Origin of the sequence: Prosthecobacter algae, from assembly GCF_039542385.1 — a bacterium.
GTDB classification, from domain to species: domain Bacteria; phylum Verrucomicrobiota; class Verrucomicrobiia; order Verrucomicrobiales; family Verrucomicrobiaceae; genus Prosthecobacter; species Prosthecobacter algae.
Genome location: NZ_BAABIA010000008.1, coordinates 1 through 114,347, shown reverse-complemented (window position 1 = coordinate 114,347; position 114,347 = coordinate 1). Strand labels below are relative to the sequence as shown.

The window sequence follows — 114,347 nt, the reverse complement described above, 5'->3', positions numbered from 1 at the left end:
CCGAAATGGCTTTGACCAGACCTGCATTGAACAGGCGCTGAACTCGCGTTCGGCCCCTGGGGTGACGGACTTGGTTTTAAACCCGGATGCGCATGCCGGTTACGGAGCGCCAGTGGGCTGCGTGATGGCTTCGCCCACGCACATTTATCCAGGCCCGGTGGGTGTGGATATCAAGTGCTCCATGTCGCTTCTGCAGATGAACATTCCAGCGAGTGAGATCGTGGATCGCACGGTTCGCCGTCGTCTCATCGAGGCCATCGTGGCCCGCACCCCCACGGGGCCGGGGCGTGGTCAGCGTGAGGCGAAGAAGTCCCGCCTTGTCTCGGCGGCGCTCGGAGTGCAGGCCTGCACCGAGGGTGCGAGCCAGGCCGTGTGTGAGGCGCTGGGAATCCCTCCAGAGTGGGCGCTGCGCTGCGAAGACAGTGCGCACTATGGGCATGACGGAAACGTCTCCACCCTGCATGAGCGCCTGGACAAGATGCGTGCCTTCAATGCCTTCCCGAACTTTGAAAACAAGATGATGCAGCTCGGCTCTTACGGAGGTGGAAACCACTTCGGTGAGTGTGAGGTGGTGCAACTGGATGAAGACCCGGCGATGCGTGCGACGGCGGAGGTCTTTGGCCTTCAGGATGATCGTGTCGCCTTTCTCAGCCACTGCGGATCGCGCGGGTTTGGGAACATTTTGGCGCAGCGTCAGTTCAAGTCGCTGGAAGGTTTCTTCCGTACCTGGGGCCTGGATTTACCGGCGGGTGACAAGCAGCTTGTCTATGCACCGCTGGGGACGCCGGAGGCCAATGCGTATCTGGATGACATGGCGCTGGGGGCGAACTTCGCCACGGTGAACCACATGCTCATCAATGCGCTGGTGCTGGAGGCTTTCCAAGAAGTGCTGCCAGGAACCAAGGGACAACTGGTGTATTTCATCAGCCACAATATCGCACGTCAGGAAGTGGTGGATAACCAACTCTCCTGGGTGCATCGAAAGGGGGCGACCCGTGCGTTTCCTGGTGGCCACTATGCGCTGAAGGACACGCCGTTTGCTGCGACCGGTCACCCGATCTTGCTGCCAGGAAATCCACGCGATGGCTCGGTGGTGATGGTGGCAAAACCTGAGGCGGTGAAGAGCTGCTACAGCGTGAACCACGGGGCAGGCCGCTGCATGGGGCGCAAACACGCCTCCCGTGTACTGGACCAGAAAGCCGTGGATGCGGATTTCGAGTCTAACGACATCCTCTTCAATTCGCGCCAGTATCCGATCGATGAAGCGCCGAACGCTTATAAGGACTTTAAAGAGGTCCTTCGCAGCGTGGAGTCCGCCGGTCTTGCGCAGCAGGTGTGCAAGCTGAAGGCTCGCTTCGTGATCAAGGATGCCGCAGAGGCGGATGATTGAGTGAGTATGAACCCTCTATTTTTCATTGGATCAGAGCGGTCTTTAACAACTCCAGTGCGGGACGTGTTATGAGAAAATCAAAAGGCATGATCCCATTCGTCGTTAAAGCGGCGTTTTTTGGCTCAGCGTCGGAAATCAGCAGCCCATCTTCTTTTCGAAACCAAGCATCACCGAATCGAGTCTTATGTAACTTAAAACTACGCTCCAGCATGAACTGGCGGATTTCCGTCAGCGTCGGCGGTTTGCCGTGGTAAGCAGGCTGAGAGGTGATGATGCGTTGCGAACGGCCTTCGCCGCAAATGCCTTCGATTTGCCATCCGACAGCGAATTCCTCGTTTAGGAGGCGGATGCGCTCCAAATACTCACCCAATGTTGCAAAGCGGTCTGGACCGAATTTACGCCCGAACTCGCCTGCGTGTGTTGCCTTGATCACGCGAAGTTTGTCGTCCGAAAGCCAAACTTCATGCTCAGAGCCTCGGGTTTGGCCAAATCCCTTCGGAAGATGGGCAGGCTTCAGTTCCATCGTGAAAACCAGCGTTTCCAAAAAGGCATGGAAGAAGCTGTATCGCGTCCCACCGCCTCAAAAATCCGCAGTTGTGCTGCCCATTCCACATCGGTGAAAGGGCGCTGGTTTTTTAAATACTCAGCGACTCGCTGGCGATCTGCGGCACGCCTTTCATTAATGCTGGCAGGTATGGCTAACATCCCCTGAAACTACCTGAGTCCATTTTCTTTCGCAATGACCAAAACCAATTCCTCCCTCCTCCAAATCTCCGGTGAATCTGGCGGCGGGCAGTTGCTGCGTTCGGCGCTGTCGCTGTCCATGGTGACTGGGCAGCCGTTTCGGATGACGAACATCCGTGGCCAGCGGCCAACGCCGGGGCTGATGCGCCAGCACCTGACGTGTGTGAAGGCGGCGGCGGAGGTCTGCAACGCGGCGGTGGATGGCGCGGAGTTGGGCTCGGTGGAGCTGGTCTTTGCTCCGGGGGAAATCCGTGCTGGGAACTATGCCTTTAACATCGGCCGCGGGGGGAGTACGACGCTGGTCCTGCAAACGCTGCTGCCCGCCCTGCTGCATGCGGAAGGGGCGAGCACGCTGAGGATTGAGGGTGGGACACACAATCCTATGGCACCGCCGTTTGAGTTCATTGATGAGTGTTTCCTGCCAGTGCTACAAAGGATGGGGGTGAAGGCTGAGGTCGTCCTGGAGCGCCATGGTTTCATGCAAGCAGGTGGTGGGGTGCTGACGGCTAAGATTGCCCCGGTGAAAAAGTGGAAGAGACTGAAGCTGCTGGAGCGTGGGGAATTGCAGGAGTACTTTGGCCGGGTGCTGCATGCGCATCTGCATGGCGACATCGCCCAGCGGGAAATTTCGACAGCGGCAAAGGTGCTGGATTGGCCGGAGGAAAGGCTGGAACTGCGGTATGCCAATGACAGCGCGGGCCCTGGCAATGCGCTGCTGCTGGGCGCACGGTTTGCGAATGTGTGCGAGATCAGCACGGGCATCGCGCAGATGGGTAAGTCGGCGGAAGCTGTGGCTACAGGAGCGGCGAAGGGGCTGAAAAATTACCTAGCCTCTGAGGCAGCGGTGGGCGTGCATCTGGCTGATCAGTTGCTGCTGCCGCTGGCGCTGGCGGGCGGTGGAGAGTTCACCACCCTGACGCTGAGCAATCATGTGCAGACGAACATGACCCTCATCGAAAGGTTCCTCTCCGTGCAGTTTGCGGTGAATGAGAGGGCTGCGGGGGTGAAACACATCGAAGTACGGGCTGGGAAGTAGGTGGGGATACGTGTGCCTGCCCTTGACCCTGTGGCTGGTGCTTGTACGTTCCAGGCTTACCCCCGTAATGCCTGACGCCCCCACCCTGTCCCAACTCGAGCTGCGTGTGCTCGATCTCGTCCGTGACGAAGTCCTCCAAACACCGCCTGGTTTCGGCGTCAGTTCTGACCTCTTTGAGGCCGGTTTGGACTCGATGGCCATCATGCAGTTGCTGCTGCTTCTAGAGGAGCACTACGGCGTGGCCATTCCAGTGGGCAGCGTCTCACGGGCCAATTTTAAAACGGCGCAAACCATCGCCGCGCTGTTGGTGGAGCAAGGTTATGCCATCACCCAAGGCGGTGCGGAGGAGCCTGCACCCGCGCCCCCGCCCGAGCCTGTGGTCATCGTGCCCAAGGCCCCACCAGTGCCGGAAGAAAAATTTGATCGGTTGCCGCTGCGTGACTGTGATTTCTTCACGCATGCGTTTGATGAAATGCTGCGCCAGGCCGGGCAGGGTGGGCACATCGCCCGCTCCTTCATCGAGCTGGATCGTGCGCCCGATGTGGTGGCACTGAAGGAGCTGCTGGTGCGGTTGCAGAATTACTTTGCCTTTCCCATCCTGACGGCGCAGCTCAAGAAGCCGAGCTTCTTCTCGCTGCCTCTCTGGGTGCCTGCGACGAATCCGCGGCCCCTGGAATTGCAATTATGGTCCGACGAAAAATCGACAGGGACGCTGCTGTCGCATGGCGCGCAGAAGTTTGCCGATCTGCAAACGAAGCTGGATGACATCATCAATACCTCCCTGCCGCAGTATGAAGATGGGTGGATCAATGTGCGCTTTGACTTGGTGGAAAAAGCCGATGGCTCCTGCGTCTTTGTTTTCTCCTGGAGCCATCTCATCATGGACGGCATCGGTGCGGAGTTTTTCCTGCTGGAAATCAATCGTTTGTTAGGCGGGAAAAGTGAGCCGGTGCCTGGGTTTGACCTCACTGATCTGAAGGACCAGCGGGGCTGGGGGGAACGCTGGAAGACGGCGAAGGTGATGCCAGCTTTTTTTGATACGGTGATGAGTAAGTCTTTTGAGGCACTCGGCTCGGCCAAGCTCTCAGCAGGGCGGGCGCACTTCCAGGTCATCACCTTGACGGAGGAGCAGAGTGCAGAGGCAGCGCGCCGCAGTGCGGAGGTTTCGGGGCCGCTGATCAACATGCCGTTTCATTTGGCCTGTGCGATGCGGGCGCACCAGCGGGTGTTTGCCCATCGCGGGCAGAAGCCGGAGTCGCTGATGTGCTGTGTGCCTATCCAGGTGCGGCGGAAGGGTACCCGGGGCCCGCTTTTCCAAAATCACCTGACGATGTTTTTCTGCAATCTGGTGGCGGAGGATCTGACCACGCTGGATGCGGCGGCGCAGTCTCTGCACAAGCAGCACACGCGGTTCATCAAGGAAAAGATCGGCGATGCCTTTCGCGATCTGATGTGGATGATGAGGCCCATGCCGCCCAGCCTGCACATGCACTTCATCAACTGGCACATGAAGGGTAAATTCAGCTCCTTCTACCATTCGAATACGGGTGTCTTTGCGCCTGAGTTGACTCACTTTGGCGGGGCGCAGGTGACGAATGCCTATCACGTGCCCAGCTTTTCGGATCCTCCAGGAACGGGGGTCTTCACGAATGAGAAAAACGGTCGCCTGGTGCTGACGCTGTGCTGGCGTGCTGGTACCATGACGGAGGAGGAGCGGGCCATCTTCATTGGTCAACTGATGAGTGACCTGGGTGTGACCGCCTAAAACCCGTGACCCTAACGTTGCACAAAAAAGCCATCACGTCCTGTGCATGGCACCCGATGTGCTCTCTATTGACTGCCCATGCTGAATGTTGACATTTCCTCTCTTGGTCCCTGCCAGTTTCACTCGCCGCTGCATCAGATCGGCAGTGTTCAGGTGCCCTATAAGACCGAGGCTGACCGCATCCTCTACACCAATACGGTGCAGGGTCTGCAGCAACCGAACAGCGCGCTGAGCTTTGAGGAAGCAGGGCCGCGTGAGCAGATTTTCTTTGATCCTCCGCGCACGACCGTGGGCATTGTCACGTGTGGCGGCCTGTGCCCAGGGCTCAATGACATCATCCGTGGCATTGTGAACCAGTGCTACCGGCAGTATGGCATCAACCGGGTCTATGGTTTCCGTTATGGTTACGAAGGACTGGTGCAGCGCTATGGCCACACGCCCATCATGCTGAGACCCGAATCGGTGGCCCAGATCCATAACTTTGGCGGCACGATTCTGGGCAGTTCGCGCGGCCAGCAGCCGATCGGCGACATGGTGGACACGCTGGAGGATATGTCCGTGGACATCCTCTTTGTCATCGGTGGAGATGGCACCTTGCGGGGGGCTTCAGAGATTGCCAAGGAGATCGCCCGGCGCGGTCTGCGAAAGGCCATCGTGGGCATCCCCAAGACCATTGATAACGACATCATGTACCTGGACAAGAGCTTTGGTTTCGAGACTGCTTTTGCCGAGGCGGTGAATGCCGTCAAATGTGCCTACACCGAGGCCTGTGGCGCAGTCAATGGCATTGGCTTGCTGAAGCTGATGGGGCGCGACAGTGGTTTCATTGCTTGTTATGCGGCCCTGGCGGGCAGCAATGTGGACTTTGTACTGATTCCCGAAGTGAGCTTTACCATGGAGGGGACCTCTGGACTGCTTGAGGCCTTGCGCTATCGCGTGGCGAAACGGGGCAGCGCGGTCATCGTGGTGGCGGAAGGGGCGGGGCAGGAACTCTTCCAGGGAGATGGGGCCACCGATGCGAGCGGCAACAAACGCTATGGAGACATTGGTTTGTATCTCAAGGATCAGATCAATGCGTTCTTCAAGGACCGGCGCACGGAAGTGAATCTGAAGTACATCGACCCCAGTTACATCGTCCGCAGCGTGCCGGCGAATCCGCAGGACAATGTCTATTGCTCACGCTTGGCGCAATCGGCTGTTCATGCGGCAATGGCGGGCAAAACCTCAATGCTGGTTGGGCGCTGGCACAATGCCTTTGTGCATCTGCCGCTAGACATGGTGACTCATGGCCGCCGCAAGGTAGATCCTCACAGTGAGCTGTGGCACGCCGTGTTAGAAAGCACTGGCCAGCCTGCGATGATGAGCTGACTGCTCGCGAAAAATCATTGGCATCTGAGAAACATGCCGGACACTTTCTGATGAAGTCATCCAACATCGGACTTTGGATCGCAGGGGCTGCCATCGCTTGGTGTGCCTGGATCGTCCTGGACATGGCAGAGCCACTGAGTTCCCAGGGAACAGCATACTCCACCCTTCCTGAGGTGAAAAACGCCACGATGCCTGTGCTGGTGGAGTTTTATGCGGACTGGTGTGGCCCCTGTCGCAGCGTGGGCCCGGTGGTGGAGGATTTGTCCCGCGAAGTGGCGGGCCGTGCGAAGGTGGTACGGCTCGATGTGGACGCGGAAAGTGACCTGGCCGCCAGTCACGGCATCCGCAGCATTCCCACTTTCATTGCTTTCAAGGATGGCCGTGAAGTGGCGCGTGAGTCGGGGGCGATTTCCAAAGCCAAGATGCTGCAAATGCTGGGGCTCTAAATCAAAAATCACTGCCGCCCGATAGGCCTTTGATGACGGTGATGAGCGGAGCAAAAGTGCCTGCCCAGCAGAGGGCGGTGTGAATCACCAGCAAACCAGCGCAGATGAAGGACAGCCAAACGGAGGCGCGAATACTTTTCAGTGACCAGGGGACGATGAGGCTCAAACCCACCAATAGAAGCACCGAGCCTGGGGCAGCTAGCCCATCGCCAGCGCGACTCCATTTGATCAAGTTTTTGGTTAGGTCTGGGAGTTTATTTTTGTCTCCCAGCATGTTTTCAAAGATGATTTCAAACTGGTAGATGGAAGTGCAGGCTCGGAAGCTGATGTAGCCGAGGAAGAGGACCAGGAGAGTCCACATGAGTTTGACCACATGGCGCAACTCATTCACTTCGTGCCGCAGGGCGGCCACTTCGGCTTCAGCATGGAGGGGTTCACTCATACCTCATCACTGGCGGAGATCTGAATCTCAGGCGAGCAATTCCGGTACGATTTTGCAGTCTTCGACACCCGTGAGACGGAAGTCGAGGCCTGCATACTTGAAGGTGAACTTGGAGTGATCAAACCCAAGCGTGCGTAGCAGGGTGGCGTGCAGTTCATGCACGTGAACAGGTTTTTCCACCGCAGCAAAGCCGAATTCGTCCGTTGCGCCATGGGTATAACCACCTTTGACACCACCACCAGCCAGCCAGTTGGTGAAGCCGTAATGGTTGTGGTCGCGACCGCGCTGTTTGCCAGCGTTTGAGCCTGGAGTAGGCAGCTCCACGGCAGGTGTGCGGCCAAATTCACCGCCCCAGATCATGAGTGTGTCGTCAAAGAGGCCGCGCTGCTTCATGTCGGCCATGAAGGCGGCGATGGCTCCATCCACATCTTTGGCCAGGCGGGCGTGATCGAGGATTTCGTCATGGCTATCCCAGGGCTGGCCTGCTCCTGTCCAGAGCTGGATGAAACGCACGCCACGTTCCAGGAGGCGGCGGGCGATGAGGGTTTGGCGACCAAAATCATTTTCACCATAGGCCTTGCGGATGTGCTCAGGCTCCTTGCTGATGTCGAAGGCATCGGTCGCCTCCATCTGCATGCGATAGGCGAGTTCGTAGCTCTGGATGCGGGCATCAAGCTGCTGATCTTTGTCACGCTGGATGAGGTGATTGTGATTCATCTCATAAAGCAGGTCCAACTGGCGACGCTGCTGCTTCATGTCGAGGGAAGTGTTCTTGATGAACTCGACCAGCTTATCCACATCCGTGTTCTCGGTATTGATGTAGGTGCCTTGGTAAATGCTGGGGAGGAAGGCGGACTGCCAGTTTTTGGTACGACGCGTGGGCATGCCTTTCGGGCACATGGAGATGTAGCCGGGCAGGTTTTCATTTTCAGAGCCTAGACCATACGTCACCCAAGAGCCGAAGCTGGGGCGGTGCAGGCGGCCATCGCCGGTGTTCATGAGGCCCAGGGAAGGCTCATGGTTAGGCACGTCGGCCTGCATGGAGCGGATGACGCAGAGGTCATCTGCAAACTGAGCCGTCCGGGAGAAGATATCACTGACTTCCAGGCCGCACTGGCCATACTTTTGAAACTTGAAGGGGGACTTCAGGCCCGCACCCGTCGGGCGCTCGGTCTTGAGCGACATGTTCGGCAGGGCCTTGCCATCATACTTATCCAGCATGGGCTTAGGATCGAACGTATCCACCTGCGAAGGGCCGCCATTCATGAAGAAGTGGATCACCCGCTTCGCGGTTGGCTCGAAGTGCGGCTGGCGCACACCGAAGGGGTTAGTGGCATTCAGTGCGGCCTGGGCCTTGCCAGCGCCCATGAGATCTCCCAAGGCCATGGACCCCAGGCCCATGCCAAGACGACCGAGGAGCTGCCTGCGTGTGAGGAAGTGATGTTCGAGATTGGGGGCGTGATGAGACATGGGGGGAACAATTAAATTTGAGGCTAAGAACGGTTCAGACCGTGGGAAGGGTGGCGTTTGTCGTGTTTGATAATCAGGATGCGAATTTCATCAGCGATTTCGTTCACTTCGTAGATGAAGTGGTGATTGTATCTCTTGATATTAGCACGTCGTTTGTCTGAACTGTTGGTTAACGGAGGAAAGTGATAAGGGTTAGTTCTGGCCTTGGTCAGTGTTTGCTGGAATTCTTTTTCAAACTGATCTGCGACACGTTCTGAAATGCTTTCAAGATAGGTTAAGATCTCGTCATAGTCGGTCTTTGCGGCTTCGTGATAAGCTACTTTCATGAAACCCGTCGTTGCAGTTTGGCTTGTTGGACGCCAGCCCAAAATTCTTCTTCACTCAACAGGCTGGCTTTCCCTGTTTTAAGCTCTTCAGACCGCTGCTCGGCCAGAGCCAGTTCAGCGGCTTCTGCTTCGTCTTCGTCCTCGGCGGCGGTCGTGATCTGCAGCCACTCGGAAAGCTCCAGACGCTCTTCATAGCTGAGTTCTGCGATCTGTTCACGAATGTGGGCGATGGACATGAGGACCTCCGGGTTTGGGTGTGAGTGAGAAATAGAATACGAAATCAATCCACAAATTGGAACTCATTGGACATCATGAGCACCTGAGCAAGCTGGGCCAGAGGAGTCTGGGCTTTCGCGCGGTTGATCGGCCAGCCTTCGGGACCGCAGAAGTCAGTATCGGCACGGGTGATGGGGCTCAGGTGGCCATCGGCCTCCACAAGTTCGATCTTGGGTGCCCAGGTGTAGCTGTCGCTGTCGGTGTTTTTGTTTTCGGATTCGACGACAAAGCTAAGGACCTCATCCTGGCTGACTTCCAGGTCGGCGGTGATGTCCACGCTGCTGGCGGGTTTGATCAGCTCCTCACGGATTTTCCCAGCGCGGCTCGAGATGATCCAGACACGCACACCGTTGCCTCTTTCACTGGCGCGTTTGATGACACCGCTGATGCGGATTTTCTGGCCCTCAAAGGGGGAAGTCCACTGCATGACCGATGGCCAGGAGTGGCCCGGGTGGCCATTGCCTGCGCCGATGTAGAGGTGGCCAAATTCCTTGGAAGGATGCACCTTCTCAGGCGTCCAGCGGAAGGTGCTCTGGCCGACCTTACCGTAGTGGGGCAGGGGCTCAAACCCACCCAGGCTGACCTTGCCCGTGGCGGCATCTTTTTCCACCTGGCCCCAGCCGTAACGCCAGACAAAGGCAGCAGCTCGGCGGCTGAGGCCGTCCGCGTCATTGCAAAAGCGCTGCGCCATCTCCACTTCCTCCGGGCGCGCATCCCGGCGCAGCACGCGGTGGTAGAGGGCTTGCACCGATTCTGAATCCACGGTGCTGCCTTTCACGGGTGTGGCAGCGGCTAGCTTGGTGGAGCGCTGCTGCATGAAAGGGCTGTTCATCAGGAACAGGGCCTGCTGCGGCACGGTGGTGACGTACCGGATGGGGCTGTGGTTGTCCGGATTGGCGAAGTCGAACATGGCAGGCACGGTGGCCTGCTCATACCGGTCCACCAAAAGGTAGAGGCTGCGGCGGCTGTCGGCCTCCTTGTCCTTGAGTTCCAGGGCGCGCCCCCCGATCTTAGACGGATTTAGATCCCCAGCCACCTGCAACATGGCATCGCGCATGGACTCATAGTCCAGGCGCTGGCGGTTCTGACGGCTGAGGAGTTCATTGTCCGCATCCTTGAGATTTTTTTCAGGGCTGACTTTAGCAGCCTGCTGGTAAGTGCGGCTGCTGAGGATGCGCTGGTGCAGTTTTTTGAGGCTCCAGCCTTCTTCCATGAAAGTGGCGGCGAGGTAGTCCAAAACGTCCTGCTGCACGGGTTTGTCCGTCTGCACGCCGAAGTCACTGGTCTGCCCAACCAAAGGTTTGCCAAAATGCTGGGCCCACACGCGGTTCACGATGACGCGGGCGGTGAGGGGATTGTCCTTGCTAGTGATTTTCTGCGCCAGTTCCAGGCGGCCGCTGCCTTCCTTGAAAATCTCGCCGCCAAACATGGTCAGCCAGCCGCGTGGGGCCACCGCGCCTCGGCGGCTCGGATTGCCACGGATGAAGATGCTCACGTCGGCAGGTTTGGGTTTATCCAGCATGACCATGGCACGCGGTGGGGCACCAGGGTGTTCAGTCTCCAATTTCACTCGTGCATTGGAGGTCTTGACCATCTGAGTGAGGTCTTTGCGAGTGAAGAAGACCTGGGCCTGATCCAGCGGAACAGACATGGGGCTGGGGGCTGTCTGGAGGATCTCACGCACTTGCTTCCAGTCCGCATTATCCGGCTCTTTGCCCGCGAGGCAGGTGTTGAAGATGTCTGCATACAGCGCGGCCACTTCGTTGAAGTTTTTGGGTGCTGGGCGCTTGGCCAATTCATTCCGTGGTACGGCGTTCAGGCCACGCTCGGGTTTGATCATGGCCGCGACGACGGCAGGCGCCTTGGCGGCAAACTGATCCGCAGGGAGGTCAGCGAATTCTTTCCACGCGATCATCACCGGATGTGGCTTGTCCTTCAGGGCGTGACGCTTGAGGAAGTCTCCCCATTGATCGGCCACTTTGTCGCGCAGCTTGAGCTGGCCTGCACGACCCTTCAGCGTGTTGCGATCTTTAATGGTCGCGGCTTCCTGCGCAAAGGCCAGGTACTCGGTGATGCGCTCTGGATGGCGGATCTCATCATAGACCTGTTTTTTGAAGTCCAATTCCTCTTTGGTGATGGCAGCCACCTTGGCATCATAGTCCTTGATGTCGGCCTCATTGGCGGCTTTGCCGATGATGGGCATGGCTTCATTGGCAGGCTCTTCGCTGCTGTTGAAGATGGAGTAGAGTGCGTAGTAGTCGCGGGCGGGGATGGGATCAAATTTGTGATCGTGGCAGCGTGCGCAACCGACGGTTAGGCCCAGCATGCCGCGCGTCACGGCGTCGATGCGGTCATCGGTCTGCAAGTCCTTATTGCTGATGAAGCGGTCCCCCACATTCAGGTAGGCAAGCGCCGCGAGATGGGGATCATTTTGGCCCGCAGGCACCATCTTATCCGCCGCGAGCTGATACATCAAAAACTTGTCATACGGCATGTCGTCATTCAGCGACTTTACCACCCAGTCCCGGTAGGTGTAGGCATAAGGGTAGCGGTTGTTTTTACCCGCGACTTGGTAGCCATCGGTATCGGCATAACGGGCCACATCCAGCCACACCCGTGCCCAGCGCTCGCCGTAGGCAGGGGAGGCGAGAAGCCTGCCCACCAGAGCATCCGTGGCGGCCTGGGCATTTTTGGCGGAGGCCTGTTCAAAGGCCTTCACCTCCTCATAAGTAGGCTGCAAACCGGTGAGGGTGACGTGGATGCGGCGGCACAGCGTGGCGGCGTCCGCAGCCGGGGCAAAGTCGAGTCCCGCTGCTTTGAGTTTGGTGGCCACCATCGCATCTACCGTACCCGCAGGTTTTTTCACGGGCTGGAAGGCCCAGTGCTGCATGGGATCTGCCTTCGCTGCCCCATGGGCCACTTCTTTCTCTTCCGGCCAGGGCAGGCCCATCTGCACCCATTTTTCCAGGGCAGCGATGTCGGCCGCCTTCAGCTTGTCGCCCTTTTTCGGCATGGCCTCCACGCCGGCTGCGTGGTTGATGGCCTTGATCATTTTGGAGGCAGCCGGGTTGCCCGGTTCCACCACTTTGCCGTAGTCACTGCCGCGCAGGATGGCGCTGCGCAGATCCATGCGGAGGCCGTTTTCGTGCTTGTGGCTGCCGTGGCAGTTGTAGCAATTTTCCGCCAGCACTGGTCGAACGCTTTTCTCAAAAAATTCGATCTGCTCCGGCGGGAAGGTGTCGGCAGCAGCGGCCAAAGAACCAGCGACGGCGAAACTGCCGCCGAGGAGCCGGAGGAAAAATGGAGTCTGGGAAGTCATCTGAGGGGGGGTTCGATGAAGCAGCGGGCTACTCTCAACGTCTGGAAAATACGCTGATCGAGGTGGAAAATACGCGCAGCCCGCGTGCCACCTTGCACCAGGATGGCCGGATCTTCAATCTTGCGTTGCGCTTTGCAGCCTGCGGATTGCCGCGCTACAGACTCCGCTCATGTCCTCCGTCTTACGTGTTCAAAAAGCCACTTTCGTCCGTGGCGGCCGCCGCATTCTCAAAGGCATCGACTGGGAGGTCCAGGCTGGCCAGCACTGGTGCGTCCTGGGGCCGAACGGCTGTGGCAAGACCTCCCTCATCAATCTCATCACGGGCTACGAACCCGCCACCAGCGGCGACATCCAGATCGGCGAGGACCAGTTCGGCAACAGCGACTGGCGTGAGGTGCGCAAGCGCGTCGGCCTCGTCACCAACACCCTCACCACCTTCATCGAGCCCGGCGAGCCCGTCATCAACGTCATCGCCAGCGGGCGCGAGGCGAAACTGAACCTCTGGCAGGCCCCGCCCGCCGCCTGGCAGCGCCAGGCCGCCACCCTGCTCAAGGCCACCGGCAGCCCGCACCTGCGGAAAAGCCTCTGGGGCACCCTCTCCCAGGGCGAGCGCCAAAAAGTCCTCATCTGCCGCGCCCTCATGGCCCAGTTCACCGTCCTCATCCTGGACGAGCCCTGCGCCGGCCTCGACCCCGTCGCCCGCGAGCATTTTCTCCAATGGATGGCCGAAATCGCCACCTGGCCCGAGTCCCCCTCCCTCGTCATGGTCACCCACCATGTGGAAGAAATCCTCCCCTGCCTCACCCACGTCCTGCTTTTAAAGAATGGCCAAGTCCACAGCCAAGGCGAAAAAGCCGACATCCTCACCAGCGAATCCCTCAGCGAAATCTACGGCGCCCCCGTGGAACTGGAAGAACGCGGCGACAGGTATGCGTTGGTCGTGGGGTGAGTTCTGAATCGAACAGCCAATACCGTTTGAAGACCTTTCATCTGCTGTGGTAATACTGCGACGAGCTTGCGGCTTCGCGAAATTTGGCTTATAAAACTAGCAAAATGGCCCTGACTGAACTCGTCGATAATTTGCGTGGCATGATCATTTCCTATGCGGGACGCGATGATGATGCTTTTCGTCGTAATACCGAGGCTATCATTCGCTCGTTATCAGTGCAAAATCGGGCAAGTGAAGCCAGAACTCTCCGTGAAGCACTGAGACCTGTGAGCAGCAAAGCTGGAGATATACGGTCTGGTCAGTCGACTAACGTTTCTGTTTCTGTCCTTACACGACAAAGCCCCGGCCTTATTTCTTTTTTACCTCAGATGAGGAAACGAACCCTTGTGTTTCCTGAACAGACTCAGAAATCGGTGGATGAGGTGTTGTTAGAATTCCGCGCATCAGATAAGCTTGCGGAGGCTGGCTTGTCGCCACGCAGAAAACTACTTTTTTGGGGGCCTCCAGGCTGCGGAAAGACAGCAACAGCTCAATGGCTTGCGGCCGAACTGGGTTTGCCCTGTGGTATTGTTCGGCTTGCAAGTTTAATTAGTAGTTATGTAGGCGAAACTGGCGCAAATCTTCAGCGTGTATTGCAAATGGCGGATCAGACGCCGATGGTTTTGCTACTAGACGAAGCCGATGCGATTGCCAAGTCACGAGATGCTGAAAACGATGTGGGTGAGATGAGAAGAGTTGTGAATGCGTTGCTCCAAGGCTTAGATGCATGCACATCTAGACACAGCATTGTAATTCTAGCGTCTAATCATACGCATCTATTTGACGAGGCCCTTTGGCGTCGTTTTGACGATGTTGTGGAGTTTCCATTACCTTCACTGACTGAGCGTTTGAAACTCCTTCGTCACCTGACAAGCGGGCTTAAGCTAAAAGGAAGTCTTCCAACAGTGGCGAAAAATTTGGCGGGACGTTCATACGCTGAGCTGGAACGTGCGGTTTTTGAAGTCGCGAAGAGTTCTATTTTAAATGAAAGAGATTCGATCCCCGCTTCAGAAATTGCGGCTGCTTCGGGACGCCTTCAAAACAAAGTTTCAGCCGCTATGCGGCGGAAGAAGCCCCATTCAAGATGAACCCTGAACTTCCGCCGTTACCGCTTTCCTCCCCTCAAACTCGACGCCGTAGACAACAACGGCAATCTTTTGCGAAATACATTCCTATTCCTGCGGAGCAACGTCGTGCGATAGCAAGACGATTAATTCAAGAAGTCACAGCGGTTAAGGAAGCCATTCGGACCCTCTCACTTGAGCAGCGGAGAGCTGTTATTTTGAAACTCCAGCATGACCGTTACCTTACTTCTAAAGATTTGGCTGGCACGGACCTCTGCTTCGTAGGACAACCTGGAGACAACGAAAGTCTAGTTGCCCCCAGAGATACGGAGTTAGTTAAGCTGGGCAACCGTGCTCAACAATTAGAGGATGGAGAGAATAAAGCTATACTTCAATCTCCTGGGGTCCTAACCAAAGTTCAGAAGATTGAAATTGCAGATCCCAAGGAACGGCTTTCTGATGTTTTCCATCAAAGCTACAGAGATTTAATCACCCAAGAACATGTCATCTATGAAATTGAGGTTTCCAGTCAGGCGATATTAAAAAAATCGCGCACCAGAGAAGTTCAAGATACTATTTCGGAAATTCGGCGGACGCTTGCTGGTGTTCATGGGGCGGTTTATGACTGCGACTTCCAAGAGGATGGGGCGAAACTAATGCTCTGGAGCACTGGTGAAAAGTTGCAGGAGTTAGTAGAACATGGAAAATGGTGGAGACTTATAACTCATTTCGATCTGCGACCAAAATTTCAGACGTTTAAAGAGGTCTTTGAAAAATTCAGTGTAGATAAGGTCAGTATGAGTCCGCCTCAGGAAACTGACGAGACTATCTGTGTGATTGATAGTGGCGTTGCGGCTGGAAATCCGTTCCTGCGCGCTGTTGTAAAGGCTGATGAAAGCAGATCGTGGGTCTATGGGGCGTCACCGACTGAGGATCCATATAATCATGGGTCAGGTGTCGCTTCACTGGCCTCATATTATAATTTGGCCATTGATGAAGGTGGATCTAATGTTGCGGAGGCTTGGATTGTTAGTGCCCGAATTATGACGGATCAGGGTGAATTGGACATTCCTGCCCATGACGATCTGGCACAAGATCGCAGGAATCAGGCTTGGCTGTTGTCGAATATTCTACGTGAAATCGTTGAGAAGTATCAGCCTAAAGGCGTCCGGATTTTCGTTTTGGCTTTCCAAATGATAGGTCATATCTGGAGTCGGGCCACACGCCGACAGGTGGCTAGAAGTGCATGGATTGCGCGCACGATTGATCAGCTGAGTAGAGAATATGATGTGATTTTTTGCACAATAACAGGAAACATTACGGCTTCAGAAGCGCAGGAGCTTAGTGATAATAATAATACAGGCTACCCGAAGTATCTGCTCCATCCACTTGCTAAGTTACACGACCCAGGTCCCGCCGTTTTAGCAATTGCAAGTGGTTCGATAGCAAACTCTGCCCATATTCAAGGGGCAGATTATGGCATAATCGCTCAAATCGATCAACCATCTCCATTCACGCGGTCAGGCCCTGGATTTGGTAATTCAGTTAAACCGGACCTGGTGGAGTATGGGGGCAGTTTAGTCCAACATTTAAGTAGTGGATTTTTTGCGCAGAACATGGGTACTAATGTCGTGGTTGCCAGCAACCAATTAACTCCAGCATTGTGTCGCAATCATGGTACAAGCTTTGCAGCACCTCGAACTGCTTTTCATGTCGCTAAAATTTTACGTGATTTGAAGTCGCTCGGGATTCACCCAAGCAACCCATTGCTTCGCGCTTTTGTGGCATCATCGGTTTGGGACATTAATATTCCTGATGGTATTGGAGCTAATGATGTTCTGGCTTTGGCCGGCTTTGGCCGTCCCAATAGTGATCGGGCTTTATTGTGCGAAGGGCATTCCGTTGTTCTCTACTGGCAGGGAGAAGTGGAGGCTGATTCGACTGTAATATTCAAGCTCCATATCCCTTCGGAAATCAGTATTGTCGGACCTACCAAGAAACGAATCACGGTTACTGTCGCGTCTGCACCCCCAGTTCAAAAATGGGGCGTGACAGAATATCTTGGAACAGAACTGAAGTTTTGGCTATATGAAGGCGATAATTCTCCCGATGAAATTATGGCACAACACCAGCTGGAGGAAGGTGAAGAAAATGTAAAACCTTCACAGAGCATGACTCCATTTCAGGGTATCAGCGGTATTAATAGGAGGAGTGTAGGTGCTCTTCAACGAGATGTATTCGAGTGGAATCGTCATGTTGAGAGCTTGAGCACGAATGACTATACCCTGGTAGTTTCAGTCCCGATCCGTGCACGGTGGATGAATTCAGGTTTAATCCCCTTGGCCGTGGTAGTTAGAATCGAAGAGACTTCCGGCCAGTTCGTGCAGCTCTATTCACGGATTCGAGAGCGCGTTCGCGTTTAGATAAGATGCCATTCATGCCAGGCAAACAGTACAACCTTCTCTCAAGAAGACACCAACCGCTGCATGATGATTCGACGATACCAACCCGGTGATGAGAGCGCCATCTGGGACGTTTATTTCCGGGCGACCCACGAATCCAATTCGCGCGATTATCATGCCGATCTGCTCAACCGATGGGCTCCGGCACATCAGGACATGAGGGAGTGGCGCCAGCGTTGCATTCAGAAGAATCCTTTCGTGGCGATCATCGAAGATCGAATTGTGGGAATGGCAGAACTCGAAGAGGATGGCTTCGTGGACTGTTTTTACGTGAGTCCTGATTTCCAAGGACAAGGAGTTGGCTCCAAGATGCTCGCGAGAATTGAATCCGAGGCGGTCGAGATGAACCTCTCCGAACTGACGGCTGATGTCAGCCTGACGGCGAAGGAATTCTTCGAGTCACGGGGGTTCATCGTCACAGAAGCTCGATCAAATGTGATTATAGGCCATCTCGCTCCTAATTTCGCGATGTCCAAGCGCCTCTGAATACGGTGTGAATTAGCCCATCACCCGATACCTCTAAGCCGAAAATTCCACCACCGGCTCTTTCAGCGCATTCACCAACGTTGTAATAGAACTAGGTGTTTTACCTCGTTGCCACAGCGCCATGTAATCCCAACGGGCTTTGGGATCAGAGATGGTGACAAAGCGGTGCCGTGATGGGGGGGCTTTGAAGTAGTCTGGCAGCACGGCGAGGGGGGCATTCGGTAACCACTAGTGCGATGGTCGGCGCACCCAATCGAATCGCTCTAGGCCGTCACTTATCTGGAGAAATCCCCGTCACGCTACGGAGCCTTTTCCGATGCCGTCAATTCCCGCACAAAGACATTGGCGTAGCTGGTGGCTTTGCCGAAGTCGGCGAGGCCGAGGCTGCCTTCTGCGTCCATGTCCACAGTGGCTTCGAAGGTCTGGGGGTTGGCTTCTTGGGCCTCGGTGATGAGGACTTTGGCTGTGTTGCCTTTGAGTGTGGCTTTGATGCGGTACCACTGGCCGGCTTTGACCTTGTCGGCCCCGAGGACGATGGGGGCCTGGCCTTGGCCAAACTGGACCAGAGGCTTTTCACTGCCGCGCACGCAAAGGCCAGCGACTGGCTGCGTGAGGTCGGCCCCTTTCGGGAGGTTTACATCAACGATGACTTCGCAGTCGCCGTACTCCTGCTCGGTCCGGAGGGCTGGGCCGATGGGGCCAGCGCCCAGTTTGATCTGCCAATCGGCAGTGGTCCACTTGGCAGAAGCCGCCGCAGGGACTTTCCAGCCGCGGAAATCCACACCAGTGTAGAGGGCCTTCCAACCCTGGTCCAGCGGAGCGGTCATTTCTGGGGTAGCATTGGTGGAAGGGAGTTCTTTGATGCGGACGTTGCGGAATTCCACCGGAGCCCCTTCGGATTCCAGGGCGAGGTAACCTTTGCGATAGTTGCAGTTATCCCCACCGCTGACGACTTTGCCATTCACGGCCAGGGTGAGGCGACCGTTGTTGGCCTCGATGCGGTAGTGGTTCCACTCGGGGTTTGGTTTGCTGCGCTCCTCGCTGGGAAAGCTGCGTTTGCCGTTGCTCTCGCCATGCGGGTCCATGGTGGCACCGTGGATGGGGAAGACATCGCCATGGGTGGTGAACCACTTGGGCTTTTTAGGGTCGGCTTTTTTCATGTAGCCGTGATCCAGGACCTGGACCTCGATGCCGCGAAGGAAAGGCACACCGGGTGCGCTGATGGGGGTGCCCCAGACAAAGATGCCGGAGTTCCCTGCCTCGCTGAGGTGCCGCCACTCGGCCTCAAGGATGAAGTTTTCATACTGCTTTTCCGTGCGCAGCGCGCCCGTGGGCAGGCCGGTGCAGGCGATGACGCCGTCCTTGATGCTCCAGGTCTCCGGGGCGCAGTTGGCATTCACCCAGCCTTTGAGATCATCGGCATTGAACATGGGGACAAAACCCTGCTCCTCCGGCTGCGGACTGGCAGCGAGGGCCAGAAGGGGCAATGCGGCGAGAGCGAGAATGGAATGGCGGCGCAGAAACATGAGGGGGCATTACGGAAGGTAGGGGCTGCTTCCTTCGCCAAACCTTCTGCATGAGACAAATCAGGCCAAAGCATGAGGATGCTGCTCTGTGGATGGTTTTTCTCCCTCCGTGGATATTCTGGGAAGGCTCCCTTCGTATTAGAAGCCATGGATCCGCTCCTCGACTATCACCTTACGCAGACACGCCGCCAGTTTTTCGGCCAGGTGGGGCTGCGTGCCGGTAGCATTGCGCTGGCTTCCATGCTGGGGCGGGATTTTGCCTCGGCGGCCCCTGCGGAGGGGATGATCCACCCGCCCATGCCGGGCCTGCCGCACTTTGCGCCCAAGGCGAAGCGGCTGATCTACCTGCACATGAATGGGGCACCCTCGCAGTTGGACCTGTGGGATTACAAACCGGGATTGAAGGATTATTTCGACAAAGATCTACCCGAGAGCGTGCGCAATGGCCAGCGCATCACCACCATGACCAGTGGCCAGTCCCGGCTGGCCGTGGCCCCCTCCATGTTCAAATTTCAGCAGCATGGTAAGAGCGGCACTTGGGTGAGTGAACTGCTGCCGCACACGGCAAAGATCGTGGATGAAATGGCGCTGGTGAAGACGGTGAATACGACGGCCATCAACCATGATCCGGCCTGTACTTTTGTCATGACGGGCAATGAGGTGCCGGGCAAGGCGAGCATCGGCTCCTGGCTGGCGTATGGTCTGGGCAGCGAGAGCAATGACCTGCCGGCCTTTGTCGTTTTCACACCGAGCTTCCCACCAGAAAGCGCGGCTCAGGCGCTGTTCACTCGCATGTGGAGCAGTGGCTTTTTGCCCACCAAATATACAGGGGTGGCATTGCGCGGGCAGGGGGATCCTGTGCTGTTTGTGAAGAATCCACCGGGGGTGAATCCAGGGGATCGCCGCACGATGCTGAATGCGCTGAATCAGCTCAATGAGATCAATCACGCCCGCGTGGGCGATCCCGAGATTCAGACCCGCATCGCCCAATACGAGATGGCTTTCCGCATGCAGTCCAGCGTGCCAGAGCTGACGGATCTGAGCAAGGAGAGCAAGGCGACCCTTGAGATGTATGGGGAAGATGTGAACCGCGCAGGCAGCTTCACCCACAGCGCCATCATGGCCCGGCGTCTGATTGAGCGGGGCACCCGCGTGGTGCAGATCCTGCATCGGGGCTGGGACCAGCACAATGGCCTGCCCAAACATCTGCGCAACCAGGTCAAAGATACCGATCAGGCCTGTGCCGCCTTGGTGATGGACCTGAAACAGCGTGGGCTGCTCAATGACACACTTGTGGTTTGGGGGGGCGAGTTCGGCCGCACGGTTTACTCCCAGGGTGCCCTCACCCAGGATAACTATGGTCGCGACCACCATCCTCGTAACTTCTGCATGTGGATGGCGGGCGGCGGGGTGAAGGCTGGGTCTGTGTGGGGAGAGACCGATGACTTCAGCTACAACATCGTCAAAGATCCAGTCCACATCAATGACCTGAACGCGACCATTCTGCATCTCATGGGCATTGACCACAGCCGGTTTAGCTTCAAATTCCAAGGTCTGGACCAAAGGCTGACCGGGGTGGAGGAACATCACGTGGTCAAAGGGATCCTGGCGTGAGCTTTAGACCTTAATAAAGGTATAGCTTATTGACCCTCAAGGGGGCTCTGTGATTAGGCTATGGTGCATCGCCAACCGCCTGCATTATGAGCCAACGTCCTTTCCTATCCTTTGGCACCATTGCCATCATGGTCTTGGTCGCGGTTCTTTGGGGGGCCGCCCTACAGGTGCCAGTTCCACCGCAGGAGGAGCCCTTGCGGGTCGCCGTTGGCATGTGGGCCGGCGCCGAGCCGTGGGTGCTGGCGAGGGAGGCCGGGGAACTCGATTCCCGCCAAGTCAATTTGGTGGAGATGAACTGGACCTCGGCTGCCATGCGCGCGGTGGGGAACCGGGTGGTGGATGCCGCCGTGCTTTCTTTGGATGAGGTCATCCGCCAGATTCATCAGGGTTACCCGCTGCGGATTGTGATGGTGACGGACATTTCACGGGGCGCGGATCTGCTGATGACCAAGGGAAACATCAGCAACATCGCCGCGCTGAAAGGCTGCCGTATTGGTTATGAGCCTCGGACCTCCGGTGCCTGGCTACTGAGCAAAGCCCTGCAAAATGCCAATCTCAAATTGTCCGATGTTCAGCAGGTGCCGCTGAATCCTGCGGAGGTAGAGGAAATTTTCCAGGAACTCGCGCTGGATGGGGTAGTACTGGCGGAACCCTGGCGCCAGAGGCTGAGCAGCCTGAATCTAAACAAAGTCTATGATTCCTCCCTCTCCGGGGCCTCCATTGTGCGGGTGCTAGCCGTCCACCCTGATGCCCTGGTGGAACATCGGGAGGCCTTGATCTCACTCATGCAGGCGCACTTTCGGTGGATGCCCCGGCTTTTTCAGGGTGGCGAAAAGCTGAATCCGGTGCTTCGGCGTGAAGGCGTGTCTGGCGAAGTGTTTCAGCAGATTTTGAAAAACGTCGAAAGTGTGGACCGGGCCCAGAACCGTCGTTTGTTAGGCCGTGAGGAGCCCTGGTTGGGCGAGCTTTTTGTGGAGTTGCAAAAGGGACTGGTGGAGGACTCCCAAGCGGCTCTCCGTCTGCAACCAAGCGAGGTTTTTGACCCCAGCCTGTTGGAGGAACTGCCATGAAGCACCTGCTGCGCTCCCTCCAGTTCAAAATTTCCGTGTCCCTGTTTGTGGTGGGGGGCATCCTCATTGGTATCAGTGCCCTGCGGTTGAATGAGCGCTCCAAGCAGAGCCGGCGTATTGCGATGAAAAGCCTGGCCTTTGCCGAGGGATCCCGCCTCTCAGGCATGTCTCAGCACTTGCTGCGTCGGAAGGTCTCCCGTGCGGCAGATTTGGAACTCAGCTACAGCTCCACTAACAAAGATCTGCGCTTGGGCTTGATCGTGGACGGAGAAAACATTGTGCGCCATGCCACCATGCAGCAGATGCGTGGGCTGACATTGGCTGAAACCCCGCTGGCAGGTGTGGGGCCGCTGTTGGAGTTGGTCCGCGAATCCATGGAAGGCCGGGTCTTGGAAAGCGTTCCGGACAAGCGCTTGGTGGCCATTTTCCCCTTTTGGGAAGGTTTGGCACAAGCCAAAGGAAGCGTCATCCTGGAGTATGATTTGGAAATGCCCCTCGCCTCGGCCTCGGCCTTGGCGCTGCATGCTTTGCTGGCTCAGTCCATGGCCTTGATGGGGGGGTGTCTGGCGCTCTGGCTGCTGTTAAAAAAAGTGGTGACGGAGCGGGTGGAGACTCTCGTCAGCCAGGTGCAGGGAATGTCGCTGGAGACGGAGCCCATGCCCGCCATCCAGGGGCGGGATGAACTGGCCCAGGTCTCCCAGGCTGTCAGGCTGACTCATGACCGCCTGCGCCATTCGGAACAGCGGCTGCACCAGATCGCCGCGACCATGCGCGATGTTTTCTGGCTGGCCCCGGATGACAGCCGCAGCTTTGCCTTCGTGAATGATGCCTACGCCACCGTCTTTTCACGTCGGGCCGCCCGTTTGGTGACTCGCCGTTGGGATTGGCTGCATGCCATTGTGCGGGAGGACCGCCGCCGTTGCCTGGAAATGCTGCGGTCTCTTCGTCGAGGGGGGCCCCGGCTGGAGATCGAGGTACGGGTGGCTTCGCCGGAGGGGCAGCTTCGCTGGGTGCGCTGCCGGGGCTTTGCCGTGCCCGGCTCAGATGGCCAAGAGTGTTCCGTGGCAGGCATCGCCATGGATGTGAGCGAGCGCAAGACGCTGGAGCGCCGGCTTTTGGACACCGCAGAAAATGAGCGCCGCCGCATCGGCATGGACCTGCATGACGATCTCTGCCAGCGCCTAGCCGCCGCGCTGATGAAGACGGGTGTGCTGCAGTCGGCCCTGGCGCGCTCCGGCGGCAGCAGTCAGGAGCCGCTGGCGGCGGAACTGGCCAATGACCTCTCGGAGGCGACTGGCATTGCCCGTGGCTTTGCCCGCGGACTGGCACCGGTGGGCATTGAGGCCCTCGGCATCACCGCGGCTCTTTCTGACCTTGGTGAATTTATCACCCGTGGTTTTAAAATACCCTGCCGGGTGGAATGTTCGGCTACAGACACAGCTCTCACTGGGGAATCCTCCACGCATATTTTCCGCGTGGCCCAGGAGCTGGCGACCAACGCAGCCAAGCATGGCAACCCTTCGTGGATTGAGATCAGCTTTGAAATGACGCCCCAGGAGGCACGATTGCTCGTCACCCATGATGGCCGCCCCTACCGCCCGGTTTCGGCGGCCATCGAGGGGATGGGCATGCACCTGGTGCGACAGCGCCTGGATGCCCTGGGGGCCTCCCTCAGTTTCCACCCGCCAGCCCAAGGAGACGACGCGGTCAACTCCGTCGAGTGTCTCATTCCTCTTTCAGCAAACCCAGAAACCGCCACCGTCGAAATCGCATGAATACCCCCCCCAACCTGCCCCACCGAATCGCCATCGTTGATGATCATACCCTCATGCGTGAGGGGCTGAAAATGTTTGTCGAGAACTTGGAAGACTTCGCCTGCGCGTGGACAGCCCCAGACTCCCAGGAGGCTCTGAAGATGCTTGAAAAAGACGTGCCAGACGTGCTTGTGGTGGACATCACCCTGCCGGGCCGCAACGGGCTGGAGCTCATCAAAGATGTGCGTGTGCTGAATCCAGATCTCCCGGTCCTGGTGGTCTCCATGCATGATGAGACTCTGTATGCCCAGCGTGCGCTGAAAGCGGGTGCCAAAGGCTACATGATGAAGGATGCCCCTCATGGTGCCTTTGAAAAAGCCCTCCGCCGCATTCTCTCCGGTGGCATCGCCCTCAGTGAGCGCATGTCAGAAACCATCCTTCTGGCCTTCTCTTCCGGGGCCAGCCCGGGCCCCGATGGGGCCATTCATCACCTCAGCGACCGTGAGTTCGAGGTCTTTCAGCTCATTGGTGAAGGGCGCAGCACTGGACAGATCGCGGAGATCCTGCGCATCAGCCCCAAAACCGTGGATGTGCACAAGCTGAAGATCCGCCAGAAACTGAAACTCACCGAAGGCACCTCCCTCACCTCCTTTGCCATCCGCTGGGTGGAGATGAGGAAGCTGGGCAAAAAAGCTGAGTAAACGACTTCCCCCTCCGGAGCCCATTCGTCTGGCGACATTCCGCTTGGCGAATGGGCAAGCTGCTTTAAGATGATAGCGGGTCGGCCGGAGTGGTCGCTCGTCGGAGTCGTGAGGCTCGCGGACGAGAGGAAAGTCCGGACACCACAAGGCAGCATGCCGCGCGCAAGCGTCGGAGGTTCTGGGGCAACCCAGGGCAATGGAAAGTGTCACAGAAAACAAACCGCCTTTTGGAGCTTCGGCCCCGAAGGGTAAGGGTGAAAAGGCGGGGTAAGAGCCCACCGCTCCGACAGCAATGAAGGAGGCATGACAAACCCCATGCGGTGCAAGACAGAACAGGAGAAAGGCCCGCCTGGCCGCAAGCCCTCGCAAGAGGGTGGATAACTCCGGGTAATAGTCGCACCTGCTTCGGCAGGGGAAGGTGGACCGCTTGCGGGACATCACCAGATAAATGACCACGCCGGGGGCCGCGAGGCTGAAGGTACAAAATCCGGCTTATGAAGGCCGACCCACTTTTCACCCTTTCCGGGTGGGCGCACAAGGACGGCGGCGTGAAGGACAACTGGAGGGCAGCAACCCCTGCCGTCTGGCCTAGTCTCAGAGGATGTCATCTTCTGTTGTTTGCCAGCACTGTGGCACGCCGGTGCCGGCCAGCCGTAAGGATGGGTTCTGCTGTGCGGGCTGTGTCTATGTTCACAATCTGCTGCACCAGCAGGGGCTGGATCATTTTTATGACCTGAAAGGGGGCCTGTCCCTGCCGCCGGTCTCTCCCCAGGCCCTGCGGGAGCGGGATTATGAATGGCTGGCTGATTTGGCCCGCCTGGAGGCCGCGACATTGCCCACGTCTCCCGGAGAAGTGCGGACGGCACCGGTGGAGCTGCGGCTGGCCATCCAGGGCATGTCCTGCGTGGGCTGTGTCTGGTTGATCGAGCGGATTTTTGTCCGCCATGCGGGCGGGCTGCGGGTCAATGTGGATTTATTGCAGGGGGAGATCCGGCTGATCTATGCCCCGGCCATGTTTGATGCCGTGGCCTTTGCTCGTGACTTGCAGGCTTTTGGATATCTGCTTGGGCCTCCCCATGACGGGGAGGAAACTCGCCAGGTGACAGGCCTAGAGCGGCGGGTGGGCCTCTGTGGCGCCTTTGCCATGAATGCCATGGCCTTTTCGCTGCCTGCCTACTTCGGCATGCCTGCCCAGTTTGCCTTTGCCTCGTGGTTTGACATGATCGCGGCAGTCTCCGCCACTCTGGCGATGTTCGTCGGTGGCAGCTACTTCATGGAGAAAGCCTGGCACAGCCTGCGCATCGGGGCACTGCACATTGATACCCCTATCGCCCTGGGCATCCTCGCTGCCTATCTGGGTTCTTTGGGCGGCTGGATCGCGGGCGTGCCGGGACTGAAGTATTTTGATTTTGTCGCCATCTTCATCTTTTTGATGCTGACAGGTCGCTGGGCCCAGCAGGCGGCGGTGGAACGAAATCGCCGCAAGCTGATGCGCGACACCTCCATTCCCGATCGCGTGACCCTTCTAGATGAGACACGGTCGCGGCCCCTTTCGGCGCTGCAGCCAGGGATGCGTTTTTCCATCAAGGCGGGGCAGTCTGTGCCTGTCGCCTGCAAGCTGCTGAATCCTCAGGCCACGGTGAGTCTAGAGTGGATCAATGGAGAGAGCGAATCCATGCAGCGCACGTCAGGCCAACTCCTGCCATCCGGGGCGCTGAACATAGGTACCCGGAGTCTGGAGGCGGAGGCCTTGGAAAGTTGGAAAGACAGCACCTTGCGGAAATTGCTGGAAGCAAGAAAGCCGGGAGAATTTAGAGACCTGAGGCTGGAGCGGCTTCTGCGTGTGTATCTGGCCGTGGTCGTCCTCCTGGGTATTGGCAGTGCTGGTTGGTGGCTGTGGCAGGGGGCAGGCATGGCCACGGCTTTGCAGATCATGATCTCCATCTTTGTCGTCTCCTGCCCCTGTGCGCTGGGGGTGGCGGTGCCGTTGGCGGAGGATCTGGCCGCCTCACGGGCGGAAAGGCTGGGTGTTTTTGTTCGTTCGCTGGCCTTGTGGAAAAGGCTCATGCGGGTGAGATGCGTCGTCTTTGACAAGACGGGCACGCTTACCCTGGAGAACCCCGTTTTGGAAAATCCGGAGGCGCTCGCTTCTTTAGATGCGAAATCGTTGGCCATGCTGCGCACCTTGGTGACCGGGAATTTGCATCCCGTCAGCCGCAGTCTCTTTGATGCTGTGGGGCCTGGGCAGGCCATGCCAGGCCATGAGGTTCTGGAGGAGATCGGCCAGGGGCTGAGCGTGACCGATGCCGAAGGCCATTCATGGACCCTGGGCCGTGGCCAGGGCGGGGACGCCTGTTTCCATCGGGATGGGGTGATGATGGCGGCTTTCCACTTTCGGGACGCACTGCGGGCTGAATCTGTGGAGGAGGTGCGCAGGCTCCAGCAAAGAGGATTGGGAGTACACATACTCAGCGGTGACAGGGCGGCCAAGGTGGCCCACATTGCCGCGCGGCTGAACCTGCCCCCGGAAAGCTGGCAGGCAGAGATGCGGCCTGAGGACAAAGCTGCCTGGCTGATCGCTAACCAAAAGGATGACACACTCTATGTCGGGGATGGTGCCAATGACAGCCTGGCCTTTGATGCTGCGCTGTGCGCTGGCAGCCCGGTGACGGGGCGCAGTTTTCTGGAGCAGAAGGCCGACTTTTTTTTCCTCGGGCACAGCCTGGGCTTTGTCAGTGGGCTGCTGGAAACGGCGCGAATCCATCGTCGCGCCACCCGGCGTGTCTTTGCCTTTTCGTTGACTTACAATCTTGTCACGGTGGCTGCCGGGATGATGGGGCACCTCAGCCCGCTGGCGGCCGCCATCCTCATGCCGCTGAGTTCTGTGGCCACCCTCAGCTTGGTCGCCTGGACTTTCCGCCGGCCTCGAACAGCAGCGGAAGAGAGGCTGCCGGAGCAGGCCGGGCTGGCCCCCATCCCCGCATGAAGGCACCTTTTGCACAAGGCACGCTCAGAACAAAGCAAACGCCGGAGGGCAATGCGTGGTCAGAGACTTTATGCTCAACCCAACACTGACGACCATGAAACCTTATTCCAAAATCATCGCGGCGATTGATTTCACGCCTTCCTGCCGCAATGCCCTCCGCGAGGCTGTGCGCTTGGCTTCCCTGAACCAGGCCTCCGTCACGGCGGTGCATGTGATGGACGAATTCCTGGTGCATGAACTGAAGCGGGCCCTTTCCACCGATCAGGCCACCATCCGGGCGGACTGGACGGCCCGGATGAAAAAGTTTGTCGATGAGGCCGATCTCGGCAGTGCCCAGGTGGAGATGGAAGTCCGGATCGGCCACCCTTTTGCGGAACTGTCGGAATCCTGTCGCGTCCATGCGGCCGATCTCCTGGTCATGGGGGCCAAAGGCTCGCGCAACGATCCGGGCCGTGTCGGCGTGATCGCTGCCAAATGCGTGCGCAAAGCCCCGCTGGATGTGTTGCTGGTGCGCGAGGATGCCCAGGGGCCTTTCAAGCACTACGTCACCTGCGTGGACTTTTCCCAAAATGCCACCGATGCTGTGCGCATCGCCCTGGCCTTGGCCAGTCAGGATGGGGCCACGCTGGATTGCCTGCACGTTTATCAGTCTGCCCTAGCTATGTCTATGGATTATGGTGGCATGGTGGCCCCCATGCCATTGGGCACCGACTCGCAGGCTGTGGAAAGCTGGCAGCGGGAGCTGACCGAGTATGTGGCGGAGCAGGCTCGCGATTTCCCCGAAGTCAAAACCCGCGCCCTAGTGCTGGAGCGTGTCAACATTCGCGAGGCCATTTTGGACCATGTTAAAGAAACCCATGCCGACATGGTCGTGCTGGGCACACGGGGGAAGACGGGCCTGCGTGAACTGCTCATCGGCACCACGGCTGAAAAGATCGTGGCCAATGCCCCATGCTCCATCCTGGCCGTGAAGCCTGAGGGATTTGCCAACGAATAAACTGAGCCATGAGCCTCCCTCACCCCTCCGTTTCTTCACCCAAAAATCACGGCGGCTGCGGCTGCCAGAGTTCCTGCGGCGGCAAGGGAGGCTGCCTTGACAGACACGATCATGACAAGGAACATGGAGTCGCCGACGACATGATCCCCATCACCGACCCAGCCCTCCTCCAGAGCCTTGTGGACCATGCTGGAATGCTGGTGCTGGGACTCGATACCCAGGGGCGCATCCAATGGATGAGCCGGGGGCTGGAAAAGCTCTCCGGCTATGTCGATGACGAATTGAAAGGGAAAGACTGGGTGGCGAGCCTGATCCCTCTAGAACACCGTGCCGCAGCCTACCTGTTGTGCCGTGGCAACAAGGGCGGTGACCGCAGCCGCAGCCACATCAAACCCCTGATCACCCAGGAGGGGGGGCTTCGCCACGTGGAGTGGTTTCACTCTGACATTCGTAATGATGAGGGACAGGTGACGGGCATCCTCTGCATTGGCCGGGATGTGACGGAGCTGCAGCTCACACGGGAAGCCTTGGTAGCCTCGGAGAAACGCAGCAGCGCCGTTCTGGAAACGGCGGTGAATGCTATCATCACGATGAGCGATTCGCGGCTGATCGAAACGGTGAACAGCGCCACGGAACGTCTTTTTGGTTATTCTAGAGAAGAGATGGTGGGGCAAAATATCAAGATGCTCATGCCCCAGCCCTACCGCGAAAAGCATGATGGCTACGTGCAGAACTATCTGCGGACTGGCGTGAAGAAGATTATCGGCATCGGGCGCGAGGCCGTTGGCCAGCGGAAGGACGGGACGGTTTTCCCCATGGATCTTTCCGTGGGGGAGGCGCTGCTGCCGGACGGACGACGGGTTTTCACCGGCATCATCCGTGACCTCAGTGACCGCAAGCAGTTGGAGGAAAAAATCCTGCAAATCAGTGAGGAGGAGCAGCACCGCATCGGCCAGGACATCCATGACGACCTTTGCCAGCAGCTCGCTGCCATCGGCTGCCTGGCCAAGGTGGCACATCAGCAGCTCCACAAAAGCAGCAGCCCCGCAGCAGAAAATCTTCATGAGATTGTGCGCCTCGTCACCCATGCGAATGTGCAGGCCCGTGAAATGTCGCGCGGCCTCATGCCGGTGGTGCTGGATGCCTCTGGACTGATGGCTGCCCTGGCGGATCTGGCCCAGGGGACCGAGCGCATCTTTCGCGTGGCTTGCCCGTTCCGCTGCGACCTGCCCGTGGAGATTCCCGACAACAAGATGGCCACACAGCTCTTCCGCATTGCCCAGGAGGCCGTGGCCAACGCTATCAAGCACAGTCACGCCGAACGGATCGAAATCACCCTCGCCGAAGAAGATGGCAACGTGCTGCTCAACATCCGTGATAATGGCGTGGGCATTCCGGACAACGTCAGCGGCCGCAGCACCGGCATGGGCTTGCTGACCATGACCCACCGTGCCCGCATGCTGGGCGGCTTGCTGACGGTGGATCTGGATGACGCTGGCGGCACCATCGTGCGATGCAGCGTGCCCGTCTCCGCTATTTCTAAACAATTAGTTAGCGGAGGTCGCCTGTGAAGCGCCTACTCCTCATCGATGATCACCCGATTATGCGCCATGGTCTGGCCCAGCTCATTCGTGCTGAAGACGGGCTGGATGTCTGTGGCGAGGCTGGCAATGCGCGGGATGGCTTGGCTGCGGTAGAAAAATTGAAGCCTGATCTCGTGGTCATTGACCTCACGCTGCCGGATAAAAATGGGCTGGAGCTTCTCAAGGACATCCAGGCTCTCCATCCGGGTACGCTCTGCCTCGTGCTCTCCATGCATGACGAAGCGATGTATGGCGAACGCGCCCTGCGCGCCGGCGCACGCGGATACATCATGAAGGAGGCCGCTGCAGACCACCTCATCACCGCTGCGCGGAAGGTGCTCTCCGGTGGCATCTATGTCAGTGACAGCATGACCAGCCGCATGATGGAGCAGGTGATCGGCCACCGCGCCAAGGCCGCCAGCCTGGAAAGCCTGACCGACCGTGAATTGGAAGTGCTGGAGATGATCGGCCAGGGGGTGGCCACCAAACACATTGCCGAGCGGCTCTGCATCAGCGTCCGCACGGTGGAGGCCCACCGGGCTCACATCAAGGACAAGCTGGCCATCACCGAAGGGGCCGCACTGGTGCGCTACGCCGTGCAATGGGTGGAAGGCCGGACGAAGGTCTGAGCCAGCCGGGTGGTCGCGGGGCTAATGGTTTCCACTACACCGGTATTGCGGTGCTCCCTCACAGCACAGGCCGTAGCCGTCCCCAATAGAGGAGCATAAGGCCGCAGGTTAGCATCAGGACGTCACCTTGAACCACCCGACGAACACGATGCAAACCACCACCTCTCAGGCCAATGGCCGCCAGCGCTTCATCGAAACCCTTTCGGAAAGCGATCTCTTCCAGCAATACCAGCGCGCCTTCCACACGCTTACCGGGCTACCTCTCACCCTGCGGGCCCAGGGCGACATGGAATTTGTCGAGTCCCTGGTGACCCACAAATCCGTTTCTGGCGTGGTGGAGACCCTGGTGCCTGTGCGGGTGGGGAAAAATCCTGTGGCGCTGTTGCAGACGGGCGGCGTGCGGCTGGAGCCGGCCAATGCCAGCACCTTCGCCCCTCTTGCCCATGCCCTTTTGGAGGATGACCGCAGTGCCGACGAAGTCCGCACCGCGCAGGTCCATTTTCAGCAGGTGCCCGTGATGGAGCCTGTGCGTTATGAGGCCGCCCTGTCTCTACTCCGTTCCTTTGCCCTGCAACTGGGGGAGAATGCCCACCGCCTGCTCTTTGCCCATGCCACCCACGAGCCCGAGGCAGTGCGCAATGCCAAGATCTTCATCCATGCCCATCTGGCGGAACCGATGACACTGGATGTGGTGGCCAGTGCGGTGAATGTCAGCCCCTTCCACTTCTGCAAAATCTTCAAGCGCTCCACCGGCCTGACCTTCACCGACTTTGTCAATCGTGCCCGGGTGGAGAAAGCCAAGCGCATGCTGATGAAGCCAGCCGCACGCATCACAGAGGTGGCCTATGACGTCGGCTTCCAGAGCCTCTCGCACTTCAATCGCAGCTTCCGCCGAATCGCCAGCGAATCCCCCACGGAGTTTCGCGGACGCATGAAGGATGGCCACGCTCCCTGCATGGTCACCGCCTGAGTTTAGAAAAGTTGGATGTTGATGAAGCAATAATCGTTAGGCCGCCCTAGATCTAGGGCGGCCTTTATTTCGCCGATGCGCCAGTTTAAAAAGAAACCCCGTGCCTCTCGGGGAGGACACGGGGCTTTAATGATTCGCGAGGAATCAGGCGGGAATTACAGAGAACCCTTCAGAGCGCTGGAAGCCACGAAACGGACGTTTTTGGACGCCTTGATCTTCATGGATTCGCCAGTCTTTGGGTTGCGGCCGGTGCGGGCGGCGCGCTTGGCGACCTTGAAGGTGCCGAAACCGATGAGCTGCACGTTGCCTTCTTTTTTGATGCCCTTGGCCAGTGCTTCCAGCACGGCTTCGAGAGCGTCAGCGGCGGCACGCTTGGAGGTTTCTGCGCCAAGATTCTTCTGCACGAGTTCCAGGAGTTCAGCTTTGTTCATGTTGATGCTGGTATTGGTTGTTGTTCGAGTTGAGGCTGTCCGCGCTTGGTGATAAGCGGAAGTGTCGGCGATTAAGACTCCAAGCGCGCGTTTACGTCAAACATAAAAATCGCTTCAACCCCTGTATTTATGCGGATTCATGAGCCATGACCCATTGAAAAACTTCTTGATTCCTGACACGGAACCTGCCGTCCATGACAGCGCTTTTATTGCTCCGGGGGCCGTTGTCATCGGTGCAGTGGAGCTGGGAGCCGAATCCAGCGTCTGGTACACCAGCGTTCTTCGTGGTGACATCAACCGCATCGTCGTCGGTGCCCAGAGCAATGTGCAGGATGGCAGCGTGCTGCATGTGAGTGATGATCATGCCTGCATCCTTGGGGATCGCGTGACCGTGGGCCACCGGGCCATTGTGCATGCCTGTACAGTCGGCGACGAGGTCTTGGTAGGCATGGGGGCCATCATCCTGGATGGGGCCATCATTGGTGCCCGCAGCATCATCGCTGCCGGTGCCTTGGTAACCAAGGGCAAGGTGATCCCGGAAGGCTCCCTGGTGGTGGGCTCCCCGGCCCGTGTGGTGCGCACCCTCACACCGGAGGAACAGGCGGCGAATGTCCAGCTCGCGCTCAAATACGTGGCCGTTTCCCGGCGTTTTCTGGCTGCTGGGCTGGCCGTGCAGGGCTGATCTGCCCAGGGAAAACCTGGAAATTCGCGTTTCGGCACCTTCGGGATTGAGTTGCCAGTTTATTTTGGTAATGTTGAATGTCTAATTCGCTGAGTTAATTCTCGCTCCCCGATTTCCATGGCTGCCGAACTCGCAAAATCCCGTCCTGCCCGTGCCCGTGTGCAGGAAAAAGAAAGCCCTTGGAACGACGCAGTTGGCATTGCCATGCTTGTGCTCGCTGCCATGTACTTGCTGGCTCTGGTTTCTTATGATCCCATGGATCTGCCCACTTGGTTCTGGCTCAGCGTGACGGACCAGCCCAATTTGGTGGTCAAAAACTTCGTTGGCCGTTTTGGGGCTATGGGGGCAGGGGCCTCCCTGTATCTGGCGGGCATGGCCATCTATCTGCTGCCCTTCAGCATGACCTGGTTTGGCGTGTGTAAGCTGGCTTCGAATGTCAAAGTCACTGGCCGCTCCTGGCTCGGCGTCGCGCTGATGGTCATCACCACGGCGGCCATTTTTGAGGTGCAGGATATTCTGAACCAGCGTGATAACATCACCCCTCTCGGCGGCGGCGGCGGCTTTGGTTACCTCATCGGCGGCAGCATCCTGGCCAATCTTTTGGGCAAGGTGGGTTCCACCGTCGTGCTCGCTGGCATCTATGCAGTGGGCTTTTTCCTCGCCAGCGGCATTCACCCGCTGCAGGCCATCCAGGCCATCCGCGTGGAAATCACCCGGGCTTGGGAGACTTATCAGATCCGCCGTGAAATTGCCGCCCGCGAAGCCGAGATGGGAGACGCGCCTAGCTCTGCTACACCCACGCGGCGGAAGAAGGCCCCGGCGGAGATCAAGGCCGAGACCGCCCCGGTGGGCCCCCTGGTCACCCCTGAACTAGGACTCACCTTTGAGCCGCCGAAGCCGAAGATCATCGATTCTTCCGCTTCGCGCGGCCACACAGAAACCACAGACAAACCCCGCCTTTCCGACGTCTGGGAGAAAAAACGCGCTCAGAAGCTCGAGCAGGCCCCTCACGGAACGCTGGGCAATTTGGCCGTGCGCTTCAAGGACTACAAGCTTCCTGAATTGGACCTGCTGTCTTGGCCGGACGAATCGCTGCATAAGCCGACCGATCCGCGCGAACTCATCGCCATCCAGGACACAATCATCAAAGCCCTGGCCAGCTTTAACGTGAAAGTCGAGGCCGGCGACATCACCCGCGGCCCCGCCATCACACGCTACGAAGTTCGACCTGTGGATGGTCTGCGCGTGGCCCGCATCGCAGCGCTGGATGATGACATTGCCCGTGCCACCTGTGCGGAACGCATCAACATCCTGGCTCCGATTCCAGGCAAGGACACGGTGGGCATCGAGCTGGCCAACCGCGACAAAGTCATCGTGCCGATTCGCGAACTGCTCGAAGACGAAGTGTTCTCCAATGGCAAGGCACGGCTGCCCATTGCCCTGGGCAAGGACGTGTATGGCAAGACCATCATCGGCGACCTCGCGGCCATGCCGCACTTGCTGGTGGCTGGTGCCACGGGATCAGGGAAATCGGTCTGCATCAACGGCATCATCACCAGTCTGCTGTGCCGCTTTGCCCCTGATGAACTGCGGTTCATCATGATCGACCCCAAGGTCGTGGAAATGCAGAATTACGCCAACCTGCCGCACCTCGCCGTGCCGGTGGTGACCGATCCGAAGAAGGCTCTGCTGGCCCTCCGCTGGGTGGTGCGGGAAATGGAAAGCCGCTACCAGATGTTCGCCCAGGAAGGCTGCCGCAACTTCGAAACTTTCAACAACCGCAACCGCAAACGTGCGGCGGCCAACGAGGCGAAAAAAGCAGCGGCTGCCGCCATGGCCGTGCCGGAGCCTGCCCCGGAAGCCCCACCTGCCAAGCCGGTGAAAACCTCGGCCGGGACGGATGATGTACGTGTTTCTGCAGCTTTCGCCAAAGCGGCCGCAGCGGCAGATCATTTGGTGGATGGCACCACGCCCCCCTGGGAAGACCCCGAAGTCGCTGCCGAACTGGAGGCAGATACCGCCCCAGTGGAATTGCCGGTGGATCACAATGGCGAGTGGATCGGCGATTCCCTGCCACCCCCACCACGGGCCCGCAGTCAGGAGTTCATCATCCCCGACACGCTGCCTTACATCGTGGTTATCATTGATGAGCTGGCCGATCTCATGCAGACCGCCCCGGCGGACATCGAAGTCGCGATCGCTCGTATCACCCAGATGGCCCGTGCTGCTGGCATTCATCTCATCGTGGCCACCCAGACACCGCGTGCCGATGTGCTCACGGGCGTCATCAAGGCAAACATCCCTACCCGCATCGCCTTCCAGGTCTCCAGCGCACTGGATAGCCGAGTCATTCTGGACCGCAAAGGGGCTGAAAACCTCGTGGGCAAAGGAGATATGCTTTACGTGCCGCCCGGCGGTGCCCAGCCAATCCGCAGCCAGGGCGCGCTTGTCACCGATGACGAAATCCACGCCGTGGTGGAGCGTTGTGTGGCCCAGGGAAAACCGATTTTTGATGTCAAGGTGGACGATGAAACCGGCGAAATGGGCGGTGATGACGACGATGGTGAGGGCGGCGTGAGCAGCGAAGAAGAGGAGACTCTAGAGAAATGCCTGGAAGTCATCCGCCAGGAAAAGAAAGCCTCCACCAGCCTCTTCCAGCGCCGTCTCAAGCTCGGCTACGGCCGTGCCGCCCGTATGATGGACATCCTCGAAGATCGCGGCATCATCGGTCCTGGCGAAGGGGCCAAGCCGCGTGAGATCCTGGTGGATATGGACATGATTTGAGGGTGCTGACCTGCGGCTGCGACCTGCCAAAAGCACCTGTTTTCCAATTGGGGATTTCAGGTGCCAAAAAAGCCATCCCTCAGGTTTGCGAACAAAGGTGGCGACAATGCCGAAGTTGCGCCATACTACGCACTCTGATTTCCTTGTCATGACTGAACCTGAAGCGACTCCTGAAACACCGACCCCGAAACCCGCTGGGATGGTGGACCTCTCTGACTTACGCATGATGCCCGCCTGGGTCGCTGGCATGAGTGCCCCAAGCAACCTCAGCAAATACGAGGAGCGGGAAGACCGCGGCCCTCGTCGTGAAGGTGGGCCAGACCGCCGCAGTGGGGACCGCCGTGGCGGCCCCCCGCCGCGCCGTGATGGTGGCGGCTTTGGCGGCGCTCCTGGCGGTGGCCAGGGCCGGGGCGAGTTTCGTCCCCGCCGTGACGGCCCTCCAGGCCAGGGTGGTGGCCCACGCCGCGATGACCGTGGTGGTCCTCGTCGTTTTGGCGACCGCGATCGCGGTCCAGAACGCCCGCAGCGCGAATGGGTCGAGATTCCGAAGGACATCAAAGTCATCATCGAGCCCGAAGACAAGTCGGCCGAGGCCCTAGCCAATCACATCCGCTCCAGCGGTCATGCTTTCAGCATGTTTGATGCAGCGCGTCTCGTCCTTGCCGAGGGCGAACGTTTCCACGCCCGCTTCAGTTGCGCCCCAGAGCGTGCCGGCGGCCTGTTTGTCACCTCTGCCGATGGTGCTTTGTTTTTGACCCGTGAGGAGGCCCTGAGCCACATCCTGCGTAGCAGTGCCATCGAGTCTTATTATAAGGCCGAAGAAATCGAACTCGAAGAGCCGAAAGGCGAATTCAAAAGCATGGGCGTCTGTGGGATGACCGGGGAACTCCTCGGCCCGCCAAGCCATCACAGCTACCAGGCGACTCTGCTGCGCCTGCACCGCGAACGTTTCGGCAACATGCCGCTGGAAGAGTACAAACGCCGTGTCCGCACGGAGGTGAATGCCGACCTCGTCGCCAAATGGAAGGAACAGCAACGCAAAGGCCAGCGCTGGGTCTATGTGAAGGATCAGCCCGAAGGCGCGGAGCCGGTGACTTTCAGCAGCCGTGCTGAGATGGAAGCCCACTTCCGTCGCACGCATGGTGAGGACGCCGTCATCGAAGGCCGTGAAGTGGTGATTCCTGGCAGCCAGGAAAAGTCCAAACTCACGCACATCCTTGGCATCATGCTCCGCAATGCGGTGGAAGGTGCCCGCAAGCACCTCTTCGAAATGTCCCAGAAACTTGGCGGTGGCTTCGAGCGTCGTGGGTTGAAGCTTTTCAAGCGCCGTGCGGGCAAGCTCTTTGTCTGCCGTGTGAAACCCCGTGCGATTGATCCAGGCGTGGTCTTCTCCGAGCGAGTGGCCAAAATTGTGGAAGTGCTCAAAACCACTCCAGGGATGCCTTTGGCTAAGTTGGTGGAGACCATCGTGCCTAGCACAGAGCCCGTCGTTGAAGGCGAGGCCAAACCTCAGCTTACCGACGATCAAATTTCGGTTCTCAAAGACCTGCGCTGGCTGACCAACGAAGGTTACGTCATCGAATACAGCGACGGCATAGTCTTCCTGGGTGTTCAGGGCGAGCCTAATCCGGCTAAGGAAGAGAAGAAGGGCAAAGAAGCGGCCAAAGCCGTGGAAGCTGGTGAGGAAGATTCTGCCGGGGCTGCTGAAGCCGCCACCGCCACGGATGAGACTCCTTCTGAGGTCGCCTCGGAGGACGTTCCCGTGTCTGAAGAAGTTTCTCACATCGGCTCACTCGAAGGCGTCAGCCTAGAGGCTCAGGAAGAGCTCAACGAATCTTCCCCAGGTCCATCCTCGGATGATCTGACGGCGGACGCCGTGCAGGCCGAACTGGATGTTGTCGAAGGTGCTGAAGGCCCTGAGGCCGCCGAAGCTGAAGCCGAACTGAACAAGACCGCCGCTCCGGTGATCGAACCTGAGGAAGACGTCCTTGAAGATGAACCGGTGGCCCCTGAGCTGCCGACGACCATCATTGAGCCTGAGGCTGAGAAGAAGGCCGAATAGCTTCAATGTCACTTTGGGCCAGAGCGCGGGAATCCCCCGTGTCTCTGGCCTTTTTGTTGACCTGAAGGCTTCGTGAAAAGGGCGTTCGAGTGAAGTGTCGCCTTTTCATTGGGCGGTAACTTACCCGAGAAAGAATGCCGTGCCCGTCCGGTGAGGCATGACAGCTCAGGAGGGAACTGACGCAGATCGGCTTTGCCAATGAACAGATCGCGAGTGTTTCAGGATGGCCTATGGATGCAGGCATCACACGCATTGATACCCCCGGATTGAATCTGTGTCGCTCTGCGTGACCGCAAGTGCCCAGGTTCGCTGGTATAATTTACCCGTCTAACAAAAAGCCCGTCCATGAAGACATGGACGGGCTTGAAGTAAGTTTTCAGGGTGTCATGAAACGGATGCAGGCATCTGTTTCATGTGCGCAATCAGTCTTCCCAACGGCGGCCTTTGAAGCCACCGCCAGGGCCGCCCTGTGGTTTGCCACCGAATTTGCCGCCACCACCACCACCGCCGCCGTAAGGCTTGCGGAAGCCGCCTGGCTTCGCACCGCCACCGTAGCTCGGCTTGCTGCCGAAACCACGCGGGCCGAAGGTGCTGCGCTGCCCGCCACCACCGTCCTGACGGTCGGCGAGGTTCATGCGGACGTCGCGGCCACGGTAGTTGGTGCCGGTGACCGTGGTCATGACGGTTTCAACGTGGTCTTCAGGAACTTCCACATAGGCGCACTTCTCGAAGATTTCGATCGTGCCGAGAGTGCCGCTAGGAATCTTGGCCGTGTTGTAGATCATGCCGGCGATGTCGCCTGGGCGGGCATTGTCCATGCCGCCGATGTTGACGAAAAGGCGCACCATGCCGGAGCGGGGGCCTTTTTGTACAAAGGAACGAGAACGCATCGGCGCAGGGCCGAAATCGTCGCGAGGTTCCTGGTAGGAAGGAGCGGGCGCATCCGGACGGCGAGGGCCTTCGTCACGGGCAGGTTCGTCGGCAGCGCGCGGGGCGGCTGGCACGTACTCGGCGCGGGGGGCGGCTTCGGCACGCGGGGCATCAGCCGGGCGGGGCACAGGTGGGAAATCGCCAGCGGCTGCGGTGCGGCCTGTGACGGCGGACTGCTGGCTAGGGACGAAGTCACGCTGGGGCTGCTGCGGACGCGAATTGGCACGGTCTTCGATGATCTGCTCGCCCTCGCGGGAGAATTCCTTCATCCAAAGGTCCAGAACGGCGCTGGTGACATCGGTCGGGTCAAAACCGGCGTCCAGGAGGCGCTGTACCGTGTGCTCATGCTTGGCGTAGTTGCCAGCTTCCAGGGTCGCCTTCAGTTTTTCGAAGCTCTGGTCCACACGGGTGGCTTCCAGCTCTTCCTGGGAAGGCACTTTGGTGCGGGTGACCTTGGCATTCGTGAAGCGCTGGATGCGCTGCATGAGGTAAATTTCACGGCCAGCCACGAGGCTGACGGCGGTGCCTTTGCGACCGGCACGGCCCGTACGGCCGATGCGGTGTACGTAGTCTTCCGTGTCATACGGAAGCTCGAAGTTCACGATCAGGTCAATGTCGTTCACGTCCAGACCACGTGCGGCCACGTCCGTGGCGACGAGGACCTCAATGTTTCCACTGCGGAAATTGCGCATCACGCGTTCACGCATGACCTGGTTAAGGTCACCATGCAGGCGGTCGGCGGCATAACCACGGGCGGTGAGGGCGTCCACGGTGTCATCCACAGCCTTCTTCGTGTTGGCGAAAACGATGGTGAGACGTGGGGAGTCCATGTCCAGCACGCGGCAGAGCACTTCCGTCTTGCTGCGGCCCTGCACTTCATAGTAGCGCTGCTCGATGGTCGGCACCGTCATCGCTTTTTGTTCGATGGTGATGGTGGCCGGGTTGTTCGTGTACCGGTCGATCAGGCGGCGGATGCGCGGATCAAAGGTGGCGGAGAAGAAAATCGTCTGGCGCTCTTTCGGCACGGCCTGCATCAGGCGCTCGATTTCATCGGCAAAGCCCATGTCGAGCATTTCGTCGGCTTCATCAAAGACGAGGGTCTTCAGGTTGTCCAGGCGGAGGGTGCCGCGGTCCACGAAGTCCAGAATACGGCCGGGGGTGCCGACGACGATCTGCGATCCCATCTGCAGGGCGCGGATCTGGCGGTCATAGGAAGAGCCGCCGTAAATGGGAGTAGCACGGACACCGTCTTTGAAAGAGGCGACCTTGTGGATTTCTGCACAGACCTGCATGGCCAGCTCACGTGTCGGGCACATGATGAGCACCTGAGTGTCACGGCTGCTGGCATCAATGCGGTCCACGGCAGGCAGGCCGAAGGCGAGGGTCTTGCCGGAGCCGGTCTGGCTCTGGCCGACGACGTCACGACCGGTGAGGGCCACGGGAATGGCCTGGGCCTGGATGGGGGAGGGTTGTTCGAAGCCCTGGGCCTCGATAGCTTTCATTAGCTCGGGCGAAAGGCCGAGATCTGCGAATGTCTTTTCCATGTATGTTACGTACCGGCAGGTAGGCTTCCGTGAGCGGGCAACCTGTCGCAGTAAGGGCGTCTCTGTGAGAGGAGACGGGATCACCACCAGATCCTGGCGGGCTACATGTCAAACTTCGGCCCCAAGTGGGGAAGCGGTTAAAAACCGGTTCGCAGGATTCCATGAATCGTGGAAAACGCAAGCAGTGTTTGTTAGCGGGGCAGGGCAGGGACTTTGCGGAGGAATAGAGTCTTGTTTTGGAACTCAGTCCCGATATGCATTGAAGAACATTCCGTAGCCATGTCATTTGCTCCTCGCAGGTCCTCTCCTTTTTCATCTTTAGCAGGACTCTTGATGGCTGCGGGGGTCTTGCTGGCAAGTTGCGCGATGATCCTGCCAGATCTCATCAAGGTCGCTACGTTTTGGCGACGTGGGATTGAAAAAACGGCCTTTGTGACCCGCTTGGATGAGTATGTTGAGCCCCGTAGGAAAGCACACGCCGTTTACCGCTACACGCTGGAGATTGAGGGCAAACATTACACGCGGAACTTTTCGACAGGGCTGCCGGAACACCAGTACATCTCTATTCTGGTGATGCTTGATCGCCCCTATGATTTTCTCCTCGGCAGTCGGCAAAGCAGCTTTTGGAAGGTGTGCCAGAGCAATGGCATTAGCCCCTTTGCTCCAGTCTGGCTGGTCTTCGCCCTGACCATTTTCCTGCGGGCACTTATGGACTGGCTTCGTCTTCGCAAAAAGCGCGGAGCAAACTAGGCAGGAGTGAAGAGTCTTTCAGTTCGACAATCCTGCGCAGTCTCGTTTTACTCCTCTAATCATGACCAGCCGCCGTCACTTTTTCCAAACCTCTGTCACCGCCCTTTTTGCTTCTCGCCTCGGCTTGTCCACCCAGGCGGCAGATAGTATCAAGGTCCGCCAGATCACCCGAGGGCCGAAGCATCATTGGTTCGCTTATTATGACAAGGACCAGTTCAGCCCAGACAACCGCTATGTCTTGAGCAATGAGGTGGACTTTGAGCACCGCTCCCCGACAGCGGAAGATGTGATCAAGGTGGGCATGGTGGACCTGAAGGAAGGCGACAAATGGATCGAACTTGGCGAATCCCGTGCCTGGAACTGGCAGCAGGGCTGCATGCTGCAGTGGGTGCCAGGAGAGGAAAGCACCGTCATGTGGAATGACCGGGTGGAGGGCCAGTTCGTCTGCCACCTGCTGGATGTGAAGACACAGAAAAAGCGCACGCTTCCTAACCCCGTGTACAACCTCAGCCCGGATGGCAAATGGGGCATTGCGCCGGATTTCCGCCGGCTGAATGACACTCGGCCCGGCTATGGTTACGCGGGAGTTCCAGACCCTAACAAGGATGTCCTGGTCCCGGAAGACGCCGGCATTTGGAAGATCAACATGGAAACGGGAGAGCAAAAGCTCATTATCACCTTCGCCCAGGCGGCGGCTATCCCCTACGAGGGAGGCTTCAGCCCGAATGCGAAGCATTGGTTCAATCATCTGTTATTCTCGCCGGATGGCAGCCGCTTCATTTTCCTGCACCGCTGGAAGGGGGATGGGGACAAGACTTTCAATACCCGCCTCTTCACCGCCAAGGCCGATGGTACCGACCTTTACGTGCTGGATCCTCTGGGTAAGACCTCCCACTTCGTTTGGCGGGATCCGCAGCACGTCTTTGCCTGGGCCTACCACCCCAGCCACGGGGATCGCTTTTACCTCTACAAGGACAAAACCCGGGAGGTGGAAGTGGTGGGTAAGGACAAAATGCCCCGCAACGGCCACAACACCTACGTCCCACACACGAACAATGAGTGGGTGCTGAATGACTGCTATCCGGACAAGGAGCGCATGCAGACGCCCTACCTTTATCACATCCCGACCGACAGCCGTGTGGATCTGGGCCACTTTTACAGCCCGGCCTTTTACACCGGCGAGTGGCGTTGCGATACCCACCCTCGCAGCAGTCGGGATGGGCGCTTGGTCTGCATTGACTCCCCACACAACAAGGGGCGCCAGATGTATCTGATCGAGATTCACGACATTGTGGGGACCTGAGGAAAGCGGGGCGAGACGGGGCGCGCTGCTGTTGATCGAGGAGCTGTTTTTGCTTCTCGCTTGACTCCACGGCACATGGACAGCACCTTTCGCGCCCTTTTTCCAACCCCCACCCTATGGCTCAAGAAACATCCCTCCTCCTGCTGAAGCCCGACTGCGTCGCCCAAGGTCTTAACGGCGAAGTCCTCAAGCGTCTGGAGGCCGAAGGCTTCCGAGTGCGCGGCATTAAAATGATCCAGCTCACCGATGAGTTGCTGAAGGACCACTACTCCCACATCGCCGACAAGCCCTTCTTCCCTGAAGTCGCCAACTTCATGAAGAGCAAGCCTGTGATCGCCGTGGCCTTGGGTGGAGAAAATGTCATCTCCCACGTCCGCGACCTCCTGGGCCCAACGGATTCGAAAGCCGCACCGAAAGGCACCATCCGTGGTGACTTCGGCAGCGACAAAATGACCAACGTCGTTCACGCCTCCGATTCTCCCGAAGCAGCCGCAGTCGAGCTGAAGCGGTTCTTCAAGGACGGCGAAATCTTCAATTATTAACCCCCCTCGGCGCAAAAATATGTTTCTGAGGTTGACGCAACCGCGTCCTCAGCTACTATCGCGCCCCAATTTTTTTTTCAAGGAGCACTCACATGGCTAAAGTCTGTCAAATCACCGGAGCTGGCGTCACCCGCGGCCACCACATTCATCGCAGCGGTAAAGCTAAGAAGGAAGGTGGTATCGGTAAGCACATCACCAAACGTGTGAAGCGTGTGATCTACCCGAACCTTCGCCACAAGCGCATCTTCGTCCCTGAGCTCAATACCTGGGTCAATGTGAAGCTGACAGCCCGTGCGCTGAAGACGATGGACAAGAACGGTGCTTTCAAGACTCTGAAAGAAGCTGGTCTGATCTAATTTTCATTGTTGATGGTGTTTTTGAGGGCAGGTCCGCAGGGCCTGCCCTTTTTTCGTGTACGTCATTGAGTCCGATTTTGCGCAGAAGACGTCTGTCCTTGCTGACTTGTGCAGACTCTGCAAGATCCCCCCTCGCAGCTTCCGATTTTCTTTCCTGACCTTACAACTGCAGACCCCCAACCCCCTATGAACCTCACACGCACAGCTTACGGCACCTGGAGTGGCGGCAAATTCATGCACTTCGGTGAAATGATGGATGATGAACGCTACATCACACTGATCCGCAGCGCCTTCGAACAGGGCGTCCGCACCTTTGTCACCGCCGATGTCTATGGCGCAGGCCGCGCCGACTCCATGCTGGGCCAGGCGCTTCAGGGTCTGCCGCGTGATGAATACTGCCTGGTCGGCATGGTCGGTCATGATTTCTATGAAGGGCTTCGCTCAGGGGCGAAAGGCTATCCCCGTTTCACCGAGGCCAGCCTGCACCAGCCAGATCAGTACGGCAGCTACCTCACCATGGCGACGGAGCAGTCCCTGAAGCGCTGTGGAGCCAGCAAATTCGACCTCCTCATGCTGCACAATCCCGACACCGTGGGTTATACCAGCGAAGCTGTCTGGGACGGCCTCGTCGCCCTGAAGGACAAGGGGTTGACGGATCGCCTGGGCATCGCTCCCGGCCCTGCCAATGGTTTCACGCTCGACATGATTGATTGTTTTGAGCGTTTCGGCGACCGCATGGACTGGGCGATGATTATCTTAAATCCGCTTGAGCCGTGGCCGGGCCAGCATGTCCTGCCAGCAGCGAAAAAGCATGGGGTGGATATCCTGACCCGTGTGGTGGACTACGGCGGCATCTTCCACGACGATGTGAAGCCTGGGCACAAATTCCGCGATGGCGACCACCGCACCCACCGCCCTGCTGGGTGGGTGGAGCATGCCGGTGAAAAGATGGAAAAGATCCGCCATATCGCCGATAAGCATGGTCTCACGATGATTCAGCTCGCCTGTCTTTGGGATCTGGCCCAGGAGCCTGTGAAAAGTGTGGTTCCCACCCTCATTCAGGAAGCCTATGAGGGCGCAAAGAGCATCGAGAGTAAGCTGGCCGAACTTGCAGCTCTGCCCGCTGAGGATGTGCTCAGTGCCGAAGAGGTGGAAATCATCCGCCAGATCGGGGATAACACTGGCTGTATGATGCTGAAAGGGGCCAGCCAGCGGCACGAAGGTCAGGAAGCCCGGCCGGATGAATGGCCGATGCGGCCAGAACTGCTGAGCCTCGCCGGCCGCTGGGATCTGGGCACCTCTTGGTAGCTCGTTTTTTACCCGTGTCCGTCTTCATTGCGGAGGGGCACGGGTTTTTTGTGTATCCCAAAAGGATTGCCGAAATGCCCTGAGTTCATGCTGGGCAGCGGCCAATATCCCATTCGTTCTGCTGGTGTATAGCCTTTAGGCGATTCTTGGAAACACCGAGGCTCCAAAGCATTGCCTAAAGGCACCAGCAGAGCCAACAAGGCTGAGAGTTCCGGGAATCTGTTTCGAGGATTGGCTCCATGTATCACGTGACCGCCATCAGACTCCCAGAAAGTGGGAAAGTGGTTTCAAAGCAAAAAGGCGGAACCCGTGAGGGTTCCGCCTTCAAATTTGTTCATTGGCTAGGCCACTGAGCGATTACCAGCGTTCGCCGCCTTCGCCCTTGCCACCACGGTCACGGTCCCAGCTTTTGCCGCCACGGCCACCGCCGCCGCCGCCACCACCGCCGTAGCCGCCACGGCCACCGCCGCCGCCACCACCGCCGTAGCCGCCACGGCTGCCGCCGCCGCCACCACCGCCGCCGCCGTAACCACCACGGCTGCCGCCGCCGCCACCGCCACCGAAGGCTGGGCGTTCTTCTTTCGGACGAGCCTCATTGATCGTCAGGGAGCGACCACCGAAGTCTTTGCCGTTCAGGCCAGTGATGGCTGCCGTCATCGCTTCCGGTGTGTCCATGCTGACGAAGGCGAACCCACGTGGGCGACCGCTCTCGCGATCCATCGGCAGGAAGACATCGGTAACGCCGCCGAATTGGGCGAAGAGATCGCGCAGATCAACATCGGTGGCACTGAAGGGGAGGTTCCCCACATACATTTTCGTATTCATTTCGGTAATAACTGAGTGGTCACTGAATTTTGATCAGCCAGAACCCTCACCGACGAAACATTCACCTGATGAACTTCTGGACCTAACCCTCAAACAGGTGGACGCAGCCAAGGTGTTGCAGAGGAGGACGGCGATTGCAAGTGTTATTCTTGGCCTTCTACAGAGACTGTCGCAACGTTGCTCAACCTACCTGGGATGAAGGCGCCAGCCACCCGTAGCACCTCAGGCGATGCATCTGCCACTGACTCACAGGCAGAGCTAGAGATTCAACGTTTCACGAAAAACAGTCCTGGGTGGCAGCAGGTGCCCGCCTTGATGAAAGAGATGTTCAAAGGCTTTGCCCACAGGGCATGCGGTTACCCTGGTCGAAGGCAGCGAAAAACTCCGGCTGTAATCAGGGGGTAGACGACCGGCTGGCCCCCTGAGATTTGAAAAAGGCCTCGGTGTAGGCGGGATCCAGTTGTTGGTAGAAAGACAGGGCGATTTTCAGCTTGGTCTGGATTCTGGGGTATTGCCGGGCCAGGGCCCATAGGGTGGCATCGCCAGCGAAGAGGCGGATGGTTAGGCCATTGAAATCATTTTCCAGGGTGGAGCAGCCGTATTGGGAAAGGAAGCCTTTCTCCAGCAGGGCGGCCTCAGTCTTCAGGCCTGCCTTTCCCTGCTTCACCGCGTCCACGCCGTCACCCAGGTATTGAAAGCCTGGTGGATTGGCCTTCTGCCAAGCTTCCTTATCCAGAAACTGGGGATGGTTGCGGATGAGGATGCTGGAGAACTCAGCATGAAAGGTGCCCTCCACGTGCGCCGGGGTGTAGCCTGCCTTTGGATCGCCCATTTTGAGATAAACGCAGGTGCGCGAGTTCGTGCCGCTGGTAACTACGCCCCGATAACGGAGCTCTGAAAGCACATAGACAGCCTTTAAGTTGGCCTTCAAAACCGATGCCGGATGCTTGCTAAGGGCGCTCGCCAGGATGACACGCGCCTGGCTGATCTGCGCCTCGGGCAAGGCCTCACCGTGGGCACTCACAGGTTTTCTGCGCCATGCTTCAGGAAATGCTTCCTGGCCGGAGGATGTGAGCACCGGGAGCGGCTTTTCCAGAATGACCGTCTCCTGGGCCTGAATGCTGACGGCAAGGCAGACGATGAACACGAAAGCTTTCATGAGGGATAAGGTAAACCTCCGTGGCCGTGAGTTTCTAACGCCCGTTTCAGCAGCAGCGAAATGCGATTCCGCAGGCGTGGAGTGCTTGAGCCTGCAAAAAGGATGATTGGGCCAACACGGCTGCGGTCGTTCCGTAGATCGCGGCTTCCCTGGAAGTGTCTCGAAAAGGAATGCTTTAAAGATTTCCGGTGGACAAAACCTTGATGTTTCAAGGTGGAGGCGAGGGCGGGAATTGAACCCGCGCATACCGGTTTTGCAGACCAGTGCATTACCACTTTGCTACCTCGCCATTGCTCAAAGAGCAGAGGTGGAACTAAGCCTGTCTGCGGGGCTTGTCAACCGGGCAGACAGGCAATGATGGAACTTCAGTTCACAAAGCTGATCTTGCCCACCTGGCCAGCGGCCATGGCGGCGTGCTGGGCGTCGGTGCAGGCGGAATCAATCGGGGCATCGGGCGGGGTCTCGTTCTTTTCCAGAAGGTTATTGGCGAGCATCCAGCGCTCCACTTCTTCGCCGCTGATGTCAGGCAGCATGGTGCCATTGATCTCCACGCAGGGGCTCAGGGGCTGGCCGCTTTTCTGTTCCATCTCCCAGCGGAAGGCGGGGTTTTTAATGATGTCCTTCTCTTCGAAGTCGAGGCTGTATTTGCGGAAGATGGCGCGCACGCCTTCGCTCCAGCCGCAGTAGGTCTTCAGGTAGGCGGTGATTTTCGGTTGGCTCATAGGATTCAGAGGTGTGGGGTTCAGGGAAGGGTTACGCCCGCAGGCCTAACCTTATTTGAAGAACTTTTTGGCCTTCTCAAAAAAGCTTTGCTCCATGGTGGAGGAGGGCGTTTCGCCAAAGGACTTGGCGAAGGCTTCGAGATGGGTCTTTTGCTCGGTCGAAAGCTTGGTAGGCACGGCGATCTGCACGTGGACGTAGAGGTCACCGTGGTGATCTTCGCCGAGGGTTTTGATGCCTTTGCCGCGGAGGCGGAAGGTGGTGCCGTTCTGGGTGCCGGCAGGCACTTTCAGGTTGGCCTTGCCTTCCAGGGTGGGGACGGTGGTTTCGCCACCAAGGGTAGCGGTGGCAAAGCTGAGCGGCATCTGGCAGTGGAGGTCATCGCCTTCACGCTCAAAAATGTCGTGCTGGCGCACCTGGACGACGATGTAGAGATCGCCCGCTGGGCCACCCTTGCTGCCGTAGTCGCCATTACCACCGGAGCGAAGGCGGGAGCCGTCCTCAATGCCTGCAGGGATTTTGACCCGAATTTTGGTGCGCTCTTTCGAGCGACCGCTGCCGGAGCAGGTTTTGCAAGGGTCGCTGATGACTTCGCCAGAGCCGCTGCAGTCCGGGCAGGTCTGCTGGATCTGGAAGAAACCGCGTGAGGAGATGACCTGGCCCACGCCGCCACAGGTGCGGCAGGTCTTTTTGCCACCGCCGCTGGCAGAGCCGCTGCCGGAGCAGGTCTTGCAACTGTTGAGGCGCTCGTACTCGATCTCGCGCTCGCAGCCGCTGGCGGCTTCTTCGAGGGAGATTTCGAGGCCGTATCGGAGGTCGCTGCCGCGCTGGGGGCCGTCTTTGCGCTGGCGTCCGCCACCGCCCCCACCGCCGCCGAAGAAGCTTTCGAAGATGCCGCCGGCACCGCCGCCACCACCCGCGCCGCCGAAGACTTCACGGAAGATGTCGAAGGGATCGTGGAAGCCGCCGCCACCGCCTGTGCTAGGCCCGCCCATGCCACCGGCAAAGGCACCGTGGCCATAGCGGTCGTAGGCAGCTCGTTTCTGGTCGTCGCTGAGGATGTCGTAAGCTTCGCCGACTTCCTTGAACTTGTCTTCTGCCGTCTTATCCCCTGGGTTTTTGTCCGGGTGGAATTTGACGGCCAGTTTGCGGTAAGCCTTTTTCAGTTCATCGGCAGAGACGTCTTTGGAGACGCCCAGTACCTCGTAATAATCGCGTTTATCTGCCATGATTGGGAATGCAAAAAAGGGTTACGCTGCCGGGGCGGTTTCGGCTGGGGCAGGTGCACCTGCGACGATGACGCTGGCGGCGCGGAGCATGCGGTCCTTGAGCTTGTACCCGCGGCGGGTGACGCGCAGCACGGTGCCTTCTGCGGCCTCGGTACTGATCTCTTGGGAGACGGCGTCATGCAGATTCGGGTCAAAGGGTTTGCCCAGGGCTTCGATTTCCTGCACGCCTTGCTCACGGAGGAAATCGGTGATCTGGCGGTGGACCATGTTCATGCCCATGAAGATCATGGATTTCTCAGATTCCGCACGGGCGGCTTCCAGGCCCATTTCGAAATTATCCAGGATGGGGAAAAGGGAGCGCAGAAGGTCCGCATTGGCATAGGAACGGGTTTCCTGGGCTTCGCGGGTGGTGCGCTTGCGGAAGTTATCCAGCTCCGCCGCATTGCGGTAGGCCAGGTCTTTCCATTGGGCGGCGTCCGCCAGGGCGGCTTCCAGGGGGCTCAAAGCGGCCTCGGGGGCTGCTTCAGGGGCTTCCACGGAGACGGGGGACTCAGGGATTTCAGGCTGGGTCTCGGGGGAGGGACTCGGCTCGGACATGGGTGGATTTGTTTTCTGAGGGGTTTGAATGAGTTGGGGAAAGCAGGGTTGCGACCTTTTTTGGGGACTGTCAAAGACAGGCCACCTAGGGAAGCAGGGAGGGGGATTATGCCGCCTTCTGCAAGGCAATCAAGGTGATGTCGTCATGGGAGCGTTTGCCGCCCAAAAACTTGTCCACATCCGCAATGATGCCATCAATGACGGCTTTGGCCCCCTGGGGTGCCAGGGTGGCGAGATTGGTGTGGATGCGTTCTTCACCAAATTCGAGGCCTTTGCCGTCGAGGGCTTCATTGACGCCGTCGGTGTAAAGCAGCAGGCAGTCCCCAGGGTGCATCTGGAAAGTGAGGTCTTTGGTGACGCGCTCAAAGACGTCGCCCTTGTCAATGCCCACGGCGAGGCCACCGCTATGCAGGCTTTCGACCTTGCCGGTGGCCTTGCGCCAGATGAGCGGGAGGGTGTGGCCGGCGCGGGCCAGGGTGAGGTGATCCGTCGCCGCATCAAAGACGAGGTAGATCATGCTGATGAACATGTCTTCGCGGATGTCCGGGGCCAGTTGCCGGTTCACGGCCCCCAGAACGGCGGCGGGGGAGGGGCTGCTGTCGGAATTGCTGCGCAGGATGCTGCGGCACATGGCCGTGATGATGGCTGCGGCCGTGCCTTTGCCGGAGACATCGGCAATGACCACGCCATGGCGGTTCCCGGTCAGGGGGATGTAGTCGTAATAATCGCCGCTGAGTACCTTGGCTGGGATGTTTCGCCCTGCGATGGTGTAACCCTGGAGGATCGGATCGTTCTCTGGGAGAAGGATGCGCTGAATGTCGCTGGCGGCGCGCAGCTCTGCCTCGATCTGTTTTTTCTCGGAGGCGGCCTGGTGGGCCATGGCATTGGCCAGCGCAAAGGCGGACTGTTCGACAATGGACTTGAAGACTTCGAAGTCGTTGGCGTTGTAGGTGCGCACGCCTTTCGGTGAGGTGACGGCCAGAACGCCGAGTTTTTTCGGGCCGAAACTGAGGGGGCCGATGAGGGTGGTGATGTTGTTTTGAAAGCTGCTGGCCTGATTCAGTCGGGGGTCTTTGCGCAGGTCTTCGATGATTTCGGGCCGCTGATTGACAAAAACGCTGCCGATGATGCCTTCGTCCAAGCGCAATGAATGCAGGCGCAGGAAGCTGAGCAGGGCCGAGCCATTGGCCTTGCCCATGGCGGCAATGCGCTCCGGCAGGTCGATGAGAGGAGCCGCGTGGTCGGAATGAAAGCGCGGCACCAAGGATTTTCCGGTGGGATCCAGCAGGTAGAGGGCACCGCCATTGCTCTCCAGCACCCGCATGGCCCCTTCCACGATGAGGCGATACATGGTGGACTGGCTGTCTTCCCGGGTGATGGCCTCACCCAGATCGTGAAGGAAGCCAAACATGCGGCGTTCCTCTTCGACGATGGCCTGTTCTTCCTTCAGTAGATCCAGGATGGCCTGGTCTTTTTTCTTCGAGATGATCACCAGGGCAGAGACACAGCCTGCAAGCAACAGGCTCAGCACAGTGATGATGATGATGCTCATGATTCAGGATTGTCGGGCGGCATGCCAGCCTTGGGACTCTTCGAACCAAGGCGGGGTGGGCAACCCTCAGGAGGTGGCCAGTTCTGGCTGTTCCTCAAGCTCCTTCTCTAAAAAATAAATCACATCGCGGAAGCGACCTTCGTTGATGTTGCTCATGTCGGCCAGTGTCTGGTGGGCCTGAAGCACATGCTGGGTGTGCTCGAGTTTGCAACTGGCACCTTTTTCCCCGCAGGTCGCGAGCTGGGCGCAGGCCAGTTCACGTTCTTCCGGCCAGGCATTTCCCTGGGTGTCCACAGACATGATGTGGTCCAGCCCCAGGTCGGAGAGCAACTGCAGATTGCGGGCATTTGCGTTCAGAACGCTGAGGGAGCCCCCATTTTTTTCCCTCAGGTGCAGGGCAGCCCCGGTGAGGGTGCCGAGAAAGGTGGAGTCCATCATCGGACATCGTTCCAGATCCACCACCAGATCATGTGTGCCGTTGGCCACGACGGCCTGGAGGGCTTTTTTGACCTGGACGGAATTTTGAAAAGTGCCACGTCCTTCCACCCGCAACCAAAAAACTTTGCCTATCCGGCCTACAAGAATGGTAGATGGAGCAATCACGGCAGTCAGGAAAAGTTCTCGAGAATCAATTCGCTTCAAATCCCTGGCCAGATGCAGCCTCTACCAAGCGTTGTCGGCTGGCTGTAGGCCAGGCGGACGTTTTGGAGGAGGATTTCATGGGGGGATGAAAGCGGGTCAGCAGGTTTAGTTCCACAAATAGGACTGCTGGCTGGCCAGCTCTTCCTTACCTCGCAGAAGCGTCACCTTCCAAGCTGTGACGCGTCCCGACGTATTGTATTCACTGCCACTGACCTGAAATTTCGAACGGTGGGTGCGGCCGATGTCGCTTACTTCCTCTTCCAGCACCTTGGCATCCAGTCCGGTATTGGCCTGACGATACTCAAAACGCACGGTCACGGGCTGGCTACGGTCATTCACCTTCCAAAAAATCGTGTAGTAATGGCCAAAGCGGTCCGTCACCTCGGCGCGGGTCACGGCACCGAAGAGGTGGTAATCGCGCTCAAACTGCACGGCAGGGTCAATCGTGCTCACCGGATTGCCCGGGGCCAAGTGATAATACTTCACCTTGGAAATCTGCCCCCCGGTTCCGACGCTGACAGAAGAGCAGGAGGCGGAGAAAGTCGCCAGCAGTGCCAGGGCGAAAAGACGACAAAAGAATGAGCGTGACGCGGAGGCCATGAAGTGGGGAGTAATATTGAGGGCAGCCGGGCCAATGTCAATGCCTCCCGAGGCTTTTCGCAGACGTACAAATCGTCCTTTGATCAAGGGAACCTGTCGAAAGCTCAAAAATTCGGTTGCTGCGGGTCTGAGGTGTGGCATGATCGTCACCCCCGATGCCGGACCGTTTGATCTTCTGAGGTCACATCCGCGCGGCAGAGACAAAACTTCAGCAGACAACGTTATGGCATACGCAATCTTCAAAACTGGTGGCAAACAATACAGAGCTTCCGTGGGCGACTTCGTCGACGTGGAAAAGCTGGAAGTTGCTGAAGGTGAAACCGCTTCTTTCGATCAGGTGCTGGCCGCCGGCGAAGGCGCAGACATCAAGATCGGTGCTCCTACCGTAGCTGGTGCTACCGTTGAATTTAAAGTGCTGAAGCAGTTCAAGGCTGCCAAGGTCACCGCTTTCAAATTCAAGAAGCGCAAAGGCTACCATCTCACCAAAGGCCACCGTCAGCCGCTTACCCGCGTGCAGGTCGTCTCCATCAACGCTTAATTTCAATCATCTCACCTACACGAGGATCAAGTCATGGCTCATAAGAAAGGTCAAGGAAGTGTCAAAAACGGTCGCGACAGCAACAGCAAGCGTCTCGGCGTGAAAAAATTTGGCGGTGAGAGCGTCATCTCCGGCAACATCATCATCCGTCAGCGCGGCACCAAGTGGGTCCCAGGCGCCGGTGTTGGCATCGGCCGTGACCACACCCTTTTCGCCCTCGTAGACGGGCGTGTTCGTTTCGACAAAGATGGTCGTCGGGTCAACATTGATGAGGCTGCTCTTCAGGCCTAATCAGTTCCGCATTTCTCTTGTTGATCTTGAGCGGGCTCCATCGTGAGCCCGCTTTTTTTATGCCCCGATTTCAAGGGCCTAGCATTCCGCACAATCCATCCAGGTGATTCCATGACTCGCACCGGTCTGGCCCGCGCCCTTTCGAAATTGGGCCACTGTTCCCGCAGCCAGGGTTTTGCCCTCATCAAGGCTGGGCAGGTGACCTTGAACGGTCGCATCTGCCGGGATCCTGAGCAGCCAGTGCGGCTGGGGCAGGATGTCATCCAGGTCGCGGGAGATGCCGTGGCTGCGGCTGCGCGGGTGTATGTGATGCTGAACAAGCCTCGGGGCCTCGTCACCACAGCCAGCGATGAAGAAGGGCGGGCCACCGTTTATGAATGTTTTCAAGAGGCTGGGCTGCCGCATGTTTCTCCCGTCGGGCGGCTGGATAAGGCGAGCGAAGGCCTGCTGCTGTTCACCAATGACAATGCCTGGGCCAACGGCATTACCGATCCGGAAACGCATGTGGAGAAAACTTACCATGTCCAGGTGGCCAGTCTGGTGGATGAAAATCTGCTGCAACGCCTGCGGGTCGGGGTGCGGGTGGACGGTGAAAGCCTGCGTCTGCTGCGTGTCTCCGTCCTGCGACAGGGCGAGAAGAACAGTTGGTTAGACGTGACCCTGGATGAAGGCAAAAACAGGCATATCCGGCGCGTGCTGGAGGTGCATGGGCTGGAGGTGCTGCGTCTGGTGCGTGTGTCCGTCGGCAGCCTGGTCCTGGGCGAGCTGGGTAAAGGAAGTTGGCGTCATCTGCTCCCGGTGGAAGTCAGGGCTTTGAGTCGGAAGCCGCGTTGAAACTCCGTCGGTTGTGTGCACCAGGGGGGGCTTGAGTGGTCTGATTTAGCGTGGGTGAAGTCAGAAGACTTCTTGCCTCCTTCACAAGATTCACGGTGGATCAATCCGTCATTGGGGGTTTCTGCCATTGAGAGATGCAAGAAGCTGAGCGCGAACCTCGGTGGAGCACGACAAAAATATTGTTATTTCGTGCTAACAAGGTCTATGGTGGACCAAATTAAGAGGGATGCACTTTATAAAAACTAGCTCGTTCTTAGTGGCGATACTAATTTTGAGCGGAGGCTCTTTAATAGCTCAGAATCGGCCTTATCCAACGGGTCATGTGAAAGTTAGATTGATGAACGAAGATGGCAAGCCGATGGCAAAGGCACCTCTCTACATGACCACCGGTTTTTCGCGCGTCAATTTTGTCACTGATTCCAATGGATGGGGGGAATTCACCGCACCTACAGACAATGTAGCTGCCGTTAGTGCAGAATTGAATGATTACTATAGAAGTGTAGTTTTTTGTAACTTTGACGAGATTGTAGATAGAAAGTGGGAGCCTTGGGGGCAGGAGAAAAAATTAATTCTCCGCAAAGTCAAAAATCCCGTACCCATGTTTGCTGTTCACAAGTATGAGATCGAAATGCCCTTGGCCGGGAAAATTGGTTATGATTTGGAGCTGCTTGATTGGGAGTATCCCTTTGGCAAAGGCCAGCATTCAGATCTGATTTTCACGCTCAAAAGAAAGGGAACAGAAACCAAAGGGGAGGCCTCACTTAAGCTCAGCTTTAGCCAGCCAGGCGATGGCGTCGTCCCTTTGTATGAGTATGTTCCAGGGGGCAGTCAATTTCGTTTTCCGAGAATGGCCCCCGAAAAGGGCTATCTCCCGGAAAGACAATGGAGCCACATCTGGAATTATGGGGATGGATTAGAGGAACGAAAATTGAGCGAACAGTATCATGAGCAATTGCATAAAAGGTTGGAGGAGTCTCCCCCGCCCGTGGCTTATGTCTTTCGTGTGCGGACCGTCTTGGATAAAAAGGGGAAGGTCGTCAGTGCGCTTTACGGTAAAATGGACGTGGCGCCCCCGGTTTATCAGAGCACCATGCGTGGAGATCTGGAGTGGGATCCTGAATTTTCCCGGACGACTAAGATTCTGCTGACTTTTTGGCTAAATCCGGATGGAACTCGCAATTTGGAATATGATCCGAAGAAAAATCTCTTCAAAGATGTGGATCGCATGTTTTGGCCCCGCCTGCCCTGAGGCTGCTCATTGGCCTGGATGAACCTGCGGGCCGATTGCAACCGACCGCTGAGGCCGTAACGCGCTAAATGCATCCGGCTGGACGAGCGGCAGGGGCGTAAAGACTGCATGCATCTACGAGAGTTTAGCCAGTCGCAGGTTTTGCCGATTCCTCTGGCGGAGGCGTGGGCGTTTTTTTCCAATCCGGCCAATCTCAATGAGATCACCCCTCCTGACATGCGGTTTCAGACCTTGGGTGGGGATCTCTCGGCAGTGCATCCAGGGCAACTGATCTGGTATCGTCTGCAACTGGCCCCTTTTATCTACCGCACCTGGGTGACGGAGATCAAGCTGGTGGTGCCGGGTGAGTTCTTTGTGGATGAGCAACGTTTCGGTCCTTACAAACTGTGGCACCATCGGCACAGCTTTCGTGCCGTGTCAGAGACACACACGGAGGTGAGTGACCATGTGGTGTATGCCCTGCCATTCTGGCCCTTCAGCGAGATCGCACACGCGCTTTACGTGAAGCGGATGCATGAGAAGGTGTTTCGTTATCGCCAGCAGGAGCTGGTGAGACGTTTTGGTTCCTGAAATCGAATGCACACGGTCCCTGTCATCTGCCCTTCCTGTTTTGAGGAATTTGAAGTCCCCGCCCCATTTGTGACGGAGACGCCGTGTGATGTGGACTATGACTGCGAAGTCTGCTGCCGACCCATGCGCATCGCCTTTGAGGAGGAAGACGATGAGGTGGTCGGCATGGCCTATGGGCTGAACGACTGAGGCACGGCCACGGCTACGCGTGCAGCTCGAAGATGCCCTCGATCTCGACGGCGATCTGGCCGGGCAAAGAGCCCATGCCGACGGCGCTGCGCGCGCCGATGCCGTTTTCCTCGCCCCAGACCTGGGCAAAGAGCTCGCTACAGCCATTGATGACCTTCGGGTGGTCGGAAAACTCGGGGGTGGAGTTGACCATGCCGAGCAGTTTGACCACACGTTTGATGCGGTCCAGGCTGCCGAGCTCTTTTTGCAACGTGGCCAGCATGGCGAGTCCGGTCTGGCGTGCGGCAGCGTGGGCTTCGGCGAGGTCCAGATCCTCACCCACACGGCCCCGGATCATGCCGCCATCGGCGAGATAAGGACCGTGACCGGAGAGGTAGGCCACATTGCCGACGACCACGACGGGCTTGTAAACGCCCCCTTTGGGCGGTGCAGGCGGCAGGGTGAGATTCAGGGCGGTGAGCTGGGCTTCGGCGGACATGGCGAGTTCGGTTGAGATGAAACCTGAAGGCCCGGTTCACGCATCATTGAACAAGTGCCTGTTTTTCCAAAAGTAGCTGAAGCCGGAGACGAGGGTCAAGGCTGTGGTGAAATAGATGATGAAACCGCCGATCCAGTCATGGGCGACGGAAGGGGCAAACAGGGGCTTCAGAAAGCCAAACAGAGGCTCGCGGGAGGCCGCGCTGAGCATGAAGTAGAGGACGGTGATGATCTGCCAGACCATCTTGTGCTTGCCCAGCTTTTCGGCGGCGAGGACGGCACCCTGCCCGGCGGCGATCTGACGGATGCCCGTGACAAAAAATTCGCGTGAGAGAATGGCGATGGTGATCCAGGAGGGGATCGTTTTGTCGACTGAGAGGAGGATAAAGGCGGCGGCGATGAGGATCTTGTCCGCGAGGGGATCGAAGAGTTTGCCGAAGTTGGTCACCAGATTCCGCGCACGGGCAATTTTCCCATCCAGGTAGTCGGTGAAACTGGCGATGCCGAAGATGATGACGGCGATGGAATAAGCATTGGCCCAAGGCACGTAGAAGCAGGCCACAAAGAACCCTGTGAGCACCAGGCGTGCGAGGGTGAGCTGATTGGGCAGGTTCATGATCGGGTGGAAGGGTCTCCTTGTGTTACCGGGGAATGGCCCCCCCTGTCAATCAGAGGCTGCGCTTTGTGACGGAATCGTTGAGGCGGTTACTCCTGCTTCAGCCAGGGCAGCAAAAGTTCCTTGAGCTGTTTGCGGGCGTGGTAAAGACGCATTTCCACCACTTTTTCCGTGGTGTTCATGATCTCGGCAATCTCGGCGTGGGACAGGCCTTCGTAGGTGGAAAGGATGAGGCACTCCTTTTGTTCTTGAGGCAGTTTTAAAATCGCTTCTCGGACGGCCTCGGCTCGCTCTTGCTGCTCTAGGCTGTGGCACGGGGTGGGAAGTTCACATTTGAGCGGCAGGTCTGATATCTGTGATGGTTCCAAGAGGGTCACTGGATGGCGTTTTTGCCAGCGGAGTTGGTTACGTGCGAGGTTGGTCGCGATGGCAAAGAGCCAGGTGGAAAACTTTTGGTTTGGCCGGTAGCGCTGCCGGTGCTTGTAAACACGAACGAAGGTCTCTTGGGCGAGATCACAGGCGGTGGTGTGACTGCCAGAAAGACGCTGCAAATAGGCAATGAGGCGCGCATTCCAACGGCGCATCAGGACGTTTAAGGCCGGGTCATTGCCTCCGGCCAGGGCGATCAGGAGATGTTTGTCTTCGTCGTCCTCAGGGGTTGTCATTGAAGCGGGGTGACCTGGGAGCGCAGTTTTTGCAGCTCGGGCGGATTGATGACTTCAGGAAGGATGTCTTTCAGAAAACGCTCGCCCTGGTTCGCTGGCATGAGGGCTGCCACGGTCTTTAAATGTTGGACCATGTTTTCCAGGCAGTTTTCGCAGACGGCCTTTTCACGTTTCAGTGCGGAAGATTTCGTTTCTTTGGCGCTGGGTATGCGGCTACGCTGAATCAGGGGCCGATGTGCCCGCTCCATGGTCGCGCACATTTCATCGCAACGGACGAAGTAATCCTGGTGCAGGGAGGCGATCTTTTCATAGGCCTCCTGGGGGATCTCATATTCCTCTCGCAGCCACTCCAGCCCGATCTGCCGTGGGGATGGGGGCACGGGACGTAGCCGGACGACCACCTCATGCGCGGTGTAGGCCAGGAGGATGGCAGCCAGGGCCATGAAAAAGAGCTTTTCCCGGATCTTCATGCCTCAGTGAGACGCTAGATGGAGTGAGGCAAAGGGGCTGATGGAGCGAACATAAGCCTCATGGGGGTTCAGCCGGGGAGGGCGGGTCTCCACCCAGGCGATGGTGGCACCAATGAGGATGGAGGCCGTGGTGGCAATGAGCCAGCCACGTGGCTGAACGAGAAAGCTCGTGAGTTTTTCCCAGGTGGTCGGCTCGCCTTCATTCGTGGCGATGCGTGCCCATACCTCTCTCTGAAAGGAGCTTGGGGCCTCCCCATGCACCTGCCACTGCGACAGCAGCTCGTCGAGGGGATCGTCGGGGGTGTTCATGGCAGGTGTGGGGTGGCGATCAAACAAGTCGGCTCGGTGCTTGGCGCAAGCGCTCAGCGCACATAGCTAGCTTGCAGGCCGGTTTTGCTGGCAATGGGCGATGGGGAGTGATGATAACGAACCTGGCCAGAAGGACCCGAAGGTGTCTGTGCTTTGGTGTCGGTCCAACTGATGCCCGTCTTGTTGTGAATCGGGATGGGAGAGGTGTGGTAGCGGCGGCCGCCCGAGTCCGTGTTCGGGGTGGAGCAGCTCACTCCAGTCATCATCAGGGCTGCAGCAGCAAAGGTGAGGGTCAGTTTCTTCATGGTTGTAGTTAGGTAGTTTGGGTTGGTTGAAGCCGCCGGTTGGTGCGTCTTCTTCCGGTGCTACCCCGCTGCCTTGCTGAGCCCTCAAAGTTTTTTATTTTTTTTCGAAGATCTTGTGGAGCCAGTCGCGAGCCTGCTGGCGCAGGGGAATGTCGCGCAGGGTCCAGGCGTCGCTATGATTGCGGAAGGGCAGGGGGGCAAAGGTCCAGCGGCCAGGGATACCGGTGCTGCGCAGCCAGGCTTCCGTTTCGGTGATGCTGCCTTCATGGCTGATGAACTGGGGGCGCCCGGCGAGGCGGCGTAGGCGGGAGAGGGCGCTGGCTCGGTCGGCCGCAGGATAGGTCCAGCCTTCTTTGACGCCATCGTAGTGGCTGTGGCACAAAAAACCGCACCAGAGCTTGGCGATCTCGTCATCGTGGAGGCCGAGGTAGTTGCAGGCGATGCTGCCCCGGGAGAAACCACAAAGCAGGACGCGCTGCGGGTCGCCACCGTAACGGGCGAGGGTGTCCTGGAGCGTAGCTAGGCAATAGCGTTTCGTCTCTTCGATGTCACCCCACCACTTGGGGGCATTTTGCCAGGTGTTGCCAGTTTTTTCCAGGTAGGGGAGGCAGAGCCAAAGGCAGCCGCTCCCGGCGGTGAGACCGTAACCGAGGCGGCTGCCCTCCACGCTGCCGTCGCTGGTATCACCGTACTTGTTTTGGAAGCCGCCATTGCCCGCGTACTCGACGATGACGGGCCAAGAACGGTCGGGCTGCCAATCGGTAGGCAGATAGAGGAGGTGATGCACCTGGCTGCCCTGCCACGCGGCGGTGGTCTGTCGCACGCGCTGGCCCGGGGCGGGTGGCCCTGAGGTGACGGCGGGGATGACGAGGTCTGCCGGGATGGTGCTGAGATCTGGCAGCGGTGTCTGGGCCTGCGCCAGGAGGCTGGCAGATAGAATCAGCAAAAGAAGGCGCGAAAGCATGAGGTCACATAGGACGTGATGAGGAAGGGTGGCCTTGCAAAAGGCGCGGGGAGAAGATGCCGGGCAGCCCTGGGTAAGCACTGTTTTTGGAGGTGTAAACCTGGACGTCGGCAGGGCGTGGGACGTATTCTCTTTTCCATGTCACCTCTCCTCACTGTCACCCATCGCAAGGGCATCTACCTGCCGGAGGCGGACCTGTGGCTGGACCCTCACTTTGGGGTGGAGCGGGCCTTCATCTCTCATGCTCACAGTGACCATGTGGCGCGGCATCGGACGACGTTTTGCTCGGCGCTGACACTGGAGCTGATGAAGGCACGCTATGGAGTGAAAGAAGACAGCACCTTTCATCCGTTGCCCATGCGGCAGATCTTTGAATGGGAGGGCTGGCAGATGCGGCTTTTTCCAGCGGGGCACATTGTGGGATCGGCCATGCTGCACCTGACGAGGCTGAGCGATGGAGCGACGCTGCTGTACACAGGGGACTACAAACTGCGCCAGGGGCTGAGCTCGGAACGCTGCGAGCTGCTGCCTGCGGACACGCTGATCATGGAGACGACCTTTGGCCTGCCGCAGTTTCATTTCCCGCCGACGGCGGAGACGGTGAGGGGGATGCTGAGATGGGTGCAGGAAACACTGGATGAGGGGGGCATCCCGGTCTTGTTGGGTTATTCGTTAGGCAAGGCGCAGGAGATCCTATGTGCGCTGGGGGAGGCGGGGCTGCCGGTGATGGTGCACAAGTCCATCCTGGAGATGACGGAAGTGGTGGCGCCACTGCTAGGCAGGCTGCCGAGCTATCGGTTGTTTGACCTAGCGGAGGCACGCGGCCACGTGCTGCTCTTCCCACCGAGTGGAGCCCGCAGCCTGGCGATCCGAAAGCTGAAGGTGTGCCGCACGGCCATGCTCAGCGGCTGGGCGATGCAATCGGGCGCGAAGTATCGCTACCAGGTGGATGAGGTCTTTCCCCTGAGCGATCATGCGGACTATCCGGAGCTGCTGGAGACGGTGGTCACGGTAAAGCCGCGCCGGGTTTACCTGGTGCATGGCTACACACAGGAGTTCGCGGCGGATCTGCGAGCACGAGGTTATGAAGCCTGGACGCTGGAGCGGGCAGACCAGATGGAGATGTCCCTAGGGCTGGCCCAGAAAACAGGGCCGGAGGCGGGGCTTGCCGAGGTGTCTTCAGAGATGCAGCCCCCGCTGGTTGCGGACAGCTTTGCCCGCTGGGCGCAGGTGTGCGCCCAAGCTGCGGCGGAGTCGTCTCGGCTAGGAAAAGTGGCCTTGCTGGCGGATTATCTGCGTGCGCTGGGGCCGGAGGAGGATCTGGCCCTGGCGGTGCGATACTGCGCGGGTTTGCTGTTTGATCCGGCGGCGGGCGAGGGGCCGCTAAACACCGGTTGGGCGATCATCCGGCGTGCGTTGCAGGAACTGTCGGGGCTGAGCGATACAGAGTATCGGGCCATCTCGCGCAGCCAGGCGGATGCGGGGCGCACGGCCTACCTGGTGCTGGGGCGTGTGCTGGCAGCAGGCATGGCTGAATCTTTGGCCATGGACCTGATACAAACGGATGCCCTCTTTCGCCGTCTCAGGGAGGCCCGGGGGCCGGTGCCGAAGACAAAGCTGCTGCGGGAGACGTTGGCGGGGTTGAGTCCCCACACAGGATCCTGGCTGGTGCGCCTGATGACGGGGGAACTGCGAATGGGGTCGAAAGAGGGGTTGATTGAGGAAGCTGTGGCAGAGGCTTTTCACCAGCCTGCCGAGGCGGTGCGTGAGGCGGCGATGTTGGGCGGCGACATCGGCCACGCGGCCGTGCTGGCGCGGGCAGGGCGTCTGCAGGAGGCGGCACCACGCCCACTGGTGCCCCTGAAGGTGATGCTGGCCTCACCGGAGGAAACGGCTGCCGATATCTGGCAGCGGCTGGCGGGTGAAGAGGCTGGGTCACTGTCTGGCCATGCCGTCTGGCTGGAGGACAAGTATGATGGCATCCGCGCGCAGTTGCATCGCATGGGCGATCGGGTGGAAATCTACACGCGAGATTTGAAGCCGATCAGCGCACAGTTCCCGGAGGTCACCCGCGCGGCAGGCGAAATCCGTGCGGAGGTGATTTTGGATGGGGAGATCATTGCGTATGCGGAGGACAAGAAGCTGTCGTTCTTTGATTTGCAAAAACGGTTAGGCCGTCGGGATCAGGCGGACTTGTTTTTACCCAGCGACATCAGCGTCCGCTATGTCGTGTTTGACCTTCTGTGGCAGGATGGGCGGTCGCTCCTGGAGCTGCCTTTGGCGCAACGGCGGGTGGCGCTGGAGGGCATCGCCTTGCCTGCGGGGATGGCTTTGATCGACGTGCTGCGGGTGACCTCGGCAGAGGAGATTGAGGCGGCTTTCCTGGCAGCGCGGCGGCGGAACAATGAAGGGCTGATCGCGAAGGACCCCGCGAGTGCCTACACGCCGGGGCGGCGGGGCAAGGCCTGGCTGAAGCTGAAGAAGGCCTTTGCCACCCTGGATGTGGTGGTGGTGAAGGCGGAGCAGGGGAGTGGCAAACGCAGCCATGTGCTCAGTGACTACACCTTTGCGGTGCGGGACGAGCACGGTGCGCTGCGTGTCATAGGCAAGGCTTACTCAGGTCTAACAGATGCCGAGATTGAGACGCTGACGGAGCATTTTACGGCGACGACTCTGGCGCAGAAAGGACGGGTGCGCACGGTGGTGCCGGACACCGTTTTGGAAATCGCCTTTGACTCGATCCAGGCGAGTGACCGGCATGACAGCGGACTGTCGCTGCGCTTTCCACGCATCAAGGCCATCCGCACGGACAAGGTGCCTGAAGAGATTGATACGTTGGCGTATGCTCGCAAGCTGGCAGGAGTCGGGTGATAAAAAAGATTCGGGCATGATCCGGCGCCGCAGGTAACTGCGCATGGGAGGGGGATGAAACTTTCTACTCGCCCATTCCCTTCCTCGCTTTCGCGGGACCTGCTTGCCAGCCTGCTGCTGCTCACCGTGGCCACCCTGGGTGGCTGGATGGCGGCGCAGGCGATGGAGGCCAAGCCTGGCGGCAGTGTGCAGATGCGCCTGCTCATTGTGCTGCTGGTGCACCCCTTCTCCATGGCGGCCTGGATATTCTGCGGCCTGCCCGGTCTGGCCCTCGCGGTGAAAAGCCTGCTGGGCGCTCTGGAGCAGCGCCGGACTCTGGCTGTGCTTTTGGGTATAGGACTGCTGGCATTGAGCCTGGCCTGCGCCAAAGTCGGGATTTGAATTCAGACGTCATGAACCAGATCACGCTCCTCCTCCAGTCCTGCCAGCAGGGTGATGCTGCTGCGCCTAACCAACTTTTGGCTGAAGTGTATGCCGAACTGCGGCGGGTGGCTGCGGCCAAGATGGCGCGTGAGCTTCCGGGCCAGACGCTGCAAGCCACCGCGCTGGTGCATGAGGCCTGGCTGCGCCTGGGCGATGCCAGTTTCCAAAACCGCGCGCATTTTTTCGGGGCGGCGGCCGAGGCCATGCGTCGCATCCTCATTGACCGTGCCCGCAAGCGCAAGACCGTGCGTCATGGGTCCGGGCAGGAGCACGTGGAGCTGGAGGACGGCCTGCAAATAGCCGCGCCTGCCGTCCAGGATGACGAATTGCTGGCCGTGCATGAGGCGCTGGACCGGCTGGCCGCCGAAGATTCGCGGAAGGCAGAGCTGGTAAAGCTGCATTATTTTGTCGGGCTGACCTTTGCCGAAGCTGCAGAAGTGCTGGGGGTTTCTGAGCCTACGGCCAAGCGTGATTGGGCCTACGCACGTGCCTGGCTGCACCGGGAGATCACGGCTGCACGCTGATTCCTGGTGCTTCTTGCGGGCAGGGTGCAAATTCTGCGAGGGAATTCCGGTTGCCATTTTTGGTAAAGCACATCACTATCCGCGCCTCTTTTCCGCTGGCCATCCAGGTCGGCGGAATTCCTGCGAACCAACGCCTAACCTCACGAGCCATGCCTGCGAAAAAGAAGCCAGCGCCCAAAGCTCCGGCCAAAACTGCGAAGAAAGCCCCTGCCAAACCTGCCGTTAAAACGCCGGTCAAGGTCGCCAAGCCCGCACTCCAACCCCCGGCTAAGCCCGTGAACAAGGCCGCGAAACCCGCGCCCCAGAAATCTCCCCCTGTGAAGAAAGCCCCCGCCAAAACTGCCACGAAGCCCGCTGCCAAAAAAGCTGCGGAGAAACCTGCTCCCGCCCCAAAAGCAGCCGCCACCAAAGCAGCGCCTGCGAAAAAGGAAGCCCCTGCCGCGAAAAAAGCAGCGCCTGCAAAAGCTGCTCCGGCCAAGGCTGAAGTGGTGAAGGCGGCCCCTGCGGCGAAAAAAGTCGCTGAAAAAGCCGCTCCGGCTCCGAAAGCCGCTCCTGCCGCCAAGGTGGAAAAGGCTGCCCCGGCGAAAGCCAAAGCTCCAGCCCCTGCGCCAAAAATCACCAACGTCCGCCGCATGGGCCGCGCTGAAGATGAAGGCATCACCATGGACACACCGCCGAAAAAGCCGGTGCTGCCTGCCGCTTTCCTGAAGCGCATGCGCCAGCGTCTGGTGGAACTGCGCGATGCGTATCTGAGTTCCGCTGAAGGCGTGACCGCCGAAAGCCTCCGTGGTGGTGAAGGTGGCGACTCCTCCGCCTTTGGCATGCACCAGGCCGATGCAGGCAGCGATGCCTATGACCGCGACTTCGCCCTCAGCCTTCTGGCCAAGGAGCAGGACGCCATCTACGAAATCAATGAAGCCCTCAAGCGCATTGATGCCGGCATGTACGGCATCTGCGAAATGTCCGGCGACACGATCTCTGAGGAACGCCTGGAGGCCCTCCCCTTCACCCGCTTCACCGTAGTCTGCCAGGAGCGCCTGGAGCGCGAGCAGCGCAGCGGCCGCTGGAATCGTCCAGTACGCTCCCTGTTTGGCCTCGACGAGTCCGGCGATGACGCCGATGACGACCGCGACGAAGAGGAGAGCAGCACCACTTCTAACAGCAATAGCAACGAGTCGCTTGACTTCAGCAAAGAGTAGTCTAGTCTCCTGCCCCCAATTTTATGGCACGCGAAATCATCATCCTGGAATGCACGGAAGCTAAGGCGGAGGGAAAACCCACCTCCCGCTACGTCACCACTCGCAATAAAAAGAGTCCGCGCACACCCGGCCGTCTTGAGAAAGTGAAGTTTAATCACTTCCTCAAGCGCCGCACCCTGCACCGCGAGATCCGCTAATCCGCTGCCGTTACCGTCATGCAACCCAAGACTACTGAACGCCTCATCTCCCTCCGCAAGAACAACCGCCGGATGCCCCGCCGTCGGATGGACATCCCGGTTGAGAAGCTGATCTACACCAATCCTGAGCTTCTTTCCCGTTTCCTCACGGAGACTGGCAAGCTGATTCCTCGCCGCACCACCGGTCTGCCTGCTTGGCTGCACCGCAAAGTGACCCGCGAAGTCAAGCGTGCCCGCGCAGTGAACCTTCTGCCCTGAGCAGTAGCCTAGCGGTGCTATTAATTTTTTCCCACTGCTGCTAGCTGCGGCAGTGGGAAATTTTGTTTCGTTTATTCTCTCCGATGGCCAATCTCAAAGACACCCAAAACGAGCGGGACGACCGCAAGATCGCGATTGACCGCGTCGGCGTCAAAAATCTGCGTTTCCCCCTGCGCATTCGTGATCGCGACCAGTCCCAGCAGCACACGGTCGCCACAGTGACGATGGCGGTGGATCTCCCCCACCAATACAAGGGCACTCACATGAGCCGGTTTGTGGAGATCCTCCACGCGCACGGCCGTGAACTCACCGTCGCCAGCATCGCCGCCATGCCCAAGGAGTTGTTGGCCCGTCTGAACGCCCGCAAGGCTCACGTGGAAATGCGCTTCCCCTATTTCCGTGCCAAGCGTGCGCCGATCACCAAGGCCGAAGGCCTGCTGGACTACGGTGTGATCTTTGAGGTCAATGCCGAAGGGGAAGAAATTGACTATGTCGTCACCGTCGAGGTGCCTGTGACCACGCTTTGCCCCTGCTCCAAAGCCATCAGCGAACGCGGTGCGCACAATCAGCGAGGGGTTGTGACCCTGTCGGTCCGCTTTCGTCAGCCGATCTGGATTGAGGATCTCATCGAACTCGTGGAAGCCAGCGCCAGCAGCCAGCTTTACAGTGTGCTGAAGCGCCCTGATGAGAAGTATGTGACCGAAGCGGCCTATGACAATCCGGTGTTTGTCGAGGACCTGGTGCGCAGCGTGGCCCAGAAGGCGTCAGCCCATAAAAAGATCAAGTGGTTCCGGGTCGAGGCAGAAAACTTCGAGTCGATCCACAATCACAACGCCTGGGCGGTGATCGAGAGCACGAACAAGGCTGAGAGCTAGTTCTGCTAGGATTCAGGCCTGTTTTGGAAAACCGGCTTGGAGGCTGGGTTGGATCATCTTCCGTAAAAACAGGCGCAGAATGGGCGTTTGTTCCATGTTCATGACCGCCTTTTCTTCTCCCCTGCGTTGGCTTTCCCTGCTGTGGCTAGGATCGCAGATGGCCCATGGGGAGACGGTACCCTCTTTTCGCAATGAGGTGATGCCCGCCCTTTCCAAGGCAGGCTGCAATCTGGGCACCTGCCATGGAAATGCTACGGGCAAAGGCGGCTTCAAGCTGTCGCTACGCGGGCAGGACATTGACTATGACTATGCGGCCCTGACGCGCGACGTCTCCGGTCGGCGGGTGAATGCTTTTTCCCCGGATGAAAGCCTGCTGCTGTCCAAGGGCACCAACAAGCTGGCTCATGAGGGCGGCAAACGGCTGGATGCCAAGGGCTGGGAATATCGGATACTCCGGGACTGGATTGCCGGCGGCATGCCCGGAACAGGCACTGACGATCTGCGGGTCAAAAAACTGGAGGTCAGTCCCCTAACACTCATTCTCGAGGAAAATCAGGGCCAGGTCCAACTCACAGCCAAGGCCACTTTTTCTGATGGCAGCCAGCGGGATGTCACTTCCCAGGCCGTCTATGAGCCTTTGCAAAACGGACTGGTGGAAGTCGGCCACGGCGGGCTGGTGAAGCGGCTGGAATTTGGTGAGCCCACGGTGCTTGTGCGGTTTTTGGACCAGAGTGTGCCTGTGCGTCTCACCTTTCTGCGGGCCAGCCCCGGTTTCGTCTGGGCCCAGCCGCGCCGGGAGAATTATGTAGATGGGCACATCTTCACCAAGCTGAAGACCCTGCGCATCAATCCCAGCAGCGTGTGCAGCGACGATGTCTTTGCTCGCCGCGCTTACCTGGACCTTCTGGGCATGGTGCCTACGGCCGAAGAAGCGCGCGCCTTTGCCACCGACAAACGTCCGGACAAGCGGGCGCGACTGGTGGACAAGCTTCTCGCTCGGCAGGAGTTTGCCGACTTCTGGGCCCTCAAGTGGGCCGATGTGCTGAAGGCCGAAGGCCGCACCCTGGATGACACGGGATTGAAAGCCTTTCATGGCTGGATCCGGGATAATATCGCGCAAAATCGCCCGGTGGACGTCATGGTGCGCGAGCTGGTGGCCTCCCGTGGCAGCACTTATCAGCAGGCCGCCTCGAACTTCTACCGTGCCAATCGCACCCCCTCCGAACGCGCCGTGGCAGCCGCCCAGGTCTTTCTGGGCACTCGCCTCCAGTGTGCGGAGTGCCACAACCACCCCTTCGACCGCTGGACCCAGGACGATTATTACAACTGGTCCGCCGTTTTCGGCCAGGTGGATTACAAGCTCATCGGGGATAACAAAAGGCGTGACACAAACGACAAGCATGAATTCAACGGCGAGCAGATCGTCTTTCTGAATCCGAAGCTGAGCGTGGACAACCCACGCACCGGAGAAAAGGCCAAACCTCGCTTCCTCGGGGCCGACATGCCGAAGCTGGCTGACAAGGAAGATGAACTGCAGGCCGCCTCCGTCTGGCTCACCGGGCCCAAGAATCCACTCTTTGCCAAGTCTCAGGTCAACCGCATCTGGTATCATCTCATGGGCCGTGGTCTGGTGGATCCGGTGGATGACTTTCGCCTTACCAATCCGGCCAGCCATCCACAGCTCCTCGAAGACCTGTCTCAGGATTTTGTGAAGAGCGGTTTTGACCTGCGCCACATCATCCGCACCCTTATGCTGAGCCGCACCTACCAGCTCGATAGCCAGCCTAACGAGACAAACGCGGCCGATGAGATCAATTACTCCCACAATCTGCCGCGACGCCTCAGTGCGGAACAGCTCTTTGATTCACTGCACCTCGCATTGCGTGTGCGGTCCTCCTTGGACAAAACTGGAAAACGCGCTGGGCAGATGGCCGGGCCAAAGGGGGGAAGAGGCAGCCCCGACCCAATGTCGCCCGAGGCCTTCCTGGTCCAATTTGGCCGTCCCAAGCGCGAACTGAGCTGTGAGTGTGAGCGCGCCGGGGATACCAATCTCGGCCAGATTTTTCAGTTTATCAGTGGCCCCATTGTCGGCAGGCTGATCAGCGACAAATACAACCGGCTACAATCGCTCGCCAAAAACGATGACCCTGCCCCGGTCGTACGGGATCTCTACTGGGCCCTGCTGAGTCGTGCCCCGAGTGCGGACGAGGCCAAAATCATGGAGTCTCTCATCGTCTCTGCCAAAGACAGGCGTGCAGCCCTGGAGGACATCGCCTGGTCCTTGGTCAATGCGAAGGAGTTCGTCTTGCGCAGATAAGCAGGAGTGAGGTTTACGTCAGTGTCATCCCAAATGAAAAAGTCTGGTCCTGCTTATTGTCTTTTCCGCATTGGGGCGGCCATTGTGTATCTCACGCTTTTCGGATTCGCAGTCCGGACGGGAGATGCCGTATTTATCGTTCTGACCGCAACCCTGGTGGCACTTGATCTCGCGAGCTGGTTCTTCTGGGCACGTTCCATGCGCGTAAAGTGACTGGTTGCCCTGCCAGCGGGCCGGAAACCTTTCATGGAAACAACAAAGCGCGATCCCTGGCGGAATCGCGCTTTGAACAAAACAGGCGCATGGCCGGTTTTACTTTTTGAGTCTTACAGACCGGCTTCGATCAGCTTCTCGAGCTTGACGATGTCCTTGCCGAAGTTGCGGATGCCTTCGGCGGTCTTCTCGGTGGCCATCGCGTCTTCGTTGAAGAGCCAGCGGAAGGTCTTCTCGTCGCTGCCGATGCGCTCGATCTTGAGGGATTTGGCGTTCTCGACGTTGAGCTTGGCGGTGAGGGGTTCTTCGGAAGCCTGCAACTCGCCCAGGAGGCCGGGGCTGATGGTGAGGAGGTCACAACCGGCGAGCTCGGTGATTTCACCTTTGTTGCGGAAGCTGGCACCCATGACTTCGGTCTTGTGGCCGAAATGCTTGTAGTAGTTGTAGATCTGGGTCACGGACTCCACGCCAGGATCTTCTGCTGGGGCGTAGTCTTTGCCGGTGCTTTTCTTGTGCCAGTCGAGGATGCGGCCGACGAAAGGGGAGATGAGCTTGATGCCGCCTTCAGCGCAGGCGACGGCCTGGGCGAGGCTGAACAGAAGGGTCAGGTTGCAGTTGATGCCTTCTTTCTGAAGGATCTCGGCGGCCTTGATGCCTTCCCAGGTGGAGGCGATTTTGATCAACACGCGCTCACGGGCGATACCTTCCTTCTCATACATGCTAATGAGCTGGCGGGCCTTGTCCACGTTGCCCTGGGTGTCGAAGGACAGACGGGCGTCCACTTCGGTGGAAACACGGCCTGGAACGATCTTCAGGATCTCCACACCGAAAAGGATCAGGATGCGGTCCATGATGGCTTCAACCTTGGCGCTGCCAGTGAGGGAGCTGCCTTTATATTCGGCGATGGCCTGGTCCACGAGGGACTTGTACTCGGCTTTCTGGGAAGCCTGGAGGATGAGGGACGGATTGGTGGTGGCGTCCTGGGGCTTGTAGGCCTTCATGGCCTCGAAGTCACCCGTGTCGGCGACGACGATGGTGTGCTGCTTGAGCTGGTCGAGCTGGTTCATACGTTTCTTATTTGGGGGCGCGAGGATAAGGGCAAGCCGCTCGGATGCAAGCGACGGTAAAAGGGGAAAAGTCAGCGCAAGTCGCGGTCGGTGGGTTCCTTGCTTAAGAACAGGGCAAGGACGATCCCGGCAAGAGTCCATTCGATGATGTAGTCGGCCATGCCGACGATGACCTCCCTCTGGGGAAGCTCAAACCAGACCATCTGGGGCAAAATGCAGACCGCCCCGGCGAAGAGCCCTGCGGCAGCACAAAAGGCGAGGCGACCTGGGAATGACAAGACTGTCTGATGCAGGAGCGCACCGAGGATCAGCGCGGCGAGGAAGGAGCGGCCAAAGCTCCAGCCCAGGCTGGAGGTCATGTTCCAATCGTGGCGGCCTGGGCGGAGGATGGCGTAGAGGTAAGGTCCGTCAGTCTTGGCCTTGAGATGGGTGGCATCCAGTTTCTTTTGTTCAGCCGGATCCGCATAGGAGACCGCTTTGCGGGGAAAGGGGAGCACGTAGATGCCCGTGCCATGCGTGGCATTGGCTTTCAGCACTTCCGCCACAGCCGCCTCGTCCCGAAAGTCATGCATACCTTTTTCGTGCCAGCCCAGGAGCATCCAGGACGCATAGCCCCAGGCAAAAGAGACGATGGCGGCGAGCAGGGAGGCGAGGAAAAGTTTCATGTGCGCAGGGTGCAGCCCCGGTGAGGATCTGACAACCGGGGAGTTCAAATGACAGTGAGGGAAACCTCACGATGCATGAAATCTTTAGATCACAGCTGTCAAAAGCGGCTGGCCTGCGAAATGGGCCGCCAGATTACCCACACAGAGGCGGGCCATGGCCACGCGGGTTTCATGGGTGCCGCTGCCGAGATGCGGGAGAAGGACGGCACGCTCATGCCGAAGCAGGGCTTCCGGGATGTTGGGTTCGTGTTCGAAGACATCCAGCCCGGCGCTGCGTAGAGAGCCTGAATCCAGGGCCTCAATCAGGGAGGCCTCATCCACGACGCTGCCACGTGCAATGTTGATGAGGGTACCGCTGGGGCCCAGTGCGGCGAGTACTTCGGCATTGATGAGGTGCCGGGTTTCCGTCCCACCGGGGCAGGCAACGATGAGGAAGTCGCTGGTTTTTGCCAGGGTGGAGAGGCTGTCGCAGTAACGGTAGTCCACCGCCTGTGGTTTTCGCCCGTGATAGGCGATCTCCATCCCATGGGCACTCAGACGATGGGCGATGGCTTTGCCAATCCTGCCGAGTCCAATGATGCCAGCGGTTTTGCCGCGCAAGGCATAGGCCAGGGGGAAGGGGCCTCTGGTCCAATGTCCGGCACGGGCAAAGCGCTCCGCCTCACCCAGTCGGCGGCTCGTCATCAGCACCAGGGCCACCGCCGTGTCGGCCACGTCATCGGTCAGTACATCGGGGGTGTTGGTCACCTGCAGGCCACGCTGCTGGCAGTAGGGCAGCGGAACGCCATCATAGCCCACACCAAAGACGCTGAGGATTTCCAGATTGGGCAGTTGCTCCAGAAGTTCCACCGGGGCCACACTGCCTCCAGCCATGGCGATGCCACGAATGTCTTTCCCCATGTGGGCCAGCAGGGCCGTCTTGTCCGGTGCATGGAAGTAATCATGGCAGGCAGCCACCTCCCGCAGCGGTCCCAGGAGGAAATCGGGCAGCGGGGCGAGGAGCAGGACAGGGGGGAGGGACATGGTGTTTGGTTGTTCAGTAGGACCGTTTTAAAAACGAAAGACGCTTTCTGGCCTACGCTCCCTCAGGGCGGTTGCGCATGAAATCGGCGATTTGGGCAAAGAAAGCCCCCAGCACAGGCACATGGTCCAGGGGGATTTCCACTTCGCGCATGGAGGCACCCATGAGGTCAAGCCAGCGGTCACGTTCGGCCAGGCCTATGGAGAAGGGCATGTGGCGGCCTCGCAGACGGGGGTGGCCCCGCTCTTCCAAATAAGTCTGAGGGCCACCCAAACGGTAGATGAGGAAGTCTGCCAGCCGCTTTTCAGCTGCATCCCAGTCATCTGGCGGGTACATGGGGCCGATAAGGTCGTCCACACGCACCCGGCGATAAAAAGCGGTGACGAGATTGCGCAGGCGCTCTTCGCCCAAGTCATGATAGAGGTTGCCCACGGGATCCATGGGAGGACAGATGGGCAGCCGCGCGGTCTTTTCCAGCCCAGGATGGATTTTCACACTTCTGCGGTTACAGAAGTTTCTCTTTCATCAACCAGCCATGCCTCCGTTCCTCCTGTCTGCCGATCCCATCCCCGATACGACCTGCCCCTTTGGTCCGGGACTGGGTGCCGAGGTGCGTTTTTTGGGCGTGGTGCGGGATCTGGAGTCAGACCGCCACATTGCGGGCATCGACTACACGGCTTATCTGCCCATGGCGGAACGGATGCTTGGCGAATTGATCGAGCAGGGACGGGCGGAGCATGGGCCGCATGAGGTGTTCATCCAGCATCGTCTGGGTTTTGTGGCTGCTGCTGCGCCTTCCATCCTCATTTGGGTGCGCACCAAGCACAGCGCGGAGGCTTTTGATCTATGCCGCTGGTATCTGAAGGAAATCAAAACGCGTGTGCCCATCTGGAAAAGGCCTGTGTTTGAAGAAGGCTGATTCGATGGATGGACCAAGCTGATGGTCAATGGAGCTAAAAAGGTTTCATTGAATTTTCATAGCTTTTAAAGCGACTCGAAATAAACGCGGTGGGTAGGAAAAATACCAGCTTTGAGAAGGCATGCCTCTTGTTACATTTACGGACGTATGCCACCTGCTTTTCTGAAACATCCGTTCGTGTCTCTGGTCTGCATGAGCCTGCTACTGGCGGGTTGCCAGCTTCCGGAAGACGGGGTCGGTGTGACGGTGAGGCGGGCGCAGGCAGCCAATGGTGCAGAACTTTACTCCGGTGGTAGCGCCCTCAATGTGCCCATGCGGGCCTCGGAGATCAACCAAGTGGCCCGGATGCTCGCTGGCATGGAAACTTCGGGCGGCGGATCCCGCGATGGATATTCCTGGCCTTATCATCAAAAGCAGATGGATGCCCTGTGGCGGCGGTATGATGAGGGCCGGGGGCAGAAGATCCGTGCCTGGGCCGGGCGGGAAATCTCGGACCTGCAAAGATATCGCAGCGTGTTTTACCCCTTCAGCGGGCCTGACTTTCTCTATGCCCAGGACCTTTTCCCCTCGGCGGAGACTTACATTCTATGCGGGCTGGAATCAGCGGAGCCGCTGCCTGATTTTCGCAGCCTGACGGCCGGGGAAGTGGCCATCGGCCTGAATGGACTGCGGCAGAGCCTGGATGGCATCGTCAACGCGGGTTATTTTGTCACCACAGACATGCGCAGTGACTTCCAGTCCACCCGTCTGCGGGGCACGCTGCCTATCTTGCTGGTGTTTCTCGCCCGGTCCGGTGCCCAGGTGGAAAGTGTGGATGTGGTGCAGTTGGATGCTTCCGGCACTCCTGTTTTGGCGGCTGTGACCAGTGGTTCGGCCCCCGGGCTGATGATTCGGTTTCGAAATGGCATGGGAGGGCTGAAGCGGCTGTTTTATTTCCGTCAGGACCTCTCCAATGGCAGCACACGGCCTGGAGGCCCTTTCCTGACCTTCGTAGCCAAGCAGGGGACGCCGCCGGCGATGGTGAAAAGTGCCTCCTACCTGATGCACAACAGTGATTTTTCAAACATCCGCCAATACCTGCTGCGCTCCACGCCGGGCATCGTCCAGGATCCATCCGGGGTGCCATATCGGGATCTGGTGGCTGCGGGGCTGGCGGTGGATCTTTATGGCCGTTACCAGGGCACGCTGGATATTTTCAGCCAGCAACAGCCGGATCTCATGGCGGCCTACGGCAATGGGCAGCACCGGGTGCAGGCTCTGGATTTCGGGTATGGATACCTTTATCGGGCCTCCTCCACCAGTATCATGGTGGCGCGGCGACGGTGAAAAAAGCCGCTGGGAACATTTCCAGAATTTTACCATTGGCTGATTGCCCTTGTGGTGGGGAATGTTAGCTTTCCATCTCTGCGCCGTTGTGGCGCGTATAGCATTCAGTTCTTATGCAATGGCTTTCCTCTCTTGGCACCGTCGGTGAAGTGCTCCGCATCATCATCCTCATTTTTGAGGTGTTGCTGGTCTTCAATCTCATGATTCTCGTCCACGAGTGGGGGCATTTCCTCGCTGCCCGCTGGCGTGGGCTGAAGGTGGAGGCCTTTCAAATCTGGTTTGGCAAGCCGCTGTGGAAAAAGACCATCAATGGCGTACAATACGGCCTGGGAAGCATCCCAGCAGGTGGTTTTGTGAAGCTGCCGCAGATGGCCCCGATGGGGGCTATCGAAGGGGAATCTTCCTCCGAAGAGCCTCTGCCGCCGATCACGCCGATGGATAAGATCATCGTCGCCTTTGCCGGTCCTCTGTTCAGCTTTGGCCTGGCCTGTCTTTTCGCCCTGCTGGTGAGCGTGTTGGGTAAACCCCAGTCGGAACCCTTTGTGACGACCACCATCGGCTACGTGGCCAAAGACAGCCCGGCAGCTACGGCGGGCCTGAAACCGGGCGATGTGATCCAGACCATTGATGGCCAGCCCATCCGCCGGTTTGAAGGTTTTGTGGACAGCGTGCGCTGGGGCGTCATTGCCAGCGAAGGCAGCGAGATCCAGTTCCAGGTGGATCGCCCCGGTGAAGGGGTGAAAACCGTGGCCGTGGCGGCCAAGTGGCCGGACCCTGAGAAGAAACCCAGCTCCTGGTGGATGAGCATTTTCGAGCGGCCTGTCCTGCGCGAAGTCGGCATCATGGGCAAGGAAACGCCGATGGTGGGCAAAGTGCAGGCAAACAGTCCTGCCGCTGATGCAGGCCTACAGCCGAATGATGAGCTGCTGAGTGTGGACGGGCAGCCCCTTTTCAGCCGCATCTGGTTTGCCGAATACCTGGAAACCAAGCCTGGGCAGCCCGTGCAGGTGATCGTTCGCCGCAAGGACAAGGCCACCATGACAAGCAGCGAACTGCCTGTGACACTGACACCCCGCGTGCCAGATCAGCGGCCGCCGGAATACAATCGCCCGATGGTCGGCATCGAATGGCATGCCACAGGCGAGCGCAAGCTGGCCTATCCTCCCGTGTCTGAGCAGGTGTCCGATGCTGCACGCAGCATGTTCAGCATGATCGGCAAACTGGTCTCTGGAAATTCGGACATCAGCCCCGCGCACATGAGCGGTCCTGTGGGCATTGGCCGCGTGTACTACAACCTTCTTCAGGATCCGGCTGCCCTGCTGCAGATCCTCTGGTTCAGCGTGGTTCTGAACATCAACCTCGCCATCATGAACATGCTGCCTTTCCCGGTGCTGGACGGTGGCCACATCACCATGGCCATCGCCGAAGGCCTGCGTCGCAAGCCGTTGCACTCCCGGGCCATCGAGTGGGTGCAGACCGCCTGTGCCCTGATGCTGTTCGGTTTCATCTTCTTCGTCACCTTCAAGGATCTGGGCGACATCTTCATCGGCGGGAGCAAAAAGAAGGCCCCCTCCATCGAGCTGAAATGGCTGCCAGAGGGCCAGCGTCCGGCTGCTAAGTGACCTTGTTCCCGTTTGCACAGACGCCAGCTTGGAGTTTGGTGTCCACCCACCTCCGATGACTGCCACCAGCCTGCTCCGTTACTGCCCCGACCTCTATCATTATCAGCGCCGCGAAACGCGTCTGGTCACGGTGGGAAATGTAGGCATTGGCGGCGGCAACCCGATCCGGGTGCAGTCCATGCTGACAAGCGATACGCGCGATGCGGAGGCCTGCATCCAGCAGGCCCTGGAACTGGCGGCGGTGGGCTGCGAGATCGTGCGTGTCACGGCGCAGACCCGTGTCATTGCGGAAAACCTTCAGCACATTCGAGATGGCCTGCGTGCGGCTGGGTGCGATGTGCCCTTGGTGGCCGACATTCATTTCAAGCCCGATGCCGCCATGGAGGCTGTCAAATGGGTGGAAAAAGTGCGCGTCAATCCGGGCAACTACGCTGACAAAAAGAAATTCGCCGTGAAGGAATACACGGACGAACAATATGCCGAGGAAGTGGCCTACATGGAGGCGCAGTTCGTCCCTCTGGTGGAAGAGTGCAAACGGCTGGGCCGCGCCATGCGCATTGGCACCAATCATGGCAGCCTTAGCGACCGCATCATGAACCGCCATGGTGACACCCCGCATGGCATGGTGGAGAGCGCCCTGGAATTTGCCCGCATTGCCCGCGCCCACGATTTCCACAATTTCCTGTTCTCGATGAAGGCCAGCAATCCGAAGGTCATGATCGAGGCCTACCGCCTGCTGGTGGCCCATCTCAATGACCTGGGCAGCGACTGGAACTATCCCATCCACCTCGGTGTGACGGAAGCTGGCGATGGTGAAGATGGCCGCATCAAGAGCGCCATCGGCATCGGCTCTCTCATGTCCGATGGCATTGGCGATACCATCCGCGTCTCCCTGACTGAGGATGCCATCCATGAGATTCCCGTGGCAAAGGCTCTGGTGAAATCCGTCGTCGAAGGTGTGCGCACCGGCCACTGTGGCAGCACCAGCAGCAGCCTGCCTGTCAGTTACGATTCCTTTGTTTACAGCCGCCGTGGGACGGACCGCCTCTTGGTGCAGGGCGTGGACATCGGCGGTGGTGCTACCGTCGCCGTCTTCACCACCCGCCGGAAATGGGATGCCGTTTCTCACAAGCTAGACAAGCTGGGCGACTTCAAGCCAGAAGTGGTGCTGGAAGACAGCGGTGTCATCGCCATTGATCCTCGTGAAGACTCGGCCCTCCATGACCTCAATGCCGCTGTGGGTCCGCTGCTGGTGACCGTGGCGGACGGGTTGGATCTCGCCCCGATCCATGCCTTTCGTCTGCTGGCAGCCAAGCTGGATGCGCGCCATTCCATCTTGCTGAAAGATACTTTGTTAGGCGAGGCTGCGGCTGACCCGAAAGGCGATTTCACCACTAATCTTCTCACGGCAGCAACGAACATCGGTTCTTTGCTTTGCGACGGCATCGGCGATGCCATTCTGGTGAATGGGGAGGAAGCTCCCGGCCAGTCCCTGCGCCTGAGTTACAACATCCTGCAGGCGGCAGGCGTGCGAATTTTCAAGACGGACTATGTGGCCTGCCCGAGCTGCGGCCGCACCCTGTTCAACCTGCAGAGCACCACGCAGAAAATCCGTGCCTCCACCGGGCATCTCAAAGGCGTGCGCATCGCTGTCATGGGCTGCATTGTGAACGGCCCCGGAGAGATGGCTGATGCGGACTTTGGCTACGTGGGCGGTGCCCCTGGGAAGATCAACCTCTACGTTGGCAAAACGGCGGTGAAGTTTAACATCCCCGAAGAAGAGGCCGTCGAACGATTGGTGGACCTTATCAAGGAACACGGCCGTTGGTTTGATGCTCCGCTGGCCGCGTGATGGTGCGCCGGCCTGTGCCTCTGTGAAGCTTGTTTGCACCCATCCGGCAGGCATGGGTGATGCGAATATTTAGTCCTGTCTTTCAGCGCGGAATTTGCACAATCCTGAAATACCTCATGCAGCGGCCCGCGCCTTGCTCCATGACATTGGAACCATGCCCTCTGACCCGGCCATCCCTGTGCCCAACCGTCCCGGTGTCACCCTCTCGCCGGAGGGCGCGACCTTCTGTGTCTTTTCTCGGCATGCGACGGTGGTGGATCTCTGCCTGTATGACCCTGCCAATCCTTCCGTGGAAACCGCGCGTGTCAGAATGCGGCGTGGTGAGTGTGATTTGTGGACGGCCCAAGTTCCGGGAATCAAGCCGGGGCAGCTTTACGGCTACCGGGCTCATGGTCCCTGGATGCCAGACCGGGCGCTGAGATTCAACGCCAACAAATTGCTACTGGATCCGTATGCCCTCGCCATTGTCGGCCAGCCCGATGGATGCACGAGCATGCTCGGCCATAAAGGGCCATCGGTTTTCCCCGGAGCCCATGACAATGGCCCCGAGGCCCTGAAATCGGCCGTGGTGGACACCGCCTTTGATTGGCAGGGGGATCGTTCTCCGCGCCTGCCCTGGCAGGAGACGGTGCTTTATGAATTGCACGTCAAGGGCTTTACCCAGAAGCACCCGGAGGTGCCGAAAAAGCTGCGGGGCACCTATGCGGGGCTAGGGCATCCCGCCGTGATCGCTTACCTCAAGGATTTGGGCGTCACGAGCCTGCAACTGCTACCAGTCCACCAGCATCTGGATGATCAGTTTTTGCTGGAAAAGGGCCTGACGAACTACTGGGGCTACAACACGATTGGCTTCTTTGCCCCCCACAACGAATACGCATCCAGCCCAGATCCGCAGGAGCAGGTGCGGGAGTTCAAGGAGATGGTGCGTGCTCTTCACGCGGCAGGGCTGGAAGTCATCCTGGACGTAGTTTACAACCACACGGCGGAAGGGGACGAACGCGGCCCGACGTTGATGTTCCGTGGGCTGGATGACCGAATGTTCTATCGTCACACTTTTGATGAACATGGGGCGAACTACATCAACATTACCGGCTGCGGCAATGCGGTGGATTCGGCCACCCCGCCCGCCCTTCGTCTCATCCTGGACAGTCTCCGCTACTGGGTCACAGAGATGCACGTGGACGGGTTCCGTTTTGATCTGGCCGTGACGGTGGCGCGGGATCAGCATGATAACTTTGACGCCAACGGACAGTTCCTGGCTGCGGTGGCGCAGGATCCTGTGCTCTCGCAGGTGAAGCTCATTGCGGAGCCGTGGGACATCTTCCGCATGGACAGCTATCAGGTGGGTGGTTTCCCAGAGCCATGGCGTGAGCTGAATGGCAAGTATCGCGATGCTGTCCGGAAGTTTTGGGCCGGGGATGAAGGCTCCACGGCGGAATTTGCCAAGCGCCTGTGCGGCAGCCAAGATGTCTTCGGCTGGAATCAGCGTCCGGCACTCAGCAGCATTAATTTTCTGACCAGCCACGACGGCTTTACCCTGCTGGATCTCGTGAGCTATGCGAGCAAGCACAATGAAGCGAACGGGGAGCAAAATCGCGATGGTGACAATGCCAATCACAGTGTGAGCTGCGGGGTGGAAGGGCCGACCAAAGACGCTGCTGTGCTGAAGCTTCGGGCGCGTCTCCGGCGCAGCCTGCTGGCAACGTTGATGACCTCCATCGGGGTGCCTTTCCTCAATGCCGGGGATGAGCGGGGGCGCACCCAGAAAGGGAATAACAATGCCTACTGCCAGGACAATGACCTGAGCTGGATGGACTGGGCCTTTTGTGATGAAGAGATGCTGGACTTCACCAAGCAGATGATCGCCCTGAGAAAGCGGCTGTCCAGCCTGCGACGGACTCAGTATTTTGATGGGATGGTGAATCCTGCCACTGGCTTGGCGGATGTGACCTGGCTGGAGGGAGATGCCAGCCTGCTCTGCCACGAAGAGTGGCATGATCCCAAGCGCGTCTTCTTCGGGGCCTTGCTGGATGGTGCCCCCCCGCTGCTGCTGCTGTTTAACCGCGGGGAACTGCCTCAAAATTTCCTTCTCCCAGGCAGTGGGGAGACGGTTTGGAGCGTGGTTTTTGACACCAGTCTGGTGCCCGGATTTGTCGAGCCTGATTCCAGACTGATCGAAGGTGGGGTGTCTTTCCACATCAAGGCCAGCACCCTGGTCTGCCTTCAGCTCAATGAAGGGCCTGCCCTGGAGGGTGCCCATTGTTGAGCCGGATGTAAATTCCAGCAAAGCGGACGATAGCTTGGCATGGGTGAGGCTGTTTGATAGACAGTGCTTATGTCAGACCATCCCGACTCCTCTACTGCGGCTGTTGAATTATCTGACCAGGAGGCCGTGACCCTTCTGGCAGGGGCGCGGGAACGTATCCTGGCGGAGGTGGGAAAGGTCATCGTGGGGCAGACGCAGGTGCTGGATGAAATGCTCATCGCCCTGCTTTCCGGCGGGCACTGTCTCATCACGGGCGCGCCCGGTTTGGCGAAGACCCTGCTGGTGAAGACGGTGGCGGAGGTGTTTGACCTCAGCTTTCACCGCATCCAGTTCACGCCGGATCTCATGCCCTCCGACATCACTGGCACCGAGATCCTGGAGGATACGGAGCGCGGTCGTCAGCTCGTTTTTAAAGCCGGCCCGGTGTTTGCGAACATGATCCTGGCCGATGAAATCAACCGCACTCCGCCAAAGACCCAGGCCTCCCTCCTTGAGGCCATGCAGGAGCACCAAGTCACCGTGGCGGGGAATACCCTGCCGCTGCCGCAGCCCTTCTTTGTCCTGGCCACGCAAAACCCCATCGAAATGGAGGGCACCTACCCGCTGCCCGAGGCGCAGCTAGACCGCTTCATGCTGAACATCGTCATTGATTACCTCAGTGAGGATGAGGAGGTGGCCGTGGTCACCCGCACCACCAGTGGCAAGAGCGAGCCCGTGCAGCGCATCTTCCACGGGCCGCAGCTCCAGGCCTTCCACCGGCTGGTGAAAAAAGTCCCCATCGCGGAGGACGTGGCCCGTTTTGCCGTTCGCCTTTCCGCCGCCACCCGCCCTGGCCGCACGGGCGTGCCGGACTTCATCAATGAATGGGTGAGCTGGGGGGCAGGCACACGCGCCTCGCAATGCCTGGTGTTAGGCGGCAAGACCCGCGCCCTCCTGCAGGGCCGCGCGCATGTGACGCTGGAGGACATCCGCGCGATGGCCCACCCGGTGCTGCGCCACCGCGTGCTCATCAACTACCGGGCCGAGGCCGAAGGCGTGACCGTGTGCAAGGTCATTGATAAGCTGTTAGAAACCGTGAAGTGAAGCGGCCCTGCGCAGCCTTGGCCGTGCTGAATGTTAGGCCTTGCTGAAATCCACCTAACCATCTTTGTGAAAGTTCATCCGCTAACGACCGACCTGCAATGGGACGCTGAGGCCCCGGCCACCGCCGCAAACCTGCGTGCCCTGGCCGCTGCCACACCCTTTCCTTTGCCCGAAGCCTACCTCGACTGGCTGCGCCGGGGCAATGGGGGCGATGGCCCCATCTCGCTGGATCCCGGCTGGCTGGTCTGCTGGTGTGCGGAAGATGTGCCGGTGGCGAATGCCGAATACGGCGTGCCCTTCCTGGCCCCCGGTTTCTGGGCCTTCGGCAGCAATGGGCGGGAGGAACTGCTGGCCTTTGACTTCCGCAGCAGCCCCGCCGCCATCGTCATGCTGCCCCTTGAGGGCCTGGCCGCCGAAGAAGCCATCCGCCTGGCCCCCAGCTTCGAAGACTTCCTTGAACTTGCCTTTCAACGGGAAGGCTGAAACGAAAAAGCAGAAAGCAGAAACACCACCGAGCACCCCTCCACTTTCTATTTTCCTCTTTTCTACTTTTTCCCCTTATGCCCACCAACCTCGATCCCGCTGCTCTGGCCCGCATCCGCTCCCTGGAATTGCGGGCGAAGGTCATCGTCGAGGGGCTTTGGAAAGGCATGCACCGCAGCCCCTACCACGGCTTTTCCGTGGAGTTCAGTGAGTACCGCGCATACGTGCAGGGGGATGATCCACGCTCCATTGACTGGAAAGTCCTGGCCCGCAGTGACCGCACGTTCATCAAGAAATTTGAGGATGAAACCAACCTCCGCTGCCAGCTCGTGGTGGATCACAGCCGCTCCATGCAGTTCGGCTCCGGCCCCCTGACCAAGGCCGACTACGCCGCCACCCTGGCCGCGACTTTGGCGCTCTTTCTCATGCAGCAGGGAGATGCCGTGGGCGTCACCACCTTTGGCCCCAGCTTGCAGGAGCACCTGCCCGCGCGCAATCGCCCCGGCCACCTGCGCCGCCTCATGCTGGAACTGGAAAAACCCGCCCCCGCCGGAGCCACCGCGCTGGATCTCAGCGTGAAACAACTGGCCGACCTGCTGCGCAAACGTGGCCTCATCTGCCTCGTCTCGGACCTGCTGGCTCCGGTGGATCGGCTGGAGAAACAACTCGGTTTGTTAGGTGCGATGGGGCATGACGTGGTGATCTTTCACGTCATGGATCGGGCAGAGATTGATTTCACCTTCCCGAAGGCCGCGCACTTTCGCGATGCTGAAACGGGCACCGAGCGCTTCATTGACCCTGCCACCGCGCGGGAGACCTACCTGAATCGCCTGAACGTCCACCGCGACCTCATCCGCCGCCTGTGCGAGCGCCAGGGCATCGAATACCACTGGACCCCCAGCGACCAGCCTTTGGAAAGCGTGCTCTTCGATTTCCTCTCCGCCCGCGCTCGCAAGAAAGGAGGGCCCCGGCGATGAAGCGCGTCCCGTCCGCCATGGAGCGCGCGCGTCTCGCGTGCCGGGTTCTGCGTCCTCGCGGAACCCCGTTCGTGAGACCTCGTCCGCCCCCTTGCACCTCCCCCAAGCTGACGGCGGGACGCCGTCACACCTTGAACCCCTCGACCTTTGTTCGTCTCAGACCGACCGATCCTTTAAGCCGCACCTGCGAGCTCTGGCAGCCACGACCTCATCCGCTCTTCCACCCCGCAAACCAAGCGGTTCAAGGAGTGACGGCGTCTCGCCGTCAGCACGGCACCCTTTTTCTTTCGACTCCCGTTTGCCCAAGTCTAAGTGGCCTTTAGAGGCCTTCACCCCATGATCTGGCTCTTTCCACTTTACCTGCTCGGGGCGGCCGCCGTTTTGGGGCCCATCCTCATGCACCTGCGTCGGCGCCCGCCGCAGGACCGGGTGGAATTCAGCTCGCTCATGTTTCTCGACGCGCAGACGCCCATGCCCGTCTCCAAGCACCGTCTCGAGCACTGGCTGCTGCTCCTCCTCCGCTGCCTCGTCCTCCTCCTCCTCGCCTTCATGTTCGCCCGGCCCCTCTGGCGGGGTGAAGCCGCCACTGCCCTCGGGCAAAACCAGGCCACCATCCTCCTGCTGGACCGCAGCGCCTCCATGCGCCGGGGTGATCTCTGGGCCCAGGCCGTGGCGCAGACGCTGAAGGCCCTGCCCACCGCCCCGGCAGACCGCGTGGCCGTGGCCGTTTGGGATAATCAACTCACGCCCCTTTGGACCCTCGCCGAAGACGCCCAGTCTGCAGGTAGTCGCGCCGCCCTCATCCGCCAGCGTCTGCAGGCCACCCAGCCCGGCTGGGCGGGGACAGATCTCGGCCTCGCCCTCACCCAGGCCGCCTCTTGGTTCAGCCGTGAAACGGGTCTCACAGGCCTAACCAAAAGCATCGTCCTCATCACGGACTTTCAGGAAGGCAGCCAGCTTGAGGCCCTGCGCAGCCGCGTCTGGCCGGAGAACATCCGGGTGAAAATCCAGCAAGTTTCCCTGCCACGCGCTGCGGATAACTTCTCCCTCACTCTCACCGCTGTCAATGAAGCCGCCGCCGCCCGCGCCGAGGCTGAAGCACCCTCTTCCCCAGCGCCGTCCACCAGCCCCCTGGCCACCACCGCCACCCAGCGCGTCCGCCTCGGCAGCGCGCGGGATTCGCAGGTGGCAGACTACACCCTCGCTTGGGAAACCGGCGGCGGTGCGCCCCTCAGCGGTTACTTGCCTGCCGGGGCCAGCCGTGTGTTGCCCGTGCCCCCAGCCGGGGAGGGCGCACGCGTGCTGCGCCTGAGTGGCGATGCCTGGGACTTTGACAACCGCGTCTTCATCGCCCCGCCCCAGCCCCGGCCCGTGCAGCTCCTTTTCATTGGCGAAGAAACCACACGCGACCAGGCCGCCTCACCCCTCTTTTACCTCAGCCGTGCGTTGCAAAAAACCGCCACCCTCCTGCCTGAACTTTCCGTTAGGCCAGCCACTGCCACGAGTTTGCCCGAGGGGACCGACATCGTCTTCATCGCCATCCCCACCCTCGCCCCACCGCTGCTCGCTGCGCTGCGCAGCTTTCTCCAGGCGGGAGGGTTGGTCGTGCAAGTCGTGGAGGACGGCACCTCGGCTGCCGATCTCACCACCCTGGCGGGTTTGCCCGCAGGCAGCGTGCAGGTGGCCCCGGGCCGCCCCACGGCCGACTATCTCATGCTGGCGGAGGTGGATGCCACGCAGCCCCTGCTGCGCCCCTTTTCCGATGACCGCCTGCGCGATTTCACCAAGCTGCGTTTTTGGAAACATCGGCTCCTCACCCTCACCGGGCCCGCCCAGGTCCAGGTGCCCGTCATCGCCCGTTTTGACAATGGCGCACCCGCCCTGCTCACCACCGCCGTGGGGCAGGGGAGGCTGCTCTGGCTCACCAGCGGCTGGCACCCGGCGGATAGCCAACTGGCCCTCTCCACCAAGTTCGTCCCGCTACTCTATGGTTGGCTGGAGGCGGCTGGATTCCGCCATGAGCAGGCCGCCTCTCTCCAGGTGGGCGATGCCCTGCCCAGCCTCCCCATCCTCACTCCGGAGGGGCAGACGCTCAAACCCACGCCCGAGACTCCCCTGCGCGCCGAAAGCGTGGGCCTCTACACCTTGCAGACCCAGCCCCCGCAACTCCTCGCCGTGAACCTCCCGCCTGAGGAAAGCCGCATCACCCCGCTGGACCCTGCGAAGCTGCGCGAACTGGGCCTGCCCCTCACCACCGCCGATGATGCCGCCACCGCCCCCGTGAAGCCAGAGGAAAAAGAACGCCTCGCCACCCAGGAAGAAGAAAGCCGCCAGCACGTGTGGCTCTGGCTCCTCGCCGCCATTCTCGCCGTCCTCGCCGCCGAGACCTGGCTGGCCGGAAGAAAACGCACTCCCCAGCCCATCGCCACATGAAGCTGCCCCGTCCGCCCAAAGTGAAGCGGGCACTCCTGCCTGCACCCGTTCGCCTCAAGTCTCCTCCGTTCGCCCCCTTTGCACCCTCCCCAAGCTGACGGCGGGACGCCGTCACACCTTGAACCCTCTCGCCTCCGTACGCCTCAAACCCATCTATCTTCAACGGCCACCTGCTGGTGCAGGCACCTACAGCCTCGCTCGAAGCTCGACCCTAAACACACCTCTTGTTAATCCTGTCATCCTGTCAATCCTGTTAAAAAAAACGGTGCCCCGGCTCTCTCCTGCCCCGTTCGCCCCAAACCCCACCTGCTGGCAGCTACGTCCACCCCACCCCCTTCAGGCCATGAATGACCACATCCTCAAAGCCAAGTTGGATGAATTGCAGGCACACCTGAGGGCCATCCAAAATCATCGCCACGCCGCCATCGTCACCCTCGGCAGCGCCGCTGGCATCGCCCTGCTGCACGCGGGGGATCTCACGCCCCGCAGCAGCCTCGGCTGGTTCGCCCTTTTGGTGGCCCTGCCCACCCTTTTTGTCCTCCTGTCCCTGTGGCTGCAGCCCTGGAAAAAGTGGGATCACCGCAGCATCGCCCGGCTGGTCGAGTCCCGCTTTCCGGAGCTGAATGCCGTGCTGCTCACCGCCACAGAAAACCTCACTACCCCCGACGGAGAAAGCCGCAATGTCTTCACCCAGCGCGTGCTGGAACAGGCGGTGGACCAGGGCGCACGCCAGGACTGGGTCACCGTGATCACCCAGCGCCAGCAGCGGTGGGTCCAGGGGCTGAACTACGTGGGCACCCTGGCCCTTTTCCTCACGCTCACCATCGCCACCCTCTGGCATCGGGACCGGATTGCGGAGCGCCAGTCTAACCAAGAGCTTGCCAAAAAAGAAACGCCTGCAGCAGCCGCTGCGCTCACGCTTTCTGTCACCCTCACGCCGGGCGATGTCGAGATCGAACGCGGCAGCCGGGTCATCGTCGAGGCCACCTTCGCCCAGGATGTGCCGCCCGAGGCCACCCTGGTTGTCAGCGAGCTGGACGGCGCTGTGCGCGAACGCCTGCCCATGCGCCTCACGGTGGATGGCCAGGTCTTCGGCGGCCTCATTGCCCGCGTGGATCAGGACGCGCATTATCACGTGGAGTTCGAGGGCGGTCGCAGCCAGCAGCATCGCCTAACCACCTTTGTGTATCCCGCGCTCGTGCGGGCGGATGTCAAGATCACCCCACCTGCCTACACCGGCCTGCCCGTGAAGGAGATCAAGAACACCCTGAAAGTCACCGCCATGGAGGGCAGCACCCTGGACTTCGCCTTTCAGGTCAGCGGCCCCGTGAAAGAGGCCGAACTCTTCGGCGAGGACAAAACCATCCTGCCCCTGAAACCCAGCCCCACCGATCCCACCCAACTCACCGCCACGATGAAGGCGGAAAAGACCCAGCGCTGGCGCCTGCACTTGGTGGATGCGCAGGAGCGCGCCAATAAAAACCCACCCTGGCTCAGCGTGAAGGTGCAGGCGAATCAACTCGCCAAAATCGAAGTCGTCTTCCCCAAGCGCGACATCCAGGTCTCCGCCATCCAGGAACTCCCCGTCGAGGCCAAGGTGTGGGATGACCTCGGCGTCACCCAGAGCGGCGTCAGCTTCAGCCTCGCTGGGCAGAGCAAGGAGGTCGTTTTTAAACACGGCCTCACCGCCCCAGCGAAAAAACAAGACGTGCGCGAGATGCTGGCCCTGGAGCATGAAAGTGCGCAGCCACGCCAGCTCCTGAGTTACCACTTTTGGGCCGAAGACAAAGGCCCCCAGGGCGAAGTCCGCCGCGCCATGAGCGACATGTTTTTCGCCGATGTCCGCCATTTTGAAGACATTTTCCGCGAGGCCGAAGCCCCACCGCCCGAGCCCGGTGAACCCAAAAAAGAGACCGACCTCGACAAGCTGGTGAAGCTGGAAAAAGAGATCGTCAACGCCACCTGGAAACTCATCCGCGATGCCAATGCAGGCCGCACTATGGAGGCCGCCGCGCCCGATGTCAGCGTCGTCCAGGAATCCCAAAATCTCGCTCTCGAGCAGACCAAAGAGCTCATGGAAAAAGCCGAAGATCCGGAGATCCGCAACACCCTCACCGAAGCCTGGAAAAGCATGAAGGACGCCCAGGCCCCGCTTACCCAGGCGGCTGAGGAAAAGAAACGGGCCTCACTGAATCAGGCCCTCACTTTTGAACAAAGCGCCCTCGAATGGCTGCACCGCGCCCAGAGCCGCGAGCACCGCGTGATGCGCCAAAACCAGCCCAGCCAGAGCGCCAGCGCCTCCGAACAATCGAAGCAAAACCAGATCATGAATCTGGAACTCAAGCAGCAGGAACAGCGCTACGAGGAGGAGAAAAAAGCCACTCCCGAACAAACCGCCGAACAACAAGAAAACCTCCAAGTCCTCAATCGCCTCAAGGAACTGGCGCGCCGCCAAGAAGCCCTGGCTGAGAAAATGAAGGAGCTGCAAAAGCAACTCGAGAAGGCCCAGAGCAAAGAAGAAAAACAGGAACTGGCCAACCAACTCAAACGCCTACAGGACGAGCAAGAACAACTCCTCCGCGATGTGGACGACCTCCAGGAGCGCATGGACACCTCCGAAAACACCGCCAACCTCGCCGAGGCCAAAGACCAACTGGAGCAGACGCGCGAGCAGGTCATGGAGGCTGCGGAGAAACTCAAGCAGCAGCAACTGGCCGAAGCCGCCAACGCTGCCACCCGCGCCCAGCGCGAGCTCGAAGCCATGCAGGAGGACTTCAAACAAAAGACCGCCAAACGCTTCACCGATGAAATGACTCAGGTGCGCCAGCAGGCCCGCAGCGTGGCCGATGCCCAGAAAAAGATCAGCGAAGCCCTCGAAAACCAAAAGACCCCCACGACCGGCAGCGACACGAGCGCCGCTTTGGAAAAAGTCCTCGATGGCAGCCAGATCGCCCGCCAGATCGAGGATCAAGCTAGCCAAGTCAAAGACCTGCTGGAAAACATGCGCCGCCTCAGCGAGCAGGCCGAAGGCAACAACCCCCTGCTGCACCGCCGCCTCTACGAAGCCGTGCGCGACGCCCAGACCGGGGGCCTGGAAGAAAACCTCGAAGAAGCCCGGCTGCAATCCCGCTACGGCAACCGCAGCGAAGCCCAAGACGCCGAACGCCAAGCCAACACCACCGTCACCCAGCTCCAGCAAAACGTCGAAAAAGCCGCCGAAAGCGTCCTCGGCAGCGAAACCGAATCCCTCCGCCTCGCCCGTAGCGAGCTGGATAAACTCATCGAAGGCATTCAGCAGGAGGAAGGGAAGGGGGAGGCAGAGGGTCAAGACGGTCAGCAAGGTCAAGACGGTCAGCAAGGTCAAGCGGGTCAAGGCCGCCAAACCGCAGCGAACGCCCCTGAGGGGAGCGCGGACATTCGCTCCGCGGCTACGCAGCCTGTCCGCAACGAAAGCTCTACCGCCTCCAACAACCCAAAAACCTCCACCGCCCCAAACCCGCAAGGTCAACCCGGCCAGCCTAACTCAAAAGATGGCCAAGCCACCGCCGAGGGCCCCGGTGAAAACAATCCCAAACCCGGTGAAAGTCCAGATTCCGCTGGCGGCCAAAAAGGCGAACAACCCAACGGCGCGCCCGGAAACCCCGCCCCCCAAATGGCCCAAGGTCAAAGAGGTCAAAAACCGGGCGAAGGTGCCAACGGCCCGCAAGATCCCACCGCGCAAAACCCACCTGGAGGTCAAGGCGGCCAAGGTCTCGCCACCACGCCCGAGGGGAGCGCGGACACTCCTGTCCGCAACGCCAACTCTAACGCCCCCACCAATCCCAACGCCCCCAATCAACCCACCGGCCCAGGCAATCCCCCTAACAACAAGGGTGGCAACGGTTTAGCCAACGCCAACGCCTCCACCCCCTCCGCAGGCCGCAATCTCTCCGGCAACGATCGCCGCAGCGGCTCCCCTCAGGCCACCGGCAACGACCGCAGCGGCGGCGCTTTCTTCTTCGACGAAACCGCCGAGCAAACCGACCGCAGCCCCCTCACCGGCAGCGGTTACCAAGAATGGACTGATCGCCTCCGCAACGTCGAAGAACTCCTCACCCAGCCGCAGCTTCGCAACGAAGCCGCCAAAGTTCTCGACAACGCCCGCGCTCTCCGCATCGACCACGAGCGCAACAACCTCGTACCCCAGTCCGACCACCTCGGCATGCGCATCACCCAGCCTCTCGTCGAACTCCGCAACCGCGTGGCCGAAGAACTCGCCAAACGCGACCCCGCCAACCCCACCGTACCCGTGGACCGCGACCCCGTCCCCCCCGCCTTCCGCGACCTCGTGAAACGCTACTACCAGGAGCTCGGCCATGGCAACTGACCCCTCGTCCGCCATTACGCGAGCCATTACTTTGCGATCCATGACAACGCCACGTTTGTTATCCCACCTCGCCGACCAAACGGTTCAAGGAGTGACGGCGTCACGCCGTGGGCATGGCACCCTTTTCCCCACTGCCCTCGTTCGCCCTTTGGACCCCCAAGGAGTGAGGCCATCCTGGCCTCAAGCTGACGGCGAGACGCCGTCACTCCTTGAACCTTCACGCCTCCGTTCGCCCCAGACCTATCCACTTTCTAAGACCACCTGCTGGCGCAGGCAGCGACATACCGAAGCCCCCTTTCCCGTCGCTCATGACTGACCTCGCCCTCCAGCACCCGGAGCGGCTCGCGCTCGCCCTCGGCCTCCTCGCCGTCGCGCTGGTCCTCCTCGTCCTCGGCTACCGCCGCACCTCCTGGCGCGGCCCCTCCCGCTGGGTCGCCTTTGCTTGCAAAGCCACCGCCTGGGCCCTGCTCGCCCTTTGCCTCACCGATCCTGTCGCGACCCGCCGCCAGCCCAAAACCGGTGAAAACGAAGTCCTCATCGTCGCTGATAACAGCGCCTCCCTCAGCATCGCCGAACAGCCTGGCCAGCCCACCCGCGCCGCCCACCTCCGCAGCGCTTTAAATGCCGATCAAACCACCCCACCCGCCTGGATCGAAGAACTGGGAAAAAGCTTCCGCGTCAAGACCCTCCTGGCCGATGACCGCCTGCAAAGCGTGGCCGACTTTCGAGGCCTGGACTCCACCGGCCCCCGGTCAGAGCTGCACCGTGCCCTCACCACGCTGAGCAGTGGCGGCCCCGGCAGCCGCGTCGCCGCCATCGTCCTCCTCAGCGATGGCTCCCCCACCGATGCCCCCGCCACTGCGCCCCTACCCGCCGGGCCCCGCATCCCCATCTTCACCGTCCAGGTTGGTAGCGCCGCCCCACAGCCAGATCTCCACCTCCTCCAGCACAGCCTCACCCAGACCTCCTTTGAGGACACCCCCATCACCCTCACCGCCCAGGTCGCCGGGCACGGCTTCAGCGGTCAGGAAATTGCCGTCGCCGTCGTCGATGAGGCCGGAAAAACCGTGGTCAGCGAAAAACTCCGCCTAACCAAAGATGACGCCGCGCACACCGTCCGCCTGCGCGTCCCCGCCGTGAAGCCCGGCGTGTCCTTTTACCGCCTCCTCGTCCTCCAGGCCGATCTTTTGCCCAAGCTCCCTCAGGGCGAGTGGAAGACCCTCGCCAAAGAAGCCACGCTCGCCAACAACGAACGCCTCCTTTCCGTGGATCGCGGCGCAGGCCCCTACCGCATCCTCTACGTCTCCGGGCGGCCTAACTGGGAGTATAAATTCATGCGCCGCGCCCTCCTCGGCGATGATGAAATCCAGATGCCCTCCCTCATCCGCATCGCCAAGCGCGAGCCTAAATTTGAATGGCGGGGCCGCACCGGCGAGACCAGCAACCCTCTGTTTCGCGGCTTTGGTCAGCAGGCCGAAGCCCAGCGGTATGATCAGCCCGTCCTCATCCGCCTGGGCACTCGCGATGCCAAGGAACTGAGCGACGGTTTCCCCAAAACCCCCGAAGACCTCTTTGGCGAATACCGCGCCATCGTCATTGATGACCTCGAAGCCGCCTTCTTCACCCAGGAGCAGATGAACCTCATCGAGCGCTTCGTCAGCGAACGCGGCGGCGCTCTCCTCATGCTCGGCGGGCAGGAATGTTACCAGGCTGGCGGGTACGATCACACCCCCATCGGCCGCATGCTGCCCGTGTATCTCGACCGGATCAGCCAGGCCCCCGCCCTCCAAAACGCCCGGCTCAATCTCACCCGCGAAGGCTGGCTGGAGCCCTGGACCCGCCTGCGGCCTAACCGAGAGGAGGATGAAAAACGCCTGGCTCAAATGCCCGCCTTCCAGGCCGTCAATCAGACCTTCTCCATCAAGCCGGGCGCCAGCGTCCTCGCCACCGTCAGTAGCGATGAACAGGAGGCCCTGCCCGCCCTCGCCGCCCAGCGTTTTGGCGAAGGCCGCGTCAGCGCCCTCATGGTGGGCGACCTCTGGCGCTGGGGCCTGCGCGATGAAGCCGCTGCCCAGGATCACCAGCGCGCCTGGCGGCAGATGATGCGCTCCCTCGTCGTGGACGTGCCCGATCGCCTCCAGATCACCGCCACCCCGCAGGCCGACCGCGTCAAACTGCAAGTCCGCGTGCGCGACCGCGCCTTCATCCCTCTGGATGACGCCCTCGTCAAAATCGCCATCACCACGCCCGATGCCCAAACTTCCACCCTCTATGCGGAGCCTAGCCTGAAAGAGCCCGGCCTTTTCGAGGCGGACTTTTATCCCCGCCAGCCCGGCCCCTACCGCGCCGTGGCGGAGGTACGTGCCCCACCCACCGCAGAGGCACAAAATGAAGGCACACCCGCCGCACCTACCTTATTGTTAGGCAGTCCCGCCACCGGCTGGGCACATGATCCCCTCACTACCGAATTTGCCCACCTCAAACCCGGCACCGAATGGCTCACAAACCTGGCCAAAGAAAGCGGCGGCCAGGCCCTCCTCCTCGCCGATGTTGCGCAGCTACCCGAGCTGCTCAAAAACATCCGTGTCCCTGTGGAGGAAACGCTCAGCAGCCCCCTCTGGCACACCCCCTGGTTCTTCCTCCTCATCCTCGCCCTCCTCACCCTAGAGTGGTATCTCCGCCGCCGCCATGGCCTCGCCTAACAATGGATGCAAAAGTGATGCGGGCACTCCTGCCTGCACCCGTCCGCCCCAACCCAAGCCCCGTCCGCCACTCACCGAACACCGAACACCGAATACTGAAAACCGAAAACTGCCCCTGCCGCCCCATGCCCCGCTTCCTCGTCCTCCTGCTCACCCTCGCCACCGCTCTCAGCGCCCAGCTTCCCACTCGGGAGGTGCAGGTGCTGCTGGCCCTCGGTGCGCCCGGCAGCAACGAATACGCCCCACTCTTCCAAGCCCAGGTCACCGCCTGGAAACAGGCCTGCGAAAAAGCCGGGCTGACGCTGCAAATCATCGGCCAGGACACCCCCGCGAAAGACGCCCCGTCCGACCTCGCCCAGCTCACCACCGCCCTCCAGCAAGCCTGCACCAAATCCACTGGCCAGCTCTGGCTCGTCCTCATCGGCCACGGCACCTTTGACGGTCGCGAAGCCAAGTTCAATCTCCGGGGCCCCGACCTCAGCGCCCGCCAGTTGGCTGAGGAACTCAAACCCCTCACGCAAGAACTCATCCTCATCCACACCGCCTCCGCCAGCGCCGGATTCCTCCCCCCACTCATCGGCAAAAACCGCGTCCTCATTAGCGCCACCAAAGGGCCCGACGAAGTTTTCTACACCCGTTTTGGCGAGCACTTTGCCCCTGCCATCGCAGGCCTACCCGAGGCAGACCTGGATCAGGATCGGCAAGTCTCCTTGTTGGAAGCCTTCCTTCACGCCAGCCACCAGACCGCCGAATTTTACGAGAAAGAGGGCCGCCTGGCAACCGAGCACGCCCTCCTCGAAGACAACGCCGACGGCCAAGGCACGCGGGCCGAAGCCTTTGTCGGGGTGCAGGCACAAAGTCCCCAGTCCGATGGGGCACGCGCCGCCCAGATTGCCCTCGTCTTAACGGAAGAAGAACAAAAGCTCACCGAGGCCCAACGATTAAAACGCGACACCCTTGAACGCGCCCTAGAAGCCCTGAAAACGCAGCGCGAAAAACTCGGCGAGGATCGCTACTACACGGATCTCGAAAAACTCCTCCGCGAACTTGCCGAAGTCTATCGCTGATCAAGTCCCCGAAAGTCCTTGGTTCAGAGTACGGGGATGAACAGCCGCGCGAACCCGTTGCGCAGCCGGATGGCCATGGGGGCGTTTTGCAGGCTGGCTTCCGTCACTTCACGGGACTCGGCTTTCTTGGCTTCGAAAATGGTGTGCAACCGGGTGGCCAGGGCAGGGGAGTGGCAGGCGAGATTGAACTCAAAGTTCAGCCTCAGGCTGCGCGGGTCCCAGTTGGTGGATCCGATGCAGCTCCAAGCATCATCGATGAGCAGGAGTTTGGAGTGATCGAAAGGTGCTGGCGATTCATAGATGCGGCAGCCTGCCTCCAGCAGTTCGGGATAAAGGGTGCGGGCAGCCCAGGCGACGACCGGGATGTTGTTTTTCGCGGGAGTGATGATGGTCACCTCCACCTGGCGTGTGGCGCAGAGTTTCAGCGCCGCCATCAGGATGGCTGTGGGTAGGAAATACGGGGTCATCAGGCACACGCGGTTGCGCGCAGCATTCAGCGCGGCAAAGAGGGCCACCGGCATCACCTCCAGGTCCTCATCAGGACCGTCCACGATGCCCAGTGCGTGGGTTTCGCCCGTGGCCGCCACCTGAGGAAACCAAGTCTCGCCGTTCAAGACTTCACCGGCGCAAAACTGCCAGTCTTCCGCAAAGACACGCTGCATCTGCCCCACCACGGGGCCAGTGATACGGAAGTGCAGATCGCGCACCGGGTGGCCGGGATTGCGGGAGATCATGTTGCCTTCACGGATGTTCATGCCGCCGGTGAAGCCCACCTTTCCGTCCACAACGAGGATCTTCTTGTGGTTTCTCAGGTTCATCGTCAGCAGCCGTAGGATGAAACGATTGGGCATGAACCGGCGCACTGGCACGCCCTTCTTGCCCAGTTCTCGGGTGACGGGCGGCCAGGAATAGCGGGTGCCAGCATCATCCACCATCACCCGGACTTTTACCCCACGATTATGGGCGGCGGCGAGGGCCTCGACGAAATCCGCCCCGATTTGGGTGGCCTCGAAAATATAACTGGAAAGGGCGATGCTGATCTTGGCCTCGCGAATGGCGGCGAGCATGGCGGGCATCGCCTCATCGCCGTTGATCAGGGGCTCCACCGTATTGCCCGAGGTAAAGTTGAACCTGGAAATGCGGTCCACCGTCATGGCCAGGGAGCAGTCACGCTCCGTCAGCACGGGATCCGAATGCACAAACAGCGGGCAGGTGGGCGGTGGGTCCCGGTAAGCGGGGCCGATGCTGCCACGGTACTGCTGCCCGCGGCGGCGGACAAAATTGATGCCTAGAAGGCCGTAAAGGCATGCCCCGACAAGTGGAGAGAGGACAATCAGCGCCACCCAGAATGCGGCGGAACGGTGGTCCCGATGATGGCTGAGAAGATGTAGCAGGGCCGTGATGCTGAGTGCGAGCGTTAGGACCACCAGGGCAGCGGTACCCCAGTTCCATTCGAGCAGCAGAGAAGACAGCATGAGGCCAACATAGAGGCGGAATACGGGACCGTGCAGCAATAAAAAACGCCGCCTGGGAGCACCAGGCGGCGTTGATGATAACTAACGGGTCAGATCAGCCAATTATTGCTGAGGAGCACCAGGAAGTGCTGGCAGACCGCCAGGAGCAGCCGGAAGGCCACCAGGGGCACCTGGCATGGCAGGAAGGCCAGGAGCTGGAGGCAGGCCACCTGGAGCACCAGGAAGGCCTGCTGGGGCGGCTGGAATACCACCTGCACCCGGGTCGGTGTAGCTGCCAGTGCCGGAGACCACGATGTTCAGGATCTGCTGGGGCTGGTTAGGGCTGGCCATGGTGAACATGTCAAAGCCGCTGCCCAGAAGGCGAGGACCGACAGATGCACCCTGTGCAGACATGAGCTTCACGGTTTCAACACTGGCGTCGTTTTTGCCAATGATGATAGTACCACCCTGCCAGGCACGGCCTGGAACGGGCTTGCCTGCGGCATCGCAGTTCCACTGTGGAGGCCAGCCTGCAGCGGCTGGGTTTTCGAACACGATCGGCATGATGCTCGAGCTGGTGTTCGACTGGCCCTGGGTCATGGCCCAATGGTTTTCACCGGCGATCAGGGCCTGGTCAAACGTCGGCGCGATGCCGATGTTTTTGTCAGGCATGAAACGGCTGCCGGGGCAGCCGAAGATCGTTTCGTCCTGGACGAGACCTTCCTGCACCAGGGCGCGGAAAGCATCGTTAGAGGTCAGCGGCACGCTGCCCGTAGTTGGGTTCGTGACGGAGTCCGGATACAGACCGTTGTTGTCCGAGGCGTAGGTCAGCATCAGGCCGATGATTTGGCGGCAGTTGCTGGATCCCTTCATCTGGTTGGCTTTGACGGTGATGAGGTTGTATGTGGGGACCGCCAAACTCGCGATGATCGCGATGATGGTGATCACCACCAGGAGTTCAATGAGGGTGAAACCTCGTTGGAGTGCTCTTTTCATGGTAGTAGTGCGTTTATGGTTTGGATTATGATGTATGCGCCGACGGGCTGAAAAAACCTGCCGACGCTACGATTAGACAAAGCTGCGCCCTGAAAGGCGAGAAAAATCTTGGCGCGACTGCCCGAAAGCCGTCCGCCCCTTGTCACGGGCTGCCCTGGGCCTCTTTCTCCGGGTGAAATCCTAGGCTTCCTCGCCCAAACCACCCACTTCACTAGCCTCAATCACGGCCCCTGGGCGTACCCGGTAACCTCCAGAACGGTCATCGAACACCAGGTCCAGCAAGCCACGCTTGCCGGCGGCCTCCAGGAGCGCATTGAACGAACGGAAGCCATGAAAACGCTCGCTAAACTGCGGCGCACGGCGTTTCAGCGTCTCTTTGACCTTCCATCCCCAGACTCCCTGGTCGCCGCCTTGTTCGCCGATCAGGTCATCCACCGTGGCCATCAGCATTTCGATGGCTTTTTCGGGGTCACCCCCTGCTTTGGGCTCTGCCGGGGCGCTTTTAGGCTCTGCTGGGGGCGCGCTGGTGGCTGCAGCCGCTGTTTTGGCGGCACTGCTGCTACGGCCTGAGGTGCGGGGTTCGGGTTTAGCCTCTGTTTTGCCCTCGGGGCGGGCTTCCGTGCCATTGGCGGCAGGTGCCAGTGGTGCGCGTGGCAGGCGGGTGCTGCGGCGCTTTTGCTGCTCGCGGACGAGGTCATCGTAAAAGATGAATTCGTCGCAGTTGCCGATGAAAAGGTCGCTGGTGGAGTTTTTGACTCCCACCCCGATGACGGTCTTGTTGTTCTCACGCAGTTTGCTGACCAGGGGAGAGAAATCTGAATCTCCGCTGACGACCACAAAGGTGTCCACGTGGGCCTTGGTGTAGCAGAGGTCCAGCGCATCCACCACCATGCGGATGTCCGCGCTGTTTTTGCCAGACATGCGCACATGCGGGATCTCGATGAGTTCAAAGGCCGCCTCATGCATGGCCTTTTTGAATTCCCGGTAACGCTCCCAGTCACAGTAGGCCTTTTTGACAACGATGCTGCCCTTCACCAGCAGGCGCTCCAGCACTTTGCCCATGTCAAATTTGTCATACTTCGCATCCCGGACCCCGAGGGCCAGATTCTCGAAGTCACAAAAGACAGCCATGGTGTGGGTCCGTTCCGGGTTGCGCATAGGCGCAGCGTCACGGCGGAGGGGGGAAAGGTCAAGGAAGCTATGATCGCAGGTTCCAGGGTTTCGCCTTTCCGGGAGCGACCCAGACTTGCCAGAGGCCCTATCTCAGGCGAAGAGATTACCCTCCCAACCCCGACCCCCATGTCCATCTGGAACTACGCCAATCCGCAGCTCAAAGACCTCGTCGCCTACGAACCTGGAAAGCCGATCGAAGATGTGGCGCGGGAGCGCGGTCTACGCCCGGAAGACATCATCAAGATGGCCTCCAATGAGAATCCCCTGGGGCCCTCGCCCAAGGCCATCGAAGCCATGCAGGAGGCCGTCAAGGAAGTGCACATTTATCCGGATGGCGCCTCCTGGAAGCTCCGCAATGCTTTGGCTGAAAAGTTTGAACTTGAGCTGGGCAACATCATCCTTGGCTGCGGCAGTAACGAGATCATCGAGTTCATCGGCCACGCCTTTTTGAAGCCAGGTGACAACATCATCACCGCCAAGCACGCCTTTCTCGTTTATAAGCTGATGGCCAAGGTCTTCGATGCCGAAACCATCGAGGTGGATGATCCGGGTTATGTCCACGATCTGGATGCCATGGCTGCGGCCATCACCCCGCGCACAAAGGAAATCTTCATCGCCAATCCAAACAACCCGACGGGCACGCTGGTGAGCCAGGAGGCCATCGACCGTTTCATGGATAAAGTGCCGCCGCACGTCATCGTGGTCTTCGACGAGGCCTATTATGAGTTCCTCGACAATCCGCCCGACACGCTCAAGTACGTCCGCCAGGGCCGCAATGTCGTCGTCCTGCGCACCTTCTCGAAGATCCAGGGCCTGGCAGGCACCCGTGTGGGTTATGGCATCGCCAACAAAGAGCTGATCGATGTGCTGCAGCGCACCCGCCAGCCCTTTAACATCACCTCCGTCGCCCAGGCAGGGGCTCTCGCCGGTCTGCTGGACCAGGATCACCAGGACAAAACAAAGGCCATCACAGATGAAGGCCGAGCCTATCTTCAGGCCCAGTTTGAAGCCATGGGGCTGGAATACATCCCTAGCTACGCCAATTTCGTCCTCGTCAAGGTGGGGGATGGCAATGCTGTCTTCAAAGCCATGATGGACAAAGGCATCATCCTGCGCGCCATGGCCTCTTACAAACTGCCAGAGTGGATCCGTGTCTCCGTCGGCACCATGCCGCAGAATGAGAAGTGCATCGCCGCGCTGAAGCAGGTGCTCGGAAAGTAAACGGCACTGTTCCCTGTTGGGACCTGCCCAGGAAGGTATCCAGAGCAGGAGGAGAGTGGGTTGCATTCCCGAGTGAGGGGCCAAAGCTCAGAAATCCGAAGAAAAGCCCTCTCAGGCGGCTTGCCTGAGAGAGTCTGCGTACCTGCGCAGAGGTGGCATCCAGGCGGCGGCTTCTAACAAGATGCGTTCCAGGGTTGTCAAAAGGGGAAAATGTTCTAGCCTGCTTGCCCCTCCGGCCCAGGTGCTCTGCGCGTCGTGCTGCCGGAAGGGATTATAAGCCGCCTTTTCAAGCCATGAACATCAACGTCGAACACCAGCCCAACTGCCGCGCCATCGCCCACATCCGTGTGCCGGCCGAAGAAGTCGCCAAGCAGCGCTCCGCCATCACCGCTTATTTTGCCACCCAGGTGCGCCTGCCCGGCTTCCGCCCAGGCAAGGCCCCGGCCGCCGCAGTGCAAAAGCGTTTTGGCGATGACATCCGCAGCGAACTGGAAAAGCAGCTCATCAATGACGGTCTGCGCACCGCCATCAAAAATGAAGGCCTCGAAGTGCTGAACATCCTTTCCGTGACGGACAAAATCCTGCATGAAACGGACAAGAGCTTCAGCTTCAGCGCCGAAATGAGCCTGGCACCGAAGATTGAATTGCCCGAATACAAAGGCATCCCGGTGAAGCTCGCCCGCATCGAAGTGACCGATGCCGATGTGGACCACGACATCCTGCACCTGCGCGAGCGTTACGCCACTTTTGCTGACGTTGAGCGCCCTGCCGCCCAGGGTGATGCCGTCGTACTGGGTTTCACTGGCAGCCTCGAAGGCCAGCCCCTGGGTGACGTGCTGCCAGACGCTCCCGACCACCTGAAGCAGATCGAAGAAAACTGGTTCCTCCTGGATGCTGAAGAAGACTTCCTCCCCGGCTTCTACGCAGGCCTCGTTGGCATCACCAAGGATGAGCAACGCACCCTTTCCCTGGCTCTGCCAGAAGACTTCGCCTTCGAAGGCCTCCGTGGCAAGACCCTGGACCTCGCCGTGACCTGCAAAGGGGTGAAGGACAAGGTGATCCCGGAGCTCAATGCCGAATTCATTCAGAAGATCGGCGGTGGAGAGATGACCGAAGAAACGCTGCGTGGCGAAGTGAAGGAAGCCGTGCGCCGCCGCCGTGAGCAGGCCCGTGAAACCGCCAAGAGCAATCAGGTCATCGCCCACATCTTCGAGAAGGTGGAATTCGACGTCCCCCAGGAAATCGTCAACCGTGAGGCCCAGCGCCGCACCAATGACATCGCTACCCGCGCCATGCAGCAGGGTATTTCCCAGGACGAGCTCCTGAAGCAGCAGGACGAAATCCTCAGCAACGCCACCAACCAGGCGAAGCAGAGCGTGAAGGTCAGCTTCATCCTGGAACAGGTGGCTAAGAAGGAAGGCCTGAGCATCTCCGACGAGCAGCTCACCTACGCCCTGGCCAATATGGCTGCCCGCCAGAAGAAGCCTGTGAAGAAGTTCATGGCCGAGGCTCAGAAGAGCGGTCTCATCGAGCGCATGCGCGATGACCTGCTCCTGGAGAGCGCGCTGCAGTTCCTCAAGGATAACTCCCAGGTCGAAGAGACCGAGCCTGAAGCAGAACACTGCGACACGCACTCCCCGGCTGCTGCCTAACTCAGCCCAAGGGCTACAGCTCCCGACTCATGATGACCCGCCCCGCGCCCGTCGCCGGGCGGGTCCTTTTTTTGCACAAATATGGAATTCGCGGGCGGATCGCGATAATCCCTCAAAAAATAGTTTCAGGATTTGCCATCTTAAAGAGGGCCACCAAGGTGAGCTGGCCCGAATACGCCACGATCCGGGCGCTGTTTCGCCCTTCACATTCCCTACATGCCAGAACCACGCCGCCTACTCATTACTGGAGCCAATGGAAGCCTGGGCCATGCCACGGCCAGGTATTTTCTAGAGCATGATCCGCTCTGTTTGGTCTTTTTAGGCGTGCGCGAGCGCCGCGAGCGAGCCGAATCCCTGGTGGCGGAATTCCCTGGCCGCGCCTTTCTATGCCCTCTGGAAATCACGCAGCAAGAGTCCTGGGTTGAGGCGGTCAGTCAGATCGAATCCGAAGGAGGTGGCCCCCTTTCTGTCTTGATTAACAATGCCGGCTACCATGATGACGCCCTGCTGGCCACGATGACGCAGCCCCAGTGGTCGGGTGTTCTGGATGCGAATCTGAACGCGGTCTTTTGGGGTTGTCAGGCAGCCCTCCAGCCTATGATGCGTCAGCGCTGGGGCCGCATCGTCAACGTTGCCTCCCTCAGTGCCCTGCATTCTCCGGCCGGGCAGACCAACTATGCCGCTGCAAAGGCCGGAGTCATCGGCCTCACACAGAGTCTGGCCAAGGAGACGGCGCGTCTGGGCATTACGGTCAATGCCATTTGTCCCGGCCATATCGAAGGGGCGCTACCCACCTCCTGGAGCGAAGAGCAGATCAAGGCGGTGCGGCGGGAGACGCCCATGCGTCGATTTGCCCGCCCTGAAGAGATTGCTGCCGTGGTTTTCTTCCTTGCCTCACCAGAGGCGAGCTATATGACTGGCGCTTCCCTGAAACTGGATGGTGCCCTTGTCTGATTCCTGCTACTTATTTTCTGCTCTGTATTTTATCACGAATGAACCTCCGCCAACGCATCAAAGAAGTCATGGCCAGCGAATTGATGCTGGAAGTCAGCGCCGAAGAAATCACGGATGACGGACCCCTTTTTGGCCCCAATGGTATCGGCCTGGACAGTGTGGACGCACTGCAACTGGTCGTGGCCATCGAAAAGCATTTCAAACTGAAGATCAGCGACCAGAACAAGGCCCGCGAAACGCTGCACAGCGTGGACAGCATCGCCAAGGCGATCGAAGAAGCGGGACTGGCCTGATCTTCTTGGGCGCATGAAAAAGGCCCTGGTCATCCTGGTCAAACTTGGCATCACCACAGCTTTGCTGTGGATGATCTTCCGGGAGCACCGCTTTACAGTGGCCATTCTGCCGCATTTGCAGTCCATGCTCACGCATTGGGGATGGACGCTGGCAGGCCTCGGCTTCGTGGGCCTGTCTACTTGGTTCAGTGCCCTGCGCTGGCAGGTCCTCCTCATCGGCCAAGAGCACCCCGTGCCTGGGCCTGAGGTGCTGCGAGTGACGGTGGTGAGTAATTTTTTCAATATCACTTCCCTCGGTGCTGTGGGGGGGGATGCCTATCGGGTTCTTGCCCTCATGCGCCGGCCAGGGGCCCGGCGATTGCCCATCATGGTTTCCATCATGCTGGATCACATGCTGGGCATGCTGGGGCTTGCCATTTTGTTCCTCGCCTGCGGGTATGCCTTTCGAAACCGGCTCGACAGTTACGGCCCCGAAGTCCACGCGATTGTGAAAGGCTTTAGCTGGTTCATGGGCGGATCCCTGGTGGGCATCCTGCTTTCCGCGATTTCCTTCACCCCGCGTCTTTACAACTGGGGTGAGCGGCAGTGGCCCAAGATCCTGGGATATCCACCCCTCAAGAGCTTTGCCCAGGCCTGCGATGCCATCCGGCGTGCCTGGGGCTGTTCTCTCTTGGCCGCCTTGCTTTCCATTTTCATCTTCGGCACCCACTTCCTCTCCTTTTACTGCGGCATCTATGCGGTCGGTGGGCAGGCCCCTTTATTGGAAGTCATGGCTGCCATGCCCATCGTGGATACGGCCGCAGGCCTGCCCATCTCCGTGTCCGGCCTGGGCGTGAGAGAAAAGACTTTCGAGACGCTCGTGAGTGCTATGACCAGCCTGCCTGAGGCCACCGCCGTCTCCGCCTCCCTCGTGGGCTGGGCCATGAGTGTGGTCTGGGGCCTCCTGGGCGGTCTGCTCTTCATCCTTGGCCGGCGTCCAGCGGCTGCTCCCATTTCCCCGGCCAAATCCACTGCTGCTTCCCCCACGCCCGACGTTTGAAACACCGCCTTGCCATTTCCCTCGGATCCTCTTTTTTGGGCTTTGCCACCCACGCCGGGTTCATGGCCCGGCTGCATTCCTTGGGGGTCCGCCCCACCGTCATCGGAGGCTCTTCCGCTGGGGCTATAGCAGCAGGGCTCTACGCCTCCGGCCTGCCGCAGGAGGTGATCCGCAAGACGGTGCTCGCCCATGGCTTTCGCCGCTCGTTTGTGCGCCGGACTCCCTGGCTGACTCATTACATCCGCAGTAGCTTCTTTGAATCCAACGTCGGGGCCTTCAAGACCGACGGTGCTATTGCCTACCTGGAAAAGGTGATGGGCAAACATGAGATCGAGAGCCTCACCGCGCCCCGTTTCATGGCTGCGGTAAGTAACCTGGAAACCTGCCGCACGCACTTCATCACCCGCGGCCCCCTGGCGCAGATCATGGTGGCGAGCTGCTGCATCCCCACCATCTTTGCCCCCATTCCCTATGAGGGCATGCAATGCTTCGACGGTGGTGTGGCCCATGAGGCCCCCATTGACCCGTGGCTGGAGGACGAGGACATCGACGTCATTGTCATGCACCGGGTGACCCACACGGAGAGCCCGCCGCCACGCATGTTCCCGTTCAACCTTTTTCATCTGGCCTCCAAGGCCCATGAATGTGCCAGTGAGCAATTGCAGGAATACCGCATGCGCCTGGCCGCCCTGCACGGCAAAAAAATCATCGCCACCCGCACCGTGCATTCCCGCCCGGCCGCCTTTTCCGGCAAAGAGATGCCCAATTATTACGCCGCCGGGGAAGCTCAGGCCCAGCGCCTTTACGATACGCAGCTCAAAGACCTGCTGTGATGCCAGTAACGGACGCTGACCGCCCCGCTTTTTGTGGCCCAGTGCGGTACTTTTCAGTGATCGACGGCCCTTGACCGCCATTTCCTGGCAGTAGGAATGATTGTGCAAAGCATTTCCTGATTGCCACGTTGGTATGCCTGCTTCACTCTCCGCGCCCATGAGCCAAACCGCCCTCTCTCCCGACGACAACGACCCGTGGTACAAACATCTCACGCCGTATCACTGGTTCGTGTTCATCGTGGCGTCGCTGGCATGGCTGTTTGACTGCCTTGATCAGCAGCTTTTCCTCCTGGCTCGCAATTCCGCCATGAAGGCGCTTCTGCCGCCCGATATGGATCCAATCAAGTACGGCGGTTACGCGACCTCCATTTTCGTCGCGGGCTGGGCTACCGGGGGCCTCATCTTTGGTTCCGTGGGGGATCGCATTGGCCGCGCCAAGACCCTGACTCTGACGGTGCTCATTTATTCTGTTTGCACTGGCCTTTCGGCTTTCTCCAAAGGTTGGGTGGACTTCGCCATCTACCGCTTCCTCACCGGTCTCGGCGTCGGTGGTGTGTTCGGCCTCGCTGTGGCGTTGGTCGCAGATACCCTCCCAGACCGCGCCCGCACAGGGGCCCTGGGCACCCTACAGGCTCTCTCTGCCGTGGGGAACGTCACTGCGGGACTTGTGAGCATGCTCATGGGCCGCCTGGAGCAGACTAAGGTCATCGAGGCCGGGGTGTCCTGGAAATACATGTTTCTCGTCGGTGCGCTGCCCGCCTTCCTCTGCGTGTTCATTCAGATCCGTCTGAAAGAACCCGAGAAGTGGGTCAAAGCCCGAGCTGCCGGCAAAGCTGCTGGCGTAAAATTTGGCTCTTATTCCGCCCTTCTGGGGGATGTGCGCTGGCGCAAAAATGCACTTTTGGGCATGGTCCTTTGCATCGCCGGTGTCATCGGCCTGTGGGGGATTGGTTTCTTCAGCCCTGAATTGGTGGGTGATGTGATGCAGCGCTCCCTGGAAGCGGAAGGTGTGCCTGCTGCAGAAATCGCGGGTCAGAAGACCTATTGGATCGGGGTGAACTCCATCGTCCAGAACATTGGTGCTTTCATCGGCATGCTCCTATTTACCAAGTTCGCACAGAGCCTGGGGCGCAAAAAAGCCTTCGCCATCGCTTACGTCGCCGCCCTGGTGGCCACCGTTGGCTACTTTCAGCTCTTCAACGGCCGCAGTGACATCTGGATGAGCGCCATCATGGGTGGTTGCCAGCTCGCTCTTTTCGCCGGGTTTGCCATCTACCTGCCCGAGCTCTTCCCCACCAGTCTGCGCAGCACAGGCACGAGCTTCTGCTACAATGTTGGCCGCTTTGTTGCCGCCAGTGGTCCCTTCACCCTCGGCAGCCTGCAGGCCGCCTTAAAAGCAGGTGCCACCACGCCGGAAGCGAAGCTGGAAGCCTTCCGCAATGCCTGCTCCTACATGAGTGTGATTTTCATCCTGGGGCTTGTAGCTCTGATCTTCCTCCCCGAGACCAAGGGGCGTGCAATGCCGGAAGATTGATTTCTTCTTCCCAGCGAATCTCATTTAAGGCCCAGGCTTGTGACGAGCCTGGGCCTTTGCATTTGCCACAGGGCCCTTTCGTGGGAAAACTTCAGGACTCTCTCATGACTGTCGCCGAATTCGCCTCTGCCCCCGTATCGCCCGCTGGCCTCAGCCCTGAACTTCAGGCGCTCTGGCACACCAAGCAAGGGAACTGGGAGGCGGCGCACAACATCGCCCAGGACATCCACACTCCGCTCGGTTCCTGGATCCATGCCCTGCTGCACTTGATTGAGGGAGACCAATGGAATGCGGACTACTGGTTTTCCAAAGCCCGGAAGCCTTCCCGCAGCAGCCAGGATGTAGACAGCCTGTGGGAGGAGATCACCCGAACCCTGTTGCCCATGGGCTAAATGGTAGCTGGTGATTCCATTCGGGGGCTGCCTCACTGTCATTTGAATGAATCTCAGAGCCCCACCTGGTGGGCATGCGAGATTGCGTGCTGCTGGCAGTTCATGCCCGGGTATCGCTCAGGGAAAGACAATCCTTGAGGCGCTGCTTTTCTTCCAACCTGACGATGAATAGGCGTCGAACTTGAGGTGGGAATCTTTTGTGGGCTAAGGCGCTGGAGTCCGGCTGCTTTGCCTGTTTCGGGTTGAAGCCAAAGTTTGTTAAAATGGGCTCGCCATCTTGTTCTTTTAGGCTCACTCCGGCTTGTTCAGGGCTTGAAAGGGAGGGGATGACGAGGACTGAAGGGCATCCGGTTTGTTCCATCAATGGTTCAGAGCGCCTCCTGGATGGCCTCACGATGACAACCTTACACGGCATACAACAGAGTCTCGAAGACCACTGCGGGTCAGTGAATTACCCGTTCTGAGTTCGTTCCGGTGCTTTCCTTTGAGGCAATAGACCCCTTGAATTCTCGCCGACATTAGACCGAATCCTTGAGGATGCCATCTTGCTAATTGCTTGCAGAAATAGGCGGCGTTGCCAGGGGGAAACCGTGCATCAAAAATACAGCGCTTTTCCTCCTCGTTCCAAAAAGCATGATCTTCAAGTAAGGTCAGGATGTAAAGTAACTCAGTAGAGACGTTTTCACGAGTCAAAACATGAATGTTTATTCTTAATAATTAATTTATTCTAACCAATGTGCGTCTCCAATTCTGATAAATGCACGATTTGAGAGGAAGATGATTAATTTACTGCGATCTTTGTTCATTGCAAAATGCCATAATGCGGGAAATCATTTGGGATGCTTAATCAATCTTAAGGCGATCTAGTTTTTCACACTGATTACCGATTGTCGGTACGCTGGGCATTATTCAATCCAAAGCCTGATTTCCATCTGAGATGGCCTCTACAACGGTGAAAATTCAAGCGCAAACGTAGGTGCAATCTCTCTAGTGAGTCAAAAAAGGCCGCAAGAGGCAGGTTTCAAATCCAGTCTGATAATTTCATTCAGCATAAGCATTCCGGGTGCTCAGAGACGATACCCACACGCATTATGGAGTCCTAATAAGATATTCCGTCTCAATAAACGAGCCATTAAGAATGGGTGAAAAATTGAGCCTAATTGCGTAATAGCCAATGATCTGCGGATGATTTATGAATGTGAAACTCACGAAAAATAACTCGTTAAATTAACCAATGTATCAGTAAAAATAATCAGAAAATAAGGAGTACAATTATTTATCTTGAATATAAGTTAACAAAATTCTTACACGAATGGTCGTGATGAATAGTGGTTATGATTATAATGTTTGATCCGGTTGATACAGCCATTGGAGAAAACTCAATAATCCTTATGAAACTGCTCACATCCTCCCCCAGAGGCAACTCCAACTCCTCTATGATGAAGTTGGCACTTGCCTTCATTTTGGCCTCCTCGGGTCTGGCTCAGGCTCAAAGCCTGATTTCGTCCGCAGATTTTTTTAATCCTGATTTTGAGGCGCGTCGCCCAGCGCCAGGGGGTGTCATCACCCTCTCGGTAAATACCACTCTCTATAATCCTGGCTCCCAATCAGCGGGCGATGTCACTTGGACGCACCAAGCAGGGGGGCTGGTGCAGGCGGGGATAGCACTGGTGGCTGACGTTAACTTGGCTGCCTACACCCAGACGATCGGGAACTCTCTGGTCTTTGGCCGTGATCTAAATGTGGACCTCCTCGGCCTTCCGGATCTGGGGGGCCTGCTCACTGGTACGGTGAATAGCGTCACTGGGGCCAGTGCGATCAATAGCTGGGATTCATCGGCCACGGTGTCCAATCTGGCTTTGAGCGAGGGAGTTCTTTACTCCGCCAGCTTCAATGTCAGCTCCGGTGCCGGATTGAACCTCAATGCATTGAGTGCAGCCAATTTCTCGCTTCTGAGCGGTGGCGTGGCCATTGAGGACATCAATTCAGTGGAAACGCTGAATGTGCTGAACCTGCTCACCCTCGGCGGTGGTCTTGCCACCATTGACTTCCAGTTTTATGCGCCGGCCGGTGCGGACGACCTCACCTTTGAGTTCGATGCTGCCACCATCGCCAACGTGAATCTGCTGGGAACCATCACAGACAACCAGACGGTGCTGCAATTCACCAACTTCTCCGTCGCACCCGTGCCAGAGCCTAGCACGCTGGCCCTGGCTTCGCTTGGATTCATGGTCATTCTGCGCCGCCGTAGGCCCTGTGGCATTTGAACTGTTTGATTGTCTGAAAGCTGAAAAGGCCAGGGAGCAATCCCTGGCCTTTTTTCATAGATAGAGGGATGCAAAAGCCTGGGCGAATGAAAAACTCTTAATTCATACTTGAATTGGATGAATTAGGGTGTGTGTTAATTCACACCTATCGAGTGTGAATTAATGCGAGGGATATCTAACCTGTCTCTACAGGATGGTTTTCTCGCGATCTCCCCTGGTTGCATGAAAATTCTTTCCCCCCTTCATCCCCACCGCTCTGGCATTGCCCTGGTGACGGTGATCTCGCTAGTCGCCCTGATGACGATGCTCATCGTGGCCATGCTTTCGATCTCGCAGACAGAGCTGAAGTCTGCGCATGTCAGTGCGGATGGCCAGCAGGCGCGCCAGCTTTCGGAAGTGGCGGTGAATCTGGTGATTTCCCAACTGCGCAAGGCCACCACGCAAAACACTGGGACTACGGGCTGGGAAGCCTGGACTTCTCAGCCAGGACTGGTACGCCGCTACGCGACCAGCGGGCAGACCCAGTCGGCCTACAAACTTTACTCCAGCCCTGTGTTGGTGCTGCGGGATCCGGGCAACATTGAAACCCAATTGCTGGCGGATGCCGTGCCGGGAGACTGGCAGGAGCACCCACATCGTTATGCAGATCTGAACCGCCCGGCGGTGCGCACGACTCCCCAGGGGCAGCCTATATTGCTGTTTCCGATTCTTGATCCACGGGCCCAGGTGACGGGAGGGGGCAGCATCGGCGGCTTTTCCTACCGCGAGCAAAACGTGGCTGGGCAGCCTGTGGGGGGAGTGCGTACAACGGGTGGCGACCGCCAGCGGGTGCCAATGCCTGTGGAGTGGCTTTATGTGCTGAAAGACGGCAGCCTGGGGACATTGAACGAGCAAAACGAATTTGCCGGGGCGGTGCCTGCGACGGCTCAGAATCCCATCGTGGGGCGAGTCGCTTTCTGGACGGATGATGAGTCCTCAAAAGTGAATGTGAACACGGCCTCTGAGCCGACTCCCTGGGCTATGCCGACGTTTTTTTACGACCAGGATGCAGGTTATGCACGCTATCAGCCAGTGGGGGGGGAGTTTCAGCGTTACCCAGGGCACCCGGCTACCACGGCACTGGGGCCCATCTTGTTTCCTGGGCAGGTGCTGGGAACTGCGCAGAAGGAGTCCATCTACGATCTGGTGCCAAAGATTGGGCCTGGGGGCAGCCGTGCAGGTACGCGTGCTTACAGTGACCCGGACATTGCAGCCGTGGCTCTAGCGACTTACAAAAGGGAGCGCCTGTATGCCAGCCTGGATGAACTGCTGCTGAACGAAAGCCGCCAGCCTAACCAATTGGGCGGAGCCGTTTTGGGTGCTGAGGCCATCCAGCGTGCGGGTTTCTTTCTCACGGCGCACAGCCGCGTGCCTGAGGCGAATCCGCTGGGCCTGCCGAAAATCGCCGCTTGGCCCGTCAGCTACAGGGGACCCGAATATCGCACCTCCTTTGATCAGTTGATCGCTCATTGCGGCACCCTGCGCACGGCGGGGGGCACCCGCAGCTACGTCTTCCAGCGGGGATGGGCTGACTCTACCTCTCAGGACATTGACCTTCCAGAGAACAAGACGCTGCTGACCTATCTGCAGGAAATGCTGGCCAGGCCCGTTCCGGGATTTGCCACTTCGGCGGGTCAGACGTTTAACCAAAAGTACGGCAAAGACATGCCGCAGGTACTCGTGGAAATTTTCGACTACATCCGCAGTGTGAACCTGCATGATGGCAGCCTGATCCGGGGGACGGACAAGTTTGATGGCACTGGGAAAGCCCAAAACGCCATGCTGGGCTACGTGGCCAACAGCGCCCGCCCGACCACTTTCAAGACCTTCACAGACCCGCGCTTTTTTGGCGCAGCCACGGATCCTGATGATCCCGATGCCGAAGGTGGGCAGGTGGAAAAGCTGGGCTTTCCCGGCCATGGTCAGGTGACTCCTTCCCGCTGGACGGTGAATGGTGAGGTCGTGCAGGGCTTCGGCCGCTTTCCCACGATCACAGAGGTGGGACTGCATTTCATCTGCGCAGCGGACAACACCGACGATCCTGACAATCCGCTGATGGAAAAAGATCCGGCGATTGGTAAGCCGGGCGGTGGCAGCGCCAAAAAGGGACAACTGGGCAACAATCCACCCAGTGGAGCTGAAGACCGGTGGTACTCGAACTTTCCTCCGCGACCTACACCGGACCCTAGCCGCAATGAGCCGGCGGACAACGTCCGGTATCCTTTGACCAATGGATTCCCGTATGGCCCGGACAAAAAGCATCCTGGTTACCAGAAGGATAATTGGAACCACCAGCTTTCCGTCAATACGCCTCTGCGGCCCGGTTTCCGCCGCATCCAGGCGCGCCTGTTGCTGGAGTTTTTCATCCCCACGGCTGGCTATACTTTGATCGAGCCTGACCTGACCGTGAAAGTGAAGGGACTGAGTAAATTCCGGGTCAATGGCAGGCCGCTGTTTCCCAATGATGAAGAGCTCTTTTACACCGGGCGTCGTGCCACCCACCCAGGGGCTCAGATGCAGGGCGGTTATGGAACCGGCCTGAAGGGACTGCTGCGAGGGCGCGAAGTGCCTGCACGTGCCCCGATGCCTGCGGATGTGAGTTATGGCAATGACAACTGGGAGGTGAAGCCCGCCAGCGCCAGCCGCGATACCCAGTGCGTGCTCAATTATGATCTCATCAGCAACTTTGTGGACATTGAGGTGGGGCGCCAGGGAACGCAGAACATGACGCTCAGCAATACGGATCTGGCGCAGGCTGTGCCACTGACCGTGGAGGTGTATTCTGGCCACTTGGGTCGCACTGTTTCCTCCCTGGAATCGCCCGCAGAGCTGGTGCAGACGCTGGAGCCGGAGTTCCCTGCTGTATCTCTGCGCCCGCCCACGCTGGTCCGTACGGCGGCGCGACCTGTAGGCCCTGATCAGGGGCGCGAGCCACCTGCTTGGTGGACTTTTTACTCGCGTGGCGCCCTCGGTTTTGGCAATCGCGATTCGCTTGCAGGACTGGACAAAAAAGCTCCGCAGGGTGGTGCCACGATGCGCGGGCGTCTCTTCCGCCATCACATCGCCCCGCACGTGAACAATAAGCACACCATGGGGGCATTCTTCTTTGGTTTCGACTCCGTGCAGAACGGTGCTCCGCGCATCTTCCGCACGCAGAACAATGCGAACCTTCAGAATGAGGTGGATGCGGCTGAGGAATTGGAAGGCAGTGATGTGGTGCAGACGGTGACCATCCGGCACGGAGATTACCGCCTTACTGCTGCCAAGAACGTGGTGCCCGCAGACGACTGGGCTCCGCATCGCCACTATGGCAGCCGCAGGCTTGCCCACAGTTTAACCAATTTTGTGTCCAATCACCTGCCCGGTTATGACTACGGTGGAAACACGGATTTTGCTGCCCGTCTGGTGCCCAATGAAACTGGTGCAGGCTACCCCAATCATCGTCTGCCTGATTTCCCCTACCTGCCGGATGCCCGCGAGGCGGCACAGCGATATGGCGACTTCGACAACGGTCCCGGCACCCACCGCGATGGCCCGTACATCAATAAGCCTGATGAAGGAAACCTGAACATTGTGGCTGGCAATGGCGGTGTGGCTTACTTCAGTGAAAGTGCCCAGCATCGCACCACCGAACAGGACTTTTATTCGCCGAACCGGATGATTCCTTCGCCAGTGATGTTTGGCTCCCTGCCCAGCGGTGTGCAGGCGGGAGATCCGTGGCGAACTCTGCTGTTTCGTCCGCAGCAGGGCCATCCCGGTGGCCCCACGAAGCTGGGCGGCAACAGCCCGGCGGACCATCTTCTGCTGGAGTATTTCTGGATGCCCGTGGTGGAGCCCTATGCCATCAGCGAGCCCTTCTCCACCGCAGGCAAGGTGAACCTGAATTACCAGATCTTCCCCTTTACACACATCCGGCGGGCCACGGCCCTGCATGCCGCCCTCGCAGGAGAAGTGATTCACGCCGTGCCCACGGAGGATGCGCCTAACTACAAGGTGTTTCCCAATGCCAGCAATCAGAATGCTTTCTGGGGAAGTACGCAGGGCAAGCAGTGGCACTATAAGGTGGATGTGGAGAAGACCCTGGCGCAGTTTGAGGAACGGTTTGCCCAGGGGCGTGCCTTCATCAGTCCCAGCGAGATCTGCGATATCCACTTGGTGCCCAAGGACGCTCCCGGCATCCAGGATCACACGCAGATGGAGGCCTTTTGGCGTGACCACCGTCTGACGGGCGATAACACCCGCGAACGTCCCTATGCCGGGCTGTATCCGCGCGTCACCACTCGGTCAAACACGTTCCGGGTGCACTTCATCGCCCAGACGATCAAAAAGGCCCGCTCCTCCGGGCCTGACACCATGGGCGACGGCGACAAAATCAGCGGCGAGCATCGCGGCTCCACCCTGATTGAGCGCCATCTTGATCCAACGCAGCCAGGGCTTCCTGACTTCGCCACGAACCCGGCCGGTCAGACGCTGGACCACTATCATGAATTCCGCATCCTGCAGACGCAGCGGTTCGGCTTTTGAAGATCGTAAAAGGCTACTTCGTCTTTTTTGAAATCCCCACTTGATTGGAGTGAATTAGGGTTTAATTCATACCTGTCCAGTGTGTTATATCTGGCGACGCTGATCCCACGCAGGAAGGCGGCCCCCCAACCCCCCCTCATAAGTTTATGAAAATTCCTGCTTTCTCCCGCCCCCTCCGCCGTGGTTTTTCCCTGGTGGAAGTGACCCTTGCCAGTGGCATCACGGCTCTGGCCCTAACCACGCTGCTAGGTCTCATTCCTCATGGGCTGAACAATGTCAAAGAAGCAGGAAACGTGGCCGCCGAGACGCGCATCACTACCCACGTGCTGGGCAGCGTCAGCCAGGCCCGCTGGCAGAATGTCAGCGGAGAGGACATTCTGGCGCCGGCCTTTGATCAGCAGCGTTATTACTTTGATGATCAAGGTGTCGCCCTTGAAACCGATGAGCCAGGGCCTGAACTCGCCTATGTGGCGGAAGTGCGTGTGCCTGCCCGCGACGTATCCCTGCCAGCGGATGCTACTCCGCAGGCAGAAGAGGACGGTACGGATCCCTACCTGCGCCGAGTGACAGTCAAGGTGGCCAGCGTCGCCAATGAAAGCTTCGATTTCGATCGTGCACTGCCGATGGCCTATCGGACCCACACCACGCTCATCGCCCGCACGGGCAAGTGAGACGGCGTCAGGTCTAACGAAAAGGATTGCAAATAAACTGGAGATTCTCTGCTCCAAACCTTCATCGCAGAACATGCGAAGAGGGAATCCATTCTTCATCTCCTTCATGAATCCTTATCGCTTTCGTTTCCCTTCATCTCGGAAGCTAGGTTTTACATTGGTGGAACTGCTGGTATCCACTGCCGTACTCGCCGTGCTGCTGCTGGTGACCCTCAGTGCCTTGGAGACGATGCAGCGATCCTGGAGGGACACGAAGGGCAAAGTGAACCAGTTTCGTGGGGCACGGATCGCCTTTGAGACCATCACCCGGAACCTGTCCCAGGCCACCTTGAATACCTACTGGGATTATCACTATGCCGCCACGGGATCCAATGTGCCGCCTGCAGACGCCGCATCTCCGCCTGCGGGTTATGTCCGGCAGTCTGAACTCGACTTCCGCATTCTCCCCGGTGTAGAATTGGGCACGGGTGAGACACCAGCAGACTTGCCCGGTCAGGCGCTTTTTTTCCAGGCCCCTTTGGGTCTCAGTCAGAGCTATCGTGGGCTGGGAAACCTACTGAACGCGCGCGGTTACTATGTCCGTTTTCAGAGCAATGAAGATCAGCGCCCGGCCTTTCTGCCGGGCGGGGTGGTGCCTGTAAAGTTTCGGTATCAGCTCATGGAATACAGGCCACCGGCGGAGCAGACCAGCCTGACTGCGGGCACTGCGGCAGCGGGAGGAAGTGCCAGCTCCAAGACCGTGCAGGGAAACACCGTTTATACTCGGGCCGATTGGTTCAAGCAGGACATCGATGCGGTTTCGCGACCGATTGCGGATAACGTTCTGCTGCTGGTCATCAGCCCTCAGGTGCCACCAGAGACAGTAGAAGGCACTGGCAAATCCCCCTGGTGGCTGGCCCCAGGATACCGCTACTCCTCCCGCGATGCGAACAATACCACACCTGCCTTGGACAAGCCTGTGGTGAGGGCCGATGGCACACTGGACCAGGGTACCAGCCATTTATTGCCACCGCTCGTGCGCGTCACCCTCGTCGCTGGTGAGGAGGGGAGCATGGGAAGGTGGCTGGCCAGTCAGGGTAATACGGCCGTGGACATTTGTGCCGCTGCCGACGCTCCCTTTGCAGAGTCGCGTCATTACGAACGTGATCTCACCCGCCTCAAAGATTACCTCACGGCGGAGCGGCTGAATTTTCGTGTCTTTACTGCCACTGTCCCCCTTCGCAATGCCGCCTGGGACAGCACGACTTACTGAACTCGTCCCTGGCTTCAAGGTCAGCCTGCCTATCGAATGAACAACATCGTTGGTTAGGTTGCCTTTATCCCCTTCTTTTCCATTGTCGTATGAAAATATCCCGCCGCTCTGCGCGTCCAGGTTTCACACTCATCGAAAGTCTCAGCGTCGTCCTCATTCTGGGGATGATCGTTGCCCTGGCCGCCCCCTCCATGCTGGGAGCTATCCGCGCCTCTCGGCTGACCTCGGCGGGTGATTTGATCAGTGGCAAGATCATCGAAGCCCAAGGATTGGCCGTGACCTTCTCTTCGGATGTTGAACTTCGCTTTTACAAGACCCCTCTTGTTCCCCCAGAAGATGGCCGCAGTGGGCAGTATTTGCAGCTCCTCCAATGGGTGGAAAACGAGTCCGATGTGCTTGAAGAAGACATCGCCAGCCTGGAGAAGATCGGTTCGCGAGTGCTCGTGCCAGAGGGCGTTCTCATCAGCAATGATCCAGGTTGGTCCAGTCTCTGGACGCTGGAGCCGCAAAGCGAGACGACCTCCGAAGGTGACCAAGAGTATGTGGCTATCCGCTTTCGCCCAGACGGCTCCACCGATCTGCCCGAGACAGGAGCCTGGCATCTCACGCTGCTGGATGCCCAGGACTCGCTGCGGCAGGAACTACCAGCCAATTTTTACACTCTGCAAATCGACCCTGTCACCGCCAAGCTGGAAATTTATCGTCCTGAATAAGGTGCAGCGAGTTTCCTTTTTCGAATGGGCATTGCTTAGAACGACCAGGCGTTACACGTGAGTCGCTCGCGTGCCGTCTATCGTGACTTTTCGGGCTTTTTCCAGCCGCGCTTGCCACATCGCCATCCTACGTACAGCCTCCCTCAGTGGTGCCGGAGACAGGACTCGAATTATTCTCCGGCTATTGTATTCTAAGGGAAAGGGAGGCGGCGTGTAACGCTCGTGTAACGTTAAACGCAGGCTTCAATCAGGGCCAGGAGGGCAGCGAGGGGCATGTGGGCGCTGAGGTCGCTTTTCCAGCTCACCATTTGGCTGCGCTTGCCATCCAGCTTGAGGAGGCCGATTGCATGAGGCTTGTCCTCGCCTTCGTTGTCGATCACCACCCGGAGGGTGTGAAAACCTTCAGGGTTTGCGATGGCCAGAATCCGGCAGTCTTCGCGGTCCCAGCGGGCAGGTTTGAAACCTTTATCGGTGAGGGTCTGGACGAATTCGGCGGCGGTGTTGTAGGCGGTTTTCATTGGGCCTACATATGGCCTAACAACCGAAGTGTATCAATGTATAGTAGCGTTATAGCGCAGATACTTTGATCATTTCTGAATTAGCCCCCAGGCGAATTCAAAAGCCTTCTTCCAGCGACTCTGTAGGCCTTTCCAGAACTTCGCACGGCTGCCCACTGGTGGGGCGATCTGTCGCTCATAGCGTTCCCTGGCGTCCAGAAGTTTCACCAGCAGGCCTCGCGAACCGATGGTGACTGTCACTTGATTGGCGGCCGCTCGAGTGATGCCACCTACCACGCCATCCACCTTCACGCGACCACCGATGGCAATCTGAAGGATTTTGGCAGCTCCACCTGGACCGCGATTGAATGCGGTATCTCTGAGGAAGGCTTGGATGCCTGGATCTGGATGCCAGCCCCGCACCTGGTCGGTGTAGCTGAGGATGTATTCCACCGCCTCGGCCTCTGCTTCATCTTGCCGTCCAGCCTGGATCAGCTTTTTCAGGCGAGCAGCAGCGTCGGGGTGGTAGCGATCATTGATCCCTGCGATCTCATACTTGCCACCACCATCGCCGCTAGGGATGGCATACACACTAATCTTCCCCTGCTTGTCACGCCTAGCTTCAGACGTGACGATAAACTGCCCGATCTTGATCTCATGGGTGGGACGCTGGCTCATGCCTCAGCCCCAATGTCAAAGTGAGACGCTCATGGCCGCCTGGATCTGCTCAGCCGTCCATTGCTGTTGCACACGATCTTCCAGATCCTGCCGCCGCTGGTCCAGATCCAAGCAGGCGTCCCGCTGGACGATGGACGCAGCTTCGATGGCCGCCAGCTCTTCGAGCAGCTCAGGGGGCACGCCCGGCAGCCGCTCGATGTAGGGCAGGCTGATCACCAGATCATTCGCGCTCATGGCTTGCGAGCTTTGGCTGCTGCGATGGTCTTTTTTGCCGCCTCAGCGACGTCCAGAGTCTTAGGCCCGATCCATCCGTCTTGCTTGACGCCAAGCTGCTGCTGTAGGGCCTTCGCGTTACGGGTTTGGTAGCCTTGCACCAGCGCGGTCACCAGCCAAACGCCCGCGGCCACCAGCGCGGCCGTCAGCCTCTCCAGGATTTCTGGCGGGATCTCCAAGCCGAGGCTTGTCAGCCAGGTCACCACGGCCCCGAGCACGATGCCAACGAGCCACTGAACGGCCATGCCAGCCTTGGAATGG

At 59.1% G+C, this 114,347-nt stretch carries 100 protein-coding genes, 1 tRNA gene and 1 other RNA gene (1 of these 102 running past the window's edge); 66 read left to right on the top strand and 36 right to left on the bottom strand.

The genetic code is table 11. The features are described 5' to 3' along the window. A protein-coding gene (locus ABEB25_RS18430) for an RtcB family protein (protein WP_345737904.1) crosses the window boundary here: on the top strand, nt 1–1,390 show its 3' portion. Its footprint begins 98 nt before the window's first position; only the last 1,390 of its 1,488 coding nucleotides appear in the window; its start codon lies off the left edge, out of view; it ends in the stop codon at nt 1,388–1,390. Nucleotides 1,391–1,412: 22 nt separating this feature from the next. Here the strand turns inward: ABEB25_RS18430 and ABEB25_RS18425 are convergent, their stop codons facing one another. After that, nucleotides 1,413–1,913: a putative polyvalent protein kinase domain-containing protein gene (locus tag ABEB25_RS18425; protein WP_345737903.1), complete on the bottom strand. Its 501-nt coding sequence runs from the start codon at nt 1,911–1,913 to the stop codon at nt 1,413–1,415. 216 nt (nt 1,914–2,129) lie between these two features. Here ABEB25_RS18425 and rtcA point away from each other — a divergent pair, with 216 nt between their 5' ends. The 4 genes from rtcA to trxA all read left to right on the top strand — a co-directional run bounded on the left by rtcA (nt 2,130) and on the right by trxA (nt 6,749). Beyond that, the gene (gene rtcA / locus ABEB25_RS18420; protein WP_345737902.1) at nt 2,130–3,170 is read left to right on the top strand and encodes an RNA 3'-terminal phosphate cyclase; all 1,041 of its coding nucleotides are present in this window, start codon (nt 2,130–2,132) and stop codon (nt 3,168–3,170) included. A gap of 67 nt (nt 3,171–3,237) precedes the next feature. Then, nucleotides 3,238–4,935: a phosphopantetheine-binding protein gene (locus ABEB25_RS18415; protein WP_345737900.1), complete on the top strand. Its 1,698-nt coding sequence runs from the start codon at nt 3,238–3,240 to the stop codon at nt 4,933–4,935. Nucleotides 4,936–5,013: 78 nt separating this feature from the next. After that, complete coding sequence (locus tag ABEB25_RS18410) at nt 5,014–6,303, top strand: ATP-dependent 6-phosphofructokinase (RefSeq protein ID WP_345737899.1); 1,290 nt, start codon at nt 5,014–5,016, stop codon at nt 6,301–6,303. Between the two features lie 50 nt (nt 6,304–6,353). Further along, on the top strand, nt 6,354–6,749 hold the full coding sequence (trxA, locus tag ABEB25_RS18405) for a thioredoxin (RefSeq protein ID WP_345737898.1): 396 nt from the start codon (nt 6,354–6,356) through the stop codon (nt 6,747–6,749). 1 nt (nt 6,750) lies between these two features. On the opposite strand, the gene ABEB25_RS18400 is transcribed toward trxA, so the two are convergent. Genes ABEB25_RS18400 through ABEB25_RS18380 form a run of 5 tightly spaced genes read right to left on the bottom strand, consistent with a single transcriptional unit; the run spans nt 6,751 to nt 12,582 of the window. Further along, a complete protein-coding gene (locus tag ABEB25_RS18400) occupies nt 6,751–7,191 on the bottom strand; it encodes a hypothetical protein (RefSeq protein WP_345737897.1) in 441 nt (146 codons plus the stop codon). A 27-nt stretch (nt 7,192–7,218) separates the two neighbouring features. Further along, entirely contained in the window at nt 7,219–8,661 is a 1,443-nt protein-coding gene (locus ABEB25_RS18395) for a DUF1501 domain-containing protein (RefSeq protein ID WP_345737896.1), read from the bottom strand. A 23-nt stretch (nt 8,662–8,684) separates the two neighbouring features. Beyond that, complete coding sequence (locus tag ABEB25_RS18390; protein WP_345737895.1) at nt 8,685–8,987, bottom strand: type II toxin-antitoxin system RelE/ParE family toxin; 303 nt, start codon at nt 8,985–8,987, stop codon at nt 8,685–8,687. Continuing rightward, nucleotides 8,984–9,223 carry a hypothetical protein gene (locus ABEB25_RS18385; protein ID WP_345737894.1) on the bottom strand — a complete coding sequence of 80 codons (240 nt, stop codon included), beginning with the start codon at nt 9,221–9,223 and terminating at the stop codon, nt 8,984–8,986. Before ABEB25_RS18385 ends, ABEB25_RS18390 begins: the two co-directional genes overlap by 4 nt. A 44-nt stretch (nt 9,224–9,267) precedes the next feature. After that, nucleotides 9,268–12,582, bottom strand: a complete 3,315-nt coding sequence (locus ABEB25_RS18380) for a PSD1 and planctomycete cytochrome C domain-containing protein (RefSeq protein WP_345737892.1) — start codon at nt 12,580–12,582, stop codon at nt 9,268–9,270. Between the two features lie 169 nt (nt 12,583–12,751). Here ABEB25_RS18380 and ABEB25_RS18375 point away from each other — a divergent pair, with 169 nt between their 5' ends. The 4 genes from ABEB25_RS18375 to ABEB25_RS18360 all read left to right on the top strand — a co-directional run bounded on the left by ABEB25_RS18375 (nt 12,752) and on the right by ABEB25_RS18360 (nt 17,582). Further along, nucleotides 12,752–13,531 carry an ABC transporter ATP-binding protein gene (locus tag ABEB25_RS18375; RefSeq protein WP_345737891.1) on the top strand — a complete coding sequence of 260 codons (780 nt, stop codon included), beginning with the start codon at nt 12,752–12,754 and terminating at the stop codon, nt 13,529–13,531. Nucleotides 13,532–13,671: 140 nt separating this feature from the next. Next, entirely contained in the window at nt 13,672–14,658 is a 987-nt protein-coding gene (locus ABEB25_RS18370) for an AAA family ATPase (protein ID WP_345737890.1), read from the top strand. After that, a complete protein-coding gene (locus ABEB25_RS18365) occupies nt 14,655–17,057 on the top strand; it encodes a S8 family peptidase (protein ID WP_345737889.1) in 2,403 nt (800 codons plus the stop codon). The genes ABEB25_RS18370 and ABEB25_RS18365 overlap by 4 nt, the downstream gene beginning before the upstream one ends. A 63-nt stretch (nt 17,058–17,120) precedes the next feature. Continuing rightward, complete coding sequence (locus ABEB25_RS18360; protein WP_345737888.1) at nt 17,121–17,582, top strand: GNAT family N-acetyltransferase; 462 nt, start codon at nt 17,121–17,123, stop codon at nt 17,580–17,582. A 299-nt stretch (nt 17,583–17,881) separates the two neighbouring features. Here the strand turns inward: ABEB25_RS18360 and ABEB25_RS18355 are convergent, their stop codons facing one another. Continuing rightward, nucleotides 17,882–19,108, bottom strand: coding sequence for a 3-keto-alpha-glucoside-1,2-lyase-like domain-containing protein (locus tag ABEB25_RS18355; protein WP_345737887.1), 1,227 nt, complete (start codon nt 19,106–19,108; stop codon nt 17,882–17,884). 147 nt (nt 19,109–19,255) lie between these two features. Between ABEB25_RS18355 and ABEB25_RS18350 the strand changes: the two genes are divergently transcribed. The 10 genes from ABEB25_RS18350 (at nt 19,256) to ABEB25_RS18305 (ending at nt 31,412) form a co-directional block, all read left to right on the top strand. Next, nucleotides 19,256–20,722, top strand: coding sequence for a DUF1501 domain-containing protein (locus ABEB25_RS18350; protein WP_345737886.1), 1,467 nt, complete (start codon nt 19,256–19,258; stop codon nt 20,720–20,722). 86 nt (nt 20,723–20,808) lie between these two features. After that, entirely contained in the window at nt 20,809–21,792 is a 984-nt protein-coding gene (locus ABEB25_RS18345; RefSeq protein WP_345737885.1) for an ABC transporter substrate-binding protein, read from the top strand. Next, nucleotides 21,789–23,567: a PAS domain-containing sensor histidine kinase gene (locus ABEB25_RS18340; protein ID WP_345737883.1), complete on the top strand. Its 1,779-nt coding sequence runs from the start codon at nt 21,789–21,791 to the stop codon at nt 23,565–23,567. The genes ABEB25_RS18345 and ABEB25_RS18340 overlap by 4 nt, the downstream gene beginning before the upstream one ends. Beyond that, nucleotides 23,564–24,247: a response regulator transcription factor gene (locus ABEB25_RS18335; RefSeq protein WP_345737882.1), complete on the top strand. Its 684-nt coding sequence runs from the start codon at nt 23,564–23,566 to the stop codon at nt 24,245–24,247. Before ABEB25_RS18340 ends, ABEB25_RS18335 begins: the two co-directional genes overlap by 4 nt. 76 nt (nt 24,248–24,323) lie before the next feature. Continuing rightward, nucleotides 24,324–24,760: RNase P RNA component class A (gene rnpB / locus ABEB25_RS18330), an RNA gene on the top strand. Between the two features lie 88 nt (nt 24,761–24,848). Next, complete coding sequence (locus tag ABEB25_RS18325; protein ID WP_345737881.1) at nt 24,849–27,233, top strand: heavy metal translocating P-type ATPase; 2,385 nt, start codon at nt 24,849–24,851, stop codon at nt 27,231–27,233. Between the two features lie 94 nt (nt 27,234–27,327). Beyond that, nucleotides 27,328–28,230, top strand: a complete 903-nt coding sequence (locus tag ABEB25_RS18320; RefSeq protein ID WP_345737880.1) for a universal stress protein — start codon at nt 27,328–27,330, stop codon at nt 28,228–28,230. A gap of 8 nt (nt 28,231–28,238) precedes the next feature. Further along, the gene (locus tag ABEB25_RS18315; RefSeq protein ID WP_345737879.1) at nt 28,239–29,801 is read left to right on the top strand and encodes a PAS domain-containing sensor histidine kinase; all 1,563 of its coding nucleotides are present in this window, start codon (nt 28,239–28,241) and stop codon (nt 29,799–29,801) included. Next, entirely contained in the window at nt 29,798–30,442 is a 645-nt protein-coding gene (locus tag ABEB25_RS18310; RefSeq protein WP_345737878.1) for a response regulator, read from the top strand. Before ABEB25_RS18315 ends, ABEB25_RS18310 begins: the two co-directional genes overlap by 4 nt. 148 nt (nt 30,443–30,590) lie before the next feature. After that, on the top strand, nt 30,591–31,412 hold the full coding sequence (locus ABEB25_RS18305; RefSeq protein ID WP_345737877.1) for a helix-turn-helix domain-containing protein: 822 nt from the start codon (nt 30,591–30,593) through the stop codon (nt 31,410–31,412). A gap of 155 nt (nt 31,413–31,567) precedes the next feature. Here the strand turns inward: ABEB25_RS18305 and ABEB25_RS18300 are convergent, their stop codons facing one another. Then, nucleotides 31,568–31,843, bottom strand: coding sequence for an HU family DNA-binding protein (locus tag ABEB25_RS18300; RefSeq protein WP_184209506.1), 276 nt, complete (start codon nt 31,841–31,843; stop codon nt 31,568–31,570). A gap of 139 nt (nt 31,844–31,982) precedes the next feature. On the opposite strand from ABEB25_RS18300, the gene ABEB25_RS18295 reads away from it, so the two are divergent. From ABEB25_RS18295 to ABEB25_RS18285, 3 genes are all read left to right on the top strand, one after another. Beyond that, complete coding sequence (locus ABEB25_RS18295; protein ID WP_345737876.1) at nt 31,983–32,525, top strand: gamma carbonic anhydrase family protein; 543 nt, start codon at nt 31,983–31,985, stop codon at nt 32,523–32,525. 117 nt (nt 32,526–32,642) lie between these two features. Beyond that, a complete protein-coding gene (locus ABEB25_RS18290; protein WP_345737875.1) occupies nt 32,643–35,309 on the top strand; it encodes an FtsK/SpoIIIE family DNA translocase in 2,667 nt (888 codons plus the stop codon). A gap of 148 nt (nt 35,310–35,457) precedes the next feature. After that, on the top strand, nt 35,458–37,371 hold the full coding sequence (locus ABEB25_RS18285; RefSeq protein ID WP_345737874.1) for a hypothetical protein: 1,914 nt from the start codon (nt 35,458–35,460) through the stop codon (nt 37,369–37,371). A gap of 422 nt (nt 37,372–37,793) precedes the next feature. Here ABEB25_RS18285 and ABEB25_RS18280 read toward each other — a convergent pair whose 3' ends face one another. Beyond that, a complete protein-coding gene (locus tag ABEB25_RS18280; RefSeq protein WP_345737873.1) occupies nt 37,794–39,845 on the bottom strand; it encodes a DEAD/DEAH box helicase in 2,052 nt (683 codons plus the stop codon). Nucleotides 39,846–40,211: 366 nt separating this feature from the next. Between ABEB25_RS18280 and ABEB25_RS18275 the strand changes: the two genes are divergently transcribed. From ABEB25_RS18275 to ABEB25_RS18255, 5 genes are all read left to right on the top strand, one after another. Continuing rightward, a complete protein-coding gene (locus tag ABEB25_RS18275) occupies nt 40,212–40,595 on the top strand; it encodes a hypothetical protein (RefSeq protein WP_345737872.1) in 384 nt (127 codons plus the stop codon). 61 nt (nt 40,596–40,656) lie between these two features. Continuing rightward, nucleotides 40,657–41,898 carry a TolB-like translocation protein gene (locus ABEB25_RS18270; RefSeq protein WP_345737871.1) on the top strand — a complete coding sequence of 414 codons (1,242 nt, stop codon included), beginning with the start codon at nt 40,657–40,659 and terminating at the stop codon, nt 41,896–41,898. 116 nt (nt 41,899–42,014) lie between these two features. Then, nucleotides 42,015–42,440 (top strand): nucleoside-diphosphate kinase, encoded by a 426-nt coding sequence (ndk, locus tag ABEB25_RS18265; protein ID WP_345737870.1) that lies wholly within the window; start codon nt 42,015–42,017, stop codon nt 42,438–42,440. A 92-nt stretch (nt 42,441–42,532) separates the two neighbouring features. After that, complete coding sequence (gene rpmB, locus ABEB25_RS18260; RefSeq protein WP_345737869.1) at nt 42,533–42,796, top strand: 50S ribosomal protein L28; 264 nt, start codon at nt 42,533–42,535, stop codon at nt 42,794–42,796. Between the two features lie 186 nt (nt 42,797–42,982). Beyond that, nucleotides 42,983–44,104 (top strand): aldo/keto reductase, encoded by a 1,122-nt coding sequence (locus ABEB25_RS18255; RefSeq protein ID WP_345737868.1) that lies wholly within the window; start codon nt 42,983–42,985, stop codon nt 44,102–44,104. A 357-nt stretch (nt 44,105–44,461) separates the two neighbouring features. Here the strand turns inward: ABEB25_RS18255 and ABEB25_RS18250 are convergent, their stop codons facing one another. The 9 genes from ABEB25_RS18250 to ABEB25_RS18210 form a co-directional block, all read right to left on the bottom strand. Next, complete coding sequence (locus ABEB25_RS18250) at nt 44,462–44,929, bottom strand: RNA recognition motif domain-containing protein (protein WP_345737867.1); 468 nt, start codon at nt 44,927–44,929, stop codon at nt 44,462–44,464. Nucleotides 44,930–45,323: 394 nt separating this feature from the next. Then, nucleotides 45,324–46,088 (bottom strand): hypothetical protein, encoded by a 765-nt coding sequence (locus tag ABEB25_RS18245; protein WP_345737866.1) that lies wholly within the window; start codon nt 46,086–46,088, stop codon nt 45,324–45,326. A gap of 214 nt (nt 46,089–46,302) precedes the next feature. Further along, nucleotides 46,303–46,377, bottom strand: a tRNA-Cys gene (locus tag ABEB25_RS18240). Nucleotides 46,378–46,453: 76 nt separating this feature from the next. Next, entirely contained in the window at nt 46,454–46,810 is a 357-nt protein-coding gene (locus ABEB25_RS18235) for a glutaredoxin family protein (protein WP_345737865.1), read from the bottom strand. Between the two features lie 51 nt (nt 46,811–46,861). After that, nucleotides 46,862–48,037, bottom strand: coding sequence for a molecular chaperone DnaJ (gene dnaJ / locus ABEB25_RS18230; protein ID WP_345737864.1), 1,176 nt, complete (start codon nt 48,035–48,037; stop codon nt 46,862–46,864). A 21-nt stretch (nt 48,038–48,058) separates the two neighbouring features. Continuing rightward, the gene (locus ABEB25_RS18225) at nt 48,059–48,634 is read right to left on the bottom strand and encodes a nucleotide exchange factor GrpE (RefSeq protein ID WP_345737863.1); all 576 of its coding nucleotides are present in this window, start codon (nt 48,632–48,634) and stop codon (nt 48,059–48,061) included. A gap of 106 nt (nt 48,635–48,740) precedes the next feature. Then, nucleotides 48,741–50,186, bottom strand: a complete 1,446-nt coding sequence (locus ABEB25_RS18220) for a PP2C family protein-serine/threonine phosphatase (protein WP_345737862.1) — start codon at nt 50,184–50,186, stop codon at nt 48,741–48,743. 66 nt (nt 50,187–50,252) lie between these two features. After that, nucleotides 50,253–50,789 (bottom strand): STAS domain-containing protein, encoded by a 537-nt coding sequence (locus tag ABEB25_RS18215; RefSeq protein ID WP_345737861.1) that lies wholly within the window; start codon nt 50,787–50,789, stop codon nt 50,253–50,255. Between the two features lie 144 nt (nt 50,790–50,933). Beyond that, a complete protein-coding gene (locus tag ABEB25_RS18210; RefSeq protein WP_345737860.1) occupies nt 50,934–51,428 on the bottom strand; it encodes a hypothetical protein in 495 nt (164 codons plus the stop codon). A 223-nt stretch (nt 51,429–51,651) separates the two neighbouring features. Between ABEB25_RS18210 and rplU the strand changes: the two genes are divergently transcribed. The 6 genes from rplU to ABEB25_RS18180 all read left to right on the top strand — a co-directional run bounded on the left by rplU (nt 51,652) and on the right by ABEB25_RS18180 (nt 55,099). Further along, nucleotides 51,652–51,966 carry a 50S ribosomal protein L21 gene (rplU, locus tag ABEB25_RS18205; protein WP_345738070.1) on the top strand — a complete coding sequence of 105 codons (315 nt, stop codon included), beginning with the start codon at nt 51,652–51,654 and terminating at the stop codon, nt 51,964–51,966. A 33-nt stretch (nt 51,967–51,999) separates the two neighbouring features. Then, a complete protein-coding gene (gene rpmA, locus ABEB25_RS18200; RefSeq protein WP_345737859.1) occupies nt 52,000–52,257 on the top strand; it encodes a 50S ribosomal protein L27 in 258 nt (85 codons plus the stop codon). A gap of 111 nt (nt 52,258–52,368) precedes the next feature. Continuing rightward, the gene (locus tag ABEB25_RS18195; protein ID WP_345737858.1) at nt 52,369–53,091 is read left to right on the top strand and encodes a pseudouridine synthase; all 723 of its coding nucleotides are present in this window, start codon (nt 52,369–52,371) and stop codon (nt 53,089–53,091) included. Between the two features lie 337 nt (nt 53,092–53,428). Further along, a complete protein-coding gene (locus ABEB25_RS18190) occupies nt 53,429–54,340 on the top strand; it encodes a hypothetical protein (protein WP_345737857.1) in 912 nt (303 codons plus the stop codon). Nucleotides 54,341–54,448: 108 nt separating this feature from the next. Beyond that, nucleotides 54,449–54,910 carry an SRPBCC family protein gene (locus ABEB25_RS18185; protein WP_345737856.1) on the top strand — a complete coding sequence of 154 codons (462 nt, stop codon included), beginning with the start codon at nt 54,449–54,451 and terminating at the stop codon, nt 54,908–54,910. 6 nt (nt 54,911–54,916) lie between these two features. After that, nucleotides 54,917–55,099 (top strand): zinc ribbon domain-containing protein, encoded by a 183-nt coding sequence (locus ABEB25_RS18180; protein ID WP_345737855.1) that lies wholly within the window; start codon nt 54,917–54,919, stop codon nt 55,097–55,099. Between the two features lie 13 nt (nt 55,100–55,112). Here the strand turns inward: ABEB25_RS18180 and ABEB25_RS18175 are convergent, their stop codons facing one another. From ABEB25_RS18175 to ABEB25_RS18145, 7 genes are all read right to left on the bottom strand, one after another. Continuing rightward, nucleotides 55,113–55,577: a RidA family protein gene (locus ABEB25_RS18175; RefSeq protein WP_345737854.1), complete on the bottom strand. Its 465-nt coding sequence runs from the start codon at nt 55,575–55,577 to the stop codon at nt 55,113–55,115. 36 nt (nt 55,578–55,613) lie between these two features. Next, nucleotides 55,614–56,192, bottom strand: coding sequence for a CDP-diacylglycerol--glycerol-3-phosphate 3-phosphatidyltransferase (pgsA, locus tag ABEB25_RS18170; protein ID WP_345737853.1), 579 nt, complete (start codon nt 56,190–56,192; stop codon nt 55,614–55,616). Between the two features lie 89 nt (nt 56,193–56,281). Beyond that, nucleotides 56,282–56,857, bottom strand: a complete 576-nt coding sequence (locus ABEB25_RS18165; protein WP_345737852.1) for an RNA polymerase sigma factor — start codon at nt 56,855–56,857, stop codon at nt 56,282–56,284. Beyond that, a complete protein-coding gene (locus ABEB25_RS18160) occupies nt 56,854–57,327 on the bottom strand; it encodes a hypothetical protein (RefSeq protein ID WP_345737851.1) in 474 nt (157 codons plus the stop codon). The genes ABEB25_RS18165 and ABEB25_RS18160 overlap by 4 nt, the downstream gene beginning before the upstream one ends. Nucleotides 57,328–57,330: 3 nt before the next feature. Continuing rightward, on the bottom strand, nt 57,331–57,636 hold the full coding sequence (locus tag ABEB25_RS18155) for a hypothetical protein (RefSeq protein WP_345737850.1): 306 nt from the start codon (nt 57,634–57,636) through the stop codon (nt 57,331–57,333). Between the two features lie 53 nt (nt 57,637–57,689). Then, nucleotides 57,690–57,941: a hypothetical protein gene (locus tag ABEB25_RS18150; protein WP_184209567.1), complete on the bottom strand. Its 252-nt coding sequence runs from the start codon at nt 57,939–57,941 to the stop codon at nt 57,690–57,692. Between the two features lie 94 nt (nt 57,942–58,035). Then, nucleotides 58,036–58,905 carry an alpha/beta hydrolase gene (locus ABEB25_RS18145; protein ID WP_345737849.1) on the bottom strand — a complete coding sequence of 290 codons (870 nt, stop codon included), beginning with the start codon at nt 58,903–58,905 and terminating at the stop codon, nt 58,036–58,038. 138 nt (nt 58,906–59,043) lie between these two features. Between ABEB25_RS18145 and ABEB25_RS18140 the strand changes: the two genes are divergently transcribed. From ABEB25_RS18140 to ABEB25_RS18105, 8 genes are all read left to right on the top strand, one after another. Continuing rightward, nucleotides 59,044–61,776 (top strand): ATP-dependent DNA ligase, encoded by a 2,733-nt coding sequence (locus ABEB25_RS18140; RefSeq protein ID WP_345737848.1) that lies wholly within the window; start codon nt 59,044–59,046, stop codon nt 61,774–61,776. A gap of 54 nt (nt 61,777–61,830) precedes the next feature. Then, the gene (locus ABEB25_RS18135) at nt 61,831–62,157 is read left to right on the top strand and encodes a hypothetical protein (RefSeq protein WP_345737847.1); all 327 of its coding nucleotides are present in this window, start codon (nt 61,831–61,833) and stop codon (nt 62,155–62,157) included. Nucleotides 62,158–62,168: 11 nt separating this feature from the next. Then, nucleotides 62,169–62,723 carry a sigma-70 family RNA polymerase sigma factor gene (locus ABEB25_RS18130; RefSeq protein WP_345737846.1) on the top strand — a complete coding sequence of 185 codons (555 nt, stop codon included), beginning with the start codon at nt 62,169–62,171 and terminating at the stop codon, nt 62,721–62,723. Between the two features lie 149 nt (nt 62,724–62,872). Next, nucleotides 62,873–63,922, top strand: coding sequence for a TraR/DksA family transcriptional regulator (locus ABEB25_RS18125; protein WP_345737845.1), 1,050 nt, complete (start codon nt 62,873–62,875; stop codon nt 63,920–63,922). Nucleotides 63,923–63,945: 23 nt separating this feature from the next. Then, nucleotides 63,946–64,119, top strand: a complete 174-nt coding sequence (gene rpmG / locus ABEB25_RS18120) for a 50S ribosomal protein L33 (RefSeq protein WP_345737844.1) — start codon at nt 63,946–63,948, stop codon at nt 64,117–64,119. Between the two features lie 18 nt (nt 64,120–64,137). Beyond that, the gene (rpsR, locus tag ABEB25_RS18115) at nt 64,138–64,377 is read left to right on the top strand and encodes a 30S ribosomal protein S18 (protein ID WP_133795417.1); all 240 of its coding nucleotides are present in this window, start codon (nt 64,138–64,140) and stop codon (nt 64,375–64,377) included. 83 nt (nt 64,378–64,460) lie between these two features. Then, nucleotides 64,461–65,252 (top strand): GTP cyclohydrolase FolE2, encoded by a 792-nt coding sequence (gene folE2, locus ABEB25_RS18110; RefSeq protein WP_345737843.1) that lies wholly within the window; start codon nt 64,461–64,463, stop codon nt 65,250–65,252. A gap of 100 nt (nt 65,253–65,352) precedes the next feature. Further along, the gene (locus ABEB25_RS18105; RefSeq protein WP_345737842.1) at nt 65,353–67,569 is read left to right on the top strand and encodes a DUF1549 and DUF1553 domain-containing protein; all 2,217 of its coding nucleotides are present in this window, start codon (nt 65,353–65,355) and stop codon (nt 67,567–67,569) included. A 326-nt stretch (nt 67,570–67,895) separates the two neighbouring features. Here the strand turns inward: ABEB25_RS18105 and tal are convergent, their stop codons facing one another. The 4 genes from tal to ABEB25_RS18085 form a co-directional block, all read right to left on the bottom strand. After that, the gene (gene tal / locus ABEB25_RS18100) at nt 67,896–68,849 is read right to left on the bottom strand and encodes a transaldolase (RefSeq protein WP_345737841.1); all 954 of its coding nucleotides are present in this window, start codon (nt 68,847–68,849) and stop codon (nt 67,896–67,898) included. A 71-nt stretch (nt 68,850–68,920) separates the two neighbouring features. Further along, on the bottom strand, nt 68,921–69,514 hold the full coding sequence (locus ABEB25_RS18095) for a hypothetical protein (protein WP_345737840.1): 594 nt from the start codon (nt 69,512–69,514) through the stop codon (nt 68,921–68,923). 84 nt (nt 69,515–69,598) lie between these two features. After that, nucleotides 69,599–70,537: a 2-hydroxyacid dehydrogenase gene (locus tag ABEB25_RS18090; protein WP_345737839.1), complete on the bottom strand. Its 939-nt coding sequence runs from the start codon at nt 70,535–70,537 to the stop codon at nt 69,599–69,601. A gap of 52 nt (nt 70,538–70,589) precedes the next feature. Continuing rightward, on the bottom strand, nt 70,590–71,030 hold the full coding sequence (locus ABEB25_RS18085; protein ID WP_345737838.1) for a globin domain-containing protein: 441 nt from the start codon (nt 71,028–71,030) through the stop codon (nt 70,590–70,592). A gap of 40 nt (nt 71,031–71,070) precedes the next feature. On the opposite strand from ABEB25_RS18085, the gene ABEB25_RS18080 reads away from it, so the two are divergent. From ABEB25_RS18080 to ABEB25_RS18025, 12 genes are all read left to right on the top strand, one after another. Continuing rightward, nucleotides 71,071–71,454: a molybdenum cofactor biosynthesis protein MoaE gene (locus ABEB25_RS18080; RefSeq protein ID WP_345737836.1), complete on the top strand. Its 384-nt coding sequence runs from the start codon at nt 71,071–71,073 to the stop codon at nt 71,452–71,454. Between the two features lie 192 nt (nt 71,455–71,646). Then, complete coding sequence (locus tag ABEB25_RS18075) at nt 71,647–72,780, top strand: hypothetical protein (RefSeq protein WP_345737835.1); 1,134 nt, start codon at nt 71,647–71,649, stop codon at nt 72,778–72,780. A gap of 113 nt (nt 72,781–72,893) precedes the next feature. Continuing rightward, a complete protein-coding gene (gene rseP, locus ABEB25_RS18070; RefSeq protein WP_345737834.1) occupies nt 72,894–74,402 on the top strand; it encodes an RIP metalloprotease RseP in 1,509 nt (502 codons plus the stop codon). A gap of 55 nt (nt 74,403–74,457) precedes the next feature. Continuing rightward, complete coding sequence (gene ispG, locus ABEB25_RS18065) at nt 74,458–76,254, top strand: (E)-4-hydroxy-3-methylbut-2-enyl-diphosphate synthase (protein ID WP_345737833.1); 1,797 nt, start codon at nt 74,458–74,460, stop codon at nt 76,252–76,254. A 154-nt stretch (nt 76,255–76,408) separates the two neighbouring features. Beyond that, the gene (gene glgX / locus ABEB25_RS18060; protein WP_345737832.1) at nt 76,409–78,520 is read left to right on the top strand and encodes a glycogen debranching protein GlgX; all 2,112 of its coding nucleotides are present in this window, start codon (nt 76,409–76,411) and stop codon (nt 78,518–78,520) included. Nucleotides 78,521–78,589: 69 nt separating this feature from the next. Then, a complete protein-coding gene (locus tag ABEB25_RS18055; RefSeq protein WP_345737831.1) occupies nt 78,590–79,603 on the top strand; it encodes an AAA family ATPase in 1,014 nt (337 codons plus the stop codon). A 30-nt stretch (nt 79,604–79,633) separates the two neighbouring features. Next, nucleotides 79,634–80,086 (top strand): SMI1/KNR4 family protein, encoded by a 453-nt coding sequence (locus tag ABEB25_RS18050; protein ID WP_345737830.1) that lies wholly within the window; start codon nt 79,634–79,636, stop codon nt 80,084–80,086. Between the two features lie 77 nt (nt 80,087–80,163). After that, on the top strand, nt 80,164–81,063 hold the full coding sequence (locus tag ABEB25_RS18045; RefSeq protein WP_345737829.1) for a DUF58 domain-containing protein: 900 nt from the start codon (nt 80,164–80,166) through the stop codon (nt 81,061–81,063). A 336-nt stretch (nt 81,064–81,399) separates the two neighbouring features. Beyond that, nucleotides 81,400–83,496 carry a BatA domain-containing protein gene (locus ABEB25_RS18040; RefSeq protein WP_345737828.1) on the top strand — a complete coding sequence of 699 codons (2,097 nt, stop codon included), beginning with the start codon at nt 81,400–81,402 and terminating at the stop codon, nt 83,494–83,496. Between the two features lie 343 nt (nt 83,497–83,839). Next, nucleotides 83,840–87,862 carry a hypothetical protein gene (locus ABEB25_RS18035; protein ID WP_345737827.1) on the top strand — a complete coding sequence of 1,341 codons (4,023 nt, stop codon included), beginning with the start codon at nt 83,840–83,842 and terminating at the stop codon, nt 87,860–87,862. Nucleotides 87,863–88,170: 308 nt separating this feature from the next. Beyond that, nucleotides 88,171–90,564 (top strand): hypothetical protein, encoded by a 2,394-nt coding sequence (locus ABEB25_RS18030; protein WP_345737826.1) that lies wholly within the window; start codon nt 88,171–88,173, stop codon nt 90,562–90,564. Between the two features lie 125 nt (nt 90,565–90,689). Then, nucleotides 90,690–91,631, top strand: a complete 942-nt coding sequence (locus ABEB25_RS18025; RefSeq protein WP_345737825.1) for a hypothetical protein — start codon at nt 90,690–90,692, stop codon at nt 91,629–91,631. Between the two features lie 23 nt (nt 91,632–91,654). Here ABEB25_RS18025 and ABEB25_RS18020 read toward each other — a convergent pair whose 3' ends face one another. The 3 genes from ABEB25_RS18020 to ABEB25_RS18010 form a co-directional block, all read right to left on the bottom strand. Next, entirely contained in the window at nt 91,655–93,106 is a 1,452-nt protein-coding gene (locus ABEB25_RS18020) for a phospholipase D-like domain-containing protein (RefSeq protein WP_345737824.1), read from the bottom strand. A gap of 102 nt (nt 93,107–93,208) precedes the next feature. Next, complete coding sequence (locus ABEB25_RS18015) at nt 93,209–94,081, bottom strand: prepilin-type N-terminal cleavage/methylation domain-containing protein (protein ID WP_345737823.1); 873 nt, start codon at nt 94,079–94,081, stop codon at nt 93,209–93,211. Between the two features lie 180 nt (nt 94,082–94,261). Then, on the bottom strand, nt 94,262–95,239 hold the full coding sequence (locus ABEB25_RS18010; RefSeq protein WP_425572088.1) for an NYN domain-containing protein: 978 nt from the start codon (nt 95,237–95,239) through the stop codon (nt 94,262–94,264). A 141-nt stretch (nt 95,240–95,380) separates the two neighbouring features. Here ABEB25_RS18010 and hisC point away from each other — a divergent pair, with 141 nt between their 5' ends. The 13 genes from hisC to vccD all read left to right on the top strand — a co-directional run bounded on the left by hisC (nt 95,381) and on the right by vccD (nt 112,638). Next, complete coding sequence (hisC, locus tag ABEB25_RS18005; RefSeq protein WP_345737821.1) at nt 95,381–96,475, top strand: histidinol-phosphate transaminase; 1,095 nt, start codon at nt 95,381–95,383, stop codon at nt 96,473–96,475. A gap of 293 nt (nt 96,476–96,768) precedes the next feature. Continuing rightward, nucleotides 96,769–98,127 (top strand): trigger factor, encoded by a 1,359-nt coding sequence (gene tig / locus ABEB25_RS18000; protein WP_345737820.1) that lies wholly within the window; start codon nt 96,769–96,771, stop codon nt 98,125–98,127. Between the two features lie 216 nt (nt 98,128–98,343). After that, on the top strand, nt 98,344–99,081 hold the full coding sequence (locus ABEB25_RS17995; RefSeq protein WP_345737819.1) for an SDR family oxidoreductase: 738 nt from the start codon (nt 98,344–98,346) through the stop codon (nt 99,079–99,081). A 38-nt stretch (nt 99,082–99,119) separates the two neighbouring features. Continuing rightward, on the top strand, nt 99,120–99,374 hold the full coding sequence (locus ABEB25_RS17990; protein WP_345737818.1) for an acyl carrier protein: 255 nt from the start codon (nt 99,120–99,122) through the stop codon (nt 99,372–99,374). 13 nt (nt 99,375–99,387) lie between these two features. Continuing rightward, nucleotides 99,388–100,413 carry a lysylphosphatidylglycerol synthase transmembrane domain-containing protein gene (locus tag ABEB25_RS17985; RefSeq protein WP_345737817.1) on the top strand — a complete coding sequence of 342 codons (1,026 nt, stop codon included), beginning with the start codon at nt 99,388–99,390 and terminating at the stop codon, nt 100,411–100,413. After that, entirely contained in the window at nt 100,410–101,246 is an 837-nt protein-coding gene (locus ABEB25_RS17980; protein WP_345737816.1) for a patatin-like phospholipase family protein, read from the top strand. The genes ABEB25_RS17985 and ABEB25_RS17980 overlap by 4 nt, the downstream gene beginning before the upstream one ends. A 133-nt stretch (nt 101,247–101,379) precedes the next feature. Further along, nucleotides 101,380–102,780: an MFS transporter gene (locus ABEB25_RS17975; RefSeq protein WP_345737815.1), complete on the top strand. Its 1,401-nt coding sequence runs from the start codon at nt 101,380–101,382 to the stop codon at nt 102,778–102,780. 104 nt (nt 102,781–102,884) lie between these two features. After that, nucleotides 102,885–103,172 (top strand): hypothetical protein, encoded by a 288-nt coding sequence (locus ABEB25_RS17970; protein ID WP_345737814.1) that lies wholly within the window; start codon nt 102,885–102,887, stop codon nt 103,170–103,172. Between the two features lie 1,391 nt (nt 103,173–104,563). After that, nucleotides 104,564–105,439 (top strand): PEP-CTERM sorting domain-containing protein, encoded by an 876-nt coding sequence (locus ABEB25_RS17965; RefSeq protein WP_345737813.1) that lies wholly within the window; start codon nt 104,564–104,566, stop codon nt 105,437–105,439. Between the two features lie 222 nt (nt 105,440–105,661). Then, complete coding sequence (vccA, locus tag ABEB25_RS17960) at nt 105,662–110,002, top strand: Verru_Chthon cassette protein A (RefSeq protein WP_345737812.1); 4,341 nt, start codon at nt 105,662–105,664, stop codon at nt 110,000–110,002. 146 nt (nt 110,003–110,148) lie between these two features. Next, nucleotides 110,149–110,673, top strand: coding sequence for a Verru_Chthon cassette protein B (vccB, locus tag ABEB25_RS17955; RefSeq protein ID WP_345737811.1), 525 nt, complete (start codon nt 110,149–110,151; stop codon nt 110,671–110,673). 106 nt (nt 110,674–110,779) lie between these two features. After that, on the top strand, nt 110,780–111,925 hold the full coding sequence (vccC, locus tag ABEB25_RS17950) for a Verru_Chthon cassette protein C (protein ID WP_345737810.1): 1,146 nt from the start codon (nt 110,780–110,782) through the stop codon (nt 111,923–111,925). 89 nt (nt 111,926–112,014) lie between these two features. Beyond that, the gene (gene vccD / locus ABEB25_RS17945) at nt 112,015–112,638 is read left to right on the top strand and encodes a Verru_Chthon cassette protein D (protein ID WP_345737809.1); all 624 of its coding nucleotides are present in this window, start codon (nt 112,015–112,017) and stop codon (nt 112,636–112,638) included. 230 nt (nt 112,639–112,868) lie between these two features. Here vccD and ABEB25_RS17940 read toward each other — a convergent pair whose 3' ends face one another. From ABEB25_RS17940 to ABEB25_RS17925, 4 genes are all read right to left on the bottom strand, one after another. Next, nucleotides 112,869–113,156 carry a hypothetical protein gene (locus ABEB25_RS17940; RefSeq protein ID WP_345737808.1) on the bottom strand — a complete coding sequence of 96 codons (288 nt, stop codon included), beginning with the start codon at nt 113,154–113,156 and terminating at the stop codon, nt 112,869–112,871. A 69-nt stretch (nt 113,157–113,225) separates the two neighbouring features. Continuing rightward, on the bottom strand, nt 113,226–113,813 hold the full coding sequence (locus tag ABEB25_RS17935; protein ID WP_345737807.1) for a lysozyme family protein: 588 nt from the start codon (nt 113,811–113,813) through the stop codon (nt 113,226–113,228). A 15-nt stretch (nt 113,814–113,828) separates the two neighbouring features. Next, complete coding sequence (locus ABEB25_RS17930) at nt 113,829–114,047, bottom strand: hypothetical protein (protein ID WP_345737806.1); 219 nt, start codon at nt 114,045–114,047, stop codon at nt 113,829–113,831. Beyond that, a partial coding sequence (locus tag ABEB25_RS17925) for a hypothetical protein (RefSeq protein ID WP_425572087.1) occupies nt 114,044–114,347 on the bottom strand: 304 nt, incomplete at its 5' end. The genes ABEB25_RS17925 and ABEB25_RS17930, both read right to left, overlap by 4 nt.

What these genes read in the sequence shown, in the direction of transcription:
- ABEB25_RS18425 (WP_345737903.1), bottom strand. Translation starts at nt 1,913, where the DNA reads ATGGAACTGAAGCCTGCCCATCTTCCGAAGGGATTTGGCCAAACCCGA.
- rtcA (WP_345737902.1), top strand. Translation starts at nt 2,130, where the DNA reads ATGACCAAAACCAATTCCTCCCTCCTCCAAATCTCCGGTGAATCTGGC.
- ABEB25_RS18415 (WP_345737900.1), top strand. Translation starts at nt 3,238, where the DNA reads ATGCCTGACGCCCCCACCCTGTCCCAACTCGAGCTGCGTGTGCTCGAT.
- ABEB25_RS18410 (WP_345737899.1), top strand. Translation starts at nt 5,014, where the DNA reads ATGCTGAATGTTGACATTTCCTCTCTTGGTCCCTGCCAGTTTCACTCG.
- trxA (WP_345737898.1), top strand. Translation starts at nt 6,354, where the DNA reads ATGAAGTCATCCAACATCGGACTTTGGATCGCAGGGGCTGCCATCGCT.
- ABEB25_RS18400 (WP_345737897.1), bottom strand. Translation starts at nt 7,191, where the DNA reads ATGAGTGAACCCCTCCATGCTGAAGCCGAAGTGGCCGCCCTGCGGCAC.
- ABEB25_RS18395 (WP_345737896.1), bottom strand. Translation starts at nt 8,661, where the DNA reads ATGTCTCATCACGCCCCCAATCTCGAACATCACTTCCTCACACGCAGG.
- ABEB25_RS18390 (WP_345737895.1), bottom strand. Translation starts at nt 8,987, where the DNA reads ATGAAAGTAGCTTATCACGAAGCCGCAAAGACCGACTATGACGAGATC.
- ABEB25_RS18385 (WP_345737894.1), bottom strand. Translation starts at nt 9,223, where the DNA reads ATGTCCATCGCCCACATTCGTGAACAGATCGCAGAACTCAGCTATGAA.
- ABEB25_RS18380 (WP_345737892.1), bottom strand. Translation starts at nt 12,582, where the DNA reads ATGACTTCCCAGACTCCATTTTTCCTCCGGCTCCTCGGCGGCAGTTTC.
- ABEB25_RS18375 (WP_345737891.1), top strand. Translation starts at nt 12,752, where the DNA reads ATGTCCTCCGTCTTACGTGTTCAAAAAGCCACTTTCGTCCGTGGCGGC.
- ABEB25_RS18370 (WP_345737890.1), top strand. Translation starts at nt 13,672, where the DNA reads ATGATCATTTCCTATGCGGGACGCGATGATGATGCTTTTCGTCGTAAT.
- ABEB25_RS18365 (WP_345737889.1), top strand. Translation starts at nt 14,655, where the DNA reads ATGAACCCTGAACTTCCGCCGTTACCGCTTTCCTCCCCTCAAACTCGA.
- ABEB25_RS18360 (WP_345737888.1), top strand. Translation starts at nt 17,121, where the DNA reads ATGATGATTCGACGATACCAACCCGGTGATGAGAGCGCCATCTGGGAC.
- ABEB25_RS18355 (WP_345737887.1), bottom strand. Translation starts at nt 19,108, where the DNA reads ATGTTTCTGCGCCGCCATTCCATTCTCGCTCTCGCCGCATTGCCCCTT.
- ABEB25_RS18350 (WP_345737886.1), top strand. Translation starts at nt 19,256, where the DNA reads ATGGATCCGCTCCTCGACTATCACCTTACGCAGACACGCCGCCAGTTT.
- ABEB25_RS18345 (WP_345737885.1), top strand. Translation starts at nt 20,809, where the DNA reads ATGAGCCAACGTCCTTTCCTATCCTTTGGCACCATTGCCATCATGGTC.
- ABEB25_RS18340 (WP_345737883.1), top strand. Translation starts at nt 21,789, where the DNA reads ATGAAGCACCTGCTGCGCTCCCTCCAGTTCAAAATTTCCGTGTCCCTG.
- ABEB25_RS18335 (WP_345737882.1), top strand. Translation starts at nt 23,564, where the DNA reads ATGAATACCCCCCCCAACCTGCCCCACCGAATCGCCATCGTTGATGAT.
- ABEB25_RS18325 (WP_345737881.1), top strand. Translation starts at nt 24,849, where the DNA reads ATGTCATCTTCTGTTGTTTGCCAGCACTGTGGCACGCCGGTGCCGGCC.
- ABEB25_RS18320 (WP_345737880.1), top strand. Translation starts at nt 27,328, where the DNA reads ATGAAACCTTATTCCAAAATCATCGCGGCGATTGATTTCACGCCTTCC.
- ABEB25_RS18315 (WP_345737879.1), top strand. Translation starts at nt 28,239, where the DNA reads ATGAGCCTCCCTCACCCCTCCGTTTCTTCACCCAAAAATCACGGCGGC.
- ABEB25_RS18305 (WP_345737877.1), top strand. Translation starts at nt 30,591, where the DNA reads ATGCAAACCACCACCTCTCAGGCCAATGGCCGCCAGCGCTTCATCGAA.
- ABEB25_RS18300 (WP_184209506.1), bottom strand. Translation starts at nt 31,843, where the DNA reads ATGAACAAAGCTGAACTCCTGGAACTCGTGCAGAAGAATCTTGGCGCA.
- ABEB25_RS18295 (WP_345737876.1), top strand. Translation starts at nt 31,983, where the DNA reads ATGAGCCATGACCCATTGAAAAACTTCTTGATTCCTGACACGGAACCT.
- ABEB25_RS18290 (WP_345737875.1), top strand. Translation starts at nt 32,643, where the DNA reads ATGGCTGCCGAACTCGCAAAATCCCGTCCTGCCCGTGCCCGTGTGCAG.
- ABEB25_RS18285 (WP_345737874.1), top strand. Translation starts at nt 35,458, where the DNA reads ATGACTGAACCTGAAGCGACTCCTGAAACACCGACCCCGAAACCCGCT.
- ABEB25_RS18280 (WP_345737873.1), bottom strand. Translation starts at nt 39,845, where the DNA reads ATGGAAAAGACATTCGCAGATCTCGGCCTTTCGCCCGAGCTAATGAAA.
- ABEB25_RS18275 (WP_345737872.1), top strand. Translation starts at nt 40,212, where the DNA reads ATGATCCTGCCAGATCTCATCAAGGTCGCTACGTTTTGGCGACGTGGG.
- ABEB25_RS18270 (WP_345737871.1), top strand. Translation starts at nt 40,657, where the DNA reads ATGACCAGCCGCCGTCACTTTTTCCAAACCTCTGTCACCGCCCTTTTT.
- ndk (WP_345737870.1), top strand. Translation starts at nt 42,015, where the DNA reads ATGGCTCAAGAAACATCCCTCCTCCTGCTGAAGCCCGACTGCGTCGCC.
- rpmB (WP_345737869.1), top strand. Translation starts at nt 42,533, where the DNA reads ATGGCTAAAGTCTGTCAAATCACCGGAGCTGGCGTCACCCGCGGCCAC.
- ABEB25_RS18255 (WP_345737868.1), top strand. Translation starts at nt 42,983, where the DNA reads ATGAACCTCACACGCACAGCTTACGGCACCTGGAGTGGCGGCAAATTC.
- ABEB25_RS18250 (WP_345737867.1), bottom strand. Translation starts at nt 44,929, where the DNA reads ATGAATACGAAAATGTATGTGGGGAACCTCCCCTTCAGTGCCACCGAT.
- ABEB25_RS18245 (WP_345737866.1), bottom strand. Translation starts at nt 46,088, where the DNA reads ATGAAAGCTTTCGTGTTCATCGTCTGCCTTGCCGTCAGCATTCAGGCC.
- ABEB25_RS18235 (WP_345737865.1), bottom strand. Translation starts at nt 46,810, where the DNA reads ATGAGCCAACCGAAAATCACCGCCTACCTGAAGACCTACTGCGGCTGG.
- dnaJ (WP_345737864.1), bottom strand. Translation starts at nt 48,037, where the DNA reads ATGGCAGATAAACGCGATTATTACGAGGTACTGGGCGTCTCCAAAGAC.
- ABEB25_RS18225 (WP_345737863.1), bottom strand. Translation starts at nt 48,634, where the DNA reads ATGTCCGAGCCGAGTCCCTCCCCCGAGACCCAGCCTGAAATCCCTGAG.
- ABEB25_RS18220 (WP_345737862.1), bottom strand. Translation starts at nt 50,186, where the DNA reads ATGAGCATCATCATCATCACTGTGCTGAGCCTGTTGCTTGCAGGCTGT.
- ABEB25_RS18210 (WP_345737860.1), bottom strand. Translation starts at nt 51,428, where the DNA reads ATGGCCTCCGCGTCACGCTCATTCTTTTGTCGTCTTTTCGCCCTGGCA.
- rplU (WP_345738070.1), top strand. Translation starts at nt 51,652, where the DNA reads ATGGCATACGCAATCTTCAAAACTGGTGGCAAACAATACAGAGCTTCC.
- rpmA (WP_345737859.1), top strand. Translation starts at nt 52,000, where the DNA reads ATGGCTCATAAGAAAGGTCAAGGAAGTGTCAAAAACGGTCGCGACAGC.
- ABEB25_RS18195 (WP_345737858.1), top strand. Translation starts at nt 52,369, where the DNA reads ATGACTCGCACCGGTCTGGCCCGCGCCCTTTCGAAATTGGGCCACTGT.
- ABEB25_RS18190 (WP_345737857.1), top strand. Translation starts at nt 53,429, where the DNA reads ATGAACGAAGATGGCAAGCCGATGGCAAAGGCACCTCTCTACATGACC.
- ABEB25_RS18185 (WP_345737856.1), top strand. Translation starts at nt 54,449, where the DNA reads ATGCATCTACGAGAGTTTAGCCAGTCGCAGGTTTTGCCGATTCCTCTG.
- ABEB25_RS18180 (WP_345737855.1), top strand. Translation starts at nt 54,917, where the DNA reads ATGCACACGGTCCCTGTCATCTGCCCTTCCTGTTTTGAGGAATTTGAA.
- ABEB25_RS18175 (WP_345737854.1), bottom strand. Translation starts at nt 55,577, where the DNA reads ATGTCCGCCGAAGCCCAGCTCACCGCCCTGAATCTCACCCTGCCGCCT.
- pgsA (WP_345737853.1), bottom strand. Translation starts at nt 56,192, where the DNA reads ATGAACCTGCCCAATCAGCTCACCCTCGCACGCCTGGTGCTCACAGGG.
- ABEB25_RS18165 (WP_345737852.1), bottom strand. Translation starts at nt 56,857, where the DNA reads ATGACAACCCCTGAGGACGACGAAGACAAACATCTCCTGATCGCCCTG.
- ABEB25_RS18160 (WP_345737851.1), bottom strand. Translation starts at nt 57,327, where the DNA reads ATGAAGATCCGGGAAAAGCTCTTTTTCATGGCCCTGGCTGCCATCCTC.
- ABEB25_RS18155 (WP_345737850.1), bottom strand. Translation starts at nt 57,636, where the DNA reads ATGAACACCCCCGACGATCCCCTCGACGAGCTGCTGTCGCAGTGGCAG.
- ABEB25_RS18150 (WP_184209567.1), bottom strand. Translation starts at nt 57,941, where the DNA reads ATGAAGAAACTGACCCTCACCTTTGCTGCTGCAGCCCTGATGATGACT.
- ABEB25_RS18145 (WP_345737849.1), bottom strand. Translation starts at nt 58,905, where the DNA reads ATGCTTTCGCGCCTTCTTTTGCTGATTCTATCTGCCAGCCTCCTGGCG.
- ABEB25_RS18140 (WP_345737848.1), top strand. Translation starts at nt 59,044, where the DNA reads ATGTCACCTCTCCTCACTGTCACCCATCGCAAGGGCATCTACCTGCCG.
- ABEB25_RS18135 (WP_345737847.1), top strand. Translation starts at nt 61,831, where the DNA reads ATGAAACTTTCTACTCGCCCATTCCCTTCCTCGCTTTCGCGGGACCTG.
- ABEB25_RS18130 (WP_345737846.1), top strand. Translation starts at nt 62,169, where the DNA reads ATGAACCAGATCACGCTCCTCCTCCAGTCCTGCCAGCAGGGTGATGCT.
- ABEB25_RS18125 (WP_345737845.1), top strand. Translation starts at nt 62,873, where the DNA reads ATGCCTGCGAAAAAGAAGCCAGCGCCCAAAGCTCCGGCCAAAACTGCG.
- rpmG (WP_345737844.1), top strand. Translation starts at nt 63,946, where the DNA reads ATGGCACGCGAAATCATCATCCTGGAATGCACGGAAGCTAAGGCGGAG.
- rpsR (WP_133795417.1), top strand. Translation starts at nt 64,138, where the DNA reads ATGCAACCCAAGACTACTGAACGCCTCATCTCCCTCCGCAAGAACAAC.
- folE2 (WP_345737843.1), top strand. Translation starts at nt 64,461, where the DNA reads ATGGCCAATCTCAAAGACACCCAAAACGAGCGGGACGACCGCAAGATC.
- ABEB25_RS18105 (WP_345737842.1), top strand. Translation starts at nt 65,353, where the DNA reads ATGACCGCCTTTTCTTCTCCCCTGCGTTGGCTTTCCCTGCTGTGGCTA.
- tal (WP_345737841.1), bottom strand. Translation starts at nt 68,849, where the DNA reads ATGAACCAGCTCGACCAGCTCAAGCAGCACACCATCGTCGTCGCCGAC.
- ABEB25_RS18095 (WP_345737840.1), bottom strand. Translation starts at nt 69,514, where the DNA reads ATGAAACTTTTCCTCGCCTCCCTGCTCGCCGCCATCGTCTCTTTTGCC.
- ABEB25_RS18090 (WP_345737839.1), bottom strand. Translation starts at nt 70,537, where the DNA reads ATGTCCCTCCCCCCTGTCCTGCTCCTCGCCCCGCTGCCCGATTTCCTC.
- ABEB25_RS18080 (WP_345737836.1), top strand. Translation starts at nt 71,071, where the DNA reads ATGCCTCCGTTCCTCCTGTCTGCCGATCCCATCCCCGATACGACCTGC.
- ABEB25_RS18075 (WP_345737835.1), top strand. Translation starts at nt 71,647, where the DNA reads ATGAGCCTGCTACTGGCGGGTTGCCAGCTTCCGGAAGACGGGGTCGGT.
- rseP (WP_345737834.1), top strand. Translation starts at nt 72,894, where the DNA reads ATGCAATGGCTTTCCTCTCTTGGCACCGTCGGTGAAGTGCTCCGCATC.
- ispG (WP_345737833.1), top strand. Translation starts at nt 74,458, where the DNA reads ATGACTGCCACCAGCCTGCTCCGTTACTGCCCCGACCTCTATCATTAT.
- glgX (WP_345737832.1), top strand. Translation starts at nt 76,409, where the DNA reads ATGCCCTCTGACCCGGCCATCCCTGTGCCCAACCGTCCCGGTGTCACC.
- ABEB25_RS18055 (WP_345737831.1), top strand. Translation starts at nt 78,590, where the DNA reads ATGTCAGACCATCCCGACTCCTCTACTGCGGCTGTTGAATTATCTGAC.
- ABEB25_RS18050 (WP_345737830.1), top strand. Translation starts at nt 79,634, where the DNA reads ATGTTAGGCCTTGCTGAAATCCACCTAACCATCTTTGTGAAAGTTCAT.
- ABEB25_RS18045 (WP_345737829.1), top strand. Translation starts at nt 80,164, where the DNA reads ATGCCCACCAACCTCGATCCCGCTGCTCTGGCCCGCATCCGCTCCCTG.
- ABEB25_RS18040 (WP_345737828.1), top strand. Translation starts at nt 81,400, where the DNA reads ATGATCTGGCTCTTTCCACTTTACCTGCTCGGGGCGGCCGCCGTTTTG.
- ABEB25_RS18035 (WP_345737827.1), top strand. Translation starts at nt 83,840, where the DNA reads ATGAATGACCACATCCTCAAAGCCAAGTTGGATGAATTGCAGGCACAC.
- ABEB25_RS18030 (WP_345737826.1), top strand. Translation starts at nt 88,171, where the DNA reads ATGACTGACCTCGCCCTCCAGCACCCGGAGCGGCTCGCGCTCGCCCTC.
- ABEB25_RS18025 (WP_345737825.1), top strand. Translation starts at nt 90,690, where the DNA reads ATGCCCCGCTTCCTCGTCCTCCTGCTCACCCTCGCCACCGCTCTCAGC.
- ABEB25_RS18020 (WP_345737824.1), bottom strand. Translation starts at nt 93,106, where the DNA reads ATGCTGTCTTCTCTGCTGCTCGAATGGAACTGGGGTACCGCTGCCCTG.
- ABEB25_RS18015 (WP_345737823.1), bottom strand. Translation starts at nt 94,081, where the DNA reads ATGAAAAGAGCACTCCAACGAGGTTTCACCCTCATTGAACTCCTGGTG.
- ABEB25_RS18010 (WP_425572088.1), bottom strand. Translation starts at nt 95,239, where the DNA reads ATGCGCAACCCGGAACGGACCCACACCATGGCTGTCTTTTGTGACTTC.
- hisC (WP_345737821.1), top strand. Translation starts at nt 95,381, where the DNA reads ATGTCCATCTGGAACTACGCCAATCCGCAGCTCAAAGACCTCGTCGCC.
- tig (WP_345737820.1), top strand. Translation starts at nt 96,769, where the DNA reads ATGAACATCAACGTCGAACACCAGCCCAACTGCCGCGCCATCGCCCAC.
- ABEB25_RS17995 (WP_345737819.1), top strand. Translation starts at nt 98,344, where the DNA reads ATGCCAGAACCACGCCGCCTACTCATTACTGGAGCCAATGGAAGCCTG.
- ABEB25_RS17990 (WP_345737818.1), top strand. Translation starts at nt 99,120, where the DNA reads ATGAACCTCCGCCAACGCATCAAAGAAGTCATGGCCAGCGAATTGATG.
- ABEB25_RS17985 (WP_345737817.1), top strand. Translation starts at nt 99,388, where the DNA reads ATGAAAAAGGCCCTGGTCATCCTGGTCAAACTTGGCATCACCACAGCT.
- ABEB25_RS17975 (WP_345737815.1), top strand. Translation starts at nt 101,380, where the DNA reads ATGCCTGCTTCACTCTCCGCGCCCATGAGCCAAACCGCCCTCTCTCCC.
- ABEB25_RS17970 (WP_345737814.1), top strand. Translation starts at nt 102,885, where the DNA reads ATGACTGTCGCCGAATTCGCCTCTGCCCCCGTATCGCCCGCTGGCCTC.
- ABEB25_RS17965 (WP_345737813.1), top strand. Translation starts at nt 104,564, where the DNA reads ATGAAACTGCTCACATCCTCCCCCAGAGGCAACTCCAACTCCTCTATG.
- vccA (WP_345737812.1), top strand. Translation starts at nt 105,662, where the DNA reads ATGAAAATTCTTTCCCCCCTTCATCCCCACCGCTCTGGCATTGCCCTG.
- vccB (WP_345737811.1), top strand. Translation starts at nt 110,149, where the DNA reads ATGAAAATTCCTGCTTTCTCCCGCCCCCTCCGCCGTGGTTTTTCCCTG.
- vccC (WP_345737810.1), top strand. Translation starts at nt 110,780, where the DNA reads ATGAATCCTTATCGCTTTCGTTTCCCTTCATCTCGGAAGCTAGGTTTT.
- vccD (WP_345737809.1), top strand. Translation starts at nt 112,015, where the DNA reads ATGAAAATATCCCGCCGCTCTGCGCGTCCAGGTTTCACACTCATCGAA.
- ABEB25_RS17940 (WP_345737808.1), bottom strand. Translation starts at nt 113,156, where the DNA reads ATGAAAACCGCCTACAACACCGCCGCCGAATTCGTCCAGACCCTCACC.
- ABEB25_RS17935 (WP_345737807.1), bottom strand. Translation starts at nt 113,813, where the DNA reads ATGAGCCAGCGTCCCACCCATGAGATCAAGATCGGGCAGTTTATCGTC.
- ABEB25_RS17930 (WP_345737806.1), bottom strand. Translation starts at nt 114,047, where the DNA reads ATGAGCGCGAATGATCTGGTGATCAGCCTGCCCTACATCGAGCGGCTG.